Annotated in this window: 91 protein-coding genes and 1 tRNA gene (2 of these 92 cut by a window edge); 58 read left to right on the top strand and 34 right to left on the bottom strand. The window is 69.7% G+C overall.

Annotation, left to right across the window (positions count from 1 at the left end):
- On the bottom strand, positions 1-1149 hold the 5' portion of the coding sequence (locus tag QSK17_RS21275; RefSeq protein WP_285706725.1) for a GH1 family beta-glucosidase. Its footprint begins 132 nt before the window's first position; the window shows 1149 of its 1281 coding nt (coding positions 1-1149); the start codon lies at positions 1147-1149; its stop codon lies off the left edge, out of view.
- A gap of 71 nt (positions 1150-1220) precedes the next feature.
- Between QSK17_RS21275 and QSK17_RS21270 the strand changes: the two genes are divergently transcribed.
- Entirely contained in the window at positions 1221-1934 is a 714-nt protein-coding gene (locus QSK17_RS21270; RefSeq protein WP_285706723.1) for a TetR/AcrR family transcriptional regulator, read from the top strand.
- A 2-nt stretch (positions 1935-1936) separates the two neighbouring features.
- Here the strand turns inward: QSK17_RS21270 and QSK17_RS21265 are convergent, their stop codons facing one another.
- Both QSK17_RS21265 and QSK17_RS21260 read right to left on the bottom strand, forming a co-directional pair.
- The gene (locus QSK17_RS21265; RefSeq protein ID WP_285706722.1) at positions 1937-2110 is read right to left on the bottom strand and encodes a hypothetical protein; all 174 of its coding nucleotides are present in this window, start codon (positions 2108-2110) and stop codon (positions 1937-1939) included.
- A 1-nt stretch (position 2111) separates the two neighbouring features.
- On the bottom strand, positions 2112-2507 hold the full coding sequence (locus QSK17_RS21260) for a RidA family protein (RefSeq protein WP_285706772.1): 396 nt from the start codon (positions 2505-2507) through the stop codon (positions 2112-2114).
- Between the two features lie 136 nt (positions 2508-2643).
- Between QSK17_RS21260 and QSK17_RS21255 the strand changes: the two genes are divergently transcribed.
- Together QSK17_RS21255 and QSK17_RS21250 are read left to right on the top strand one after the other, a co-directional pair.
- The gene (locus QSK17_RS21255; protein WP_285706720.1) at positions 2644-3618 is read left to right on the top strand and encodes a helix-turn-helix transcriptional regulator; all 975 of its coding nucleotides are present in this window, start codon (positions 2644-2646) and stop codon (positions 3616-3618) included.
- Between the two features lie 319 nt (positions 3619-3937).
- Entirely contained in the window at positions 3938-4348 is a 411-nt protein-coding gene (locus QSK17_RS21250; protein WP_285706719.1) for a MerR family transcriptional regulator, read from the top strand.
- A 1-nt stretch (position 4349) separates the two neighbouring features.
- Here QSK17_RS21250 and QSK17_RS21245 read toward each other — a convergent pair whose 3' ends face one another.
- The gene (locus tag QSK17_RS21245) at positions 4350-6176 is read right to left on the bottom strand and encodes an ABC transporter ATP-binding protein (RefSeq protein ID WP_502889265.1); all 1827 of its coding nucleotides are present in this window, start codon (positions 6174-6176) and stop codon (positions 4350-4352) included.
- Positions 6177-6731: 555 nt separating this feature from the next.
- Between QSK17_RS21245 and QSK17_RS21240 the strand changes: the two genes are divergently transcribed.
- The 3 genes from QSK17_RS21240 to QSK17_RS21230 all read left to right on the top strand — a co-directional run bounded on the left by QSK17_RS21240 (position 6732) and on the right by QSK17_RS21230 (position 9880).
- Positions 6732-8018, top strand: coding sequence for an ABC transporter substrate-binding protein (locus tag QSK17_RS21240; RefSeq protein WP_285706716.1), 1287 nt, complete (start codon positions 6732-6734; stop codon positions 8016-8018).
- A gap of 87 nt (positions 8019-8105) precedes the next feature.
- Positions 8106-8993: a carbohydrate ABC transporter permease gene (locus QSK17_RS21235; protein ID WP_285706715.1), complete on the top strand. Its 888-nt coding sequence runs from the start codon at positions 8106-8108 to the stop codon at positions 8991-8993.
- A complete protein-coding gene (locus QSK17_RS21230; RefSeq protein ID WP_285706713.1) occupies positions 8990-9880 on the top strand; it encodes a carbohydrate ABC transporter permease in 891 nt (296 codons plus the stop codon). Before QSK17_RS21235 ends, QSK17_RS21230 begins: the two co-directional genes overlap by 4 nt.
- A 127-nt stretch (positions 9881-10007) precedes the next feature.
- On the opposite strand, the gene QSK17_RS21225 is transcribed toward QSK17_RS21230, so the two are convergent.
- Positions 10008-11066, bottom strand: a complete 1059-nt coding sequence (locus QSK17_RS21225) for a LacI family DNA-binding transcriptional regulator (protein WP_502889258.1) — start codon at positions 11064-11066, stop codon at positions 10008-10010.
- A 164-nt stretch (positions 11067-11230) separates the two neighbouring features.
- Between QSK17_RS21225 and QSK17_RS21220 the strand changes: the two genes are divergently transcribed.
- A complete protein-coding gene (locus tag QSK17_RS21220; RefSeq protein ID WP_285706711.1) occupies positions 11231-12418 on the top strand; it encodes a CynX/NimT family MFS transporter in 1188 nt (395 codons plus the stop codon).
- Positions 12419-12488: 70 nt separating this feature from the next.
- On the opposite strand, the gene QSK17_RS21215 is transcribed toward QSK17_RS21220, so the two are convergent.
- The 3 genes from QSK17_RS21215 to QSK17_RS21205 all read right to left on the bottom strand — a co-directional run bounded on the left by QSK17_RS21215 (position 12489) and on the right by QSK17_RS21205 (position 14736).
- Positions 12489-13028, bottom strand: a complete 540-nt coding sequence (locus QSK17_RS21215) for a cysteine dioxygenase (protein WP_285706710.1) — start codon at positions 13026-13028, stop codon at positions 12489-12491.
- Positions 13025-14080 (bottom strand): amidohydrolase family protein, encoded by a 1056-nt coding sequence (locus QSK17_RS21210; RefSeq protein ID WP_285706708.1) that lies wholly within the window; start codon positions 14078-14080, stop codon positions 13025-13027. The genes QSK17_RS21215 and QSK17_RS21210 overlap by 4 nt, the downstream gene beginning before the upstream one ends.
- 281 nt (positions 14081-14361) lie before the next feature.
- Positions 14362-14736, bottom strand: coding sequence for a phage holin family protein (locus tag QSK17_RS21205; protein ID WP_285706706.1), 375 nt, complete (start codon positions 14734-14736; stop codon positions 14362-14364).
- A gap of 251 nt (positions 14737-14987) precedes the next feature.
- Here QSK17_RS21205 and QSK17_RS21200 point away from each other — a divergent pair, with 251 nt between their 5' ends.
- The 6 genes from QSK17_RS21200 (at position 14988) to QSK17_RS21175 (ending at position 22069) form a co-directional block, all read left to right on the top strand.
- Positions 14988-15263, top strand: a complete 276-nt coding sequence (locus tag QSK17_RS21200; protein WP_285706705.1) for a hypothetical protein — start codon at positions 14988-14990, stop codon at positions 15261-15263.
- A 324-nt stretch (positions 15264-15587) separates the two neighbouring features.
- The gene (locus QSK17_RS21195; protein WP_285706704.1) at positions 15588-16268 is read left to right on the top strand and encodes a response regulator transcription factor; all 681 of its coding nucleotides are present in this window, start codon (positions 15588-15590) and stop codon (positions 16266-16268) included.
- Positions 16265-17347, top strand: coding sequence for a HAMP domain-containing sensor histidine kinase (locus QSK17_RS21190; RefSeq protein ID WP_285706703.1), 1083 nt, complete (start codon positions 16265-16267; stop codon positions 17345-17347). Before QSK17_RS21195 ends, QSK17_RS21190 begins: the two co-directional genes overlap by 4 nt.
- Before the next feature lie 1220 nt (positions 17348-18567).
- Positions 18568-19140, top strand: coding sequence for a hypothetical protein (locus QSK17_RS21185; RefSeq protein ID WP_285706701.1), 573 nt, complete (start codon positions 18568-18570; stop codon positions 19138-19140).
- A gap of 117 nt (positions 19141-19257) precedes the next feature.
- A tRNA-Lys gene (locus QSK17_RS21180) sits at positions 19258-19331 on the top strand.
- Positions 19332-19864: 533 nt separating this feature from the next.
- A complete protein-coding gene (locus QSK17_RS21175; protein WP_285706700.1) occupies positions 19865-22069 on the top strand; it encodes a PxKF domain-containing protein in 2205 nt (734 codons plus the stop codon).
- Between the two features lie 434 nt (positions 22070-22503).
- Here QSK17_RS21175 and QSK17_RS21170 read toward each other — a convergent pair whose 3' ends face one another.
- Together QSK17_RS21170 and QSK17_RS21165 are read right to left on the bottom strand one after the other, a co-directional pair.
- On the bottom strand, positions 22504-23001 hold the full coding sequence (locus tag QSK17_RS21170; RefSeq protein WP_285706698.1) for a hypothetical protein: 498 nt from the start codon (positions 22999-23001) through the stop codon (positions 22504-22506).
- A gap of 437 nt (positions 23002-23438) precedes the next feature.
- Positions 23439-24455 (bottom strand): YeiH family protein, encoded by a 1017-nt coding sequence (locus QSK17_RS21165; RefSeq protein WP_285706697.1) that lies wholly within the window; start codon positions 24453-24455, stop codon positions 23439-23441.
- Positions 24456-24547: 92 nt separating this feature from the next.
- Between QSK17_RS21165 and QSK17_RS21160 the strand changes: the two genes are divergently transcribed.
- The 5 genes from QSK17_RS21160 to QSK17_RS21140 all read left to right on the top strand — a co-directional run bounded on the left by QSK17_RS21160 (position 24548) and on the right by QSK17_RS21140 (position 30756).
- Positions 24548-25540 carry a LysR family transcriptional regulator gene (locus QSK17_RS21160; RefSeq protein WP_285706695.1) on the top strand — a complete coding sequence of 331 codons (993 nt, stop codon included), beginning with the start codon at positions 24548-24550 and terminating at the stop codon, positions 25538-25540.
- A gap of 442 nt (positions 25541-25982) precedes the next feature.
- The gene (locus QSK17_RS21155; RefSeq protein WP_285706693.1) at positions 25983-27308 is read left to right on the top strand and encodes an ABC transporter substrate-binding protein; all 1326 of its coding nucleotides are present in this window, start codon (positions 25983-25985) and stop codon (positions 27306-27308) included.
- Positions 27309-27444: 136 nt separating this feature from the next.
- Positions 27445-28446 carry a carbohydrate ABC transporter permease gene (locus QSK17_RS21150; protein WP_285706691.1) on the top strand — a complete coding sequence of 334 codons (1002 nt, stop codon included), beginning with the start codon at positions 27445-27447 and terminating at the stop codon, positions 28444-28446.
- Complete coding sequence (locus tag QSK17_RS21145) at positions 28439-29278, top strand: carbohydrate ABC transporter permease (protein ID WP_285706690.1); 840 nt, start codon at positions 28439-28441, stop codon at positions 29276-29278. Before QSK17_RS21150 ends, QSK17_RS21145 begins: the two co-directional genes overlap by 8 nt.
- Positions 29279-29403: 125 nt before the next feature.
- Entirely contained in the window at positions 29404-30756 is a 1353-nt protein-coding gene (locus QSK17_RS21140) for a GH1 family beta-glucosidase (protein ID WP_285706689.1), read from the top strand.
- Between the two features lie 77 nt (positions 30757-30833).
- Here the strand turns inward: QSK17_RS21140 and QSK17_RS21135 are convergent, their stop codons facing one another.
- The gene (locus QSK17_RS21135; RefSeq protein ID WP_285706688.1) at positions 30834-31886 is read right to left on the bottom strand and encodes a LacI family DNA-binding transcriptional regulator; all 1053 of its coding nucleotides are present in this window, start codon (positions 31884-31886) and stop codon (positions 30834-30836) included.
- A gap of 232 nt (positions 31887-32118) precedes the next feature.
- Between QSK17_RS21135 and QSK17_RS21130 the strand changes: the two genes are divergently transcribed.
- The 5 genes from QSK17_RS21130 (at position 32119) to QSK17_RS21110 (ending at position 38846) form a co-directional block, all read left to right on the top strand.
- Positions 32119-32856, top strand: coding sequence for a type 1 glutamine amidotransferase (locus tag QSK17_RS21130; RefSeq protein WP_285706687.1), 738 nt, complete (start codon positions 32119-32121; stop codon positions 32854-32856).
- A gap of 272 nt (positions 32857-33128) precedes the next feature.
- Entirely contained in the window at positions 33129-35057 is a 1929-nt protein-coding gene (locus QSK17_RS21125) for an APC family permease (RefSeq protein ID WP_285706686.1), read from the top strand.
- A gap of 147 nt (positions 35058-35204) precedes the next feature.
- The gene (locus QSK17_RS21120; protein WP_502889257.1) at positions 35205-35342 is read left to right on the top strand and encodes a hypothetical protein; all 138 of its coding nucleotides are present in this window, start codon (positions 35205-35207) and stop codon (positions 35340-35342) included.
- A gap of 139 nt (positions 35343-35481) precedes the next feature.
- Complete coding sequence (locus QSK17_RS21115) at positions 35482-38181, top strand: sensor histidine kinase (RefSeq protein ID WP_285706685.1); 2700 nt, start codon at positions 35482-35484, stop codon at positions 38179-38181.
- Positions 38178-38846: a response regulator gene (locus QSK17_RS21110; protein ID WP_285706683.1), complete on the top strand. Its 669-nt coding sequence runs from the start codon at positions 38178-38180 to the stop codon at positions 38844-38846. Before QSK17_RS21115 ends, QSK17_RS21110 begins: the two co-directional genes overlap by 4 nt.
- A gap of 195 nt (positions 38847-39041) precedes the next feature.
- On the opposite strand, the gene QSK17_RS21105 is transcribed toward QSK17_RS21110, so the two are convergent.
- Positions 39042-39773 carry a PP2C family protein-serine/threonine phosphatase gene (locus tag QSK17_RS21105; RefSeq protein ID WP_285706681.1) on the bottom strand — a complete coding sequence of 244 codons (732 nt, stop codon included), beginning with the start codon at positions 39771-39773 and terminating at the stop codon, positions 39042-39044.
- Between the two features lie 57 nt (positions 39774-39830).
- On the opposite strand from QSK17_RS21105, the gene QSK17_RS21100 reads away from it, so the two are divergent.
- Both QSK17_RS21100 and QSK17_RS21095 read left to right on the top strand, forming a co-directional pair.
- Entirely contained in the window at positions 39831-41954 is a 2124-nt protein-coding gene (locus QSK17_RS21100; protein WP_285706679.1) for an HsdM family class I SAM-dependent methyltransferase, read from the top strand.
- A 38-nt stretch (positions 41955-41992) separates the two neighbouring features.
- Positions 41993-42883 carry a serine/threonine-protein kinase gene (locus QSK17_RS21095; protein WP_285706678.1) on the top strand — a complete coding sequence of 297 codons (891 nt, stop codon included), beginning with the start codon at positions 41993-41995 and terminating at the stop codon, positions 42881-42883.
- 175 nt (positions 42884-43058) lie between these two features.
- Here the strand turns inward: QSK17_RS21095 and QSK17_RS21090 are convergent, their stop codons facing one another.
- Positions 43059-45269: an HNH endonuclease signature motif containing protein gene (locus QSK17_RS21090; protein ID WP_285706677.1), complete on the bottom strand. Its 2211-nt coding sequence runs from the start codon at positions 45267-45269 to the stop codon at positions 43059-43061.
- Between the two features lie 700 nt (positions 45270-45969).
- Between QSK17_RS21090 and QSK17_RS21085 the strand changes: the two genes are divergently transcribed.
- The 3 genes from QSK17_RS21085 (at position 45970) to QSK17_RS21075 (ending at position 53825) form a co-directional block, all read left to right on the top strand.
- Positions 45970-46542, top strand: a complete 573-nt coding sequence (locus QSK17_RS21085; RefSeq protein ID WP_285706676.1) for a hypothetical protein — start codon at positions 45970-45972, stop codon at positions 46540-46542.
- Positions 46543-46555: 13 nt separating this feature from the next.
- Positions 46556-48634, top strand: coding sequence for a flotillin family protein (locus QSK17_RS21080; RefSeq protein WP_285706675.1), 2079 nt, complete (start codon positions 46556-46558; stop codon positions 48632-48634).
- Positions 48635-48740: 106 nt separating this feature from the next.
- On the top strand, positions 48741-53825 hold the full coding sequence (locus tag QSK17_RS21075) for a DNA repair ATPase (protein ID WP_502889264.1): 5085 nt from the start codon (positions 48741-48743) through the stop codon (positions 53823-53825).
- Positions 53826-53914: 89 nt separating this feature from the next.
- Here QSK17_RS21075 and QSK17_RS21070 read toward each other — a convergent pair whose 3' ends face one another.
- From QSK17_RS21070 to QSK17_RS21040, 7 genes are all read right to left on the bottom strand, one after another.
- Positions 53915-54976 (bottom strand): DUF2293 domain-containing protein, encoded by a 1062-nt coding sequence (locus QSK17_RS21070; RefSeq protein ID WP_285706674.1) that lies wholly within the window; start codon positions 54974-54976, stop codon positions 53915-53917.
- A gap of 138 nt (positions 54977-55114) precedes the next feature.
- Positions 55115-56206, bottom strand: a complete 1092-nt coding sequence (locus QSK17_RS21065) for a D-alanyl-D-alanine carboxypeptidase family protein (protein ID WP_285706673.1) — start codon at positions 56204-56206, stop codon at positions 55115-55117.
- Positions 56203-57219, bottom strand: a complete 1017-nt coding sequence (gene speB, locus QSK17_RS21060; RefSeq protein ID WP_285706672.1) for an agmatinase — start codon at positions 57217-57219, stop codon at positions 56203-56205. Before speB ends, QSK17_RS21065 begins: the two co-directional genes overlap by 4 nt.
- Complete coding sequence (locus QSK17_RS21055) at positions 57216-59042, bottom strand: PH domain-containing protein (RefSeq protein WP_285706671.1); 1827 nt, start codon at positions 59040-59042, stop codon at positions 57216-57218. Before QSK17_RS21055 ends, speB begins: the two co-directional genes overlap by 4 nt.
- Entirely contained in the window at positions 59039-59497 is a 459-nt protein-coding gene (locus tag QSK17_RS21050) for a PH domain-containing protein (protein ID WP_502889255.1), read from the bottom strand. The genes QSK17_RS21055 and QSK17_RS21050 overlap by 4 nt, the downstream gene beginning before the upstream one ends.
- A gap of 106 nt (positions 59498-59603) precedes the next feature.
- Entirely contained in the window at positions 59604-62960 is a 3357-nt protein-coding gene (locus QSK17_RS21045) for a S41 family peptidase (protein WP_285706668.1), read from the bottom strand.
- 123 nt (positions 62961-63083) lie between these two features.
- Positions 63084-63233, bottom strand: coding sequence for a hypothetical protein (locus QSK17_RS21040; RefSeq protein WP_285706667.1), 150 nt, complete (start codon positions 63231-63233; stop codon positions 63084-63086).
- Between the two features lie 226 nt (positions 63234-63459).
- On the opposite strand from QSK17_RS21040, the gene QSK17_RS21035 reads away from it, so the two are divergent.
- From QSK17_RS21035 to QSK17_RS21025, 3 genes are read left to right on the top strand one after another with little or no spacing between them, the layout of a single operon-like run.
- Positions 63460-63648 (top strand): hypothetical protein, encoded by a 189-nt coding sequence (locus tag QSK17_RS21035; RefSeq protein WP_285706666.1) that lies wholly within the window; start codon positions 63460-63462, stop codon positions 63646-63648.
- Between the two features lie 10 nt (positions 63649-63658).
- Positions 63659-63889: a DUF6158 family protein gene (locus QSK17_RS21030; protein ID WP_285706665.1), complete on the top strand. Its 231-nt coding sequence runs from the start codon at positions 63659-63661 to the stop codon at positions 63887-63889.
- A gap of 6 nt (positions 63890-63895) precedes the next feature.
- Positions 63896-64204 carry a hypothetical protein gene (locus QSK17_RS21025; protein WP_285706663.1) on the top strand — a complete coding sequence of 103 codons (309 nt, stop codon included), beginning with the start codon at positions 63896-63898 and terminating at the stop codon, positions 64202-64204.
- Positions 64205-64314: 110 nt separating this feature from the next.
- On the opposite strand, the gene QSK17_RS21020 is transcribed toward QSK17_RS21025, so the two are convergent.
- Positions 64315-64692, bottom strand: coding sequence for a DUF8711 family protein (locus QSK17_RS21020; protein ID WP_285706662.1), 378 nt, complete (start codon positions 64690-64692; stop codon positions 64315-64317).
- Between the two features lie 127 nt (positions 64693-64819).
- Between QSK17_RS21020 and QSK17_RS21015 the strand changes: the two genes are divergently transcribed.
- The 5 genes from QSK17_RS21015 (at position 64820) to QSK17_RS20995 (ending at position 70929) form a co-directional block, all read left to right on the top strand.
- Entirely contained in the window at positions 64820-65812 is a 993-nt protein-coding gene (locus QSK17_RS21015) for a LacI family DNA-binding transcriptional regulator (RefSeq protein ID WP_285706661.1), read from the top strand.
- 62 nt (positions 65813-65874) lie between these two features.
- Positions 65875-68586, top strand: a complete 2712-nt coding sequence (locus QSK17_RS21010; RefSeq protein WP_285706660.1) for a helix-turn-helix transcriptional regulator — start codon at positions 65875-65877, stop codon at positions 68584-68586.
- A 73-nt stretch (positions 68587-68659) separates the two neighbouring features.
- Positions 68660-69334, top strand: coding sequence for an alpha/beta fold hydrolase (locus QSK17_RS21005; RefSeq protein ID WP_285706659.1), 675 nt, complete (start codon positions 68660-68662; stop codon positions 69332-69334).
- A gap of 158 nt (positions 69335-69492) precedes the next feature.
- Positions 69493-70509 (top strand): LacI family DNA-binding transcriptional regulator, encoded by a 1017-nt coding sequence (locus QSK17_RS21000; RefSeq protein ID WP_285706658.1) that lies wholly within the window; start codon positions 69493-69495, stop codon positions 70507-70509.
- Positions 70510-70605: 96 nt separating this feature from the next.
- The gene (locus QSK17_RS20995) at positions 70606-70929 is read left to right on the top strand and encodes a DUF4158 domain-containing protein (protein ID WP_285706769.1); all 324 of its coding nucleotides are present in this window, start codon (positions 70606-70608) and stop codon (positions 70927-70929) included.
- A 166-nt stretch (positions 70930-71095) separates the two neighbouring features.
- On the opposite strand, the gene QSK17_RS20990 is transcribed toward QSK17_RS20995, so the two are convergent.
- Together QSK17_RS20990 and QSK17_RS20985 are read right to left on the bottom strand one after the other, a co-directional pair.
- Positions 71096-71560, bottom strand: a complete 465-nt coding sequence (locus QSK17_RS20990) for a winged helix DNA-binding protein (protein WP_285706657.1) — start codon at positions 71558-71560, stop codon at positions 71096-71098.
- 77 nt (positions 71561-71637) lie between these two features.
- The gene (locus tag QSK17_RS20985; protein ID WP_285706656.1) at positions 71638-74379 is read right to left on the bottom strand and encodes an ATP-binding protein; all 2742 of its coding nucleotides are present in this window, start codon (positions 74377-74379) and stop codon (positions 71638-71640) included.
- A 710-nt stretch (positions 74380-75089) separates the two neighbouring features.
- Here QSK17_RS20985 and QSK17_RS20980 point away from each other — a divergent pair.
- The 4 genes from QSK17_RS20980 (at position 75090) to QSK17_RS20965 (ending at position 80175) form a co-directional block, all read left to right on the top strand.
- Positions 75090-76463, top strand: coding sequence for an ABC transporter substrate-binding protein (locus QSK17_RS20980; RefSeq protein WP_285706655.1), 1374 nt, complete (start codon positions 75090-75092; stop codon positions 76461-76463).
- Positions 76464-76585: 122 nt separating this feature from the next.
- The gene (locus QSK17_RS20975; RefSeq protein WP_285706654.1) at positions 76586-77497 is read left to right on the top strand and encodes a carbohydrate ABC transporter permease; all 912 of its coding nucleotides are present in this window, start codon (positions 76586-76588) and stop codon (positions 77495-77497) included.
- 15 nt (positions 77498-77512) lie between these two features.
- Entirely contained in the window at positions 77513-78544 is a 1032-nt protein-coding gene (locus tag QSK17_RS20970; RefSeq protein ID WP_285706653.1) for a carbohydrate ABC transporter permease, read from the top strand.
- Between the two features lie 53 nt (positions 78545-78597).
- Positions 78598-80175, top strand: a complete 1578-nt coding sequence (locus QSK17_RS20965) for a glycoside hydrolase family 13 protein (protein ID WP_285706652.1) — start codon at positions 78598-78600, stop codon at positions 80173-80175.
- Positions 80176-80210: 35 nt separating this feature from the next.
- Here the strand turns inward: QSK17_RS20965 and QSK17_RS20960 are convergent, their stop codons facing one another.
- On the bottom strand, positions 80211-81185 hold the full coding sequence (locus QSK17_RS20960; protein WP_285706651.1) for an aldo/keto reductase: 975 nt from the start codon (positions 81183-81185) through the stop codon (positions 80211-80213).
- Positions 81182-81331, bottom strand: a complete 150-nt coding sequence (locus tag QSK17_RS20955; protein ID WP_285706650.1) for a MerR family transcriptional regulator — start codon at positions 81329-81331, stop codon at positions 81182-81184. Before QSK17_RS20955 ends, QSK17_RS20960 begins: the two co-directional genes overlap by 4 nt.
- Before the next feature lie 368 nt (positions 81332-81699).
- On the opposite strand from QSK17_RS20955, the gene QSK17_RS20950 reads away from it, so the two are divergent.
- The 4 genes from QSK17_RS20950 (at position 81700) to QSK17_RS20935 (ending at position 88403) form a co-directional block, all read left to right on the top strand.
- Positions 81700-84138 carry a PQQ-dependent sugar dehydrogenase gene (locus tag QSK17_RS20950; protein WP_285706649.1) on the top strand — a complete coding sequence of 813 codons (2439 nt, stop codon included), beginning with the start codon at positions 81700-81702 and terminating at the stop codon, positions 84136-84138.
- Positions 84139-84207: 69 nt separating this feature from the next.
- On the top strand, positions 84208-85569 hold the full coding sequence (locus QSK17_RS20945) for a carbohydrate-binding protein (protein ID WP_285706648.1): 1362 nt from the start codon (positions 84208-84210) through the stop codon (positions 85567-85569).
- Between the two features lie 6 nt (positions 85570-85575).
- The gene (locus QSK17_RS20940) at positions 85576-87201 is read left to right on the top strand and encodes a glycosyl hydrolase family 8 (RefSeq protein WP_285706647.1); all 1626 of its coding nucleotides are present in this window, start codon (positions 85576-85578) and stop codon (positions 87199-87201) included.
- 506 nt (positions 87202-87707) lie between these two features.
- Positions 87708-88403, top strand: coding sequence for a DUF305 domain-containing protein (locus QSK17_RS20935; protein WP_285706646.1), 696 nt, complete (start codon positions 87708-87710; stop codon positions 88401-88403).
- Between the two features lie 570 nt (positions 88404-88973).
- Here the strand turns inward: QSK17_RS20935 and QSK17_RS20930 are convergent.
- Positions 88974-89177 (bottom strand): cold-shock protein, encoded by a 204-nt coding sequence (locus QSK17_RS20930; protein ID WP_285706645.1) that lies wholly within the window; start codon positions 89175-89177, stop codon positions 88974-88976.
- Between the two features lie 568 nt (positions 89178-89745).
- Complete coding sequence (locus QSK17_RS20925) at positions 89746-90201, bottom strand: pyridoxamine 5'-phosphate oxidase family protein (RefSeq protein ID WP_285706644.1); 456 nt, start codon at positions 90199-90201, stop codon at positions 89746-89748.
- 248 nt (positions 90202-90449) lie between these two features.
- Here QSK17_RS20925 and QSK17_RS20920 point away from each other — a divergent pair, with 248 nt between their 5' ends.
- The 11 genes from QSK17_RS20920 to QSK17_RS20870 all read left to right on the top strand — a co-directional run bounded on the left by QSK17_RS20920 (position 90450) and on the right by QSK17_RS20870 (position 104587).
- Complete coding sequence (locus QSK17_RS20920; RefSeq protein ID WP_285706643.1) at positions 90450-90908, top strand: cold-shock protein; 459 nt, start codon at positions 90450-90452, stop codon at positions 90906-90908.
- 74 nt (positions 90909-90982) lie between these two features.
- The gene (gene glgX, locus QSK17_RS20915) at positions 90983-93097 is read left to right on the top strand and encodes a glycogen debranching protein GlgX (protein ID WP_285706642.1); all 2115 of its coding nucleotides are present in this window, start codon (positions 90983-90985) and stop codon (positions 93095-93097) included.
- A gap of 97 nt (positions 93098-93194) precedes the next feature.
- Positions 93195-95588 carry an alpha-amylase family glycosyl hydrolase gene (locus QSK17_RS20910; protein WP_285706641.1) on the top strand — a complete coding sequence of 798 codons (2394 nt, stop codon included), beginning with the start codon at positions 93195-93197 and terminating at the stop codon, positions 95586-95588.
- A 3-nt stretch (positions 95589-95591) separates the two neighbouring features.
- Positions 95592-97376: a malto-oligosyltrehalose trehalohydrolase gene (gene treZ / locus QSK17_RS20905; protein WP_285706640.1), complete on the top strand. Its 1785-nt coding sequence runs from the start codon at positions 95592-95594 to the stop codon at positions 97374-97376.
- A 99-nt stretch (positions 97377-97475) separates the two neighbouring features.
- Positions 97476-98207, top strand: a complete 732-nt coding sequence (locus QSK17_RS20900) for a lysoplasmalogenase (protein ID WP_285706639.1) — start codon at positions 97476-97478, stop codon at positions 98205-98207.
- A gap of 261 nt (positions 98208-98468) precedes the next feature.
- Positions 98469-99758 carry an MFS transporter gene (locus tag QSK17_RS20895; protein WP_285706638.1) on the top strand — a complete coding sequence of 430 codons (1290 nt, stop codon included), beginning with the start codon at positions 98469-98471 and terminating at the stop codon, positions 99756-99758.
- A gap of 129 nt (positions 99759-99887) precedes the next feature.
- On the top strand, positions 99888-100022 hold the full coding sequence (locus tag QSK17_RS20890; protein WP_285706637.1) for a hypothetical protein: 135 nt from the start codon (positions 99888-99890) through the stop codon (positions 100020-100022).
- A 191-nt stretch (positions 100023-100213) separates the two neighbouring features.
- The gene (locus QSK17_RS20885) at positions 100214-101323 is read left to right on the top strand and encodes a HesA/MoeB/ThiF family protein (protein WP_285706636.1); all 1110 of its coding nucleotides are present in this window, start codon (positions 100214-100216) and stop codon (positions 101321-101323) included.
- On the top strand, positions 101311-102549 hold the full coding sequence (locus tag QSK17_RS20880; RefSeq protein WP_285706635.1) for a hypothetical protein: 1239 nt from the start codon (positions 101311-101313) through the stop codon (positions 102547-102549). Before QSK17_RS20885 ends, QSK17_RS20880 begins: the two co-directional genes overlap by 13 nt.
- A gap of 110 nt (positions 102550-102659) precedes the next feature.
- On the top strand, positions 102660-103541 hold the full coding sequence (locus QSK17_RS20875) for a hypothetical protein (protein ID WP_285706634.1): 882 nt from the start codon (positions 102660-102662) through the stop codon (positions 103539-103541).
- A 113-nt stretch (positions 103542-103654) separates the two neighbouring features.
- Entirely contained in the window at positions 103655-104587 is a 933-nt protein-coding gene (locus QSK17_RS20870) for a hypothetical protein (RefSeq protein ID WP_285706633.1), read from the top strand.
- A 240-nt stretch (positions 104588-104827) separates the two neighbouring features.
- On the opposite strand, the gene QSK17_RS20865 is transcribed toward QSK17_RS20870, so the two are convergent.
- The 6 genes from QSK17_RS20865 to QSK17_RS20840 all read right to left on the bottom strand — a co-directional run bounded on the left by QSK17_RS20865 (position 104828) and on the right by QSK17_RS20840 (position 111250).
- The gene (locus QSK17_RS20865; RefSeq protein ID WP_285706632.1) at positions 104828-105172 is read right to left on the bottom strand and encodes a hypothetical protein; all 345 of its coding nucleotides are present in this window, start codon (positions 105170-105172) and stop codon (positions 104828-104830) included.
- A 238-nt stretch (positions 105173-105410) separates the two neighbouring features.
- Positions 105411-106088 carry a uracil-DNA glycosylase gene (locus tag QSK17_RS20860; protein WP_285706631.1) on the bottom strand — a complete coding sequence of 226 codons (678 nt, stop codon included), beginning with the start codon at positions 106086-106088 and terminating at the stop codon, positions 105411-105413.
- Between the two features lie 123 nt (positions 106089-106211).
- Entirely contained in the window at positions 106212-107099 is an 888-nt protein-coding gene (locus tag QSK17_RS20855) for a carbohydrate ABC transporter permease (protein WP_285706630.1), read from the bottom strand.
- Positions 107096-108451, bottom strand: a complete 1356-nt coding sequence (locus tag QSK17_RS20850) for an ABC transporter permease (protein WP_502889263.1) — start codon at positions 108449-108451, stop codon at positions 107096-107098. Before QSK17_RS20850 ends, QSK17_RS20855 begins: the two co-directional genes overlap by 4 nt.
- Positions 108452-108652: 201 nt before the next feature.
- The gene (locus QSK17_RS20845; RefSeq protein ID WP_285706628.1) at positions 108653-109981 is read right to left on the bottom strand and encodes an ABC transporter substrate-binding protein; all 1329 of its coding nucleotides are present in this window, start codon (positions 109979-109981) and stop codon (positions 108653-108655) included.
- 3 nt (positions 109982-109984) lie between these two features.
- Positions 109985-111250: an ABC transporter substrate-binding protein gene (locus tag QSK17_RS20840; protein ID WP_285706627.1), complete on the bottom strand. Its 1266-nt coding sequence runs from the start codon at positions 111248-111250 to the stop codon at positions 109985-109987.
- Positions 111251-111389: 139 nt separating this feature from the next.
- Here QSK17_RS20840 and QSK17_RS20835 point away from each other — a divergent pair, with 139 nt between their 5' ends.
- The 3 genes from QSK17_RS20835 to QSK17_RS20825 all read left to right on the top strand — a co-directional run bounded on the left by QSK17_RS20835 (position 111390) and on the right by QSK17_RS20825 (position 114981).
- Positions 111390-111896 (top strand): PadR family transcriptional regulator, encoded by a 507-nt coding sequence (locus QSK17_RS20835; RefSeq protein ID WP_285706626.1) that lies wholly within the window; start codon positions 111390-111392, stop codon positions 111894-111896.
- Between the two features lie 64 nt (positions 111897-111960).
- Positions 111961-112716 (top strand): ABC transporter ATP-binding protein, encoded by a 756-nt coding sequence (locus QSK17_RS20830; RefSeq protein WP_285706625.1) that lies wholly within the window; start codon positions 111961-111963, stop codon positions 112714-112716.
- 3 nt (positions 112717-112719) lie between these two features.
- Positions 112720-114981: an ABC transporter permease gene (locus QSK17_RS20825; protein WP_285706624.1), complete on the top strand. Its 2262-nt coding sequence runs from the start codon at positions 112720-112722 to the stop codon at positions 114979-114981.
- Positions 114982-115102: 121 nt separating this feature from the next.
- Here the strand turns inward: QSK17_RS20825 and treS are convergent, their stop codons facing one another.
- Positions 115103-115343, bottom strand: partial view of a maltose alpha-D-glucosyltransferase gene (treS, locus tag QSK17_RS20820; protein ID WP_285706767.1) — the 3' portion only. Its footprint extends 1430 nt past the window's final position; 241 of the gene's 1671 nt are visible here — the last part of the coding sequence; the start codon falls outside the window, past its right edge — the gene reads right to left on this strand; it ends in the stop codon at positions 115103-115105.

Below are 115343 nucleotides of genomic sequence, written 5' to 3'. Positions count from 1 at the left end.
CCAGACGAAGTAGCCGCGGACGTCCACGCCCTCGGCCTGGGCCTGCCTGACCGCCGTGATGTGGCCGTCGAGGTAGTCGATGCGCTCCTGGTCGTCGATCCCGTCGTACGAGCAGCCGTTCTCGGTGATGTAGATCGGTGGGAGGGCCGTGCCGTACGTCGTCTTGAGGGAGACCAGCAGCTCGCGCAGGCCGTCGGGGACGACGGGCCAGCCGAACGCCGTGGTCGGGTATCCGGTGATGCCCGCGTCGTCGAACGGCAGGGCGTCGGTGGACGGGGCGGCGATCCGCGTGGGGTTGTAGTAGTTGATCCCGAGCCCGTCGAGCGGCTGCGCGATCGTCTCCATGTCTCCGTCGCGGATGAAGTCCATCTTTTCCAGCCCGAACGCTGAAAAATCGGGATAGGAGGCGACGAAGAGCGGGTCGTTGAACAGCCGGTTGTGCAGGGCGTCGTAGGCGGCCGCGGCGGCGAGGTCCTCGGCGGCGTCCGAGGCCGGCCACACCGGCGTGCAGTTGTTCGTGATCAGCACCTGCTCGGCGCCGTTCGCCCGCAGTGCCGCCGTGGCGAGACCGTGCCCGAGAAGCTGGTGGTGGGCCGCGGGGAGGGCGTCGAGGAAGAGCGTCCGGCCCGGCGCGTGGACGCCCAGGGCGTACCCGAATGTCATGTGCACGAACGGCTCGTTGAGCGTGATCCACATCTTGACCCGGTCGGACAGCCGCTCTGCCACTATGGCCGCGTAATCCGCGAAATATGCGGAAGTGTCGCGATTGAGCCAGCCGCCTTCGTCCTCCAGTGCCTGGGGGAGGTCCCAGTGGAACAGCGTCAGTGCGGGGGTGATGCCCTTCTCGCACAGGCCGTCCACCAGCCGGTCGTAGAAGTCGAGCCCCGCCTGGTTGACCTCGCCCCGCCCGGTGGGCTGGATCCGCGGCCACGCGACGGAGAAGCGGTAGGCGTTCAGGCCCGCGTCGGCCATCAGCGCGACGTCCTCCGGCCAGCGATGGTAGTGATCGCAGGCGACGTCGCCGGTGTGCCCGTCCCGGACCCGCCCGGGCTCGTGGGAGAACGTGTCCCAGATCGAGGCCCCGCGTCCGTCCTCGGAGACCGCGCCCTCGATCTGGTAGGAGGCGGTAGCCGTACCCCAGAGGAACATGTGCCACCCTTTCGGATATGAGTGATGCTCATGTTAACGCGCGATCGGGCCATCCGGTAGAGAATGGGCGAATGACGAACGCCGCGGGTGGAACGCTGCGCCGCCGCCCCTCCCAGCGCCGCAGCGTGGAACGGGTCGAGCGGATGCTGGACGAGTGCGCTCTGCTGCTCGACGAGGTCGGCTATGAGCAGCTCACGACCAAGGAGGTCGCCCGCCGGGCCGAGGTACCCATCGGGACCTTCTACCAGTTCTTCCCCGACAAGCAGGGGCTGGTCCGCGCGCTCGCCCTGCGTAACCTCGACGCCTTCCTCGACCGGATGGCCGCCCGGCTGGCCGGGGTCTCCCTGAAGAACTGGACCGAGGCGGTGGACCTGGTCATCGACGAGTTCGTCGAGATGAAGCGGACGATGCCGGGCTTCGGGATCGTCGACTTCGGCGAGATACTGACCACGCCCGGCGGTCCGGCGCTGCCCGAGAGCCGGCGGATGCTCGACCAATCACTGGACAACAACGTCATAGTGGCCGACCGGCTGCGCTCGCTCATCATCGAGTTGCTCGGCGCGCCCAGGAACGAGGGGCTCGGTCGCGCGCTCATCGTCGCGGTGGAGGCGGCCGACGCCGTGCTCAAGCTCGCCTTCCGCGCCCACCCGCAGGGCGACCCGGACCTGATCGCCGAGTGTAAGCGGCTGGTCCGCCGCTACCTGTCCGAGCACCTCTCCGACTCGGCCGTGGACGCCTCCGAGTCCGTCGACCGCGAGTCCGAGGGCCCGGCCGAGCCCTCATAAGGTCAGGCGGGCTTGTCCAGCCGGGCGCGCTCGACCCGCCAGGCCGGCCGGTCACCCGGCCCCGCGGACTCGGGTCCGCGGACACCGCGGCGCTGGCGTACGTCGAGCAGCAGACGAACCCACCCGCCTACTACTCGTGCCGCCTCCGGCAGCCCTGCCGGAGGCGGCGAGGTCACATCACGCGACGGCGGTTCCCTCAAGCTCGACCATCAGGTCGGGGATCGCCAGCCGTGTCACCCCGAGCATCGTGGTGGACGGTGCCACCCCGGCGGCGCCCAACCGCGACGCCAGCACGCCGTAGTGCTCGAAGACCCGATCGACGTCGGTGGTGTAGACGTTGAGCCGGACGAGGTTCGCGAGGGACATGCCGGCCTCGCCGAGCACGGCCTCCAGGTTGTCGAGGCTCAGCGCCAACTGCGCCGCCATGTCACCGGCATGCTGGGGCTTGCCTCCGCCGCTCATCGCGGTCTGCCCGGAGACGTACAGGGTCCGGGTCTGCCCGGAGACGATCTCACCTTGGTTGTACCCCAGCTCCGTCGACCACGCCCACGGGTTGACCGCCGTTCGCTCCATTGCCACATCAGCTCTATTCGATTCATCGAGAGTACGTACGTCCATCGGCTCGGTAGCCGACATCGGTTTGGTTGCGTTGATGAGCCTCCCAACTAATCACGACATCTTTTGTCGTATATTTCGATAAAGTTCTCGTATGCGCGCCGACCGGTTGGTCTCGCTGGTGCTGCTGCTGCGGCAGCACGGTCGGCTGTCCGCGACCGCGCTGGCCCGCGAGCTGGAGGTATCCACCCGCACCGTGCTGCGCGACATCGAGGCGCTGTCCGCAGCCGGCGTCCCGGTCTACGCCGAACGCGGCCGGCACGGCGGTTTCGAGTTGCTGCCCGGTTTCCGGACCGAGCTCACCGGGCTGAACCCCGACGAGGCCCTTGCCCTGCTGGTCGCCGGATCGCGGCGCGGCGCGCAGGCATTCGGCCTCGGCTCAGCGCTCGCTTCGGCGATGCTCAAAGTGGTTGACGCGCTACCCGAGAGCTATCGGGACACCGCAGCCGGCGCGGCCGAGCGATTGCTCATCGACCCGGAGACCGACCTCCTCTCGCGTCGGCTGGTCGATGAGGAGGTGCCTGACGCCATAGCGGCCGAGGTCCTGCGCGCGGTGTTCGCCGGACACAAGCTGCAGATCCACTACGCGGCTGTGGACCAGACCCCGAAGTGGCGCACGGTGGACCCGATCGGCCTGGTCACCATTCGCGACAGGGGCTACTTGTTGGCCATGAGGTCTGGCGCGGACCGCACCTACCGGTTGTCCCGGATCTTGGCCGCCAAGGAACTCCCCGAACCCGCACAGCGTCCAGACCGGGTCGATTTGGACCGGGCCTGGCAGGAACGCAGCACGCAGTTTCGGACCGGCGGCGACCAAGTCACCGTGCTGGTACGGGTGAACCCGGAGCGGCGGGAGGACCTGCTGGGCACCGCGCTGGCTGTCCGCGCCGAGGAACCCGACGCAGACGGCTGGCTGCGGCTGGAGGTGTCCTTCCAAGATTCACGACACGCCAAATGGGCACTGTGGCGGCTCAGCATGGACGCGGAAGCCCTGGCCCCGCAATGGTTGCGCAACTTCCTGCGCAACCGCGCCACCGCGATCGCCACCCGCTACGAAGTCTCATCCTGAGAGTTGCCGCCTTCTGCGGGCGGGCCGCGTTCCTGTCGGGGCCGATCGAGAGGCGGCACTTCGCATGCCCCCAGCACCTGCCCGACCCCGCCAGCGATCCGTTCGGCGGCCAGCACGCCATGACGCCCCTGCTCCTGGACAGCCGGGACCTGGCCGGCGGTGGCATGATCAGCATCGCCGGCGAACTGCACTCATTGGGCCGACCGCCGTGGCGGCCGCGCTCGCGGGCCGAAGTCTGGCCTTCCAACGACTTCTCTCGCACATACTCCCGTCCGGTCGGCTTGACCTGGAGCACGCTCCAGGTGCCACGATCGGAGGCGTGACCGCCTACACACCGGGACAGGCCGCCGAGGAGACCGGGTTCAGCCTGGACACGCTCCGCTATTACGAGCGCATCGGGCTGCTGGAGCCGATCGAGCGCAACGCCGTGGGGCAGCGCCGCTTCAGCGACGACGACATCGGCTGGCTCGGCATGATCCGCTGCCTACGGGACACCGGCATGCCGATCGCCGAGATGCTGCGCTTCGCCGAGCTCACCCGCGAAGGCGCGCACACCATCCGCGACCGGATAGCCCTGCTCGAGGCGCACGACCGGGCGGTCGAGAACCAGATCGCCGCCCTGCGGCAGAAGCAGGGGGCGATCCAGCGCAAGATCCGGTACTACAGAGACGTACTGGCCATCCCCGACGCGCTCTACGCCTGCGAGGGCGAGCGAGCCTCGGCCTCCTGAGTCAGGTGGCGCGGTACGCCTCCGCCTGGAGGTTGTACAGCTCGGCGTAGATGCCCGAGATGGCCATGAGCTCGTCGTGCGTGCCGTGCTCGGCCACCTTTCCGCGGTCGAGCACGTAGATCCGGTCGGCGTAGCGGACGCTGGCCAGCCGGTGGGTGATCAGCAGCACCGTGCGCCCGTTGGAGTGCCGTCTGATCCGGTCGAAGAGCGCGTGCTCGGCCCGGGCGTCGAGCGCGGCGGTGGGCTCGTCGCAGATCAACAGCGGCGCGTCCCGGTGGAAGCCGCGCGCGACGGCGATCCGCTGCCACTGGCCGCCCGACAGCTCGTGGCCCTCCTTGAACCGCTTGTCGAGGAGTGTGCGGTAGCCGTGCGGCAGGCCGGCGACGACCTCGTCTGCGCCGGCGACCTCGGCCGCCCGGCGCAGCGCGTCCTCGCCCTTCTCGGTGCCCATCGTGATGTTGTGTCGCGCGCTCAGCGGCCAGTGGCTGTGGTCCTGGGCGATCACGGCGATCCGCTCGCGCAGCAGGTGCGGGTCCACGTCGCGCAGGTCCGTGGCGTCCCACAGGACCCGGCCGCCGTCCGGGGCGTACAGGCCGGCGAGGATCCGCGAGAGGGTGGTTTTGCCGGAGCCGTTCTCACCGACGAGCGCGACGACCTCGCCCCGGTCGAGCCGGATCGACACGCCGCGCAGGGCCGGGGTCTCGGCCCCCGGATAGCTGAACATGACGTCTTCGGCGGTGATCTGTTCGAACGTCTCAGGCGGCAGGTCGCGCCGCTCGGGCGCTCCCTCCGTCTCCGCGCTCGCGCAGAAGTCGACGAAGTCGGTGAAGTAGAGCCCGTTCTCGTAGAGGCGGTTCACGGCGTACAGCAGGTTGGACAGGGAGGATTGTCCCGAGCGGATCGCCAGCACGGCGGTGCCGGCCACGGCGAGGGGGACCGCGCCGAGCGCGAGCAGCAGCCCGAGCGCGATGTAGACGAGCGCGGTCCCGAGGCCGCCCAGGGCCTCCCCGATGAGCCGGGCGAACGTCTGCCGCCGGGCCAGCGCGATGAGGGCCGCCTGCTGGGTGCGGGCCACCCGGTCGTAGACCCGGAGCAGGAACCCCCGCATGGTGAAGGAGCGCACCTCCGCCGCCGTCGATCGCATGGCGAGCAGCTCGCTGATGATCCACTTGCGGCGGTACGTCGGGATGAGCGACAGCATCGTGGTGTACCGCATGCGGGCGGCGCGCACCGTGGACCACGCGTCCGGCAGGACGGCGACGACGAGCAGCGGCAGCAGCACCGGATGGAGGACGCCGAGCACGCCGGCGGCCGCACCGAGGCCGATCGCGGCGGCCAGCACGTCGATCGCCGACCCGACCACCGCGTCCGACGACTCGACGCCGCGCGTCCGGGCCCGCTGGAGGGTGTCGTGGAAGTCGGAGTCGTCGAAGCGGATCAGCTCGACGTCGCTGGTCACGCCATAGAGCCGTTTCTCGGCAATGCGGCTGACCTGGGGTTCGAGCCGGTTTTGCGCCCAGTTGGCGCCGGCCTGCAGCGTGGCGCGCACGCTCGCCGCCGCGCCGACCGCGAGCAGCGCGGGCAGCGCCGCGCGCACCCGCTCGGGCGTCGGCCCGGCGGCCAGCAGCGCCTGCAGCACGCCCGTGGTCGCCAGCAGCCCGAACGCGGTGAAGACGCCGGCGAGCAGGCTGAGCCCGATCGTGGCCACCGTGTCGCGGCGGCTGGCCTCCCAGGCCATCCGTACGGCCTGCATGATCAGAGCGGGCAGGCGGCGCGCGATGGTGAAGAAGCCGATGTTCCTCATCGTGTCGTCGTGCGTGTGCCACATGTTGGTGGTGAAGCCGGAGAAATCCGGCAGATCGTCCGTCAGGTCGTCCGGCTGATCGTCTGGCGGCGCCTGCCCGCCTGCCTGGCCTTTCGCTGTTTCCGGTGACTCCGGTCCTGATGTGGGGCCTGTCTCCGGGCCCGCCCCTGCACCCGCCCCCCGCGATGTGACAGTCATGGCAGCAGTGTGACGACGGTCACTGACATTTCGCCATCGGCGGCGGGTCTCCAGGTAGACGACTCCGGAGACAGGCGAATCCCTCCCGCGCGCTGGTATCGCGACGCCCGGCGGGTGGTACGCAAGCCGGTCCAGCGCGTACGGCGACGCCCGGGTGGTGGTGAAGCGACCCGGGTGGTGGTGAAGGGGCCGGGTGGTGGTGAAGGGGGTGGTAACGGGAGGTCGCGGCGGGTCGATGGTATGCGGAGACGTTATCCGGGCGTAGCCGCGCATCCCTTGACGCCCGATGGTGCGAGATGGGTTGATAAAGGTTCTTGCTGACAACGTTGTCAGCGCTCGGGGGTAAGGATTTTCGACGACCACACCCCGAAGGGATGTGCGATGAGACGACGGTGGTTGGCGGCCGTGGCGGTCTCGGTGGCCGGTCTGCTCACCCTCACGGCCTGCGGAGGAAGCGGCGACAAGGCGGCTGGAGGCGGGCAGTCCGAGCAGAAGAAGGTGGAGGTCTTCTCCTGGTGGACGGGCCCCGGCGAGGCCGACGGGCTGAAGGCCATGCGGGAGATCTTCGAGAAGGGCAATCCCGGCTTCACGTTCTATGACGCGGCCGTGGCGGGCGGCTCCGGTGACCAGGCCCGGGCGCTGCTGGCCAGCAAGCTCCAGGCCAACCAGCCCCCGGACACCTTCCAGGGGCACGCCGGCGCCGAGCTGCAGGGATACATCAAGGCGGGCAAGCTGGAGCCGCTGAACTTCCTCTATGACGAGCTCAAGCTGAAGGACGTCCTGCCCCAGGAGCTGATCGACCAGATCTCGGTCCAGGGCCAGGTCTACTCGGTGCCGGTGAACATCCACCGGTCCAACGTCCTCTGGTTCAACCCGTCGGTCCTGAAGGACGCCGGGATCTCCGAGGCGCCCAAGACGATCGAGGAGTTCATCGCCGACCTCGGCAAGGTGAAGGAGACCGGGAAGATCCCGCTCTCGATCGGCTCGCAGTGGACCGCCGTCCACCTTCTGGAGAGCGTCCTGCTCGGCTCGCTCGGCACCGACGCGTACAACCAGCTCTGGACGGCGAACGCCGACTGGTCCGGCGCGAACGTGACGAAGGCGCTGGAGAACTTCAAGACCATCCTGTCGTACGCCGGGACGCCGCAGGAGGACTGGCAGCCCGCGGCCAAGCAGGTCGCCGACGGCGAGGCCGCGTTCAACATCATGGGCGACTGGGCCTACGGCTACTTCCACAACCCCGCGCCCGGCGGCCTCGGCAAGACGTCCAAGACCGACTTCGACTGGGCCGCGTCCCCCGGCACGGACGGCACGTTCATGTGGCTGTCGGACAGCTTCACCCTGCCCAAGGGCGCCCCCAACAAGGACGGCGCGGTGGCCTGGCTGAAGGTCGCCGCCAGCAAGGAGGGCCAGGACGCCTTCAACCCCAAGAAGGGCTCCATCCCGGCGCGCAAGGACGCCGACAAGTCGCTCTACCAGGACTACCTCGCCTGGGACCTGGAGCAGTGGTCGAGTGACAAGCTGGCCGGCTCCATCCAGCACGGTGTCGTCGCGAACGATGCCTGGCGCACCGAGATCAACGACGCGGTCGGCCTCTTCCAGCAGGACCAGGACGTGGCCAAGTTCCAGCAGGCGCTGATCGCCGCCGCCAAGAACAGCGGTCAGTGAGTTGACCCCCTTGTACGGCTCACGCCGTGCCGGCCGCACCTCGGGCCGGCCGGCGTGGGCCGTACACGACGTTGAGAGGTGCGACAAGTGACGCGGGTACGCAGGTGGCTGCCCGGACTGCTCCTGGTAACGCCGTCGATCGTCGCCGTCGCGGTCTTCGTGTACGGCCTGCTCGGATGGAACTTCACGGTCGCGATGACCGACCGGCACGACGAGATCTCCCAGGGGAGCTTCGTCGGCCTGGAGAACTTCACCGGCCTCTGGGACCAGGAACGCTGGGGCATCTCGGTCCGGCACGCGATCGTCTTCACGGTCGTCTTCGTCGGCGGGGCGCTCGTCCTCGGCTGGTTCCTGGCCTTCCTGATGGAGAAGGGGGTCCGCGGCGAGAGCGGGTTCCGGGCGATCTACCTGTTCCCCATGGCCGTCTCCTTCATCGCCACCGGCGTGGTCTGGCGGTGGCTGATGAACAGCGGCACGGGGGAGCGCGCGGTCGGCCTGAACAGCCTGTTCCACTATCTGGGGCTGGACGTCCTGCAATGGCAGTGGTTCCGCGACCCGGACTGGGGGATGGCCGCGATGGCGATCCCCGCGATCTGGCAGATGTCCGGATATGTCATGGCGTTGTTCCTCGCGGGCTTCCGTGGCGTACCCGACGACCTGCGCGAGGCCGCCCGGGTCGACGGATGTGGGGAGTGGCAGGTCTACCGGTACATCGTGCTGCCGATGCTGCGCCCGGTGACCCTGTCCGCACTGATCATCCTCGGGCACATCTCGCTGAAGGTCTTCGACCTGATCGTGGCGGTGTCCGGCAAGCAGATCATCACCGACGTGCCGGCCATCTTCATGTGGACGGCCGTCTTCGACTCGCACGACCCGGCCAAGGGGGCCACGATCGCGTCGTACATCGTGCTCTCCGTCGCGGTCTTCGTCATCCCGTATCTGGTGTGGAACGCGCGCAAGGGGAAGCGGTCATGAGCGTGGCGCAGGAGGCCGTACGGCACGCGGCCCCGGCGGATCGGGCCAGGCAGCGGGCCGTCGTCGCCCGGTGGGCGCGGCTCGCGCTGCTGCTGATCTTCGTCGTGGTGTTCCTGATCCCGGTCTACGTGCTGCTGGTGACCAGCTTCAAGCCGCTGTCGGAGGCCGACCCCGGCCAGGCCTGGAACCTGCCGAAGGTCTGGACGGCCGAGGCGTGGACCGTGGCCTGGGAGAAGCTCGAACCCGGCATCGTCAACAGCGTCCTGCTGGCCGTGCCGGGATCGCTGATCTCCGCCGTGCTCGGCTCGATGAACGGGTACGTGTTGTCCAAGTGGCGCTTCCCCGGGGCCGACGTGGTGTTCACCCTGTTCCTGTTCGGGATGTTCATCCCGTACCAGGGGGTGATGATCCCGCTGGTCCAGCTCATGGTGAACCTCGGCGAAGCCCTGAACATCGACCTCTACGGCGGGATCCCGGGGCTGACCCTCGCCCACGTCGTGTACGGCATCCCGATCTGCACGCTGATCTTCCGGAACTACTACGTGACGATCCCGGACGAGCTCATCGAGGCGTCGAGAGTGGACGGCGCGGGCATGCTGCGCACGTTCTGGTCGATCATGCTGCCGGTCTCCGGCCCGGCGTTCGCGGTCGTGATCATCTGGCAGTTCACGTCGATGTGGAACGACTTCCTGTTCGCCGTCTTCCTCACCGCGCCGAGCTCGTGGCCGACCACGGTGATGCTCAACAACATCGCCGGCGCCCAGACCGTGCCGTACAGCCAGCAGATGGCCGCCGCGATCCTGGCGTCCATCCCCACCATGGTCGTGTACGTCCTGCTGGGCCGGTTCTTCATGCGCGGCCTCATGGCCGGAGCCCTGAAGGGCTGACCTCGCGGGCCACCGTGCAGGCCGCAGGCGGTCCGTACGAGTGGCCCGAGTGCCCCGAGTGGCAAGAGTGCCCCCGAGTGCCCCCGAGTGCCTCCGAGTGGCCCGACGAGTGGGCCGTACGGCCCGATCAGGCGGGGGGCAGCTCACCCGAGCCGCGTACGAGGAGGCGGGTGGGCAGCTCCAGCCGCTGCGGCGGGCCGTTCTCGCCGGACAGGCGCCGGAAGAGCAGCTCCGCCGCCGTACGGCCCAGCCGGGCCGGGTCCTGCGCGACCACCGTGATCCCGAGCAGGTCGGCCAGCTGGAAGTCGTCGAACCCGACGATCGCGACCGGCGGCGCGTGGCGATCGGCGGGGCCGCCAGGGACGGCGCGGAGGACCGGAGCGGTGGCGGCGGCGAGGGCGCGCAGGGTGGCGACGGTTGTCTGGCCGTTCCCGGTGAACAGCGCGGTCGGGGGATCGGCGAGCCGGAACAGGCGGTCCAGGTCGGCCAGCGCCCGGGCCCGGTCGGGCGGTCCCATGGCGACCAGCTCCTCGTCGTACGGCAGGCCGGCCGAGGCGAGGGCCTCCCGGTAGCCGCGCAGGCGCTCCGTCGCCGTGAAGATCGACGGCGAGTCGGCGAGGAAGGCGACGCGGCGGTGCCCGTGGGCGAGCAGGTGCTCGGTGCCGGCGCGGGCGCCGCCCGCGTTGTCGCAGACGACCGTGTCCGCGTCGGGGCCCGCGCCGGGCGGCCGGTCGGCGAACACGGCCGCGATCCCGGCGTCGATCTCGGGCGTGAGGTAATCGTGGTCGGTCCCGGCGGGCACGATGATCAGCCCGTCGACGCGGCGCGCGCAGAAGGCGAGCACGAGTTCGCGCTCACGCGAGGGGTCCTCGCCGGAGGATCCGGTGAAGACGAGACAGCCCTCGTCCAGGGCGATGTCCTCGACCGCCCGGCTGAGGCCGGAGTAGAACGGGTCGGCGACGTCTTCGATCACCAGGCCGATGCTGGCCGTACGGCCCCGGCGGAGCGTCCTGGCGCCGTCGTTGCGGCGATAGCCGAGGCTCTCGATGGCGGCGTGGACGCGTTCGGCTGTGGAGGCGTTCACGCCGGGCTCGTTGTTGACGACCCTCGACACGGTCTTGAGCGCGACCCCTGCGACGGCCGCCACGTCGTTCATGGTCGGGCGACCGCGTCTCGTCTCTGCCACATCCCGGATCATCGCGCATTTCACGACATATGACAACGTTGTCAAATCGGGTATACGCCCTCGGAAGGACGCGCCGATCGAGTCGCCCTCGGTCGGCGTGATCGCTTCCGATCACCCGCCGGGGCCGCTGCCCCAAGCGGCCGCCCGTTCTGTACCATTTCGCCGTGAATCGGGGAAATCTTGGCAAGTCGGGTCGGGTGCTGCTGATCGTGGGGTTCGTCCTCGCGGCGCTGAACCTCCGGCCCGCGCTCGCCGGCGTGTCACCGCTGCTCAGCGACATCATGCGAGATCTCGGGCTGAACACGGCGGCGGGCGGCGCCATCACCACCGTCATGGTGGCCTGCCTCGGCCTGCTCGCGCCGCTGGCCCCCGTGCTCGCCGGCCGGATCGGGCTTGACCGCACGCTTCTCGTCGGCCTGCTGATCCTCGCCGTCGGCGTCGCCGTGCGCAGCATGGACGGCCTCGTGGCCCTCTACGGCGGAGCCGCCCTCGCCGGCGCGGCCATCGCGATCATGAATGTCGCCATGCCGGCGATCGTCAAGCAGCACTTCCCGTCACGGGTCGGGGCGTACACCGGCGTCTACGTGTCGTGCCTGGTCGCCGGGGCGGCCGGGGCGTCGGCGGCGATGGTCCCACTGGCGCGCGAGTTCGGCTGGCGGGCCGCGGCCGGATCGGCGGCCGTGCTCGCGGTCGCCGCGGCCGTGATCTGGGCGCCACAGGCGCTCAGCCGACCGCAGCTCCCGAACGGCACGACGGGGCACCGGCCGTACCTGACCTTGCTGCGCAGCCGGATGACCTGGTTCGTCATGGCGTTCATGGGCCTGCAGTCGCTGACGTTCTACGTTGTGCTGGCGTGGCTGCCCACGATCTTCCGGGACGCGGGGCTTCCGGCGGACCAGGCCGGTTACCTGCTCAGCCTGACGAACGTGGCCCAGATCGCGGCGACGCTGACGGTGCCCCTGCACGCCGGGAACGCGCGCTCGCAGGTGCCGCACGTGGTGGGGGCGACGGTTCTCACCATCGCCGGGTATATCGGGGTGCTGCTGGCGCCCACGACGCTTCCCTGGCTGTGGATGATCATCCTTGGCCTGGGCCAGGGCGCCTCCATCGCGCTGGCCCTGCTGATCATCGCGTTGCGGGCTCCGGATCCCGCCTCGGTGACGGCGCTGTCCGCGATCGCGCAGTCCAGCGGCTACGTGCTGGCGGCGATCGGCCCGCTTCTCTTCGGTCTGCTGCACCAGCTTTCCGGGAACTGGACGGTGCCGCTGCTCGCGGGCCTCGCCGCGTGCGGCGTCCAGCTCCTGTTCGGCGGCCTCGCCGGGCGTCCCGTACCGGCCGTCGAGCACGGTTGAGCACGGTTGAGCACGGCACGAGCGCGGGAGATCATCGGCGACGGCCGATGATCTCCGGTGGAGCGTGCTGTCACGCCGGGTCGATCGGGCGCAGCTCGTCGGCGTAGCTCACGGACAGCCGGCGCATCATCCCGTCGTCTCCGATGGAGTACTGCCCCAGACGCCACAGAGGCGGGGAGTAGGCGTGGATCGACACGCTGCCCTGCTCCACTCCGGTCAGCCGGTGGATGTGGTCCGGCCCGAAGGAGAACGACTCGCCCGCTGTGACGGTGCTCTCGAGGTGCAGGCCGCCGATCCGGGGGTTGCACTCCTTGAGAGTGCCGTTCACCACGCGGACCGCGCCGGAGGAGACGTCGTGGTCGTGCCAGCCCGTGTCGTCCTCCGGGCGCCAGCACAGCAGCCACACGTCCACGTACGAGTCGCGATGAAGCGAGGCGTAGTGACGCCCGCCGTCCTCGGCCCCATCGAAGTTGAGGTGCTCCTCCCACAGCTCCGGCCGGGCGGCGAGGTCGTCGACGAGCGCCGCCAGCTCGCGGCGGTCCAGCACGCGGGCCGGCAGCCGCTCGTACGGCGCGTCGCTCCCGGTGACCTGGACTGTGGGCGAGCTCATGACTGCGGCTCCTTTCGCGATGGTGAATGCGACGACGAACGCGGTGGCGAAGGTGGTGTTGCGGGTGACGGTGAGTGCGGCTCGGGGTGCGGGTGCGGGTGCGGGTGCGGGTGCGGCTCCGGGTGCGCGGACGGCTCCGGGGGTCGTGGCCGTGCCGGAACCGGGGTGTGCGGTGACGCACCGAGCAGCCGGACGGCGTTGGCATGGCCGATGGCGTGCCGGGCGGCGTCGCCGAGGTCGAGGGACACGGCCTCGGCGTACGGCTGGTCGGAGCCGCTGACGACGACGTCGATGCCCAGCTCCCGGATCACGGCGTCGACGGCGCGCGGCCCGTACGAGGACGTCTCGACGAACGCGTCGCGATCCACTCGCCCGCGCCCGGGCGCCCCCCTGTTCATGGCGCGTTCGGAGTGGAGGGGCGCCAGCCCGGCGAGCAGCGCGAAGCAGATCTTCAGGCCGGGATGGCGGGGCCGCCCCACGGCCCGGAAGGCGTACCAGGCGGCGTGCATCTGCTGCGCGTACGGTACGACCGCCGCCCACCACGACGGGCTTCCGACAGGGACGGCGGCGGGCCCGGGATGGACGAACAGCGGAAGGCCGCGCTCGGCGAGCACGTCGAGCAGCGGGGCCGTCGCCGCGAAGCCGCCGGCGTCCAGCAGCGCGGTGGCCGGGAGCTGGAGCCCGGCGAAACCCTGGTCGAGGGTGCGCGCCAGCCGTACGGGATCGAGGTCGGTCACCGGAGCGGCGGCCCAGGCGCGGAAGGGGGCCGGCAACTCGGCGGCGTCGGCGTGGTAGGCGTCGATCAACGGCCATGCCTCGTCGGGTGGCAGGTGCTCGATCCCGAGCGGGCTGGACAGGGAGACCAGGGCGAGGTCGAGTCCCGCGGCCCGCGCCGTCCGGAGCGTGAGGTCGTGGTCGTCCGGATCCACCTCGTACGGCGGCTCGCCGTCCAGGAGGAGGGTCCAGCCGTCGAGGCGGGGCGGTCGGGAGCGGCGGCGCAGGGCGTCGAGGAACGACGGCGTCCAGAGATGCTGGTGCACGTCGATGCTCATCGCCACTCCCTGCGGATTATCAGAATTCCCTACTCATAATAAGGGTTATTCAGTGTCCGAGTGCCCGCGCGGGGAGTGAGCGTGGACACGATGCCCGGTGGGGGAGTAGGTCAGGCGGGTGCCGGTCGCGCGGCGCCCGTTCCCTCGCAGGGGAGCCGAAGGCGGGCGGGGAGCAGTGGAGGCGAGACCGCAGCGCCGCCCGGCGACCGAGGTCCGGTCGGGGCGGCGCGGGCAGGCGGGGGTTGGAGGCGAGGTGCTGGGATGTAGAGAGCGGGGTGGCGTCAGTCGTTGACGCGGAGGATCATCTCCAGGACCCAGCTGATCACGGCGATCAGGAGCGCGCCCCAGAAGGCGGCCATGAACCCGTTGACATGGAACGGCAGGTGGAGCTGCTCGGACGTCCAGCTGGTGAGCAGGAGCAGGGCGGCGTTGACGACCAGCGCGAAGAGGCCGAACGTGAGCACGTAGAACGCGCAGCCCACGAACTTGATGACCGGCTTGATGACCGCGTTCACCAGGCCGAAGATCAGCGCGACCGCGAGCAGCGTGCCGATCTGCTTGGAGGTGGTGTCTGCGGTGAGCACGATGCCGTCCACCAGCTTGGTGGACGCCCACAGCGCAGCCGCGACGATCAGAATCTTGATGATGACCTTCACATTACGGAGTCTTCCATGCCAGAGCGCGGTATGGGCATGGTCGGCTTCCGGTAAAAATCCGCCGCCGGTCTCGCTTCGGCGTGCCGGCCACGGCCCTCATGCGTGCGCGCCCCTGCTCGGGAGGGTTGCGCGGGTGAGGGGCGGAGCCGCGTAGGAGTGGGGAGCTGTCGAGGGGATCGTCCGTTTCTCATCGGACATCTTGCATTAATTGCCCCAACTCCGGGGAAATCACATCGATGGGGGTGGGGAGTATGGACGTGGAAGACCTTGAGTTGCTGTCCGCCCGAGAGTTGCACGACCGCGCCGTCCGCTATGCCGTACGGCACGGTGACCTCGGTTTTCTCTGGCGCCTGCTGAAAGTGATCCCCGCGGCCGAGGCCGTCAGCGGAGATCGTGAGGAGAGTGCCAACGATCTCAGCAGGGTGTCCGCGCTGCTCAGTGATGCCATGGCGGCCGGTGAGGGCCATCTCGGGGAGGCGTTGCGCCCGCTCTATATCGACTACCTCGCGAAGCACCCTGACGCCTGACGCCTGACGCGTGAGGCCTGCGGTCGGCGGGCGCGGGGCCGGCAGACGCGGGGCCGGCGGACCTGCGGGGCATCGGGCTCGCAGGTCCAGGGGAGCCTGCCCCGGACATGCCGGTGGCCGCCCCACCGGTGGCCGCCCCAACGGCGACTTTGGCGACCGTACGCGGCAGGCGGCCGGGATCCTACGGTGCGCGGCGGCTCTCGCCGCTGCTGAGCGACTCGGCGGCGATGCCGGCGGGCATCAGACAACGCGGGTTGTCACCTGTTATCGCGAGATATTTCCGGAGTTCAGGACGCTCTCAGCTTTCCCGGTCATGATGGCGTCGTGGCCGAGACACGCGTGCTCGTCGTGGACGACGAACCAGAGGTGCGCAACGCGGTCTCCCGCGCACTGCGTGTGGAGGGGTACCACGTCGCCGGGGCGGCCGACGGGGTGACCGCGCTCGCGTCGATCAGTGGAAGCCCGCCCGACCTGGTCGTACTCGACGTGATGATGCCCCAGATGGACGGTCTGGAGGTCTGCCGCAGGCTTCGCGAGACCGGCGACCGTACGCCGGTGCTCATGTTGACGGCCCTCGGCGGGATCGGCGACCGGGTCACGGGACTGGACGCGGGGGCCGACGACTACCTGGTCAAGCCGTTCGCGCTGGAGGAACTGTTCGCCCGGGTGCGCGCCCTGCTTCGCCGTACGGCACCGGCCGGGCCGGTGACCCGCTACGCGGATCTGGTGCTGCTGCCGGACAGCAGGCAGGCGCGGCGTGGCACGCGGATCATCGACCTGACCAGGACCGAGTTCGCGCTGCTCGACCTGCTCATCTCCAACGGAGGCCAGGTGCTCACCCGCGAGATCATCCTCGAACGGATCTGGGGATACGAGTTCACGCCGGGCTCCAACTCGCTGGAGGTCTACATCCGCTACCTGCGGAGGAAGACCGAGGCGGGCGGAGAGCCGAGACTGATCCGGACGGTTCACGGCCTCGGGTACACGCTCAGGGAGCAGCCGTGAAGATCCGCTGGCGGCTCGCTCTCGCGTCGGCGATAGCCGCCGCGATCAGCGTGATCGTCGTGATCGTCGCCGCGTACTTGATCACGTGCCAGAGGGTCCAGAGCGCGTTCGGGCACTACGAGGCCTTTCCCGACCGGCCGCCGGCCGGTGTGCTGGCCGGCCTGGGAGACGTCGACGATCTCGGCTGGCCGTTCCTCGCGGTCGCCCTCGGCGGGCTCTTCCTGTCCGGGGCGCTGGGCTGGATGGCCGCGTATACGGGACTGCGTCCGGTGGGCATCCTGAAAGACGCGGCGGAGCGGGTCGCCACCACGCGCGACCTCACCACGCGCATCGAGGTCGCCAAGGACGACGAGCTGGGCAGCCTGGCCCGCAGCTTCAACACCATGCTGGACGCGCTGGAACGCTCCGCCCGTGCGCAGAAACAGCTGGTCGCCGACGCGTCGCACGAGTTGCGCACCCCCTTGACCGCACTGCGTACGAACGTCGAGCTGCTGATCAGGGGCGGGCTCGACCAGGAAGACCGCGACGAGGTCAGCCGGGCGGCGACCGCCGGGTTGGAGGAGCTGACCGTGCTGATCACCGACGTGGTCGAGCTGGCCAGGGACGAGGAGCCGGCCGCGCTGGTCGAGGACGTCCGCATCGACGAGATCGTCACGCGGGAGGTGTCACGGGCCTCGGCGCACTGGCCGTCAACGTCGTATCAGGTCTCGGTCGAGCCGGCGGTGGTGCGAGGGGTGTCCGACCGGCTGTCCCGGGCGGTGGCCAACCTGCTGGACAACGCGGGCAAGTACAGCCCGCCCGGAGGGGCGATCGAGGTGCGCCAGGCCGGAGGCGTCGTCACCGTACGCGATCAGGGGCAGGGAATCGCCGCCGAGGACCTGCCGCACGTCTTCGACCGGTTCTACCGCGCGCCCGGCGCGCGATCCATGCCCGGCTCGGGACTGGGGCTGGCCATTGTGCGCCAGGTCGTGGACAGCCACGGAGGCAGTGTCTCAGCGAGCGCCGCACCAGGCGGAGGCACGCTCGTCCGGCTCGACCTGCCGGTTCATGGAGGTACCTCACCGCGGACGGCGACCTGAGCTCGCCCGTCGGCGGGTCGGTGGGCCCGCGAATCCGGCGGCTCTGCGCGCCGGGCGGCGTCGTTTCCGGTTGACGGGGGTTGGTCTTGCCGGTCGTGGTCCAACGCCCCGGACCGAGGCGGAAAGCCCACCGGGACATGACCTGTTCGTGGTGCGGCCCTCGCTACTGTGGAAGCAGGTCAAGGGGGCTGTGGCTCCACATCGAGAGCTTTTGCCGATAAGGACGCGGAGGGGGAACCGTGTCCAGACAGCGGTGACCGCCGGTGCCTTTGGGGAGGGTATCCCTGGCGGACCGCTTTGAGTCGGGGCTGGACAGTTGGGGGACTGTCCGGCCCCGACGCATGTCCGGACATGCCCGGACATGCCCGGACTAAGGACTGAAACGCGCTAGGGCGGATGCGGCGGCCGCACTCGGAGCGAATGCGTTGCGTCCGCCATGATCGCCGGGACCGTTCGATGGCGTGATCCGCCGCTCGCCTCCCTTTTCACATCTCTCACTCCGGTTCGCTTTTCGCACGGTGCTTTATTCGGCTGCGGACACTGCCGGATTCGCTTGATCTGGCGCGCGACGCACGTGCGCGACCAGCGTTCCGTCGCCGATCCGCTCCCGCAGCGCCGTACCTTCCCATCGCGGGCCCCGCGAGTCGCGGGGCGGCTGCGCGCAGCTGATGTGTTTCGCCGTGGGTTTCCCGGCGCTGTACCGGAACGCCACATGGCATGGGTGCGCTATGCACGTCTTTTGCCTGGTCTGGCGCCCATCGTTGGGTCTGGGCTTTGCATTACCCGGTCTGCGCTTTGCCATACGCCGCGCGGCAACCCCCGTGTCCACGGGGCTTTTCGCGTACGGACATGACCCAGGTCAGATCATCTTTAGCCAAAGCGGTAGATCTTTTGCACTCTCTGGGTGATTTCGTTTGCTTTGTCATGTCTTGGTGTGTAGTGTCCGTATTGCTGCCGACCGGTGGCTGGACTTTCCAGGAGAGGAGACCTCGCGGGAGACCCCCGCCTGACCTCCGGATCCGGGTCCTACGGCCCGTACGTCCGATATTGCGCATCGGCCCCCAGTCGATGAGTACAGCGCACTGAATATGCATCTCAGTGGCGATCGACATTTCTCGACCCGCTCCGCGCCCCGTGCCCGGCCCGCCCTTGACCTCGCAGGCCTGATACACGACGCACGCGGCCGTCCCCTGTCGTCTCACGAAAGATCCCAATTCTTCATGAACACGCTGTTTGGCCTGCGTAACAACCGGAAGCTTGCCGCTCTCACCGCCGTCGCCTTCATCGGCGTCTCTGCGCTTGGCGCCACCACGGCGCACGCGGCCTCCGCCCCCGAGGCTGCGGTCAAGACCGTCGCTCAGGCTCCTGAGCTGACGGAGCAGGCGCTCCTGCGTGGCAGCACCAAGGGCTCGTACTTCTGGGACGACGCCTCCGGCCGCCAGGGCGACACCGGTATGCCCGCCATCGGCAAGCCGATGCAGAAGGGCCTCTTCTCCAGCCCCAGCTGGCCTCTCGGTACCGAGGGCTACGTCATCTACAACGGCAAGAAGGCCAAGTTCTTCATCGGTGACCGCGGCCCCGGCACCCCCTCGGATCGCGGCGTCATGCTCGACATCGATGGCAAGACCTTCGCCGAGCTCACCGGCGGCAAGTGGAACACTGACACGCTGACCGTCGAGAACAACGGCGGCCACGGTCACATCGACATCGAATACGTCGTCACCAAGTGGGGTGACGGTCCGGGCACGAAGGGCGCACCCCAGCCTTTCTCCTCCGGCGCCTGGAGGGGCTGAGCGAACCCGGTTCGCCGGCTTCCCCTTGATGTGTGACGCTCCCTGGGCCACGGCCCAGGGAGGCGGAACGAATGTGCGTGACGCCGTAGAGACTGCTAAGGTTACGAGCGTTCGCAGGCGCCGCTAGCTCAGTTGGTTAGAGCAGCTGACTCTTAATCAGCGGGTCCGGGGTTCGAGTCCCTGGCGGCGCACAGAACAAAAGCCCAGGTCAGTACATCTGACTTGGGCTTTCTCTATTTGGTGACCAACTCAATGATGGCCCACCATTGAAAATGATCACAATTGGTTGCTCCGTGGCTGCTCGCCTGTCGTGACCTTGTTCGAGTGATGATCGTCGCGGGCGGGCAGTGAGCCGCGGCGCCCGGCGGATAGGCCCGCCCCGGAGTCGGTCGAAGAGCGTTACAAGCGATTCCGCAGCGCGGGTCAGACAGCGCCGAGTCTTCGGCCCGGCCCGCCACATGGAACCGGCCTCACCTGCATGGCGATTTCTCCCTCACCGAGCAGGGGCGAGGTGACCGGTGGCTGTCAACCGTGTCAGTCGTTATAGATCTCTTGACCTGCTCTTTGCCTCCCTGATACTAATCGCCAACCTTGTCCTCGTCCTCGTGATCCGAACGGCGGGGAAGCCATGCGGACCTCTGTGTCCGCCAGTATCAGGAGGTTCTCCGTGAGGAGTTCGCTCAATCACCCCCCACTCCTCAGACGACTTACCGTCGCCGGCGGCTTGGCGGCTGCGCTGGCATTCGGAACCGTGTCCGCCGCCGTCGGCGGCGTCCAGACTCAGGGGTCGTCCAGCGCGGACGTGTCGGCCGACGTGCTGCCCGCTGCGACGAGCGCACTGCTGAAGGACTATGACCGCGAGATCGTCGACCAGTTCGACTCGGCCAACTCCGTCAACCACATCCGGCACCTCGCCGTGAACATCGGCCCCCGGCTGAACGGCACCCCGCAGGAGCGGGAGGGCGCGGAGTACATCGGCGGCATTCTGAAGTCCTACGGCTTCGAGGTGACCTACCAGCAGTGGGGCCCGGTCTCGACCAAGCAGGTCGCGAAGGTCACGTCCCCGAACGCTGACCTGCCCGGGGGACCGAACTGGCAGATGTACGCCTCGGCCAGCGGCAAGTTCACCGGCAACACCGGCGTGGAGGGGCAGGTCGTCTACGCCAAGACCGGCCAGTCCGTCGCGGACTTCCCCGCCGACACCGCGGGCAAGGTCGTGCTGATGGACTACAACAGCACCGCGTCGATCCGGAACACCGCCGTGGCCAACGCGGTGAACCACGGTGCGATCGCGGTCATCCTGGCCTACCCGACCGGTAACTCCGCGCCGCCGTCGTTCACTCTCACCGCGTCCCAGCCCGAGATCCCGGTGATCGGCGGCGGCAGCGCGCACTACACCTGGATCAGGGATCTCCTGGACAAGGGCCCGTTGACACTGCGGATCGCGACCAACCAGTACGCGAACCCGATGGGCACCAACGTCATCGGCATCCGGCACGCGGTCGGCGACCCGACCGGCACCGCCGCGCCGATCGTCATGGTCGGTGCGCACATCGACACGGTGCTGGGCGCGCCCGGTGCCCACGACGACGCCTCGGGCAACGGCGTCTCCCTGGAGGTCGCCCGGGTGCTCAGTCAGTATCCGCTGGACAAGGAGCTGCGGATCGGCGGCTTCGGCGGTGAGGAGGGCGGCCTGCTCGGCGCGCGGGCGTACGTCAACACGCTGACCGCGGCGGAGAAGGCCCGGTTCGTCGGCGAGTGGCAGATGGACATGGTCGGCACGCCGTACGAGTCGGCCCGGCTGTGGGCGCTGACCCCGAACGGCCAGTCGAACTTCGTGGTCCAGGAGGCGTACAACGCGGCCGCACGCGTCGGGTTCGACGGACTGCGCAACTGCAGGCTCGGGCAGAGCGACCACCAGGCGTTCTACGACGTGGGCATCCCGTCCTCGCTGTTCATCTGGCTCGACTACCGGCCGCCGACCCCGCCCGCTGTCTGCGGTCCGACCGGCGGGACGTACGTCACGGAGCCGCAGTACCACAGGCCGACGGACACGATGGACAACATCAGCCCCGAGCGGCTGCAGATCACCCTTGATGTCGTGGGCGGTGCGGTGGCGCACAACGCGCTGAACGCGGTGACGGTGTCCGCGGCCTCGGACGCCGGTCAGCCGCTGGCCGGGGCGCCGGTACGGGCCGACTGCGGCAACGGCCCGCGCGACCTGGGCACGACCGGGGCTGACGGCCGGCTGCAGGCGGTGCTCCCGCACGCCACCTGCGACTTCACCACCACCGTCGAGGGCCGGGTGGCGACGGAGCGCAACGTGTCGATCGCCGGTGACCGAGCGGTGAAGATGACGGTCGATTTCACCAAGCCGACGATCTCCCTCACCACGCCCACCGATGGCGCGGTCTTCACACTTGGGACGGCCGCGACCGCGTCGTACCGGTGCGATGACAACCTGTCCGGGGTGGCCACCTGCGCCGGCACCGTTCCCGATGGCAGCCCGCTCGACACCTCCACCGTCGGCTTCCACGAGTTCACGGTGAAGGCCGCCGACAACGCCGGCAACTCCGCCGACCAGAAGGCGACCTACCAGGTCGTCTACCCCTGGCACGCCTCCTTCCCCGAGACGATGGACGGCAAGGCCGGCAGCGCCGTACCGATCAAGTTCAGCCTCGGCGGTGACCACGGCACCGGCGTGATCGCCTCCGGCTACCCGGTCTCCCGGCCGGTGACCTGCGACACCGGGAAGGCGACCGGTCCGGCCGAGCCGACCAGCGGCCCCGGGAACTCGAAGCTCGGCTACGAAGACGGCCAGTACAACTACGTGTGGAAGACCGACCGCGGCTGGTCCGACACCTGCCGCCAGTTCGAACTGAAACTCGATGACGGCAGCAGCCACTTCACGACCGTCACGCTGAAGTAACCGAAACGCGACACCCCCGGTGGGGGAGCGGAGTGATCGACCTCCGTTCTCCCATCGGGCGTCTCACCAGGTCCGCTAACCGGCACCGTGAACCGCTGCCCCTTAATCAGCAGGTCCGGGGTTCCAGCCCAAACAGCACGATCAGCGGCAGATCGAACGGGCGGTGCGGGCGCAGAAGTTTCGGCGATTACTACCGGGACCCCGGCTGAGAGGAGTTTGTGAGCGGGATTGTGAGGGCTGTGAGTGAAGAGGCGGGAAGAGTGCGGGGGCGTGAGCTGGTGAGGCGTGGTGGGTTCCTCAACCCCGGTCCGTCGCCAGGCGTCGGCGGGGTGGTGGGCCGCGTGCAGCCGGCCTCCGGAGTGAGGGTGGGGGGCTGATTGAGTGGTGCCACGGGCAAGGCACCTATGTGCGGGAGGCGCGCCGGTCTGGCGCATTCACTCAACAAGCCGATCCTCAATGAAACGTATCCGCTTCAGGATTTTTCCTTCCTCGCTTTTGTCATAAATATCGTATTCTTTTTCGGGTCGGGTATCTGATCGAGTGATCGATGCAATGAGATCGTTTTTATGGTGTTCCAGCCGATCTGTATTCATGTAACCTTCATCAGGCTGCCAGTCCCTTGGCAGGTCGCCGCTTTCCCTGTAGAAAGACAAATGAAGGAATCTGTTCTCGCTTTCGACTGGATGGCCCTTGATGTATCCTTCAACTAAATCCTTCAAGTCTATCAAGTCCCTTGGTGGATTCAGAATCATATAATGCTTCCTGAGTGTCAACACTTCCTCGCCCTTCTTGCCGACAACCTCTTCGGTGTTGGCAATTTCGAAAATCTTTGTTTCCCCGCTTGGCTCCCCGCTCTCTGTGCATCCAGTCAAGGATAATGGAACGAAGAATACGCCCATAATCAACCCTAAAACCTTCGAATTAGCTTTCATTACTCAATCCTCCTTCGAATGGAATGTCCAGACTCCACCTTGATTTCGGAATCCACTGCGGCAACCTTGGCGCGCCACGCGCGTACTTCCGCCAAGGGTTCCGATTCGCGGTCACGGTACAGGCGGCGGCGGATGCCCGGCTCGCCATCGGAGCCGCTGAACATCGTCAGAAGGTAGGCGTTCGCGGCAGCAACGGGGGTCGCCTCGCCCCGGTCCGCTTCGACTGGCTTGACGGCGGCCCACCCAACAGGGGCCACGAGGCAGCCCGCGAGAACGACGACGACAGCCGCTGCGGCGCGGAGTCGCCATGAACGGGGTGGTTCTCCCGGGGCCGGTCCCCGCGGCCCGAGCGGGCGGGGGACCGGCGGAGGGTCAGCTCAGCCGGCGGAGCCCCTGCCCGCAGTGCGGGCAGGGGCTCCACACCATCGTGTGCCGGCTCAGAGGGCGATCTGTACCCCGGCGTAGGCCAGCACGCCGATGAGCAGCCACGACGCGAACCCGAGGGCGAGCGCCCGGAGGCCGGTACGCCGCAGCGAGGCGAGGTGGACGCCGGTGCCGAGGCCGAACATCGCCGCGGCGAGCAGCCACGTGTCGATGGTTTTGATCACCTCTAGCGGTGCCGGAGGAATGAGGCCGGTGCTCCGTACGGCGACCATGGCGAGGAATCCCACCACGAACAGCGGCACGATCGGCGGCCGGGCGGCGCCAGGGACGGCGGTGCCCGCCCGGCGGCGCGCGATGCCGACCCCGGCGAGGAGAGGAGCCAGCAGCGCCACCCGGGTCAGCTTGACGACCACGGCCGCGGCCATGGCGCCGGGAACGGCGGCGGCCGTCGCGACGACCTGCGAGACCTCGTGGATGCTGGCGCCGGCCCACGCGCCGAACATCTCCGGGTCGAGCCCGAGCGGCTCCCTCAGGAGCGGCATCGCGAAGATCGCGAGGGTTCCGCAGATGGTCACCAGGCCGATGCCGGCGGCGACGTCCTCCTCGTCGCTGTCGGACACGCTGTTCATCGCGGCGATCGCCGCCGCGCCGCAGACGGCGGTACCGGTGGCGATGAGCAGCGACTGCCCGGGAGGTACTCCCATCCGCGCGCCCAGCCACCGGGTGCCGAGGAACGTCGCCACGGTGATGATCACGACCGCGCCGAGCATCGGACCGCCCAGCCCGAGCACGTCGGACACCGCGAGTTGGAGGCCGAGGAGGACCACCCCGGCCCGTAGGACCTGTTTGGCCGCGAACCGCGTACCGGCGCGGGCGGAGGGACGAATCAGCCCTGTGTTGGCCGCTGCCACCCCGAGCAGGATGGCGCCGGTGAGCGTTCCGACCGCCGGGACGAGCCGGTTGAGCATGACGGCGAGTACGACGGCGGCCACGGTGAGCGCGAGCCCTGGCAGCAGCGGGACGACCCACGAGCTGAGCGCCCGTGGTGCCGTCCGTTCATCGGTGGTCAACTTTCCTCCGATCTCTGATGTGCTCACCACGGTTTCGCCTCGGATGGCCGCTCGCTAGCCGGAAGATGACGACGAGTCCATAGAATGTTTCTATGAGGTTGAACCGCCTGCCCGACCTGGAGGCGCTCGCCCTGCTGGTCACGGTGAGCGAGCTCGGCGGGGTCGGCCGGGCCGCCCGCCAGCTCGGCATCTCCCAGCCGTCGGCGAGCAGCCGCCTGCGGACCCTCGAACGCCGGCTGGGCGTGCCGGTGCTTCAGCGCCTGCCGGTGGGGTCGCGGCTGACCGCCGAGGGCCAGATGGTGGTCGACTGGGCGCGCGACGTCCTCGGCGCGGCCGACGCCCTGATGGTCGGCGTCACGGCGATGCGGCGCGTGCGCGGCGCCGCGCTCCCGGTGGCGGCCAGCATGACCGTCGCCGAGTACCTGGTTCCGGGGTGGCTCCTCGCCCTGCGGCCGATCGAGCCGGACGTCACCGTCGGTCTCCAGGTCGTGAACTCCGCGCGGGTCGCCGAGCTCGTGCTGGGCGGCGAGGCGGAGATCGGTTTCGTCGAGGGGCCGTCGCTGCCGGTCGGCCTCGCGTCCCTGCTGGTGGGGAGGGACCGGCTGGTGGTCGTGGTCCCTCCCGAGCATCCGTGGGCCCGCCGCCGCACGCCGCTGCGTCCCCACGAGCTGGCGGCCACGCCGCTGATCGTCCGTGAGCCCGGATCGGGGACGCGGATCGCGTTCGAGACTGTGATGGAACGCTACGGCCCGCTCGCCGAGCCGTTGCTCGAACTCGGCTCGACCTCCGCGGTGAAGGTGGCGCTCGCCTCGGGCGCCGGGCCGGCGGTGCTCAGCGAGCTCGCGGTCGGCGACGAGTTGGCCGACGGGCGGCTGCTGGCCGTGGCTCCGGAAGGTGTCGATCTCCAGCGGAGTCTGCGGGCGGTCTGGATCGAGGGGCGGCGGCTGGACGGCCCGGCGCGGTCGCTGCTGACCCTCGCCGTCCGTTCCATGTCGGTGGCGCGGTCCACCACGTCACGGTCCACCGCGTCACAGTCCGCCGCGTCACAGTCAGGCGGCAGGCCAAAGGGAGAGCGCTCTCCATGAGAGTGGCCCCGCAGGCGGCCGCTTGTCAACAGTCGGCGCCCGAACCGGTCGCCGGGCCGCGCTGAGCTGTCCCCGCGCCCGTACCGCGCCCGCACCGCGCCCGCACCGCACCTATGCCGTGCGCTCACCACCTTCAACGGGCCCTCACCGGGGCCCGTCCTCTCTTGTGCGCCTGATCTGGGCGTTTCCCGTACGTGCTCTGTTGAGGGTTGACAGTGCCCTGCGGCGCGGGCAGTCTCGCTTTTGGAGAGCGCTCTCCCTTCCCTCTCATCGCCTGTGTCGCGGCACCCCGGTTCCGGCCAGGGTGCCGCGACACGGCACCCCGAGCCGATCCCTCGTCTCCACAGCCCATCCACCCCCCGAGACCCCGCCCCCCAGAGCCGGGCTCCCGCGGCCAGCAGGCGGAGCCCGACGACCAGCCGGGAAATCAGTGAGGACAACCGTGCGTACACGCAAGCTCGGATTCATGACCGCGGCCATGAGCATGGCCGGGGCGCTCGTGCTCGCCACCTCCGCCTGCGGCGGCGACGACAGCGGATCGGCCGGCTCGGACCGGCCCGTGACGCTCACCTACTGGGCGTCCAACCAGGGGCCCAGCCTGGAAGCCGACAAGCAGGTGCTCCAGCCCGAACTCGACCGGTTCGAGAAGCAGACGGGCATCAAGGTGAACGTCGAGGTGGTCCCCTGGTCGGACCTGCTCAACCGCATCCTCGCCGCCACCACCTCCGGCCAGGGACCGGACGTGCTCAACATCGGCAACACCTGGTCGGCCTCGCTCCAGGCGACCGGAGCGTTCGTCCCCTTCGACGACGCCGCGCTGGCCGCGCTCGGCGGCAAGGAGCGTTTCCTCGGCCCCAGCCTCGCCGCGACCGGCGCAGCGGGCCAGCCACCCACCGCGGTCCCGATCTACGGCATGACGTACGGCCTGTTCTACAACAAGAAGATGTTCGCGGACGCGGGCATCGACGGACCGCCGAAGACCTGGGACGAGCTGATCGCGGACGGCAAGAAGCTCACCCGCGACGGCAAGTGGGGGCTCGCCGTCGAGGGCGCCAGCGTGAGCGAGAACGCCCACCACGCCTTCATCTTCGGCCAGCAGCACGGGGCCGACCTGTTCGACTCCTCGGGGAAGGCGCAGTTCGACTCGCCGCAGCAGGTCGCCGCGGTCAAGCAGTACATCGACCTGATGGCCGTTCGCAAGATCGTTAACCCGGGCAACGCCGAGTACGCCAACGGCACCGAGGCCATCCAGGACTTCGTCACCGGCAAGGCGGCCATGCTGATGTGGCAGTCCATCGCCAGCTCGGTCAAGGCCGCCGGTGTGAGCGAGGACGACTTCGGCCTCGCGCCGATCCCGCTGCCGGACCCGGGGGCCGGCGGCAGGCAGGTCAACGGCATGGTGGCCGGAATCAACCTGGCGGTCTTCAAGCACACCAAGAACAGTGACGCCGCGATGAAGTTCGTCGCCTTCATGACCGGCAAGGAGGCGCAGCAGACGCTCAACAAGGCGTACGGCTCGCTCCCCACGGTCAACGACGCCTACGACGACCCGGCGTTCCAGACCCCGACCATCAAGGCGTTCCAGCAGATCCTCGCCAACACCGCGGCGCCGCTGCCACAGGTGCCCGACGAGAGCCAGTTCGAGACGCTGGTGGGCACCGCGATGAACCAGATGTTCGCGGACGCCGCGGCCGGCAAGCCGATCACCGACGAGTACGTCAAGGCCAAGCTCTCCGACGCCAAGCAGCAGATGACCGGCGGCAACTGAGCCTTCCACCACCATCCCGGTTCAGGGAGCGCGCGGGCGGGTGCACCCCGTCCGCGCGCTCGCGACCGGCCGCGCGAGCCGCGCCGGCCCGCCCGGCGCCGGGCGCGCGGCCCGACCGATCCCAGAGAGGACTTCCATGGTCGTGTCCACCCCGTCACGCTCGGGCGCGTGGCGCGGAGCCGAGCGGGGCGGCGGAGACGGCGGCGGGGGACGAATCACCCGTCTCATCCCGGTACGGCTCCGCCGCGTCGGCCTGCCGTACCTGCTGATCCTTCCCGCGGTGCTGCTGGAGCTGCTGATCCACCTGGTGCCGATGGTGATCGGCGTCGGCATGAGCTTCCTCAAGCTCACCCAGTTCTTCATCAGGAACTGGCTGGCCGCGCCGTTCGCCGGGCTGGGCAACTACCGGGTGGCCGTCGACGTCGACTCCGCCGTGGGCGCCGCGCTGCTCCACTCGTTCCTGGTGACCGTCGCGTTCACCCTGCTCGCGGTCGGCCTGTCGTGGCTGTTCGGCATGTGCGGCGCGGTGCTGATGCAGCGGCCGTTCCGGGGGCGCGGGGTGCTGCGCACCCTGTTCCTCGTGCCGTACGCGCTGCCGATCTACGCGGGGGTGATCACCTGGAGCTTCATGTTCCAGCGGGACTCAGGGATGATCAATCATGTGCTGGTCGAGCAGCTGCATCTCACCGACGAGCACCCGTTCTGGCTCATCGGAGGGAACAGCTTCGCCTCGCTCGTGGTGGTGGCCGTCTGGAGGCTCTGGCCGTTCGCCTTCCTCGTCCTCACCGCCGGGCTGCAAAACATCCCGGAGGACCTGTACGAGGCATCGGCGATCGACGGGGCGAGCTGGTGGCGGCAGGTGCGCACGATCACGCTGCCCCTGCTGCGCCCGGTCAACCAGGTGCTCGTGCTGGTCCTCTTCCTCTGGAACTTCAACGACTTCAACACGCCGTACGTGCTGTTCGGGAAGTCGGCGCCGAGGGAGGCCGACCTGATCTCCATTCACATCTACCAGAGCTCGTTCGTCACCTGGAACTTCGGCTCGGGCGCCGCGATGTCCGTGCTGCTCCTGCTGTTCCTGCTGCTGGTGACCACGGTGTACCTGGCACTGACGACCCGGAGGAGGATCCGTGCGTGAGCCGCGGTGGCTGCCCTGGGCCCGGGTGATCTTCCTCGGGCTGCTCGGTCTCTTCACGCTGACCCCGTTGTACGTGATGGCGACCTCGGCGCTCAAGCCGCTGCGGGACGTGCAGGGCGACTTCAGTTGGATCCCTGTGACGGTCACCCTGCAGCCGTTCTCCGACATGTGGCGCACGGTGCCGCTGGCCCGCTACTTCGTCAACAGCCTGGTGGTGGCCTCGATCTCCGCGGTCGCCTCGGTGGTGGTGGCGGTGTTCGCCGCGTACGCCGTGAGCCGCTACCGGTTCCGCGGCCGTCGGATCTTCTCCGTGGCCGTGCTGTCCACGCAGATGTTCCCCGGCATCCTCTTCCTACTGCCGCTCTTCATGATCTTCGTGAATCTCGGGAACGCCCTCGGCGTCGAGCTCTACGGCAGCAGGCTCGCGCTGATCATCACCTATCTGACCTTCTCCCTGCCGTTCTCGATCTGGATGCTCGTCGGCTACTTCGACTCCGTGCCCACCGCGCTCGACGAGGCGGCGCAGGTGGACGGCAGCGGCCCGATAGGGGCGCTGCTGCGGGTCGTCATCCCCGCCGCGATGCCCGGCATCATCGCGGTCACCATCTACGCCTTCATGACTGCGTGGGGCGAGGTGCTCTTCGCGTCCGTGATGACCGACGAGTCCACCCGCACCCTGGCCGTCGGCCTCCAGGCGTACGCCACCCAGAACGACGTCTACTGGAACCAGGTGATGGCGGCGTCCCTGGTCGTCAGTGTTCCGGTGGTGGCGGGCTTCCTGCTCCTGCAGCGCTATCTCGTGCAGGGGCTCACCGCGGGCGCGGTGAAGTAGCCGTTTCCTCGGCGGCTCGAACCAGAACAGCCAGAACAGCCAGAACAACCGGAAGAACCGGAAGAACCGGAAGAACCAGAAAGGAAGGAGGGAGCGCGGACACCGCTCGGGGGCCGCGCACACCCATGGACATCTCTTCCGCCTTCGGCCCTGACTTCGTCTGGGGCGTCGCCACCTCGGCGTACCAGATCGAGGGAGCCGTCCACGAGGACGGTAGATCGCCCTCGATCTGGGACACCTTCGCGCGCGTCCCCGGCGCCGTCGATGGAGGCGACACCGGTGACGTCGCCTGCGACCACTACCACAGATGGCGCGAGGATCTCGGCCTGATAGGCACGCTCGGCGTGGACGCCTACCGCTTCTCCGTGGCCTGGCCGAGGGTGATCCCCGGCGGATCGGGCCCGGTCAACCCGCGCGGGCTGGCGTTCTACGACCGGCTGGTCGACGCGCTGTTGGAGGCGGGGATCCGCCCCTTCGCCACCCTCTATCACTGGGACCTGCCCCAGCGGCTGCAGGACGAGGGCGGGTGGCCGCTGCGGGACACCGCGTACCGGTTCGCCGACTACACGACCGCGGTCGTGGAGGCGCTCGGCGACCGCGTCACCGACTGGACCACGTTGAACGAGCCGCTCTGCTCCTCCTGGCACGGCCATCTGGAGGGCGTGATGGCTCCGGGCTGGAGGGATCTCACCGCGGCCGTCCGCGCCTCGTACCACCTGCATCTGGGGCACGGCCTGGCCACCCAGGCGATCAGGGCGGCGGCCCGCCGCGCGCCGTCGATCGGGATCGTGAACAACCTGAGCCCGTGCGAGCCCGCCACCGACAGCGAGGAGGACCACGCCGCCGCCGTGCGCGCCGACGGCCACGCCAACCGCTGGTGGCTGGACCCGATCACGGGACGCGGCTACCCGCAGGACATGATCGACCTCTACGGCGTCGACCTGCCGATCCGGCCGGGTGACCTGGAGGCGATCTCGGCGCCGCTGGACTACCACGGGCTGAACTACTACTTCCGCCAGGTCGTCACCGCCGCCCCCGGGGGGTCGGTGCCGTACGCGCGGCAGGTCGAGGTGCCCGGAGCACCCGTCACGGCCATGGGGTGGGAGATCTATCCCGACGGCCTCGAGCAGCTGCTGCTGCGGCTGGCCCGCGAGTACGGCGTCGAGCGGATCTTCGTCACCGAGAGCGGCTCCGCCTGGCCCGACCCGGTCGGCGCGGGCGGGGAGATCGACGACCGCGAGCGGACCGCCCATCTGGAGGGTCACGTCGCGGCCTGCGCCCGCGCGGTCGCGCAGGGCGTGCCGCTGGCCGGGTACTTCGCCTGGTCGCTGCTGGACAACTTCGAGTGGGCGTACGGGTACGACAAGCGGTTCGGGCTGGTCCACGTGGACTACCGCACCCAGGCGCGCACCATCAAGGGGAGCGGTCACCGGTATGCCGCGCTGATCCGCGACGCCAAGGGGGCGCCGGTGGGGTGACCGGCCTCGCCGGCCGAAGGAGGGCGGCACGCGCCGTGCCGCCCTCCGGCGCTCATCCGGCGGGAGGCGGGGCCGGGTCAGGCGGACTCGCGGACGACCAGGGTGGGCTCGAAGATGACCGAGGTCACCCGCCGGTCCGGCTGCTCGATCTGGGCGAGCAGGAGCCGCGCCAACTCGGCCGCCATGTCCTCGACGGGATGGCGGATCGTGGTGAGCGGCGGCCTGCAGGCCAGGGCCGCGCTGCTGTCGTCGAACCCGACCATGGCCACATCGTCGGGGACTCGGCGGCCGTGCCGGCGGAGCGCCTGGAGTGCCCCCTGCGCCATCAGGTCGTTGGCCGAGAAGACGCCGTCGACGTCGGGATGCTCGGCGAGCAGCCGTTCCATCGCCGCCTCGCCGCTGTCGAGCGTGAAGGCGCCCTCGACGCAGGGGATGTACGGGTGGCCGAGCATGGCCATGGCGTCCCGGAAGCCCGCGAGGCGGTCCTGGGCGGCCAGCACGTCGAGGGGGCCGGAGATGGTGGCCACGTGGTGGCAGCCGCGCGCGACCAGGTGGTCGGCGGCCAGCTTGGCGCCCGTCCGGTGCGCGACGTCCACGTAGCTGATCGGGAGCGGTTCCGGGGGCCGGGCGAAGAGCACGGCGGGCAGCCCGCCGTCGACGAGGAGCTTGGGCAGCGGGTCCTCGCCGTGGGTGGAGACCAGGATCGCGCCGTCGGCCTTGCCCTGGCGGAGGTAGTCCACGACCTCGGCGCGGGCGGCGTCGGTCTCGGCGAACAGCAGGACCGGGTGGACGCCGAGCGGGCGGAGGTATCCGACCACGCCGCCGGCGACCCGGCCGAAGAAGGGGTCGGCGAAGACCTGGTTCGGGAACGGGTTCTCCTCGCCCTCGACGCCCGCTCCCGAGACGACCAGGGCGACCGACCCGGTCCGGCGCGTGACGAGCGAGCGGGCGGCCTGGTTGGGGACGTAGCCGGTGGCGGCGATGGCCTGCCGGACCGTTTCCTGGATGGCGGGGTTCACGTTGCGAACGCCGTTGATCACACGGGAGACGGTGGCACGGGACACGCCTGCCGCCCGGGCCACGTCCTCCAAGGTGGGGGATCCCGACACAGGCGGGGGAGCCTCGCTCATACGGTCTTTATAGCATATCGGAGAGCGCTCTCCAGACTGCTCTGAGCGCCGGCGTGGCCGAGGTGCTCGACGGCCCGATAGAGCTGATCACACGGCGTTCCACCGCCCCGCCGCACGGCGGCTGACTCGGGGCGCGGACGGGGTGCGACGGCCCACCGGACCACGTTCGCGCTGGTGCGAGGCGGGCACTCCGAGATATCGTTTGATCCCAAACAATTCTCTCGGGGGTGTCATGCGCGCGCTGTTCGTCCAGCAGGACCACGTCTCACCCACGGGGCCGGTCGGGGAGCGCTTCGAGCAGCGCGGATACGAGCTGGTGGAGTTCCCCGTCGTCCCGGCCGAGCGTTTCCACGCGCCGGACGTCGAGGTCGCCTTCCCCGACCCCCGCGACTACGACGTGATCGTCCCGATGGGCGCGCCCTGGTCGGTATACGACGAGGTGGCGATCGGGGCCTGGGTCGCCGCCGAGCTGGACTTCCTCCGGCGCGCCCATCGATCGGGCGTACCGGTCCTCGGCATCTGCTTCGGCGGCCAGGCGCTGGCCGCCGCGCTCGGAGGCCGGGTCGAGCGCGGCCCCGAGCCCGAGATCGGCTGGTACGCGATCGAGACCGTCGCGCCCGGCCTCATCGAGGCGGGCCCGTGGTTCCAGTGGCACCACGACCGGTGGAGCCCTCCTCCGGAGGCCACGCCCCTCGCCTGGACACCGGTCGCGCCGCAGGCGTTCACCGTCGGGCGCAGCCTCGCAGTGCAGTTCCATCCCGAACTCACGGTCGCCATGCTGGACGGCTGGCTCGGAAACGGCGGCGGAGAGTGGGTGACCGCGCACGGCGGTGACGTCGAGCGCCTCGCCGCGATGACCCGGGCGGAGGAGCCCGCCGCGGTCGTTCGGGCGCACCGGCTGGTCGACAGGTTCCTCGACCAGGTCGCGACGCGTCCCCACCGGCCGGGCGGGTCACCGGCGGCCGGGTGAGTCACACCAAACCGGGCGGGTCCTCCTTGGATCGCTTGAGCCGACGCATGTCCCTTTAAGCCACTGAGACCCCGGGTGTCATCGCCGGGCCGGGTCCGCCGTGGTTCGACGCCGGGTCGCCGGGGTATGCGTGATCAGGCGTGTTGTCCACACGCGGCCTTCCCGCGGAACCCCGTCGCCTTTCGGCGGATCGGTGGCCGATCCATCCAGATCCATCCGGATCCATCCGGGGTTCGTGCGGGCTCAGTCGGTGGTGCTGCGGGGGTGACCGGTTGGCCGGGTCGGCACGGCATGGCACGGCCCAGGAGGGGGCGTTCCGGGCGTGGCTGCTGCACGGCCTCCAGCAGGAGGACCTGCGGGCGCTCGGGCCGCACGGACCCGGTTCCCCGGAGAAGCAGTACTCGTGGTGGCGGGTCATGTGCCTCACCGGTGTGGACTATTTCTCCAGTCTCGGCTACCAGCCCGGGATCGCCGCGCTGGCGGCGGGCAGCGTCTCCCCGTTGGCCACCATCCTGCTCGTGCTGCTGACGCTGTTCGGTGCGCTGCCCGTCTACCGCAGGGTGGCCGTCGAGAGCCCGTATGGCCAGGGCTCCATCGCGATGCTCGAGGGTCTGGCGCCGCGCTGGTGGGGCAAGGTGATCGTGCTCGTCCTGCTGGGGTTCGCGGCCACCGACTTCGTCATCACCATCACCCTGTCCGCGGCCGACGCGACCGCGCACATCCTGGAGAACCCCTTCGTCCCGCGTGCGCTCTCCGGGCAGCAGGTCGCGGTCACGCTGTTTCTGCTGGCCCTGCTCGCCGCGGTGTTCCTGAAGGGGTTCACCGAGGCCATCGGCATCGCCGTACTGCTGGTCGGCGTCTACATGGCCCTGAACGCGGTCGTGGTCGTGACGGCGATCCTGTACCTCCTGAACCATCCCGCGATGATCGTGAGCTGGGAGCGGGTGCTCACCGAGCAGCATGCCAGCCCGCTGGGGTTGCTCGCCGTGTCGCTGCTGGTGATGCCCAAGCTGGCGCTCGGCTTGTCCGGGTTCGAGACGGGCGTGGCGGTGATGCCGCTGATCAAGGGAGATCTGCCGGGACGCATCGCCGGCGCCAAACGGCTGCTGACCGTCGCCGCCCTGACCATGAGCGTGTTCCTGATCTGCAGCAGCTTCGCCACGATCATCCTGATCCCGGAGAAGGAGTTCCAGCCGGGCGGCAAGGCCAGCGGACGGGCGCTGGCCTACCTGGCGCACGCGTATCTCGGCAACGGGTTCGGCACGCTGTACGACGTCAGCACGATCACCATCCTCTGGTTCGCCGGGGCGTCCGCGATGGCCGGACTGATCAATCTCGTCCCGCGCTACCTGCCCAGGTACGGCATGGCGCCCGACTGGACCCGCGCCGTGCGCCCGCTGGTCCTCGTCTTCACCGTCATCGCGGTCGCCATCACGCTCGTCTTCGACGCCAGTGTGGACGCCCAGGGCGGCGCGTACGCCACCGGAGTGCTGGTGCTGTTCCTCTCCGCGGGCGTCGCGGTGACCATAGACGCGTACAAGGCGGGGCGGCGCGGGCGGACCCGCGTCTTCGGCCTGATCACGCTGGTCCTCGCCTACACGCTGGTGGAGAACATCCGCGAACGCCCCGACGGCGTGAAGATCGCGTCGCTGTTCATCCTGGCGATCATCGTGATGTCGCTGATCTCGCGGGCCACGCGGTCCACGGAGCTGCGGGTCTCGTATGTCCATCTCGACGCGCTCGCGCAGGAGTTCATGGCCGAGTCCAGCGGCGAGATCCACCTGATCGCCAGCGATCCGCACCGGCGCGACCAGGCGGAGTACAACGACAAGCTCCGCGAGCAGTGGTACACGCACCGGCTGCGCAGCTCGGAGCCCGTCATGTTCGTCGAGGTCACCGTGCGGGACGCGTCCGAGTTCCGGAGCGAGCTGCGGGTCAGGGGCGACGTGCGGTACGGCCATCAGATCCTCCAGATCGAGAGCGCGACGGTGCCGAACGCGCTGGCCGCGCTCCTGCTGTACATCCGGGACCGCACCGGCGAGGTGCCGAACATCTACTTCCAGTGGGGCGAGGGGAACCCGGTCCTCGCCATGCTGCGCTACCTGGTCTTCGGTGGCGGTGACGTGCCGGCGCTGACCCGCGAGGTGTTGCGCGTGGCCGAGCCCGACCCGACGCGCCGCCCCCACGTCCACGTCGGCTGACTCCGTGTCGTCTCACAGGCCACCGGCGTAGAAAAATCATCAACATTCCGTCTAATGCCGTATATAAAGCATCAAGATCCCTGAAAAGCCACAAATCTCGCGATTTCCTAGTAATTGCGCCGCCGGTCCCGGCGGCCCCTCCGAGGCGTGCGCTACCGCCCGTCCAGCGCCGCCAAGCTGCTCTCCCGCAACCTCTACGTGTACGGCCTGGGTGGCATCGTGGCGCCGTTCATCGGAATCAAACTCATCGACCTGGTCATCCATCTCCTTCCGGGGCTGTCATGAGAGAGCGTCCGCCGGGCCGGCTCCGGCCCCACCTCGCCGGGTGGCACACGCCCGGCCGGGTCCTCGGCTCCCTGGGCGAGCCGGCCGTGAAGCTGCCGCAACTTAACCTGGATCTGAACGGTGTGAGGAGATGAGGCGGATGGCGCACGGGCGGCTCCGGATCTATCTCGGCGCCGCTCCCGGGGTCGGAAAGACCTTCGCGATGCTCTGCGAGGGCCGGAGGGCACTGGAGCGGGGCCGGGACGTCGTCGTGGGGCTCGTCGAGACCCACGGCCGCGCCCGTACGGCCGAGCTGCTCGACGGCATGGAGATCGTGCCCAGAAAGGACCTCGTCTACCGGGGGGTGAACCTCACCGAGCTCGACGTGGACGCCGTCATCGCGCGCTGCCCGCGGGTGGTCCTGATCGACGAGCTCGCGCACACCAACGTGCCGGGCTCACGGCACGCCAAGCGCTGGGAGGACATCGAGGAGATCCTCGACGCCGGGATCGACGTCGTCTCCACCGTCAACATCCAGCACCTGGAGTCGCTCAACGACGTGGTCCAGGAGATCACCGGCGTGCCGCAGCGCGAGACCGTCCCCGACGAGGTCGTACGGCGCGCCGACCAGATCGAGCTGGTCGACATGTCGCCGGAGGCGCTGCGCCGCCGGATGGCGCACGGCAACGTCTACCCGCCGGAGAAGGTCGACGCGGCGCTGTCGAACTACTTCCGCGTCGGCAACCTGACCGCCCTGCGGGAGCTGGCCCTCCTCTGGGTCGCGGGCAAGGTCGACGAGCAGCTCGACCGCTACCGCGCCGAGCACGGCATCGCCGGGACCTGGGAGGCGCGCGAGCGCGTCGTGGTCGCGCTCACCGGCGGCCCCGAGGGCGACACGCTGGTGCGCCGGGCCACGCGCATCGCGGCCAGGAGCAAGGGCGCCGACCTGCTCGCCGTCCACGTCACCAGAGCCGACGGGCTCGCCGGCCAGGACCCGGCGAGCCTGGCCAGGCAGCGCGCCCTGGTCGAGAGCGTCGGCGGCACCTACCACCAGGTGGTCGGCGACGACATCCCGCGCGCCCTGCTCGACTTCGCGCGCGGTGTCAACGCCACCCAGCTCGTGCTGGGCGCGTCCCGGCGCGGCCGGCTGGCCCAGGTGTTCTCGCGCGGCGTCGGCGTCACGACCACGGCCATGTCGGGTTCCATCGACGTCCACATGGTCACCCACGAGGAGATCAGCAAGGGCAGGACCCGCGGCTCCCGGTCGAGGGCCGCGCTCACCCGCAGACGCCGTCTCGCGGGCTGGATGCTCGCAGGGCTCGGCATCCCCGCGCTGAGCGCCGCGCTGATCCCGCTCCGGGAGGCGCTGACCCTGCCGAGCGAGATCCTGCTCTTCCTGCTCATGGTGGTCGTCGTGGCGCTGGTCGGCGGCATGTGGCCGGCCATCACCGCGGCGGTGGTCGGGTTCGCCCTGCTCAACTGGTATTTCACGCCGCCCATCCACACCTGGACCATCTCCAGCCCGGAGAACCTGCTCGCCCTGGCGATCTACGTGCTCGTCGCGGCCATGGTGAGCGCCGTCGTGGACGTCGCGGCCCGCCGTACGAGAGAGGCGGCGAGAGCGAGCGCCGACGCCGAGGTGCTCTCGACGCTCGCGGGGCACGTGCTGCGCGGCGAGGCGGCCCTGACGTCCCTGCTCGGGAGGCTGAGGGAGACCTTCGGCCTGGCCGCGGTCACGCTGCTGGAACGCCGCGCCGACCGACAGCCGGGCCCGGGGGACCAGTCCGATCCGGACGCCTGGCGCATCGTCGCGACCACCGGAGGCCCCCCGTGCACCTGCCCAGGTACGGCCGACACCGACGTGGTGATCGACGACGACCTGGTGCTCGCCGCGCGCGGCCGGCTGCTCGACGCCTCCGACCGGAGGGTTCTGGAGGCGTTCGCGGCGGAGGCGGCCATCGCGTTGCGGCAGGAACGGCTGGAGGAGGAGGCCGAGCAGGCCCGGCCACTGGCCGAGGCGGACAAGATGCGCACCGCCCTGCTCGCGGCCGTCAGCCACGACCTGCGCACCCCGCTCGCCTCGGCCAGGGCCGCGGTCGAGAGCCTGCGCAACACCGAGATCGACTGGAGTGATGAGGACCGCGCCGAGCTGCTGGCCACGGCGGACGAGTCGCTGCTCAAGTTGGACCGGCTGGTGGCGAACCTGCTCGACATGAGCCGCCTCCAGGCCGGGGCGCTCGGGATCGCGTTGCAGCCGACCGCGCTGGAGGACGTCGTCCCTCGGGCGATCGACGATCTCGGGCCGCTCTGGGAGCGCGTCGAAGCGGACATCTCGGTCGAGCTTCCCGAGATCCTCGCCGATCCGGCCCTGCTCGAACGCGTGCTGGCCAACCTGATGGCCAACGCGGTGCGCTACAGCCCTCCGGAGGAGAAGGTGCTGATCACCGCGAGCAGGCACGGTAGCCTCGTGGAGATCCGGGTCGTCGACCGCGGCCCCGGCATCCCCCAGGAGGCGCACGACCGGGTCTTCCTGCCCTTCCAGCGCCTCGGCGACCGCGACAACCACACGGGCGTGGGACTCGGTCTGGCGCTCTCCCGCGGGCTGACCGAGGCCATGGGCGGCACGCTGGTGCCCGAGGAGACGCCCGGAGGAGGGCTCACCATGACCGTCACCCTGCCCATCTCCTGGAGCGCGGTCGCCGAGTACGGCCCGCAGCGTGACGGGGAACGAGTGAAAGGCGGTGCCTCCCCGGCCTCCCACACGGCCTCACACACGGCCTCACACACGGCCTCACACACGGCCTCACATACGGCCTCACCCACGCCCGGCGGCGACGTCTCCGCATCGGAACTGCGATGACCAAGATCCTCATCGTCGACGACGAGCCGCAGATCCTGCGGGCGCTGCGCATCAACTTCGCCGCCCGTCACTATGAGGTGGCGGTCGCGGCCGACGGCGGATCGGCGCTCCGCCAGGCCGCCGACTGGCATCCCGATCTCATCGTCCTCGACCTCGGCCTGCCCGACATCGAGGGGATCGAGGTGATCCACGGACTGCGCGGCTGGAGCCAGGTGCCGATCATCGTGCTCACCGGGCGGGTCGGCAGCGCCGACGCCGTCAGCGCCCTGGACGCGGGGGCCGATGACTACGTCACCAAGCCGTTCGGCCTGGACGAACTGCTCGCCCGGGTCCGCGCCGCCACCCGCCGGGCGGCGGTGCAGCAGACGGAGGCCGCGGTTGTGCGGATCGGCGACCACACCGTGGACCTGGCCGACAAGACGATCTCCGGAGGAGTACGGCTCACGCCGACGGAATGGCACCTGCTGGAGATCCTCCTGCGCAACCCCGAGAAGCTGGTCAGCCAGCGTCAGATGCTCACCGAGGTGTGGGGCGCCACGTACGTGACGGCGACGCACTATCTCCGGCAGTACATGGCCCAACTGCGGCGCAAACTGGAGCGGGATCCCGCCCACCCGGTGCACCTGATCACCGAGCCCGGCATGGGATATCGCTTCCGCCCCTGACCACGCGGTCTCCGGACCGGGGACGTGCCCGTCGGATGCGGGCATCGAGCACGGCGTGCGGCGCGCCCGGCGAAGGTGACACGAGACGTCTCCTGGGGCGGTGACGGCCCGCCGGGCTTCGGGTGGATCTCGCCTCGCGCGCTCGGCTGGATCTCCCCGCGTGCCGCCCGGCGGGGCCGTACGGGCAGGCGGATGTCAGGCGGGGGCCACCTCGACGTCGGCGACGATGACGCTGATGTTGTCTGGGCCGCCCGCCTCGTTGGCCAGCTCGATGAACTGGCGGACCGCCTCCTCCCGGTCGGCCACCGTGGTGAGCACGCGATGCAGGGTCTCCGGCTCGAGCACCCCGGTCAGGCCGTCCGAGCAGAGCAGGTAGCGGTCACCGGGATGTGCTCCGCGGAGGGAGAGATCAGGGTCGGCCAGACCGCTCGTCTCCACCGCGCGCAACAGGAGTGACCGGTTGGGGTGCTTCGCCGCCTGGTCCGGACTCATCCGACCGTCGTCCACCAGCGACTGGACAAGAGTGTGATCGCGTGTGATCTGGTAGAGGGCGCCGTCACGCAGCATGTACGCCCGCGAGTCGCCCACGTGCGCCAGCGCGAAGCGTGCACCGTCCCAGAGCATCGCGGTGATCGTCGTGCCCATCCGCTCAAGGGCGGGGTCGCGGACCGCCAGATCTCGCAACCTGCGGCTGGCCTCTTGCACCGCCTCATCAAGGGCGGCGACGGCGTCCTCGGGAAAGGGCCCCTCCTCCAGGGCGGCCAGGGCGGCGATGGCCGCCGCGCTGGCCACCTCTCCATTACCGTGACCACCCATCCCGTCGGCTATCGCGAGCAGTCGCGCCCCGGTGTGGAACGAGTCCTCGTTCTTCTTCCGGGTACGGCCGACGTCGGTTCCCGAAGCGTAGCGAAGTCGGTTGTGCGTCATGGTTTTGAGTAAAGCACTGGTTGAATGACTTCACAAGCGCAAGCTAAGCTGGCCGTCATGAGCCACGACGCCACAGTGAACGCGGGAGACATCGCCCGCCTAGCCGACGTCGGGAGAGCCGCGGTGAGCAACTGGCGCCGGCGGTACGAGGACTTTCCGCAGCCCGTCGGGGGCACGGCCTCCAGCCCGCTGTTCTCCTTGCCGGAGATCGAGGAGTGGCTGCGCAGGAACGGCAAGTCCTTCGAGGTCTCGCTGGGCGACCGCGTCTGGCAGGGGCTAAGGGCCGCCGTGGACGATCTCCGCCTCGGCGAGCTGGCGGGTTTCGCGGGGGCGTTCCTCCTCTACGTGCGGCGCGATCCCGACGGCTGGCGGCGGCTCGCCGCCGCTCCCGATCTCGCCGCACGGCTTCCGCGCGAGGTCGCGGCGGCGACGGCCGATCTGCCCGTCCGGCCGGGAACCGCCCTGGAGGACGCGCAGCTGATCCGGTGGATCGCCGACCTGTCCGCGTTGCACGGGCCCGCCACCGCGTTCGAGTTCGTCTGCGAGCGCTATGTCGAGGCCCATGCCCGCCGGCTCGCGGTCACGCGTGCCGAGGTGGCGGCGCTGATGGCGCGCCTCGCCCGGCAGGCGTGTCCTCCGGGCGGCACCATCCTCGATCCGGCGGTCGGCGTCGGAACGCTCCTGCTGGCCGGTTCCGATGCCGGGTCCGAAGCTGGGACTGAGGCGGTGGACGCGGATGCCACGCCGCGGGTTCGCCTGTTCGGCCAGGAGGTCAACGAGACCGCCGCGCTGCTCGCCTCGCTGCGCTTGCTGCTGCGGGGCGCCGGCGCGCGGATCGTGGCGGGAGACTCGCTGCGGCACGACGGTTTCGCTGGTGAACGGGCGGATGTCGTCCTGTGCGATCCGCCGTTCAACGAGCGGGCGTGGGGCCATGAGGAGCTGATCGGCGACCCGCGCTGGGACTACGGAGTGCCGCCCCGGGGCGAGCCCGAGCTGGCCTGGGTCCAGCACTGCCTGGCCCATGTGCGTCCCGGCGGCCTGGTGGCGATCCTGATGCCCGCCGCCGCGGCCGCCCGCCGTTCCGGCCGGCGCATCCGGGCGAACCTGCTTCGGGCCGGTGCTCTCCGGGCCGTCGCCACCCTGTCGGCGGCAGGTCCCGATCTCTGGCTGCTTCGCCGCCCAGAGGCGGGGGAGCGCTCGTCGGCGTCGATCCTTCTCGCCGACGCCTCCGACGACCTCTCGATCGTCGAGTCGGCCTGGCGGACCTACCTGGCCGACGCGGGTTATGGCGGTACGAGTCTTACGGCCGGCGAACGTGCCGCCGACACGGACACGGCCGGTCCTGCTGCGCCGGAAGATGCCCGACGCGGGCTGTCCGCCGGTTCGGTGGCCGAAGGTCGGACATACGGTGGCGTTGCGAGGCAGGCCGGGGCGGTGGCCTCGCCGGGCGAGTTGCCACGCTCTGCCCGGATCGTGCGGATCATCGACCTGCTCGATGACGAGGTGGATGTCAGCCCGGCTCGGCACCTCTCGCCGCGCAGCGACCCCCGTCGCTATCCCGCCGCCGGGCGCAGGCTCCGGGATCTCACCGAGGCGATGGCGGAGGCGGCGGAGGCACTGCCCGCTCTGGAGGTGCTGTCCGGGCGGGCCGATCTCCCGACGACGACCATCACCGATCTGGTCAAGGCCGGGATGGTGGCGATCAGGCATTCGGTGCTGAAAGCAGCCGACACGGGTGATTTGAGCGTCCTTACGGCCGACGACCTGGCACGGGGCGGCTCGCCGTCCGGGCGCACCGGCGCGGTGCCCGGCCTCGTCACGGTGGCGGCCGGAGACATCGTGGCTTCCATGACGACCGCGCGAGTGGTCGGCGAGTCAGGTGCGGTCCTCGGGCCGCAGCTTTCGCTCTATCGCGTGGATCGGTCCCGGCTCGACGCCGAGTTCCTCGCCGGCTTCCTGAAATACGCCGCCGTCCGAGTCAATCAGGGGGCCAGCCGCGTCGATGTCCGCCGGGCGCGCATTCCGCGGCTCTCGCTCGCCGAGCAGCAGGCGTACGGCATGGCCTTCCGGCGACTCGCCGTTCTGGAGGACGCCATCAGGGAAGCGGCCGAGGCGGGCGAGGTGCTGATCCGGCTGGGGTTGGAGGGGCTCGTTGACGGCCGTCTACGACCGCGCGCGTGAAGGTGTAGCTTTTCCCGAAAGGTCGACGGGAGGGGCGGATGGTCATCGGCGACCGGTATGAGCTGGACGACCTTCCCCTCGGCCAGGGCGGCATGGGGGCCGTCTACGGCGGTCATGACAGGCGTCTCGACCGCAGGGTGGCGGTGAAGTTCCTCCGCTTCCCCGGCGGTCATGACGAAGAGCTGGAGCGTCGGTTCATCCGTGAGGCGCGCATTCTCGCCCGCCTGGAGCATCCGGGCGCGCCCGTCCTCTACGACTTCGGCACGTACGATCAGCGCCTCTTCCAGGTGATGCAGTTCATCGAGGGCGTCACGGTCGCCGACCTGGTCAGCGAATACGGCCCGCTCCCGGTCCCCTGGGCCGCGGCGATCGCCGCCCAGGCGTGCGCGGTGCTGACCGCGGCGCACGCGCTGTCCATCTGCCACCGCGATCTCAAGCCGACGAACCTGATGCTCTGCCCGGACGGCAGCGTCAAGGTCCTCGATTTCGGCCTGGCCATGCTGCGCGAGTCGGACGGCGCCCAGTTCACCCGTGTCGGGCAGATCCTCGGCACGCCCGCGTACATGTCGCCGGAGCAGATCCAGCGCGGTGTCGCCGGCCCGAAGAGCGATCTTTACGCTCTGGGCTGTGTCCTGCACGAGATGCTGACCGGCAAGCCGCTGTTCACGGGGCCGACCGAGTACGCCGTGTTCGACAAGCAGGTGAAGGAACTCCCACCGTCGGTGCCCGACGTCCCGGTCGAGCTTGACCGGCTGATCGCCGAGCTGCTGGAGAAGCAGCCGGAGAATCGCCCCGCCGACGCCGTCACCCTCTACGAGCGATTGCAGCCTTTCGCCGTCGACCTGCCCATGTTGCCGGGCTTCCTGAACCCGCCGTCGGTGCCGAGCCCCGGCCGTATGTACGCGCGCATGGTGGGCCGCGTTCTCTGACCTCGGCCGACGCGGGCGAGACGGTCGGACTGGTCGGCGAGTCGGGCTGCGGCAAATGTGTGCGCGTATGGTTTGCCACGTCCTCTGACCTCGGCCCTGGTCGGCGTCGGTCCCCGGCCCGGTCGGGACACTCGATCGGTTGGGCGGAATCACGTGGCACGGGTGAGGAACGAGGTCAGGTGCGACGGGCCGGACGCGGGCCGAGATAGGCGAACGCCCAGCGATCCTTTCCGACTCGGTACAACCGATAGCGCTCCGGGTGCCGATAGCGATCACGGTTGTGGAACTGGCAGGTGGGGCCAAGCTTGTCCAGGTCGGTGGCGCCGCCGTCGCTCCAGTTGTCGATGTGGTCGATCTGGCAGAGATGGGCGGGCAGTGAGCAGTCGTCCACCATGCACGAGGTGTACCGGGCGAGGATGGTACGACGTTGCGCCGCGGTGGCCCGCCGGACCTTGCGGCCCATATCCAAGATCTCGCTTTCGGCGTTCATGACGAGACGGGCCAGGCTGGAGGTGCGGGCCAGGCGGTGGATGTCGGAGACGGGAAGGAACTGACCGGTGGCCAGCAGCAACCCGGGCAGCCTGCGGCCGGACATCAGCCCAGCGGGCAGTGCCCATCCTGACATTCGCTCTTTTGACCGGGAGCGATCCCGCTGAGATCCGCTCGGTGGAGATCCGTTCAGGGGCCGTTCACCTCCGGATGGATCGTTCCTGTGCTGTTTCCCGAGTGGTGTCGAGGCGGGCTTCCTCGACGGTGCGTACGCAGCCGACGCCTTGCCCGGTGGTGTCTGGGGCGGTGATGCTTGGAGCGGTGATGCTTGGAGCGGTGATGCTTGGAGCGGTGATGCTTGGAGCGGTGGTGCCTGGGGCGGTGGTGCCTGGAGCGGTGACGGCATCGCCGAATCGTTGGTCGGACGGCGGCCGGAACCTGCCTCGTCGGTTTGTCGGCCGTCGGATGTGACGGTTCCTCGCTGTGAATCACCATGGTTGTCGTGGTCGGCGCTGTCGGTCGTGGGCCCTGCAGCGCTGGGTGAGAAAGCGGCAGGCGAAGTAGGGGGAGCGGTAGCGGAGGAACCGGTGGCGGGAGAAGCCGTTGCGGGCGAGCCGTACCCCTCCGTTGGCTCGGGGGCATCGTGCCCTTCCGTCGGCTGGGGGTTGCCGCACGGTTCCGTTGGCTGAGGGTCGTCGGGCAGGGACGCGGCGTTCACCAGTACGAGGAGTTCGGTGGTGACCTGCTGTTCCAGCAAGGCGATCAGGGCGTCCGCGTTGCGCACCCGTAGCGGCCGGTCGTCGCCCTCGGCCTTGGGCTTGGCAAAGGTGTCCAGCAGTGCCCGCAGCCGGGCGCCTGCCTCGCGCGGGAGGCGGAACTCACCCTCCAGCCCGCCTGACGAGCTCTCCCGGACCAGCAGAAACCGCTGCTGATAGTCGGCATCCGCCTCATCTTCCGCGCTGTCGGGGTTGAGCACCTCGTGCAGATAGCGACCGGCCCGTGCCACTTCGGTGGGGGTCGCCTGATCAGCCAGCGCGACCAAGATCGGCTCGGCCAGTGCGGCCTGTGCGTCGGTCAACCGGCCTGTGGCGGCGCAGATCGCGGTGACCTGCCCCTCCGAGAGGCTCCCCTGGGCGAACCGATCACGCACCGTCGGCAGCCGGTCCAACTCCGTGGCCAGCCCGACCAGCCGCCCGGCGCCGGCGGTCGTCATGCCCGCCGCGCCTCGCAGCCATGTTTTGGTCGAGGCATGGCCGAACGCCTTGGCCTCGCCCGCCGCATGCACTCGCCGTACGCGCGCTGCGATGGCGGAGGTCAGCCGGTCGCGCGCGAACAGAAGGTCCTGAGCTTCGGCAAGGCACACCGCCGCCGACTCCGGCGGCGGCATCGTCGCGAGTGCGGAAGCGGACTCCTGGATCGAGACCACGAACGGCCATGACGCCTGGTGCCCCGCTGTCGTATCGCCGTCGGTCGGGGTGTCGCTTTCGGCGGCACCGCGAGTATGGCTACGGAGATCGTCTCGGGAATCAGCGGTGCGGGCCGTGTCCTCATCCGAGTCCTCGGGGTAGCTGACGTTGCCTGGAGCGCCAGCGTCGTCGGCTGCTCGCAGCGTCGTTCTCGCTGCGCCATCAGCGGCACCGGCGGGTGACTCCGGGATGCCGTCGACGACGCCGGAGACGCCAGGGACGGCCTCGTCGGGGACGCGAGTGAAGAGGTCGTCGAGAGCGTCATCGAGAGCGAGCGCCGAGGTGCCGCGTGCGGCGCGGGCGGCGTGAGCGGTGTGAGCGGCGCTCAGCAAGGCCACGTGAGCCCACCACTCGTCATTACACGGCCCCTCGGGTGTGCGGTGTGACGGCTTTTCGGTCGAGAACTCGAATGACCCGAATGCTCGGTCCATGTTCACCCCCTCGGCTGGCTGTCCGAACTCCTGTACGAATTATTGCAGGGCAGAGCCGAGAAGGTTGCAAGTTATCCACAGGGGTTCGATCACTATATCGGGCCATTTGCCGTTTTTGTTCCGCTGTTTGCTGCTGCGGGCTTCACTGGCCAGGGTGGGCCGACGTAGGCCTCTGATAAATCGGCGTCACTCTGGACTGTTTTTAGTTCGACCGTAATGCCGGAAATCTGAGGAATCGGGGGTCTTTGCAGTTTTTGTCGCCCAGCTCGAAGGGGCCGGGGGACTGGGGGAAGAAGCAGCTGAGGGACAGGCGCAGGGGGAGGGCCGGGCGTGGAAAGGTGCGCAGGCGGCGGGCTGGACGTCGAGTCGGGGGCGAAGAAGGGCGTGGAGGGCCGGGCAAAGAAGCGGAGGGCGAGACGAGGAGAGGAAGCGAAGAGAAGGCGAAGGGGGTTGAAGCGAAGAGAAGGCGAAGGGGGTTGAAGCGAAGAGAAGGCGAAGGGGGTTGAAGCGAAGAGGGGCGCGGAGGGGGTGGGGTGAAGAGGGGGTGGGGTGAAGAGGGGGTGGGGCGCGGACCCTATGTATCAACGGCGCGAACTCCCCAAAAGTGCCCATTATTCGCATTGAATTCATGCTGACTTTTATTACGACTTTACGCCATAATTGCAGTTGTCTCTGGGGGCCGGGATAACGGTGGGAGTCAATGGCGCGGTTCGTCGATGCGGTGCTGGAGTTCCCGGCGGTGCTGTTCAGCTTCATGCTGGTCGTCGTCATCGCGTACTGGGTGCTCGTTCTGCTCGGCGGGCTCGGACTGGAACTCCCCGATGACTTCCTGACCGGTCTCGGACTGCGCGGGGTGCCGGGCACCGTGGCGCTGTCGCTGCTGGTCGTGGTCGCCTGGTTCGTCGGCCTGGTCGGCGTTGTGCTCTTCGAGGGCGCTCCTGCCCGGTCGGCCGTACTCGTGGTCGCGCTGCTCGCCGGATGGCTGTGCGCCCGCCTGGTGGCGCGGGTGAGCCGCGCCCTTTTTCCCGCCGTGGCTCCGCCGTCCCGGACCGATTTCGTCGGCCGGATGTGCGTCATACGCACCGGGCGGGTCGGGCTCGACTTCGGCCAGGCCGAGGTCACCGCCGACGACGGCTCATCGGCCCTCGTCCAGGTGCGCCAGGCCGGAGAAGAGGATCTCCGCGCCGGCAGCCCCGCTCTCATCTTCGACTATGACCCTGAGGGCGAGTTCTTCTGGGTCATGCCGTACGACATGCCGCACGGCCTTCACTAGCAGGGGATCTTCGATGGTGGATGTGATCAGCACCGGGACGGGCGTGCTCCTCGCCGTTCTCCTCCTTGTCGTCATCAGCGCGGTGGTCATCGTCAGCCGCCTGTACCGCAAGGTCGAACAGGGCATGGCATTGATCGTCTCCAAGATGCGGCGGGTCGACGTCACCTTCACAGGCGCCGTCGTGCTGCCCGTTCTGCACAAGGCCGAGGTCATGGACATCTCGGTGAAGACCATCGAGATCACGCGTACGGGGCATGAAGGGCTGATCTGTCAGGACAATATCCGGGCCGACATCCGGATCACGTTCTTCGTACGGGTCAACAAGACGATAGAAGACGTGATCAAGGTCGCGCAGGCGATCGGCACCGTACGCGCGAGCGACGAGGCGACCTTGCAGGAGTTGTTCAACGCCAAGTTCTCCGAGGCGCTCAAGACCGTCGGAAAGCAACTCGACTTCGTCGATCTGTACACCAAGCGCGACGAGTTCCGCGACCAGATCATCCGGGTGATCGGCACCGACCTCAATGGCTACAGCCTGGAGGACGCCGCGATCGACTTCCTGGAGCAGACGCCGCTGGCGCAGCTCGATCCCGCGAACATCCTCGACGCCCAGGGCATCCGTAAGATCACCGAGCTGACGGCGATCGAGCATGTCCGCACCAACGAATACCAGCGTAACGAGGAGAAGGAGATCACCCGTCAGAACGTCGACGCGCGGGAGGCCATCCTCGAACTCGAGCGGCGGCAGGCCGACGCCGAGGCCAAGCAGCGGCGCGAGATCGACACCGTACGGGCACGCGAGGAGGCCGAGACCGCCCGAGTGCAGGCGGAAGAGCGGCTCAAGTTCGAGACGGCCAACATCCGCACCGAGGAGCAGCTTGGCATCCAGCGCCAGAACCGGGAGCGGGAGATCGCGGTGGCGACGAAGAACCGCGAGCGCGTCATCGCCATCGAGAACGAGCGGATCGAGAAGGACCGGCTGCTGGAGGTCATCTCGCGTGAGCGGGAGACCGAGCTGTCACGCATCGCCAAGGACAAGGAACTCGAGGTTGAGAAGCGGTCGATCGCCGAGGTGACGCGGGAGCGGATCGCCGTGGAGAAGACGGTCGCCGAGCAGGAGGAGAGCATCAAGCGCCTGCGCATCGTGGAGGAGGCCGAGCGGACCCGCCAGGCGCTGGTCATCCAGGCCGAGGCCGAGGCACAGGAGAACCTGGTCAAGGACATCAAGGCGGCCGAGGCAGCGGAGCAGGCCGCCGCGTTCAAGGCGCGAGAGGAGCTCGTCCTCGCCGAGGCGCGCCAGCAGGCGGCCGAGCTCGACAGCCAGGCCAAGATCCGTCTCGCCGAGGGACTGAAGGCCGAGGCCGCCGCCGCCGGCCTCGCGGAGGTCCAGGTACGCGAGCGGGACGCCGAGGCCATCGAGAAGGTCGGCCGCGCGGAGGCCGTCGTGGAGCGGGAGAAGGGGCTGGCCGCCGCGCTCGCCGTGGGCGAGAGGCTCAAGGCGGAGGCCGAGGGCGAGCAGGCGAAGGCCCTCGCCGCTGCCGCCGCTGTGGGTGAGAAGTTGAAGGCGGAGGCGGAGGGTCTCAAGGAGAAGGCCGCGGCCATGGCGGCCCTGGACGAGGCGAGCCGGGGTCACGAGGAGTACCGGCTCCGGCTGGAGGCGGAGAAGGAGATCCGGCTCAAGAACATCGACGTCCAGCGGGAGATCGCGGACGCCCAGGCGACCGTGCTGGCGGCCGGGCTGGAGAATGCCGACATCGACATCGTGGGCGGCGACACCGTCTTCTTCGACCGGCTGATGAGCTCGATCACCATGGGCAGGAGCATCGACGGCTTCGTCGAGAACTCGGCCGTGACGCGGGCCTTGGCCGGGCCGTACCTGGACGGTACGGCGAGCCTGCCCGCGGACCTGGCCCGCTTCGTCGGCTCGCTGGACACCGCCGACGTACGGAATCTCACCTTGTCGGCGCTGCTGCTCAAGCTGATCAAGGCGGGTGGTCCGGACACCGGAAAGTTCCAGGACCTGCTGAGCACGGCCCAGAGTCTCGGCGTCGCGGAGCACCCCGTGGCGGCGCTCAACTCGGTCGAACACTGACGCGAGGCGCGTGAGGCGCGGTGGGACGGAACGCTGAGACGAGGCACCGAGGAACCCTGTGACCGACCCCGTTGTGACTGAATCCGTGACCGGACCCGCGACCGACGTGGCGGCCGGGCGTGTGGCATCCGTGGCCGGGCCCGCGGCCGGCCCGGCCGCCGAGGGCGGGGAGGCGCCGCCTGAGCTGGACTCGAGCACGTACGAGGTGCTGCGGGCCAGGCTCTCCGAGCAGGCCAAGGAGCTGCTCCGCGGGGCCGAGGAGCTGAACGCGCGGCGCCTGAAGGTCTTCGGCGGCGCGGACTTCCGCCTGCTGGGCACGGCCCGCGTCCGCACCGAGAACAACTGCGTGCCGCGTGACATCGTGTCGCTGGGCGAGGTCATGTTGTTCGGCTACAACGTGTTCATCGGGCTGAAGTCCGGGACGACCGTCCGCGACGTGTTCTCGTTCCACAGGTTCACCCGCGACGGGGACGTCTTCCGGTTCGACGAGGTCCCGGGGCTGTTCGACGACCCGGCGTTCGAGCGGGACTTCGGCGAGCTGTACCGCTACTACAGCGAGACGAGGCTGCTGCAGCTCCGGCGGCTGGAGGGGCGGCTGCTGGCCGTCTTCCAGACCGGGCCGCAGGACATCCGGGTCCTGAGATGGAGCGTCGGAACCGACGGCACCGTCAGCTATCTGGACAACCGGGGCGAGCGCGACCACGTGTTCCCGCCGTCGTATGACTTCGAATGGATCGAGACCACTCGGGACGATCACGTCCTCGGTCGCCATCCGCACATCTCGATCGCCGACGAGGTGTTCGTCGAGACGGTCGGCGGCGACCTCACCATCAAGATCGAGAACAACACCGAGACCGGTGAGGGCATCTATCGGGAACCCGTCGCGGAGCCGCTGCAGAGCCTCGCCGACGCGGACATCCACTACGCCAGGATCGGGCCGCTGATCCTGCTGCGCGTACGTCCGTACAACGAGAAGGAATGGCGGCACCTGGTGTTCAACACCAGGACGAGGAAGGTGGAACGCCTCGACGGCATCGGGCAGGCCTGCCAGCGACTTCCCGAGGACCAGGGGATCATCTTCCCCGGCGGGTACCACCTCACCACCGGTGTCGTGAAGACCTTCGACCTCGACGTCGCCGACCTGGAGTTCGAGCGCGTCATCCGCTCTCCCAACGGAGAGGACGTGCTGTACGTCTTCCACGCGCGGGCTGAGGGCCGGTGGCTACTCCTGCCGTACAACGTGATCCGCAAGGAGGTGAGCAACCCGATCACGTGTCACGGGTACTCGCTCTTCGAGGACGGCACGCTCGTGTACTTCCGGACGCCCGCGCCGGTCGCGGGCGAGCAGGGCCGGACGGTACGCGAGGAGCCGACCCGGGTCCACCTGATGCAGATCTGGCAGACGCCGTACGTGTCGGACGTCTTCGCCGCGGCCCGGCCGGTGGGTACGGGGCCGCTGGAGCGGATCGGCAACGCCGACCTGGTGCGCGGGATCTCCGACTGCCTGTCCGTCGTCCGGATGGCCGACGCGATGGCACCGTCCGTGCCGGTGTTCGAGGGGCTCATCGCCGCGTGCGTGCGGATCACCGATCAGTATCACTGGCTGGACGAGCAGGATCTGCGCTCCGCCGTCGGAGCCGTACGGGCGACCGCCGAGCAGGTCCTCGACGAGTTCGAGCGGGTCGAGTCGCTCACCGGGCAGGCCGCGGCGGCGCTGGATGAGGCAGCGGAGCGGATCGCCGTCCTCGTACGGCAGGTCCGGGGTGAGGCGCCGCGATCAGCGGGCGAATGGGTCGGGCAGCTCGCCGAGCTGCGGCGTGCGCAGGGCCGCCTCACGACGCTGCGGGATGTCCGCTACATCGACGTCCAGCGGCTGGACGCCCTGGCCGGCGAGTTCGAGGCCGAGATAGGGGAAGCCGCGCGTAGGGCGGTCGTCTTCCTCCAGGGCGCCGACGCGTTCACCGGTTACCACGCCGAGGTGGACCGGATCGTCGCCGACGCCGGGGCGATCCGAACCGTCGCGGAGGCCGGGCCGGTCGCCGAGCACCTCGCCGGGCAGACCGAGGGCCTGGAAGTCCTCACCGAGGTCGTGGGCGGACTCGACATCGCCGACGCGACGGTCCGTACCGGCATCCTGGAACGGGTCGCCGAGGTGCTCGCGGGGATCAACCGGGCGCGGGCGACGCTCGCCGCGCGGCGGCGCGAGCTTCTCGAGGCCGAGGGCAGGGCCGAGTTCGCCGCCGAGTTCGCCCTCCTCGGGCAGGCCGTCACCGCCGCGCTCGCCCTGGCCGACACCCCGGAACGCTGCGACGAGCAGATGGGGAGGCTGCTGCTCCGGCTGGAGGACCTGGAGTCCCGCTTCGGGGACTTCGACGACTTCGTGGCGAAGCTTTCGGCCAGGCGCGGCGACGTCTACGAGGCGTTCTCCTCGCGCAGGCAGACGTTGCTGGACGTGCGAGCCCGCCGCGCGGAACGGCTGGTCACCTCGGCCGGTCGCATCCTGGAGAGCGTGCGCAGGCGGGCGGTGAGCCTGGGATCGATCGACGAGGTGAACACCTACTTCGCCTCCGATCCGATGGTGGCCAAGCTGCGCGCGGTCGCGGAGGAGCTGCGGGCGCTCGGCGACCAGGTACGCGCGGACGAGCTCGACGGGCAGGTCAAGGCGGCCCGCCTCGACGCCGGTCGGGCGCTGCGCGACCGCCTCGACCTGTACGCCGACGGCGGTGAGACGATCCGGCTCGGTCGTCACCGGTTCGCGGTCAACACCCAGCCCACCGATCTCACGCTGGTTCCGATGGAGGGCCGGATGGCGTTCGCCATCACCGGGACCGACTACCGGTCACCGGTGGAGGAGGAGTCGTTCGACCGGACCCGGACCTTCTGGGATCAGGTGCTCGTCTCCGAGTCGCCCGAGGTGTACCGGGCGGAGCATCTGGCCACGTCGATCCTCGACCTGGCGGAATCGTCCTCCGGCGGTGGGCTGACGCTCGACGTGCTTCACGCCTCCCTGGCCGACGGCGGCCTGCTCGACGTCGTGCGCCGCGTGGCGGAGACACGCTACGACGAGGGATACGAGCGCGGTGTCCACGATCACGACGCGGCGGCGATCCTCGGCGCGCTGCTCCCCGTATACGCGGGCGCCGGGCTGCTGCGCTTCCCGCCCGCCGCGCGGGCCGCCGCCCAGCTCTTCTGGACGTTCGGTACGGGCGAGGCCCAGCGCGCGGCGTGGAGCACGCGGGCCCGCTCCCTGGCCAGGGCCCGTTCCCTGTTCGGGTACGGCTCACGCGCGCCGGGCGCGGACGGGGACATCAGTGCGATCGAGGAGCTCCGCGCCGAGCTCGGGTCGGCGACGGCGGAGTTCCTGCGCGACCGGGGGCTGCGCCTGGAGAGCGCCGACCAGGACGCCGACATGGAGGGCGCCGACCTGGCAGGGGACTATCTCTTCGAGGAACTGGCCGAGCCGCATCCGGGGCCCGCGCTCCCCGCGCATGCGCGATCCGGCCCGTGCTTCACGACCGGGCCGCTCGCGCGGCTGGTGATGGAGCGGTTCCGTGCGGCCCTCGGCGATTCGGCCGAGGACTTCGACGGCGAGCTGCGGGCGCTCGGCGACGACCTGGCCGCCAGGCACCAGCTGGTGATGGCGTGGCTGGCCGCCTTCCTCGGGACGTCTCCCGATCTCTCGACCGCCACGCGCACCGCGGCAGACGTGCGGGCGGGGGATCTCGCCGAGGCCGTCGCCGTCGTGCTGTGCGACCTGCCGCGACACGAGCCGTCGGCCTCCCTCACGGTCACCGTCGAAGGGCTGCTCGGCGCGCATCCCCGGCTGGCCGGACGGAGCCTCACGCTGCGCCTCGACGAGGTCCTGGCGCGGACCCGGCGGTTCCGGACCGAGCGGGTGCCCGCCTACCGGGCGTACCAGAAGCAGCGCGGCGAACTGCTCGACCGCGAACGGGCCCGGCTGCGGCTGGACGAGTACCGGCCGAAGGTGATGAGCGCGTTCGTGCGCAACCGGCTCCTCGACGAGGTGTACCTGCCGCTGGTCGGCGACAACCTGGCCAAGCAGATCGGTGCGGCGGGGAAGGGCAGGCGCACCGACCAGATGGGCCTGCTACTGCTCATCTCACCCCCGGGGTACGGCAAGACCACGCTGATGGAATACGTCGCGAGCCGGCTCGGCCTGGTGTTCGTCAAGATCGACGGCCCGGCGCTGGGCCACGCCGTCACCTCGCTCGACCCCGCCGACGCGCCGAACGCCACCGCCCGGCAGGAGATCGAGAAGGTGTCGTTCGCGCTGGAATGCGGGAACAACGTGCTGCTGTACCTCGACGACATCCAGCACACCTCGCCCGAACTGCTCCAGAAGTTCATCTCCCTGTGCGACGCGCAGCGCCGGATGGAGGGCGTCTGGAACGGCGGGGCCCGGACGTACGACCTGCGCGGCAAGCGCTTCGCGGTCTGCATGGCGGGCAACCCGTACACCGAGTCGGGACGGCGCTTCCGCGTCCCGGACATGCTGGCCAACCGGGCCGACGTGTGGAACCTCGGCGACGTGCTGTCGGGCAGGGACGATCTCTTCTCGCTGAGCTACATCGAGAACGCGCTCACCTCCAACCCCGTGCTCGCTCCGCTGTCCACCCGCGACCGGGCCGACGTGGAGCTGCTCGTACGGCTGGCGCGCGGTGACGCGGACGTGCGGGCCGACCAGCTCGCCCACCCGTACCAGAAGGTGGAACTCGACCAGATCGTGGCGGTCCTGCGCCGGTTGTCACGCGTCCAGGAGGTCGTGCTGGCCGCGAACCAGGCGTACATCGCCTCGGCGGCCCAGGCCGACAGCTCCCGCGCGGAACCGCCCTTCCGGCTCCAGGGGTCGTACCGGAACATGAACAAGCTGGCCGAGCGGATCGTCCCCGTCATGAACGACGCCGAGATCGAGGCGTTGATCGACGACCATTACGCGGGCGAGGCCCAGACGCTGACCTCCGAGGCCGAGGCGAACCTGCTCAAGCTGGCCGAGATGCGCGGCACGATGACCGCCGAGCAGAAACGGCGCTGGGCCGAGGTGAAGGCCGGCTATCTCCGGGCGCGGGCTCTGGGCGGTGACGAGGACAACCCGGTGGTCCGGGCGGTGGGCGCCATCGGTCTGCTCGCCGACCGCGTGGGCGGAGTCGAGAAGGCCATCCGGTCACAATGAACACACAGGTATCGCAGGACGGGGTTCTTGTCGCGATATGTGCGTGATCAACACGGGGTTGTGTGTTCATTGTGACGACGGCTTGATTGTCAGTCCCGCCAGCGGCTGAGCACCTGGTCGATGCGGTCGCGGATCCGGTCCCGCGCTTCCTTCCGGGGGACTCCGGCCATCAGCAGGCGGTCGTAATCCGTGTCCAGATGGCGTACGGACGCGATGACGGCCAGGGTGACGGCCCGCTCGTCGAACACGCGGGCGGCCGCCGTCCGGCCCACCCGCCCGCTGCCGCGCAGCCCCGCGTGCAGGGCGATCGCGTCGGCGCGTTCCGGCGGGCAGCCGGGGAACAGCCGCCGGATCTCCTCGGCCAGCGCCGCCTGGAACTCGACGTCCCCCGCCTCGCGCCGCAGCCGGTCCCTCTCGCGGCGGCGGAGCCGTACCTCCTCGTCGGCCAGGCACTGCTCCTCGGCGCGGGCGAGCGCCTCGTCCTCGACGAGGATGCCCTGCCGTTCGAACCGCTTCCGGCGGCGGTTGTACTGGACGACCACCGCCGAAAGGACGCTCTCCTTCTTGGCCCGGCGGCTCAGCGCCGCGTTCCCGGCGGGCAGGAGGACGAGGTGGTCCATGTCCGCGCAGGTGAGGCAGTGCGGCCGGTCGTCCTCCATGATGTGGTGCGGCCCCGTTCCGCCGCAGCCCGCGCAGGACCACGGTTCGAGCGGAACGACGACGGTCAGGTCCGGCGGCCGGGTCTGCCGTTCGGCGAGCTGCCTGCGTCTGGCCTCGCTCAGCTCCGGCGAGAACCAGTGGACCCGGAACACGCGCTCCAGCTCCTCGTCGCCGTCGATCGTGAACCGCAGCGGCCGCCGGTCCCGGCCACCCGACACGTACGCGGACTCACCCGGGACCAGCCCGCGTGCCAGCGCCCACTCGCGGAGGATCGCCACGGCGTCGGCCATCTTCGCCGCGTCCACCGCCGTCACCCGCTCCAGGCTGTCGGTGCGGCCCTGCCGCCAGGTGTCGATGTTCCTGAGGTAGGACCAGCGCAAGCCCGTGATCACGTCGACCGCCGTCACGTGCCCCCGCAGGGTCAGCGCCTCATTCGCCGCGTGGGCCACCCGCCCGGCCAGCCTGCTCCCCGTCACCCCGTCGTTTCCCACCGCTCAAGGGTGCCCCATCCCCGGCCCGTACGGCACGGCGTCCCAGGAAGCGGCAGGCGGCCGGAAGCCGGGACCGGAGGTGTTCCGGTCCCGGCGACGGGGTTCGCGCCGGATCGGCGGACGACGCGCGCGCCGTTCTCAACTGACGCTGCGGTAGAGGTCCCTGGCCAGGGCGGTCAGCCGGGTCGCCGACGAGCCGAAGGACGCGCCCGCCGGTTGGGTGGTCAGCACCACCATGATGAACCGGTCGCCGATCACGCCGGTCGTGTGCAGCACCGGACGGTTGAAGTCCACCGGATTGCCTCGCTTGAGACTCGCCGTGGCGGTCTCCTTTGCGGCGAGGCCGGCGGCGGTGGCCGCCACCGCGGTCGAACGGCCCGCGGAGCCGTCGGCCACGGCGCGGTTCGTGGAGCGGTTCGTGGAGCGGGGCCCGGTTGCGGTGGAGGCGAGGTCCGCCGGGGCGAGCGCGGATGAGGTGGCCGCCTCGCGGACGCACTTCACCGGGGGCACGGAGCCGTATCCCGACCAGCCCTGCTTGACCGCCCAGGGACGCGGAACGCCGCGCGGGATGCCGAAGTACTGGTCGAACCCGTCCGTCGCGCACTGCTGCGCCTGGCGGAGGTGGCCCATGACCACGTCGCGTACGCGGGGCTCGGCCTTGTCCAGGAGGTACCGGTAGACGCGCGCGATGTCGATGGCGCTGATGGCCGTGTAGCCCCAGAAGCCCGGTTTGGCCGCGGGCGGCGGCGCGGTGTCGGTCAGGCCGATCTTCCGGGCCATCCGCTGGACGATCCGCCCCTGACCGCCGCGCCGCCACAGCGCGGTCGCCGCGTCGTCGTCGCTGCCGCGCAGCATGGGCGCGAGCAGCGCGGCGTCGCGGGCCGGGATCGGGTCCTTCTGTCGTTCGAGATAGTCGATCGCGATCAGGATCTTGACGATCGAGGCGGACCTGAACCGGCGGTGGACCTGGTGATTCGCGATCACCCTGCCCGCCTGCCGGTCGAAGACGACGTAGCCCGCCGTCACGCCGGACGGCACCCGCACCGGGCGCGGGGTCACAGTGGAAGCCACGGCGGAAACGGCAGTGGAAGCCACGGTGGAAGGCGCGGTGGAAGCCACAGTGGAAGGCGCGGTGGAAGCGGCAGTGGAAGCCGCGGCGGCGCCCGCCACGAGCTGCGCGGCCACCAGCGGGACGGCCAGGGAAGCGGTGACCGGTGCGAAACGCTTCATCGGCGACCGTCGAGCAGAGGCTGGGAGGGGTCCCAGCGGGTGCCCTCGGCGGCGTCCTTACGGCGACGGGCGATGCCGGACAGCGCTTCGAGCACCACGCGGTTGCCGAGGTAGGCCGTGATGTCCGCGTGGTCGTACGGCGGAGCCACCTCGACGATCTCCACGCCGACGACGGGCAGCTCGTAGCAGGTCCGCCGTACCGCGTCGAGCAGTTGCCGGGCGCTCAGGCCGCCGGGTTCGGGGGTTCCGGTGCCGGGCGCGTGGCCCGGGTCGCACACGTCCACGTCGACCGAGAGATACACGCCGTCACAGTCGTCGAGCGCGATGCCGTACGCCTCGGTGAGGCACGTGTCGAGGCCGCGGTGGACGATCTCGGTCATCTCATACGAGCGCATACGCTGGCCCGCCATCCAGTCGAGGATGTCGGGTCCCGGCCAGTAGCCGCGCAGGCCGATCTGCAGGAACCGGTCGCCCCGGATCGCGCCCGACTCGATCAGCCGCCGCATCGGCTGGCCGTGGCCGTGCAGGTGGCCGAACTCGATGTCCCCGGTGTCGGCGTGCGCGTCGAAGTGCAGCATGGAGATCCGGCCGAAGCCGTGGTGGCGGGCGACGCCGGTCGCGTCCGGGAGCGCGATGGTGTGGTCGCCGCCCAGGACGATCGGGATCGCCCCGGAGGCGGAGATCCGGGCGACCGCGTCCTCGATGGCGCGCAGGCTGCCCTCGATGTCACCGGCGTACGTCTCGACGTCACCGGCGTCGAGAACGCGGATGTCCTGAAGGGCGTCGACGCGCATCGCCAGACTGGGCCGCGAGCCGTCGTGGGGGAGGTAGCAGGTCTGGCGGATGGCGTTGGGGCCGAACCGCGCTCCGGGCCGGTGCGAGGTGCCCCCGTCGAAGGGAGCGCCCAGGATGACCACGTCGGCGTCGGCGTACGAACCGGGGTCGTTCACGTCGCAGCGGTCGACGCCGAGGAAGGTGATGTCGGGGCCGAACATCTGGCCGTAGCGCGTCACAGCGTTCCTTTCAAGTGCGGGTCGTGCTCTTCGGGGACGGCGAGGAACGGATCGAGCAGGCCGGGGATGCCCGCGGTCGCGATGCCGATCGCCTCGCTCATCGCCACGTCCGGGACACGGTAGCCCTGCCGCCCCGCGGCCGTGGTCGCGGTCAGCGTGGCCAGGCCCGCCCGGCGCTGGAAGAACGACCGCGTGACGTTCCAGCCGATGATCCCGTCACATTCCAGGGCGACGCGTCTGCGCCCCAGCGATCCCCATCGGGTGACCAGGTACTCCCGGGTCATCGCGTGCCCGAGGTTGCGGTAACGGTCGGCCGCGAGCAGCGCCGCGAACGGGATGAACGCCAGGGCCGTGATCCAGGTCCAGGCCGGCAGGCCCGCCCATTCCCACAGGGCGAGCAACGCCACCACGGCCACGGCGTTCGCGCCGAGGGCGCGGGTGAACCGGCGGCGCAGCGCGGCGGGGCCGTGCGGGACGAGCGGCCCGACCACGGGCGACGTGCCGTCACCCCCACGGGGGGCGAGCACGCGTTCGGCGAGCGTCTCCACCTCGGCGACCGGGGCGGGCGGCAGGAGCATCGACCCGCCGCGCTGGGCGCCCCGGCCGGAGTGCAGGCCGGTGGTCACCGCGATCAGCCGCGCCCCTCGCACGGCACGCAGCAGCAGCGGCTCGCTGACCTCGACGCCACGCAGCCGGCGCTCCTCGATGGTGGTCGCCCGGGTCGTGATGAGCCCTCGGGTGACGTGCAGCGTCCCGCCGGAGTGCCGGGTGAGCCGGAACCCCCAGAACGACAGGACGTAGCCCAACGTGGAGGCGACCGCCACGAAGACGATCAGGGCGATGACCACCCCCGCGACCGCGCTCCATACGGGGACGCCGGTGAACCACTTCCAGCCGTCGCGGAGCGCACCGATCTGGCGGAGATCCACGCCGCCCTCGTTGGTCAGCCGCGACACGAATCCGGCGATGACGCCGACCGCGACGACGCCCGACAGCGTGAACGGCGCGTACCTGATCCAGCTGAGCTGAAGCCGGGCGAGCTCGGTCTCCTTTTCCCGCCCGAAGGTCCCCGCGACCGGGGCGGTCGGCACGTCGCCGACGCCGGCGACGGTCGGGATGCCCGCGACTCCGGTCGGGATGGCCGCGACTCCGGTCGGGATGGCCGCGGCGCCGGGCCCCCGCGCGTGATCGCCGGCTGCCGCTCCCGCTCCGGCTCCCGTGCCGGCCGGAACGCCTGCGGACGCCCGGACTCCCGCCGTGTCCAGGCGGTGCAGCAGCTCCTCGCGCAGGTGGGCGGCCTCGGCGGTGCCGAGGGCGTCGAGCTTCAACGCGCCGTCGCCCTTCTGGTCCGAGCGGCCGGTGCCGATCTCGACCCGGGCCAGGCCGAGGACGCGATGGAGGAGGTGCGAGGTGACGTCCACGGTGCGGACCCGGTCACGGGGGACCGTCATCACCTGCTTGCGGAAGAGGCCCTTGCGCACCTGGATGTGCTCGTCCGTGATCCGGAAGGTCGTGGTGACCCACCGGAACACGCCGATCACGATCATCAGCGCCAGGATGCCGAGGCTGAAGAGGTGGCCCGGGAAGCCCTTGTTCGACCCGGCCACCAGCAGTCCGAGCAGGGCGGGCACGGCGCGCACGGCCACGTGGAACGGGTGGACGAACAGCATCCGGGTGCTGAGCCGCCGCCACTCCTCGGTCCGGGGCACGTCGGCCGTACGGCTCGCGTCGATTGTGCCGGCGGCGTCAGCTGTGCCGGGGGCGTCGGTTGTGCCGTTCGTTGTGCCGTCGGTAGTGCCGTTCGTTTCCGCTGGGCCGCTCACGTGGCGTCACCGACGGTGGCCTGCGCGCTCGCGGTGAGCTCGTGCACGATCCGGTCGGCCGTCTCGCGGGCGAGGCCGCTGATCGTGATGGGCCCGGCCGCGGAGGCGGTGGTCACGGTGACGTTGGCCAGCCCGAAGAGCTGCTCCAGCGGGCCGCGCTCGCTGTCCACGGTTTGGATCCGCGAGACGGGCGCGATACGCCATTCCTGCTTGAACCACCCCGACAGGGTGTACACGGCCTCCGGCGTGGTCTCCCAGCGATGCACCCGGTACCGCCACCGGGGCATGACGATCAGATGTGCGGCGGCCAGCACGGCGGTGACGGCCAGCGCCGGGATCCGGATGGCGTCGTGGTCGCCGTCGGCGACCACCATCCAGGCGACCTGGGCGCCGATGACGACCAGCCAGCCGAGGGCCGCGCGGATGGTCCAGTACCAGATCGCGGTACGGCTCACGCGATGCAGAGGAGGGCGCAGGGCGGCGGTTTGCACGTCCATTACTTTGCCAGATCAGCCCAAGTGCCCAGCGGTGCTACTGATCCTCGCTTTTCCGGGACAAACGTCACGCCCGTGGCGGCAGCGTCGGCGTGATCGGGCGGGGGCGGTCGGCCGGGTTCGCGTTGTGCGGCGGCGACACGGCGAGGCGTTCGAGCGCGACGTCGATGGCCGCGTCGAGCTGGCTGTCCACGCCCAGCGCGTACTCCTGCGGTGTGATGTCCACCTCGATGTCCGGGTCCGTGCCGTAGTTCTCGATCCGCCAGCCGACATCGTCGAACGCGAAGGAGAACTCCGGCTGCGTGGTCACCGTGCCGTCCGCGAGATGGTGCCGCGGCCAGATGCCGACGACGCCGCCCCACGTCCGCTTGCCGACCAGCGTCCCGAGCTTGAGCAGCTTGAACGTGTGGCAGAAGATGTCGCCGTCCGATCCCGCCCACTCGTTCGTCACCGCGACCAGCGGCCCGCGGGGCGACTCCGGCGGGTACGGCTCGGGCACGCCCCAGCGCGGGAAGTCGTAGCCGAGCCGCTTGCGGGAGAGCTTCTCCAGCAGCAGTGCCGAGACGTTGCCGCCGCCGTTGAAGCGGACGTCGACGATCAGGCCCTCGCGGTCGTACTCGGCGAGGTATCCCCGGTGGAACTCGGCGAATCCGTGCGGGCCCATGTCCGGGATGTGCAGGTAGCCGACCCTGCCCTTGGTCCGCTCGTGCACCAGCCGCCGGTTGGCCGTGACCCAGTCGCGGTAGCGGCCGGGCGTCTCGTCCGCGAGAGCACGGACGATCACGCTGCGGGTCTCGCCGTCGCGCTCGACGGTCAGCTCCACCTCCTCGTCGGCGAGGTTGACCAGGAGCTGGTTCGGGGTGGTCCGCACGCCGAGCGGCTGCCCGTTGATCGCGATGACCGCGTCGCCCGGCCGTACGTCGACTCCGGGGCGATTGAGCGGCGAGGTCGCGTCGGGGTCCCAGCGGTCGCCGCAGACGATCCGGGCGACGACGTAGCGGCCGTCGCGGTAGGACCAGTCGACGCCGAGCTGCCCCTGCCAGTAATGCGGCCGCTCGCGGTACTCGCCGCCGGTCTCGTACGCGTGCGAGGTGCCGAGCTCGCCGAGCAGCTCCCACAGCAGGTCGGAGAACTCGCCCCGCGTGGTCACCCGGTCCACCAGGGGGAGATAGCGGTCGTAGACCGCCTCCCAGTCGATTCCGGCCATGTCCTCGTCCCAGAAGTGCTCCCGCTGCAACCGCCACGCCTCGCGGAACATCTGCCGCCATTCGGCGTCCGGCGCCACCGAGACCTTGACCCGGTTGAGGTCGATCCACCCGCTCGTACGGCTCGGCGTGTCGTCGTCCGGCGGCTCCTCGCCCGCCTTGACGACCCGCAGCCGGTCGCCCGCCCGGTAGAGCAGCGTGCCGCGGTCGCGGCCGAGCTGGAAGTCGGTCAGACCTGTGGCGAGCACCTCCGCCTTCTGCTTGGCGAAGTCGTAGCAGCGCAGCGCGGCGGGGCCGCCGAGCACGGGGAACGTCGTGTAGACCACCTTGCCGTCGAGCCCGGCGATCCGGCCGTACCGGCCCTCGGGAACCGGGAAGGCGACGATCCGGTCGGTCAGGCCCGCGGTCTCGATGACCACCGGCCCCGCGGTCTCCTCGGACGTGCCCCCGGTCTTCTCGGACGTGCCCCCGGTCTTCTCGGACGTGCCCCCGGTCTTCTCGGACGCGCGCTCGGTCTTCTCGGACGCGCGCTCGGTCTCCTCGGACGTGCCCCCGGTCTTCTCGGACGCGCGCCCGGTCTCCTCGGACACGCCCTCTGTCGGGGAGTCCGAGAGCGGGCGGGGCTCCGGCACGAAGGGTGAGCGCACGTCCGGCCGCAGCGTGATCGCGTACGGACGGGTGCCCAGCGGGAAGCCGAGATCGAACTGGACCTGGTCGTAGACGGGGCTGAACGCCCGCTGCCCGATGAAGTAGAGGTAGCGCCCTCCGGGGTCGAACGAGGGCCGGTGGTCGACGAGCAGGGGCAGCGTCGCCATGAACGTCTCACCGGTCTCGACGTGGAACAGCTTGATCGCGGTGGCCTGGGGGGAGGTCGGGCAGGCGTAGGCCAGCCAGGAGCCGTCGGGCGACCACTCCGGATCCTCGATCCGCCCGAACAGGCTGGCCTCCACTTCGGTCACGCGGACCTCGCGGCCGTCGCCGAGCGGGGAGAGATCGACGACGAGCAGCTCGTTGCGGTGGTTGGTGACCGCCACCCGGTCGCCCGCGGGGCAGACGACGAGCCCGTTCACCCGTCCGGTGTCGGCGGAGTCGAGCCGGATCGGCTCCGTCTCGCCGTCGGCGGTCAGGATGACCAGCACCTCGCGGTCGCCGTCGTCGCTGGCCGCCGCGATCAGCCGCCGGTTGTCGTTCAGCCAGGTCAGGAAGCGGTACCGGACGCCGTCCTGCTCGCCGTGCCGGCGGACCGGGCCCTCCCAGTTCGCGAAGGAGAACGCCTTGCCCCGCGCGGTGACGGCGAGCCCGCTGCCGTCAGGGCTGAGCGTGGCGGTGTCGAGGTACTCGGACGCCGGGACGAACCTGCGGTTGCGCTGGGTCCGCGAGCTGCCGAGCCGCACGTCGACCTCGTGGGACTCGCCGGTGGCGGGATCGAGCAGGTAGACGGCGGCGTGGGCGTGGTAGACCAGGCGATGCCCGTCGGAGGACAGGTTGCGCGCGTAGTAGTCGCCGTGATCGGTGTGCCGCCGCAGGTCCTCGCCCTGGGGAGTGCAGGAGTAGACGTTGCCGATCCCCTCGTGGTCGGAGAGGAAATAGATCCGGTCGCCGACCCAGCAGGGGGACGCGAGGTTCCCCGGAAGCAGGATGAGCCGCTGGAACGCTCCCCTCCCGGACATGTCCACCCACAGGTCGCCGACCGTCCCGCCCCGGTACCGCTTCCAACGGGCGGGATCGGCCGTGTTGCGGCCCAGAACCATGCCGTACCGCGCCTGCCCGGGCACGGTCCCGTACGAGATCGTCCCGGCCGGGCCGTAGGGCAGCCGCTCGGGGACGTCGCCGGGGTGGACGCGATGCAGCCACCGGTAGCCGTCGAACGGCTGGCGCTCGTCGCTCGCGTAGACGATCGCGCCCGCCGGGTCCCAGCCGGTCACGACGGACGAGGCGCCGTGGAAGGTGACCCGTTGCGTCGCGCCGCCGTCCGCGGGCATGACGTAGACCTCTTCCGGCCCCTCCTCGCGTCCGACGAAGGCGATCCTGGTCCCGTCGGGGGAGAACCGGGGATACGTCGCCTCCGCCACGCCCGCCGTGAGCCGGAAGGCTCGGCCGCCGTCCGCGTGCACCATCCACAGATCGTCCTCGCACGCGAAGACGATCACGTCGCGGAAGATCGTAGGAAAGCGGAAATATCCAGACATGCCGCCTCGCCGGGTGTCCTCCGGGGTCACGCCGGGACCCCTGCGGCATGAGGTCCGGGGCGGGCGAGCTCGTCCCGGGGCCGTCGGCGCCGGGATGTCCGTGGCGTGGCGTCCGGGGCCGGGCCCGGATCACGTGCCCGGCCCTTCGGTGAGCTATTCGTTCTCGGTCGTCGGCCGCTGCTCCATGGAGCCGGTCGATCCCGACGACTTCTTGGACTGCTTGGCGGAGCGGGCCTGCTTGATGGCCGACTTCTTGGCCTTGCCCGTCGACTTCGCGGCCTTCTTCTTGGGTGCTTCAGCCATAATTCCCCCGTTTGAGCGACGATGCGAGCACATGTCCGCATCAATGCGGTTGATACCCAATCCGGTTATTTGTCACCCGGTGTGGGGGTTTGCTGTGAAAGCTTGCCCAGCATGATCGATGAGACGGCCCGCCGGGAGGCGTGAACCGCGCTGCGGGCCGCTGACGGGTGGGGACATGCCCCGCCGGCGTGCGCATGGTTTCCGCAAAGTCGGGCAGAGGAGCGGCATGCGACGCGAAAACGACCGTGTGCGCGACCGCGAGAGCGGCGTCGGATCCGGCGCCGGATATGACGCCGAGATCGAGTACGAGCCCGACTTCGCCGAGGAGCACACCCCGTCCGAATCCGATCCACCCAACGCCCGGGCCTCCGACGGCATGCCCGACGAGCGCTGGGACAAGCCCACCGAGGTCTGAGGGAGCTGTGATGACGACCGGAATGATGGGGGTCGCCCCCCGGGACCTCGACGACGACGATCTCCTCCGGGAGATGCGCCACTGCCACGAAACGAGGAACGACGCCCTGCTGCACGGATCCGACGACGCGCTGGCGCGCCACACGTCCCGCACCAGAGAACTCGAAGAGGAATACCTCAAGCGGTATCCCGAACGGGACATCGACCCCATGCGCCTGCGCAGCGGAGCCCGCCAGAGGTGACCCGCCATGAGAAAGACCGCCGCAAGCAGGACGCCACGTGAGCTCGCCGGTGACGTCTCCGGCGAGGGCGCGGCGGGTACCAGGCCGCTGGCGGACGTCCAGAGCGTGTGCGACGACGACATGCGCGTGTACGAGACGGTCTGCGCGCTGAACGTCGACCGGCGCACGGCCACCGTCGCCGACGTCGCACGGCTCGCCGACCTTCCCGAGGAGTTCGTACGGCACAGCCTGGATGTCCTCGTCGCCGACGGGTGGCTGCTGCGCAGGCGAGGCGGCTACGTGGTCGGCCCGCACGACTGGGGCCTGGAGTACTGATCGGCGAACGGCGAAGCCGCCGCGCCATGGGGCGCGGCGGCTTCTCGGGCTGGGGAACCCCCGACGTCCGGAACAGACGTCGGGAGTAGACGTCCCGTCGGGAGTAGACGTCAGGAGCAGGCGGTGCCGAACGCGGCGCCGGCCTCCGAGACCTTCTGGGCGAACTCGGTGACCTTGGTCGCCGCGGAGGAGTCCGACGGGTCGATCTTGAGGTCGGCGAAGGAGTCGCCGAACTTCGTCAGCGCGCTCTGGAGATCGCCGTCGGCCTTGCCCCCGAGATCCTTGAGCTTGGCGGCGAAGTCCGCGGTGGCCTTGTTGAGCCCCTCGAAGTTCGCGCCGGCCGCGGCCGCCGCGGTCTGGTAGTCCGTCATCGCCTTGGTCGCCTCCGTGCAGAGGGCGACCTTGTCGGCGCCGCCTCCGCAGGCCGAGGTCAGGGCGAGAACGGCGGACGCCGCGACGACGGCGAGGGAGTTCCGGACGATGCTCATTACGTGCCTTCCTAGTGATCATTGACGAGGGGCGACATTAAAAACGCCCCCTTGCGAATCCCTTTCAACGCGCTTGCAAACGCGAAGATCGTAAAGTACTGGCATTGCCGGTCCTATGCTTGCGCCCATGACGCGACGACTTGCCGAAGTTGCCAAAAAAGTGGGGGTGAGCGAGGCGACGGTAAGTCGCGTGCTCAACGGCAAGGCGGGCGTTTCGGACGCGACGCGGGAGGCGGTGCTCACCGCGCTTGACGTGCTCGGATACGAGCGACCCACGCAGCTCCGCGGGGAGCGGGGCCGACTGGTCGGTCTGGTGCTCCCGGAGCTGCAGAACCCGATCTTCCCGGCGTTCGCCGAAGTGGTCGGCGGCTCGCTCGCCCAGCAGGGGTTCACGCCCGTGCTCTGCACCCGTACCGTCGGCGGCATCTCGGAGGCGGACTACGTCGACCTCCTGCTGCAGCAGCAGGTGTCCGGCGTGGTCTTCGCGGGCGGCCTGTACACGCAGGCGGGGGTGGTGCACGAGCACTACCTCAGGTTGATCGACCGGCGGCTGCCGACGGTCCTCGTGAACGCGGCCGCCGACCACTGGGAGTTCCCCCGCGTGTCGTGTGACGACTCGATCGCCGTCGAGCAGGCCGTGGGCCACCTGCGGTCGCTCGGGCACGAGCGCGTCGGCCTCGTTGTCGGCCCGCCCGACCACATGCCGTCCGCACGCAAGCTGGAGGCCTTCCGGGCGTCCGGCGGCGAGCTGGTCGAGCACACCATGCACTCGCTGGAGGGCGGCCACGCGGCGGCGGCCAAGCTGCTCGCCCGGGATGTGACGGGCATCGTCTGCGGCAGCGATCCGCTCGCGCTCGGGGTGATCCGGGCCGCCCGCCGACAGGGGTTGCGGGTGCCCCAGGACGTGTCCGTCGTCGGTTACGACGACTCCCCGCTGATGACGTGCGTGGATCCGCCGCTGACGACGATCCGGCAGCCGATCGAGGCGATGGGCCGGGCCGTGGTCGAGCTGCTGGTCAACCAGATCGACGGGACCGCGGTCGCGACCGGCGAGCTGCTCTTCGAGCCCGAGCTGGTGGTGCGCGCCTCCACGGCCCGCCCCCGCGCCGCCGCCGGTTAACCGCCGCCCGTCTGACTCGCCGCCCGCCAGGCACATGAGGTGGACGACACGGGGCGTGCGGTGTGAGCATCGTCGTCGTGGCATTGCACGCCCTCGTGGGACGAGACGCCGAACTGCGGAATCTGCTGGCCCTCGTGGACGGCCTGAAGGAGGGCGGCGGGGCCCTCGTGCTGAGCGGCGCGGCGGGCGTCGGCAAGTCGGCGCTGCTCGGGGCCGCCACGGGCGAGGCCGCCGCCAGGGGCGCGCGCGTCCTGACCGCGACCGGCGTGCCCGCCGAAGGCCAGGTCCCGTACGAGGGGCTGCGCAGGCTGCTGGCGGGGACCGGGCTCGCGCCCGGCGACCTTGACGGCGGGCCGCTGCGCGGCGCGATGTCCGTGCTGCACCGGCTGTCCGCGCTGGCGAGCGACACGCCCGTGGTGCTCGCCCTCGAGGACGCGCACTGGCTGGACGAGCCGAGCTGGGAGGCGCTCGCGTTCGTCGGCCGACGGCTGCGTTCGGACGCCGTGGTGCTGCTGGCGACCCTGCGCGACGACGCCGACTCTCAGACCAGGCTCGTCACGTCGGGGCTGCCCGCGCTGACCGTGCCGCCGCTGATCGACCAGGCGGCGGCGGAGCTGCTGGCGAGGGTCGCGCCCGACCTGGGCGTCGCGTTGCGCGCCCGCGTGCTGGCCGAGGCGGCGGGCAACCCGCTCGCACTGATGGAGTTCGCCGCGATGGCCTCCCGGCAGGACCAGGAGATGCTCGCGTCGAGCAGGCTGCCGTTGACGGAGCGGCTGGAGCGCGCGTTCGCCCAGGCGCTCGCCGTGCTGCCCGCCGACACCAGGACCCTCGCGCTCGTCGCCGCGGTCAACGAGGACGACGCGATCGAGGAGAACACGCGGGCCGCGTCCCTGCTGGCGGGCGCGCCGATCGAGGCGGCCGCGCTGGCCCCGGCGACCCGGGCGGGGCTGGTCGTGGCCGACGCCGCGCGCGTCAGGTTCCGGCACCCGCTGATCAGGTCGGCGATCGTCCAGGCGGCCGGGGCCGATCGATTACGCGCGGCGCACGCCGCGCTTGCCGCCACCCTGGCCGATGACGACGACCGCGGGATCTGGCACCGGGCGGCCGCCGCGACGTCCCACGACGACGACGTCGCCGCCGGGCTCGCCGCCGCCGCGATGCGCGCCGAAATCAGGGGCGCGGCGGGGCGTGCGCTGGAGGCGCAGGAGCGCGCCGCCTACCTCACCGCGGACCCGGCCCTCCGGGGCGCGCGGCTGGTCGACGCGGCCGTCATGGCCTTCGACCTCGGCGACCGTGCCGCCATGGAACGCCTCGTCGGCCGGGCGGAGGACGCAGACCTCGCTCCGATCGACCGGTCCAGGCTCACGTACTTTCGCGACCTCGTCCTGCATTTCGTGTGGACCGGCGTGGACCGGCTGTCCGACCTGGGCGAGTTCCTCGACCAGATGCGCGCACGTGACGGCTCGGAGTTCGCGCTGCGCTGGCTGGCTGGGGTCAGCATGCGCTGGTACTTCTCCAACCCCACGCGGGAGAGCCGCATGCCGGTGCTCGCGGCGATCGAGCGGCTCGCCGTACCCAAAGACGACCCGCAGCTCGTCTCGTCGCTAGCGATGATCTCTCCTGTCGAGCGTGGCAGGCAGATACTCGTCCAGCTCGACGCGCTGAGCAGGGCGAGCTGGGTCAGCCCGCACAACCTGCAATTGCTGGGCGCGGCGGCGAACGCGCTCGGCGCGTTCCCGCTGGGCGCCCGGCTGTACGCGGAGGCAAGCGCGGGGATGCGGACGCGGGGGCCGTTCGGGACGCTGGCGCATTCGCTCGTCGGGCAGGCGACGTCGGCGGCGCGGCTCGGCGACACCCGGCTCGGAGTCATTGCCGCCGCCGAGGCCAGGGCGCTGGCCGTGGAGACCCGGCAGCCGCAGTGGGTGCTCACCGCGGACGCCGCAGCCGCGGAGATCCACGCGCTGCGCGGCGCGACGAACGTGGCGCGCGATCTCGCCGCGCAGGTGGAACGGGCGTTCCTGTCCGCGGGCGCGTACCCGATGCTGGCTCTTGTGCAGCTCGCGCGAGGGGCCGCCGAGCTGGCCGACGGAGCCTTCGGCGCGGCCTGGGACGCGTTGCGCCCCATCTTCGACCCGAGCGAGGTCAGCTTCCACCAGTACATCCGGTTGTGGGCGCTGCCACACCTGGCGGAGGCGGCGCTGCTCAGCGGACGGCAGGCGGAGCTGCGCGCGGTCGCCGACGAACTGACCCCGGTGATCGAGGAGAGCGGGTCACCGGTCGGGCGCGTCGCGCTCGCGTACATCAGAGCCGTCACCGCCCCCGACGAGGCCGCCGAGGGGCTGTTCGCGCAGGCGCTTCGCGAGGACCTGGTCGGCTGGCCGTTCGAACGGGCGCGGCTGCGGTACGCCTGGGGCGCGTGGCTGCGCCGCCAACGTCGCGCCGCCGAGGCCAGGGCGCCGTTACGCGCGGCGGCCGAGGCGTTCGACGCCCTCGGCGCCGTGCCCTGGTCGGAACGCGCGCTACGCGAGCTGCGCGCGAGCGGCGAGCGGCTCCGCCGCAAGCACGACGCCCGCGACCGGCTCACCCCCCAGGAGCTCCAAATCGCGCAGCTCGTCGCGGAGGGCCTGACCAACCGCGAGATCGGCCGGCGGCTGTTCGTCTCGCCCCGCACGGTCAGCACGCACCTGTCGCGCATCTTCCCGAAACTCGGCATCACCACCCGGGGCGAGCTGAGCCGTCTCATGACCGCGCGGGACGGCGATTACATCATTTGACGTACGCGAGGGGAGCCGCCCGGTTCCTACCGTGGGACGCGTTCCCACTCCTTCTCCCTCGCAGAGGAGCGCCATGATCCGCAACATCGTGCTCGTCCATGGCGGCTTCGTCGACGGCTCCGGCTGGCAGGCCGTCTACGACCTGCTCGTCGCCGACGGCTACCGCGTGTCGATCGTGCAGAACCCGACCCTGTCCCTGGCCGGGGACGTCGCCGCCACCCACCAGGTCGTGGACGCCCTGGACGGCCCGTGCGTCCTGGTCGGCCACTCCTACGGCGGCGTCGTGATCACTGAGGCGGGCGGCCACCCGGGCGTCGCGGCGCTGGTGTACATCGCCGCCTTCGCGCCGGACAAGGGCGAGTCGGTCAACACGCTCATCGCCGACCCGCCGCCCGGCGCGCCCGTCCCGCCGATCCTGCCCCCGGTGGACGGATTCCTCTTCCTCGACCGCGACAAGTTCGCCGCCTCCTTCGCCGGGGACCTGCCCGCCGACCAGGCGGCGTTCATGGCCGACTCGCAGGTGCCGTGGGGCGTGGACGCCCTCGGCGGCGCGGTCACCGAACCCGCGTGGCGGGCCAAGCCGTCCTGGTACCTGGTGGCGACCGACGACCGGATGATCCCGCCGCCCGCGCAGCGCGCCATGGCGCAGCGTGCCGGGGCGACCGTCGCCGAGACGCCGGGCAGCCACTCGGTCTACCTGTCCCAGCCCGCCGCGGTGGCCGCCCTCATCCGGCAGGCCGCCGCCTGACCAGGGCCGTCATCGGCGTCCCGGCAAAGAGACCACTCTGATTCACCCTGCGCCGCTGGTCGGCTCGGCCGGGGCGACCTTGGCGGTCGCCCCGGCCGGACGCGTGCGCTGCGCAAGCGAGCGCAAATTCTTACGCGAATTGTCGTATGCTTGCGTTCGTGACACGACGGCTTGCGGAAGTGGCCAAGAAGGTGGGCGTGAGCGAGGCGACGGTCAGCCGCGTCCTCAACGGCAAGCCCGGCGTGTCCGACGCGACCAGAGAGGCCGTGCTCACCGCCCTCGACGTGCTCGGATACGAGCGGCCCTCGCGGCTGCGCGGGGAGCGGGGCCGACTGGTCGGCCTGGTGCTCCCGGAGCTGCAGAACCCGATCTTCCCGGCGTTCGCCGAGGTCGTGGGCGGCGCGCTGGCCCAGCGCGGATTCACCTCCGTCCTGTGCACCCGTACGGTCGGGGGCGTCTCGGAGGCCGGCTACGTCGATCTGCTCCTCCAGCAGCACGTGTCCGGCATCGTCTTCGCTGGCGGCCTGTACGCCCAGGGCAACGCCTCGCACACGCACTACGAGCGGGTGCGGGAGCGGGGGCTCCCCATCGTGCTGGTCAACGCCGCCGTCGAGCACCTGCGCTTCCCGCAGGTCTCCTGCGACGACGTGGCCGCCGCCGAGATGGCGCTCGCCCATCTGCTGACCCTCGGCCACCGTCGCGTCGGCATCCTGCTCGGCTCGCCCGACCACGTGCCGTCCCGGCGCAAGCTCGCCGCGTTCCGGGCGCTCGCGGAGGAGAAGGGGCTGGAACTGGCCCCCGAGCAGGTCGAGCACGCGTTGTTCTCGATCGAGGGCGGCCACGCCGCGGCGGCCCGGCTGGTGCGGCGCGGTGTCACCGGCATCGCCTGCGCCAGCGACGTTCTGGCACTCGGCGCGATCCGCGCCGCCCGCCGCGCCGGGCTGTCGGTCCCGGGGGACGTCTCCGTCGTCGGCTACGACGACTCGGCGCTGATGAACTGCGCCGATCCGCCGCTGACGACCGTGCGCCAGCCCATCGAGGCGATGGGGCGGGCCGCCGTCGAGCTGCTCGTCTCGCAGATCCGTGCGGGCGCCGTCCCGAGTGACGAGCTGCTGTTCGAGCCCGAGCTGGTCGTGCGCTCCTCCACGGGACCCGCGCCGGTCGATCCCGCCTGAGCCTGGTTTTCTCTTCTCTCCGGGGGTCTTCTCCCGAATATGACCCCAGCCCCAAAGTAGCTCTGGGGTAGATCACGGTTGCGGTTCGTGATCGTCATGAGTCGGGCATGCCGTCCGGCAGCAGCGTGGACGTTGCTGGATGACGACTGGGAGTTGGTGTCGAACAAGTCGGGCGCGGCGCGGCTGGGCTTCGGCCTGATGCTGAAGTTCTTCGAACTGGAGGCCCGTTTTCCTCGGCATGGCGGGGAGTTCCCCAAGGCCGCAGTGGACTACGTGGCTGGACAGGTGAAGGTCGAGCCGGGCCTGTTGGCCGATTACCAATGGACAGGTAGCACGATCGAGTACCACCGCTCCCAGATCCGCAAGGCGCTGGGGTTTCGCGAGTCGACCCGGGCCGATGAGGACGCGCTGATCGACTAGCTGGCCAAAGACATCTGTCCGATGGTGCTGACGGATGAGGGGATTCGGGCGGCGATGCTGTCGCGTTGCCGGAACCTCAAGATCGAGCCGCCCGGCCGGATCGAGCGCATCGTGCGCGGCTGCCGGGCCCGGTTCGAGCGGGCGTTCTGTGAGCGGGTGAGCTCGCCTACGACGCCTGCGTGTCGCCCCCGACGTTGTCGATCATCCGTTGCAGCACTTTGAGCGTAGTCACGTAGTCGGCCTCGTTGATGCCCTGGTGGATGCGGGCCCGGATGGCCGGCGCGTGCTGCTTGAGACTGGCACGAGCCTCGTCCCCCGATTCAGTGATCCACAGTCGTCCCTCGCCATCACGAGTGAGCCAGCCGCGCTCCAGCAGGACTTCCGCCTCTGCCTTCAGGTCATCTTCGGGCCTGATGTAAGAGCTCATGGCCTTCTGGAGTTCGGGGATGGTCATGCCGTGGCCATCGGGTGAGATGTCGTTCTTCGACAGGTTGCGCAGAAGCCAGAACTGAGGCTGGGTGAAGCCCAGTTCGGCCTGCTGGGCTCGGGTGAACGAGATGATGGCCTCGTAGGCCACCCCGGTCCAGTATCCGGCCGGCTGTGCCGCCAGTTCGGCGTCGGTGTTCTGCATGACCTCGTCCTTTCGTCGTCGTTGGGTACGACGCTAGAAGGACAGGGAACCGGGCCGAATCCGTAGCTTCACGGTAGTCACCACTGGAAGCCGGCGAGCTCGCTTCGGGAACCGATGCCAAGCTTGGGATAGGCCTTGTAGAGGTGATATTCGACAGTTCGGTGGCTGAGGAACAGTTGTGCGGCGATGTCGCGGTTGCTGAGGCCCCCGGCGGCGAGCCTGACGATCTGCAACTCCTGCGGAGTCAGACGGCCGAGCACGTCTCCCCCGCCGGCGCCGGCCGGTGCGACGTCACCCGAGGCTCGCAGCTCAGCCCGGGCGCGCTCCGCCCACGGTATGGCCCCCAACCGCTCGAAGATCGTCAAGGCGGAACGCAACGGCACCCGCGCGTCCGCCCGGCGACGGCCCCGGCGCAGCCATTCCCCGTACAACAGTTCGGTGCGGGCGCGCTGGAAGGGCCGCCCTCCCCTCTCGTGCAGGCGCACGGCCTGCGCGTACACCTCGCCGGCCTCCTCGGCGGGGCCGAGCAGAGCGTGGCAACGCAGCGCGACAGCCGATGCCCACGGCCTGCTTCCCGCCTGGGCCCACGCCAGGAACCGGGCAAACGGCTGCCGAGCCCGTTCCGGCACACCGGCACGTACGGCGGCCTCGACCAGATCGGTGATGGCGAAAAGGGCGGCGGCCGTGTGAGAGGCGGGTCCGCTGACGGTTTCCTCCAGCCTGCGCAACGCCTGCTCGTACCGGCCCAAACCCAGGTCGAGCAGACCCAACGCGCAGTTCGCGGATGCCGCCACCTCCGCGACACCGCCGAAGGCCCCGATGCCGTCGGCCAGGCTCGCTCCCGCGTCCCTGGCTGACGCATGGCAGCGGTCCTCATCGCCGTGAACGGCCGCGATCTGGGCCGTGATCACGGCGAGCCCGCCGGTTCGGTGACTTTGACCGGTATCCCGGGCGAAGGTGAGAGCCTCCGCGACCGTGGCGCCGGCGTCATGCTGCAGGCCGGCCACGACCTGTGCTTGCGCCAAGACCTGCAAGGTCGCGGGCAAGGCCCCCGCCTGCCCACGTCTACGGCTGCGGGCCGCATCGGCGGCGGCCAGGTCCAGCGCTGCATCATCGTCGCCGAGCAGCAGGGCGAGGTTGCCCGCGAAGAGGCGGACGTAAAGACTTCCGGCAGGCTGAGCGCGTATCGTCGTGACGAAATCATCAAGTACGGGCAGCGCCCGCGCGTAGTCACCGTCGACGAGGGATCCGAGCACGGCGACCGCCTCTGCGGTCCGTGCGTCACCGACGTCGGGAGCCAGGCCGGTGGCAAGCTCTGTCACCTGGCGCAATTCGGCGTACTCGCCGGTAGACCAGGCGCTATCGGCCGCGATGACCAGTAGAGACAGCGCCAGCCCCGGATCTTCGCCCACGATGGGTGCGGCGTTGTCAATCAGAAGCTGTGCGGCACCTCGTGGGGTGGCACGCTGCGACTCCACGCTTGCCCGGACCATAGCCAGCCGGGCGCGCAAGAACCGGTCCTCGCTCAGCTCGACAGCACGCTCGGCCAGCGCGGCCGCCTGCTCGATCCGGCCTGCCGTGATCGCCGACTGCGCGGCGAGGGTCATCCGCCTGGCCCGCTCGGCCCGGTCAGGGCTGAGCCGGGCAGCCTGCTCATAGGCGGGGACCGCCGCCGCGGGCGCCCCACGCTCCCGTGCGCGCTCGGCGGCGTGCTCCAGTTCGATCGCGACGCTCTCGTCGGGTGCCGCGGCGGCCGCGGCGAGGTGCCACACTCTCCGGTCCCCGTCTACGACGCCCGCAAGCGCCTCGTGAACGGCCAGCCGGGTGGTGAGGGGTACACACTGGTAGGCCGTCGAGCGGATCAGCGGATGGCGGAAGGTGATCACGTCCCCGGTGACCCGCAGCAGGCCGGCTTCTCCGGCGGCGTCGAGATCCTCAGCCGATCCGCCCAAGATCCGTGCCGCCCGCAGCACCGTACCGAGATCGCCCGTTCCCTCGGCGGCGGCGATCGTCAGCACGAGCCGAGACGTGTGAGGCAAGCGGTCGATTTGACCGCCGAACGCGGCGAGGACGCGCTCGGTGACCGGCAGCGCGGGCGGCGGCTCCGCCCGCCCGGCTCGCTGATCGGCGTTGAGTCCGGCCGCCAACTCGATCAACGCGAGAGGATTGCCAGCCGATTCCTCGATGATCCGCTCCCGTAGGGCCGGGGACAGATCAGGATCCCGCTCGGTGAGAAGACCGGCGGCGACCTCGCGTTCCAGCACACTGAGCGTCAGCTCGGGCAGTCCGGGGGCCTCGAACCCGTCCCGGGCCGTGAACACCATGGAGACGCCCTCGGCCTCGACTCGCCGCGCGACGAACAGCAGAGCCTGGGCCGAGGCCGCATCGAGCCAGTGGGCATCGTCGATCAAGCACAACACCGGCTGCTCCTCGGCCAGGTGGGACATCAGGGTGAGCACGGCAAGCCCAACGAGGAAGTGCTCTCTTTCCCCTACTTCGGACATGCCCAGCGCGCCACGCAGCGCCGAGCCTTGCACACCTGGCACCTCATCCAGCCGGTCCACAACAGGACGCAGCAGCCTCTGCACAGCGGCGAACGGCAGCGCCGTCTCGGCCTCCACGCCCGTGACCCTGAGCACCCGCAACCCGGCGGCATCGCGCACCACCTGGTCGAGCAGGGCAGTCTTTCCGAGGCCGGCCACGCCACGCAACACCAGAATCTCGCTGCGGCCCGACCGCGCCCGCGTCGTCAACCGCGCGATCTCGGCCCGCTCGGCGTCGCGCCCCCACAGCCTGTCCCCGGCCGACGGCCAGACCATCAGCAGGACACCCCGCAGCGACGATCGGGCATGGTATTCACAGGGAAGATCGGCGACACCAGCCCAGGCTACTTGCCCTGATGACGCGCCTCCGCCACGACCGGCGGCGTCAGAAACCGCCGCTCACGCCCCGAGCTGCGACGCCCGGCCGCAGGTGTTCGCGCAAGACTCCACCAGTATGACGAACCCAAGGATCAGGCTCGCTAACGCCACTGGCCGCTCCGTTGTTGCTCAATCGCGCGTCTCGCCTGAGGCCCTGGCCCGCTGGCTAGAAGAGCGGGATCCGGCTGCCCGGCGTCGGTGACCTCCACCCGCTCGATCGCGCAGTGTCACAGAGATTACCTAGAGCTACTTTGGGGCTGGGGTCATGTTCGGGAGAAGACACCCCATTCACGTGGCCCGCGCGCGTGGTCCGGTCCCGCATGGTCCGGTCACGTCGGCCGATCCCGCCTGGGCCTGACTGTCCCGCCCGAGTAACCCCTGATCCGAGGCCGACACCGCCCCTCCTCGTGCCGCCGATGATCGGCGGGTGCTGCCGTCGAGATTCATATTGCTGTCACTTTTTTGCATCGAGCACACCAGAGTCTTGCTCTCATCTGTGTCGCTTTGTATGTTTCTGGCAAATGTCCGGCTCGTGGCCGTTCGACGAGACGGTGGGCGAGCGGGGGCGCCTAGACGGGTCGTGGTGTGCCGTTCCAGGAGGGAACAAGATGAAATCCCGCAACCTCTCGATACTGCTGGCGGCAGGCATCACTTTCAGCGTCGCCGCGTGTGGATCCGATGCCGGCGACACCCCGCAGGCCACGTCGTCGCAGGGCTCCGCGGCCGCCGACGCCCCGGTGACGATCACGGTCGGCTGTCAGCCGCCGAAGAGCAATCCGAAGGAGCGCGCTCAGTGGGACGCCGACGTCGCCGCGTTCCAGAAGCTCCACTCGAACATCACGATCGAGAGCAAGGACTCGTTCCCCTGCATCGTCCCGGAGACGTTCCAGGCCAAGCTGGCCGGAGGGGAGATGGAGGACCTCTTCTACGTCTACTACACCGACGTCCAGAAGATCATCGCTGCCGGTCAGGCGGCCGACATCACGCCGTACATCGACACGGTCACCACGCTGAAGGACATGCGCCCGGACGTGCTCAGCGTCTTCAAGAACGGTGACAAGACCTATGGCCTGCCCAGGACCAACTACTCGACGGGCCTGGTCTACAACCGAAAGCTCTTCACCCAGGCAGGTCTCGACCCGGACAACCCGCCCAAGACCTGGACCGAGGTGCAGGAGGCGGCCAAGAAGATCGCCGCGCTGGGCCCCGGCTACGTCGGGTACGGCGAGTACAGCGCCGGTAACACCGGCGGTTGGCACTTCACCTCCGAGCTTTACGGCCGGGGTGGCGAGATGGTCAGCGCCGACGGCAAGCAGGCCGCCTTCAACAGCCCCGAGGGCAAGGCCGTGCTGGAGAACCTCAAGCAGATGCGCTGGACCGACAACAGCATGGGCACCAAGCAGCTGCTCCGCTGGGAGGACCTCATGCGCATGATGGGCAGCGGCAAACTCGGCATGATGGTCGGTGCCCCCGACGTCGTGAAGGCCGTCAACAACGACTTCAAGGGCAAGTTCGACGACTACGGAGTGACCTCGCTGCCGGAGGCCACGTACTCGCTCAGCGGCGGCGACGGCTACATGTTCAACCCCAAGGCCACGCCCGAGCAGATCAAGGCCGGCCTGCAGTGGCTGGAGTACAAGTTCCTGACCCCCGGCCAGGGCCAGTTCAACTACGAGCGCGCCAAGGCCGACGGTCTGCCGGTCGGCCTGCCGGAGACCGACCTGTATGGCGCGACCGAGCCGGGCACCAAGATCAATGAGCTGCGCACGCAGTTCGCGACGGTTCCGGTGGATCACTTCCAGCCCTACGTCGACGGCTCGGCCAACGTCCAGTTCAAGCTGGAGCCGCCGAAGGCCCAGGAGATCTACGCGGTGCTGGACACGGCGATGTCCGCAGTGCTGACCAGGCAGGACGCCGACATCGACCAGCTCCTCTCGGACGCCGAGAAGAAGGTCAACAACATCCTCGCGAAGTCCAGCTGACCTTGGGTCGTGTCCCGTGGACCCTCGCCCGCGGCGGGGATCCACGGGATACCCCCGGTTTCGGGGTGCCGGACCAGGTGGTCGGCACCCCTCCGGTCACGTCGAGATCAGGAGTCCAACCGATGACCGCAATGACCGTGAGGGGATCACGGCGCCGCACGCCTGGGGCCGTGCGGCGTGGCGTGCGCCGCAACCTGACGGCGTACGGGTTCCTCTGCGGGGCGCTGATCTGCTTCGCGTTCTTCTCCTGGTACCCGATGGTCCGGGAGTTCCTGCTCAGCTTCCAGAAGACGAACTTCGTCGGCCCGCCGGAGTGGGTCGGGCTGGACAACTTCCGAACCGTGGCGGAGGACTCGGCGTTCGGTCCGGCCTGGGCCAACACCGCGATGTTCACCCTGCTGGCGCTGATCGTCGGGTACGCCGTTCCGTTCGTGACGGCCATCGTCCTCAACGAACTGCGGCACGCGAAGGCGTACCTCAGGTTCGTCGTCTACCTGCCAGTGATGCTGCCTCCGGCCGTCGCGGTGCTGCTGTTCAAGTGGTTCTACGACCCGGGCCCCGGCCTGTTCAACCAGGTCCTGGACCTGGTGCACCTGCCCGGGCTGAGCTGGCTGGACTCCACCGACACCGCGCTGATCTCCCTGGTCATCGTCTCCACCTGGATGAACCTCGGCACCGGAACGCTGATCTATCTCGCGGCGCTGCAGAGCATCCCCAGTGATCTGTACGAGGCGGCGGAGCTGGACGGCGCCGGGCTGTTCCGGCGGGTGTGGCACGTCACGATCCCCCAGACCAAGTTGATCCTGCTGGTGATGCTGCTGCTCCAGATCGTCGCGACCATGCAGGTCTTCATCGAGCCGTACCTGCTCACCGGAGGCGGGCCGGAGAACGCGACGGTCACCGTCGCCTACCTCATGTACCAGTACGCCTTCAGCTTCGGAAACTTCGGCGGCGGCGGCGCACTGGGACTCATGCTCATGATCGTGTTGATGATCTTCTCGGCCGTCTACCTGCGCGTCTCGCGGGACAACTAGGAGGGAGTGGCACCGATGTCGAACAGCACAGGTCAGTCGTCAGGCACTGGTGTCCGGCCGAGCCGCTCGGCTCGGCCCGTCCCGCCGCCGGCATCCGGACCGGGGAAGGCCCAGGGAGCGGTCGTACGCCGGTTCCGCGGGCCGGGCAGGAAGGCGGGCGAGAACACCGGGCGCGAGTTCCGCGGCCTGGTCTCCCCGCACACGCTGAACACCACGCGCGGGCGAGTGATCTACTGGGCCGTCCTCGTCACCGTTGTGGTGAGCTTCACGGTGATCTTCGTGTTCCCGTTGTACTGGATGGTCACCGGGGCGCTGAAGTCACCCGAGGATCTCGCCCAGATGCCGCCGTCGCTCTTCCCCGAGTCGCTCAACTTCGACGTGTACAAGGAGGCGTGGGACCAGCTCGACCTGGGCCTGTTCCTTCGTAACACGGTCGTCTACGCGGCCGGCGCCTGGCTGTTCACGCTGGCCGTCGACGTCTCTGCGGCCTACGCTCTGTCGAAGCTGCGGCCGGTGCTCGGTAAGGCGGTGCTCGGCCTCATGCTCTCCACGCTGATGATCCCGCCGATGGTGATCCTGCTGCCGGCCTACCTGACGGTCAAGGATCTTCCGATCTTCGGCTGGAACCTGCTGAACACGCCCTGGGCGATCTGGCTGCCCGCCGCCGCGAACGGGTTCTTCATCTTCCTGCTCAAGCGGTTCTTCGATTCGATCCCCAGGGAGCTGCTGGAGGCCGCCGAGATGGACGGCGCCACTCCCGCACGGATCCTGTGGTCGATCGTGCTGCCGGTGTCCCGGCCGATCCTCGGCGTGGTGTCCATCCTGTCGGTGATGAACGTCTGGAAGGACTTCGTCTGGCCGCTGCTCGTTCAGCCGGATACGGACAAGATGCCGATCAGCGTCGGCATCTCCTCCCTTTCGGCGCAGATGCCGCAGAACGTGCTCATGGCCGCGCTCGTCATCGCGAGCATCCCGGCCATCGTGATCTTCCTCTTCTTCCAGCGCAGCATCATGGCCGGTCTCACCGCCGGAAGCCTCAAGGGCTGACGCGCCCTCGCGCGTCGGCCAGGTAACTCTCTGTGTGAGGAGTTGTATTCAGCATGTCCGGCAGTGCCTCTCGGGGGACGACTCCACAAGCCGAAGAATGGTGGCGTGGCGCCGCGATCTACCAGGTCTACCTGCGCAGTTTCGCCGACGGGAACGGCGACGGCACGGGTGACCTGGCCGGACTGCGGGGACGCCTGCCGTACCTCGCCGATCTCGGCGTGAACGCGATCTGGCTCAACCCCTGGTATCCCTCACCGATGGCGGACGGCGGGTACGACGTCGCCGACTATCGCAACATCGAACCGGTCTTCGGGACGCTGGCCGAGGCGGAGAAGCTGATCGAGGAGGCCCACGCCCTGGGCATCCGGATCATCGTCGACGTGGTGCCGAACCACGGCTCCGACCATCACGTCTGGTTCCAGGAGGCGCTGGCCGCCGGTCCCGGTTCGGAGGCCCGGGAGCGGTTCTGGTTCCGCCGGGGTGACGGCGACGCTCCGCCCAACGACTGGCAGTCGATCTTCGGCGGTCCGGCGTGGACCCGGGTCCCCGACGGGGAGTGGTATCTGCACCTCTTCGCGCCGGAGCAGCCCGACTTCAACTGGACCAGCCCCGCCGTACGAGAGGAGTTCCTCGACGTCCTGCGCTTCTGGTTCGACCGGGGCGTGGACGGCATCCGCATCGACTCGGCCGCCGTGCTCATCAAGGACCTCGACAGCGTCGAGGAGTCGTACACCGACCACGACGGGGTGCACGAGATCTACCGGGAATGGCGCCGGGTCTGCGACACCTACCCGGCGCGGATCCTGATCGGGGAGGTGTGGCTTCCCGACCAGGAGCGCTTCGCGAGGTACCTGCGGCCCGACGAGTTGCACACCGCCTTCAACTTCGACTTCATGTCCTCCGCGTGGGAGGTCGGCGCGCTGCGCCGCGCGATCGACATGACCCTCGCCACGCACGTGCCGCTGGGCGCGCCCGCGACCTGGGTGCTGTCCAACCATGACGTCGCCCGCCCGGTCACGCGGTACGGCAGGGCCGACACCTCGTGGGACAACGGCGATCGCAAGGACGGCGCGCCGTCCGACCTCGAACTCGGCCGGCGCAGGGCGCGGGCGGCGGCGCTGCTCGCCATGGCGCTGCCCGGCGGTGTCTACGTCTACCAGGGCGAGGAGCTGGGGCTGCCCGAGGTCGAGGACATCCCCGGCGAGCTGCGCGAGGACCCGATGTGGCGCCGCTCGGGGCACACCGTTCCCGGCCGGGACGGCTGCCGGGTCCCGTTGCCGTGGTCGGGCGCCGAGCCGCCGTTCGGCTACAGCACCGGCGAGCCGTGGCTGCCGCAACCCGCCGGATGGAAGGACCTCACGGTCGAGGCGCAGCAGGCCGATCCCGGGTCGATGCTGTCCCTCTATCGGGCCGCGCTGCGTGTCCGCCGCGAGCGACTGGGCGACGGCACGCTGACGTGGCTTCCGTCGAACGACGGCGTGCTGGCCTTCACCCGCGACTCGGGCGTGATCTGTGTCGTCAACCTCGGCCCCGATCCCGTACGGCTGCCGCCGTACGAGTCGGTCCTGCTCGCCAGCGGCCCGCTCGACGGCGACCTGCTCCCCACCGACACGACGGCCTGGCTGATCTGACGCGGAGCTGGGACCCGCCGGCGTGACCAGCGCGCTCAGGACTCGATGCGGCTCATGTCCGGATAGCGCGCGCCGTGCACCGCGTCGGCGGGTACGGCCGACTCCAGCGCGGCCAGCTGCTCCGGCGCCAGCGTGATGCCGGCGGCCGCGGCGTTCTCCTCCAGGTAGCTCAGCCGCTTGGTGCCCGGGATCGGCACGATGTCCTCGCCCTTCGCGAGCAGCCAGGCCAGGGACAGCTGGGCCGGGGTGATCCCGGCCGCTTCGGCGATCTTCCTGACCTCGGCGACCAGGGCGGCGTTGTGCGCGGCGTTCTCGCCCTGGTTGCGCGGCGTCCACTTGCGGAAGTCGTCGTCGGGAAGCTGCTCGGCCGGTGGGACCGTGCCGGTGAGGATGCCGCGGCTGATCGGGGAGTAGGCGACCAGCCCGATGCCCAGCTCGCGGGCGGTGGGCAGGATCTCCGCCTCCAGCCCCCGGGTGAACAGCGAATACTCGCTCTGCAGGGCGGCGATCGGGTGGATGCCGTTCGCCGTGCGCAGGGTCTGCGCGCTCACCTCCGACAGGCCGAGGTGCCTGACCTTGCCCTGCCGTACGAGCTCGGACATCGCGCCGACGGACTCCTCGATCGGCACGTCGGAGTTGCGGCGGTGCATGTAGTACAGGTCGATGTGGTCGACGCCGAGCCGCTGGAGGGAGGCGTCGCAGGCGGCCCTGATGTACTCCGGGGTGTTGTCGATGGAGCGGACGCCTTCCTCGCGCCTGATGCCGAACTTGGTGGCCAGCACGACCTCGTCCCTGCGGTCCTTGACGGCCCGGCCGACGAGCCGCTCGTTGTGCCCGCTGCCGTACATGTCGGCCGTGTCCAGGAAGTTCATGCCCAGATCGAGTGCGCGGTGGATGACCGCGATCGACTCCTTTTCATCGGCCGGGCCGTAGAACTCCGACATGCCCATGCAGCCGAGGCCGAGGGCCGAGACCTCCAGGCCGCCGCTTCCGAGCGTGCGCTTGATCATGCCATCTCCCGATAAACCTTGATCTTGTAGTCCAGGACCGACAGGTCCTGGGTGAGCTCGACGATCCTGGCCGCGACCTTCTCGCGATGCCGTTCCAGCGTGTGCGCGCTCAACCCCGACCTGCGTGCGGCCTCCTGGATCGTCATGTCTCCAGGGTCGCCCTTAGAGTGCACTCCACGTCAAACCCGACACGGCCCACGGCCCACGGCCCACCGGACGGAGGGGCCTCACGGTCGAAGCACGGTATCAGCCCGATCCCGCTCGCCAACGGCCCGATCGTCGACGATCTCTCCCGCGGCCGTACGGGAGGTCAGGCGGAGGCGACAAATTTGGGCCTTGACTGCGAACGGCCCCCGCTGTTCCTATAGCAATCAAAGTTAGGAAGCTTTCCTAACCTTTGCGTCCTGTCGTCCTGTCACGACCAGCTGGAGCCGCGCCCCGCTCGGGGAAGCGTGGGCGCCTGATCCGGCGAGAGAGGGCCGTCACGGTGTTCCCCCGCAGTCTCCGTCGTCCGTTGATCCTCTTGGCCTCGCTGGCCACCCTGGCCGGCTTCCAACTCGTCGTCTCGTGGCCCGCTTCGGCGGCGACCCGCTATGAGGCGGAGAACGCCACGATCTACCAGGGAGTCGTGGAGTCCAACCACGCGGGCTTCTCCGGCACGGGGTTCGTCAACGGCGACAACGTCGCAGGTAGCTACACGCAGTTCACGTTCAACGCGCCGAACGCCGGCAGCGCCACGCTGGTATTGCGCTACTCCAACGGGACCGGCGCCGCCCGTACGGCGGACGTCGCGCTGAACGGCACCGTGATCTCGGCCAACCGGTCGTTCGGCGCGACCACGAACTGGGACACCTGGGCGAACTCGACTTTGACGGCGACCGTGAACGCCGGTTCCAACACGCTCCGGGTGACCGCGACGGGCGCGGGCGGCAACCCCAACCTGGACTACCTGGACGTGACCGTCGCCGCTCCGGCGCCGGTGGCGTACCAGGCCGAGGACGCGATGCTGTCGCAGGCCACGATTGCGACCAACCACACCGGCTACACCGGCACCGGGTTCGTCGACTACGTCAACACCATCGGCGGCTACATCCAGTGGAACGTCAACGCGGCCACCGCGGGCGCGGCGTCGCTGACGCTGCGCTACGCGAACGGCACGACCGTGGACCGTCCTCTGGACATCACGGTCAACGGCGTCTCGGTCGGCTCACGGTCCTACCCGGCCACGGGGAACTGGGACACCTGGGCGGACGACACCTTCACGGCGAACCTGAACGCGGGCGCGAACACGATCCGGGCCACGGCCACCACCGTCAACGGCGGCCCGAACGTGGACAAGCTCACCGTCTCGCCCGCCTCGGGCGGCGACACCCAGCCGCCCACCACGCCCGGCACCCCGTCGTGCACCGACATCGCGACCGACGCGCTGACCCTGAACTGGGGTTCCTCCACCGACAACGTCGGGGTGGTCGCGTATGACATCTACAACGACGGCAACAAGCTGGCCGAGGCGCCGGGCAGCCAGACCTCCACGCGGCTGACCGGTCTCACGCCGAACACGCAGTACCGCCTGTCCGTGTTCGGGCGGGACGCGGCGGGCAACGTGTCCATCGGCAGTCAGACCGTGGCCTGCACCACGCGGGCGAGCACCGACACGGAGGCGCCGTCCGGGCCCTCCGCGCTGGCCCAGTCGAATATCACCGCCAACAGCGTCGATCTCACCTGGACCGGGTCGACGGACAACGTGGGCGTCACCTCGTACGAGGTGCGCAGCGGCACGTCGGCGTACAAGACGGTCACCGGGAACCCGCCGGCCACCTCGACCACGGTCACCGGACTGGCCTGCGACACTCCGTACACCCTGGCGGTGGTCGCGCTCGACGCGGCGGGCAACGTCTCCGCGGCGAGCAACCCTGTGAGCTTCAGGACTCTGGCCTGTGGCGCCGCGGACGGCGGCGTGCCGTCGAGCATCACGACGATCTCCTCCGGCTGGACCATCCCGTGGGGTCTCTACTGGATGCCCGACGGCCAGACCGCGCTCGCCACCGAGCGGGACGACAAGGTGACCTCCGGCCAGTTCAAGGTCTTCAAGGTCACCCTGGCCGGAGCCAGGACCCAGGTCGGCACCGTGCCGAACGTGCAGACGACCGGCGGTGAGGGCGGTCTCCTCGGCGTGGCGGTCGATCCGAACTGGGCCACCAACCACTACGTGTACTTCTTTCACACCGCCTCCGAGGGCAACCGGATCGTCCGGATGACCTACAACGGCACCTCGCTGAGCGGCTACACGGTCCTGGTCCAGGGGATCAAGAAGAACAAGTACCACAACGGCGGCCGGCTGGCCTTCGGCCCCGACGGCTACCTCTACGCGAGCACCGGTGACGCGCAGACGTCGAGCCTCGCCCAGGACAAGACCTCCCTCAACGGCAAGATTCTGCGGATGAAGCCCGACGGCACGCCCGCCCCGGGCAACCCGTTCGGGACGCTCGTTTACAGCTACGGCCACCGCAACCCGCAGGGCCTGGCCTTCGACCGCAACGGCAGGCTGTGGGAGGCCGAGTTCGGCGACAGCACGTACGACGAGCTCAACCTGATCAAGCCGGGCAACAACTACGGCTGGCCGACCTGTGAGGGCACCTGCAGCGTCTCCGGCATGACCAACCCGAAGAAGACCTGGTCGGTGAGCACCGCGTCGCCGAGCGGCATCGCGATCGTCCGCAACGTCATCTACATGGCGGCGCTGCGCGGCGAGCGGCTCTGGCGGATCCCGATCACCGGTGACACGGAGAACGTCGGCACCGCGACCGCCTACTACGTCGGCGCCTACGGCCGGCTGCGCACCGTGGTCAAGGTCCCCGGAGCCGACCAACTCTGGCTGACGACCACCAACGCCGACAACAACGGCGGCGCCGCGGGCGGCGCGGACCAGATCTTCCGGGTCACCATCAACTGACACCCGCCCCCCGGTCCCGTACGGCCCGAGTACGGGATCGGATCACCCCCCAACCAGCAGGAGTGTCACGTGCGCAAGTTACTCAGATGCGTCCTCGGCGTCGCCCTGGCCGGGACCCTCGGATCGGTGGCGTCGCCCGCGCAGGCGGCGTCGACCGTCTACCAGGCGGAGAACGCGACGATGTCGCAGGCGTCGGTGGCAACCAACCACACCGGTTACACCGGCACCGGGTTCGTCGACTACGTCAACACCACCGGCGGTTACATCCAGTGGACGGTCAACGCGGCGTCCGCCGGGCCGGCGACGCTGACGTTCCGGTACGCCAACGGCACGGCCGCCGACCGGCCGATGGACATCGCGGTCAACGGGACCTCGGTGGGATCGACGTCGTATCCGGCCACGGCGAACTGGGACACCTGGGCGGACGCCTCCGTCCCGGTCACTCTCAACGCCGGTACCAACACGATCCGGGCCACCGCCACCACGGCGACTGGTGGCCCGAACGTCGACAAGCTCACCGTCGTCACCTCGGACACGGGCGGCGGCCCCTCCATGGCGGTCGCGCCGTACGAGTACCTCGGCTGGGGCAACCCGCAGACGCCGACCAGCGTGATGTCGGCGACCGGCGTCAAATGGTTCACGCTCGCTTTCATGCTCTCCGACGGCACCTGCAACCCCAAGTGGGACGGCAGCCGCGCGCTCACCGGAGGGGCCGATCAGGCGGCGATCAACTCCATCCGCGCGGCCGGCGGTGACGTCGTCATCTCCTTCGGCGGCTGGAGCGGCAACAAGCTCGGGGAGAAGTGCTCCAGCGCGTCCGCCCTCGCGGGCGCGTACCAGAAGGTGATCAACGCCTACAACCTGAAGGTCATCGACATCGACATCGAGGCCACCGAGTTCTCCAACGCGACCGTCCGGCAGCGGGTGGTCGACGCTCTGAAGATCGTCAAAACGAACAACCCCGGCATCAAGACGATCATCACGATGGGCACCACGCCGAGCGGACCCGACGCGACCGGAACGGACCTCATCAACCGCGGCTCGGCGGCCGGGCTGGACAACGACGTCTGGACGATCATGCCGTTCGACTTCGGCGGCCACACCGGCACGATGGGCGCCGCCACGGTCAGCGCCATGGAGGGCCTGAAGGCCAAGGTCAAGAGCGCGTACGGCTACAGCGACGCGGTCGCCTACACCCGCATCGGGCTCTCCTCGATGAACGGAAAGACCGACGAGGCCGACGAGATCGTCACCACGACCGACTTCCAGACCATGCTGTCGTACGCGCAGCAGCACCACATCGGCCGCCTCACGTTCTGGTCCATCAACCGGGACCGGCAGTGCGGCTCCGGCTCCGACGCCGATTCCTGCAGCGGCGTCTCGCAGTCGGCATACGCCTACACCAAGATCTTCGTCCAGTACACAGGGTGAGATGACATGCGCATGAGATCACTGATCATTGCCGCGGGATTGCTGCTGCCCCTGGCCGCGACACTCCCGGCCCACGCGGCCACGACCGTCTACCAGGCCGAGGACGCGACGCTGTCGCAGGCGTCGGTGGCGACCAACCACACCGGTTACACTGGGACAGGGTTCGTGGACTACGTCAACACGACCGGAAGCTACGTGCAGTGGTCGGTCTCCGCCGCGGCGGCGGGATCGGCGACGCTGACGTTCCGGTACGCCAACGGCACGACCGCCGACCGGCCGATGGACATCGCGGTCAACGGGACCACGGTGTCGAGCGGCAAGGCGTTCAACGCCACCGGAAACTGGGACACCTGGGCCGACACCTCGGTCACGGTCAACCTCAACGCGGGTGCCAACACGATCCGGGCCACCGCCACCACCGCGGGCGGCGGGCCCAACGTCGACAAGCTCACCATGGTCAGCCAGGACGGCACCGGCGGCGGCCCGGCCGTGCCGTTCGGCAGCCACCAGTTCGCGTACGCCTCCGGGATGCTGCGGCCCACGGGTTCCCAGGCGACGCTCGACCAGAAGGTGATCGACTACTACAACAAGTGGAAGGCCGCCTTCGTCAAGCAGAACTGCGGAAACGGCTGGTACGAGGTGATCTCACCCGACGCCGACCATCCGTACGTCGCGGAGGCGCAGGGATACGGCATGGTCATCGTCGCCACCATGGCCGGAGCCGACCCGAACGCGAAGACCATCTTCGACGGGATGGTCAAGTACATGCTCGCCCACCCCTCGGTGAACAACGCCAACCTCCTCGCCGCCGAACAGGACGCCTCCTGCAAGAGCGTCAACGGCTCCGACTCGGCCACGGACGGGGACCTCGACGTCGCCCTCGGCCTGCTGCTGGCCGACAAGCAGTGGGGCAGCACCGGGACCTACAACTACAAGGACCTGGCGGTCAAGCACATCAACGCGATCAAGACGAGCGAGGTGAACCCGACGACCAAGCTGATGCTGCTCGGCGACTGGAGCAGCCCGGGCGACTCGCTGTACTACACCTCGCGCTCGTCCGACTGGCTGATCGACCACTTCCGCGCGTTCAAGAAGGCCACCGGCGACAGCGCGTGGGACACGATCAGAACGGCCCACCAGAACCTGATCACTTCACAGCAGGCGAACTACGCGTCGAGCACCGGCCTGCTCGCCGACTTCGTGGTCACCACCAACACCACGCCCAAGCCGGCGCCCGGCAAGGTGCTGGAGGACGCGAACGACGGCAAGTACTGGTGGAACGCCTGCCGTGACCCGTGGCGCATCGGCACCGACGCCGTGACCAGCGGCGACAGCGCGTCCCTCGCCTCGGCGCGGAAGATCAATTCGTGGATCAAGAGCAAGACCGGCGGCAACGCGAACAACGTCGCCGTCGGATACTCGCTCAGCGGTTCGCAGATCAGCAGCGGCAGCGAGCCCGCCTTCTTCGCGCCGTTCGCCGTGGCAGCCATGACCGACTCCGGCAGCCAGGCCTGGCTCGACGCCCTCTGGACGAAGATGCTCAACACGTCGTTCACGTCGACCGACTACTACTCGACCAGCATCCAGCTCCAGGTGATGATCGTCGTCACCGGCAACTACTGGCTGCCCTGATCCTGCTCTTTTGTCCCGCCTTCGGCAGGACGGGCGAGGGGCGCCCTTGAGGCGATGACCTTCGGCGTCGCTCGGGACTCGTCCCTCGCCCACTCGCTCCTACTCAGGTCACCGCCGCGCCCTGGGGAGATCGGCCATTCCGGTCTCCTCGGGCCGAAGCGTCACGGCGTGGGAGCGCTCCCGGCGGAACGTATCACTTTTCGTGCGCGTCAACAGAGGTTTCATCGGTATGAAACCTTTCGGAGTATTCTGCACGGGTTCGGTATGGCCGGAGGTTAGCTGGCGATGATGGTTAATCGGGGTTTTGTCGCTTAGAAGGCGCACGTTTTCCGGCAAATCTCGAGGCCGGAGCGGGTTAACTGGCGATTTGACAGCCGTGATCGAACTGAGTGACGAAGTGGTGGGCGCTCATCGCGGTAGGGTCCTTGACAAAGGGATCACGGACGGGCACATGCCCATCTTTCGGTCCTCCACATACAGGCCTTGCCGAGAAAGGTTCCTCCTGAGTGACCAGCTTTAGCCGGATCGTCCTGCCTGTAGCCACGGGAACAGTCGTGCTGACCTTGCTCGCCGGGTGCTCCTCCTCCGGCACGGATGCCGCGGCCCCGTCGTCCTCGGCCTCCGTGACCGCGTCCACCGCTGAGTCCACCCCCGTGTCCACCCCTGAATCCACCCCTGCGCCCGAGGCCCCCTCGGAGACGCCCGCCCCGAGTGACGAACCGTCCGCCTCCCCGGATTCCACCGATACGGCTGGGCACAACGACGCCGACATCTCCTTCGCGAAGATGATGATTCCCCACCACATCCAGGCCATCGACATGGTGACGCTCGCGCAGACCCGGGCCGGCGACCAGTGGATCAGGGACTTCGCCGCGAAGATCACCGAGACGCGGGACCCGGAGATCCGGACCATCAAGGGGTGGCTGGACGGCTGGGGCGAGGAGCCCCACCCGAGGGACCACAAGATGCCGGGAATGCTGCCCAAGGCCGAGATCGCCAAGCTCGCCAAGGCCGACGGTTCCGCGTTCGACCGCCTCTTCGTCACGATGATGATCAAGCACCACCAGGGCGCGATCAAGATGGCCGAGGAGGAGGCCGCGTCGGGCGCGTACGCGGAGGCCAAGGCGATGGCCGACACGATCGTCACCACGCAGAGGGCCGAGCTCAAGGAGCTGAAGCAGTACCTCGCCAAGCTCAAGTGACCGGTGGGCGCCAGCCGCGCCCGGCCTGGAACGGTGATGCGGCACGGGGCAGGGTGTCGGCGATGCTCACATGGGTGGCGGCCGTCGCAAGGAACACACAAGGCCGCTGATCACGTGTATTTCTCGATAAAAGCCGCGCCTTCTCACCCTTGTGCATTCATTGCGGGAGCGGATTTCTCGGCGGGAGTTCAATATGACCCGGTCAGGGATGACCCGGTCAGGGATGGCCCGGTCAGGGATGGCCCGGTCAGGGCGTATTTCACGGTGTCGCTTGCGTCGGAATGCCGGCCGATTGTGCCCTCTCAGGAAAATGAACCACCCTCCGGCCGGACGGGACGAGGGAGTGCCCCGGCGGCGGTCCCGGCGGAAGGCCGGTACGGCGAAGGCCGCAGGGTGGCTGATAGCGGGACGGCCCGGCGCAATTCACGGGCGAGACCTTGGGAGTACGCCGACAGCCAAGGTGCCGGAGCCCCCCCACCGATCTTGATGAGGCCACACAGGACACATACGCCACGAGCCGGGCCCCGCGACCGTTGAAGGTCAGGGTCCCGGCTCGTGGGGGTGATGCGTTCAGGCGAGAACGATGTTCTCGGCCTGCGGGCCCTTCTGGCCCTGCGTGATGTCGAAGGACACCCGCTGGCCCTCCTGCAGCTCGCGGTAGCCCTGAGCGGCGATGTTGGAGTAGTGAGCGAAGACGTCGGGGCCGCCGCCGTCCTGCTCGATGAAGCCGAAGCCCTTTTCCGCGTTGAACCACTTCACGGTTCCAGTAGCCATGTCGATCCCCTCGATAGGTGGAGGGCCGGACCGCACTGTGCGGACCCGGCATCGCTGTGATGAACCCATCCGGAGATGCCCAGTAAAACAAAATGCACCTGAAGGTCACATCCCGTCAGGTGCACACAAAGTTAATGGGTACCACAACTGCAACGATCCCAAGCTAGCACATGGATGTGCCGGGCATGAGGGTATGGCCCGAACACTTGCGTACGTGGGTGCCCGGGTAGATCTCATCGTGCCGACTGATGCCCGGCCCGACATGTCGGATGCAGGGACTCCGTCGGTGGTTTCGCTCGCTGCGGCGGCCCGATCATTCAGGGCGGGACCTGCACACGTCCAGCTCTGTTCACGGTAGTGCGCAGGAGACCCAGCGGGGTGCTCGTGCCCTTCTCGCGGGCGTTGCTCACCAGCTGCTTGGACAGTCCTCGACGCCTGGTCAGGTCCACGATGACGAGGCACCCGGCGATCGTTACGAAGAGCAGCGGCGCAAGCCATGGTCCGTCCGGTTGCTCGTGGCCGTGGTGAACACCGCCCGCGAATCCGCTTCCGCGGATGGGGGTGAGCCTCAGCGGCGCGTGCGGGTTTCGTAGCCGCGGCTGGGATGCCAGCTCTCGATCACCAGGTGGTCGTTGCTCTCGGCGACCCGGACCAACGCCACCTCGGTGATCTCGATCCGGAAGCAGTGGGACTCCTTCAGCTGCACCGGATCACCCAGTTCGTGAGCGATCCCGGCGATCTTGACATCTCCCGGATATGCGCTCGGATTCTCCTCGGGCATGTCGGTCATAGGGCCGTGCAGCGCCAAGCGCGGATCGCGGCGGAGGTCGAGTGCCTTCAGTGAGCCGGGCATGCTGCCCAGTCGCAGGTCGCCGTCGGAGAAATCCACCTCGGTGCCGCTGACCCGAGGAGAGCCGTCCTTGCGCAGCGTCGCCAGCGTGCAGTGCTTCGCGGTCTCGAAACGCGTGCGCACCCGCGCGGCGAACTCGGGCGCTTCGCTCTCAAAGTCCTGCCACCACGTCATGCGTTCATCATGACGGTCAGGTCCGACAGAACGACGATGCCGAGAGCGTGCCCCGGTTCCTGACGAGGCATCTCCGGCTTGGGCGTGTCCTGCTGCGCATGGCCGCTGGGCCGCCGCCGACCACCAAATGTGCCGTGGTCCGGCACCTTCGGGCCGCGCTCGACCTGGTCGCCAAGTCGGGCGCCGCGCTGTACGAGACACCTGTACGCGCCATGCTCGCCCGGGTGCGCTGACCCGCGCCCGAGGTCGTGGCGCTCGACATCACCGCCATCACGGCGGCGCGGAAGGCAAGAATGGTGATGTCCGCCGAGGGCGGGCTCGTGGAAGTCGAGGTGAGCATGGCCGATTTCGAGCCCCGCTCCTGGGTGCGGGGTGTCGTGGTCTCGTGGGACGACGAACAAGGGGTGGGCGTCGTCAGGTCCGACGACGTGCCCGGGGACGTGTTCGTCCACTTTTCGATGATCTCCCAGCCGGGCTCTGGATACCGATCCCTCACTCCGGGCGAGACCGTTCGTTTCACCTGGGAGGCTTTCCCACAGGACGGTTTCGGGTTCCGTGCCGTCGAGGTGCGTCGTGCCGGGTACGACCCGGATCGTCCCCGCGCCGGGGAGGCCGCGACCGATGACGGCGCGTACGTCAGCCGGCTGCTCGTCGAGCTCGACGAGGACGACCCGGCCCAACCCGAGGACCACCCCGGCAGACCTTGAGCAGTGATCCCGCACACGTGTCTTTGACGTCGCGGAACTGCCAGAGTCGGCCGAGTGTGGGAACGATGGCGTGAGTGAACGAGCGCAGGGAGATTTGGCCGGGTGACCCCTACCCGCTAGGGGCCACGTACGACGGTGCGGGCACGAATTTCGCACTGTTCACCGAGGTCGCGGACAGGGTCGAGCTGTGCCTGTTCGACGAGGGCGACACCGAAGAACGGGTGCTGCTCACCGAGGTCGAGGGCTTCGTGTGGCACTGCTACCTGCCGGGCGTCGGCCCCGGACAGCGGTACGGCTACCGCGTGCACGGGCCGTACGACCCGGCGCGAGGGCAGCGGTGCAACCCGGCCAAGCTGCTGATCGATCCCTACGCGAAGGCCGTCCAGGGCGCCGTCCGCTGGGACCAGGCGGTGTACGGCTACCGATTCGGCGAGCCGGACAGCCGGGACGACAGCGACTCGGCGCCGTACATGCCGCGAGCTGTCGTGACGAACCCGTTCTTCGGGTGGGGACACGACCGGCCGCCGGCCACGCCGTACCACGACACGGTGATCTACGAGGCGCACGTGCGCGGCCTGACGATCGGCCATCCGGGGATCCCGGAACGGATCAGGGGGACCTACGCCGCGCTCGGGCATCCCGAGATCATCGACCACCTGACCGGGCTCGGGGTCACCGCGATCGAGCTGATGCCGGTCCACCAGTTCGTCACCGACCACGTGCTGGAGAAACGCGGCCTGACCAACTACTGGGGTTACAACACCATCGGGTTCTTCGCGCCGCACAACGAGTACTCCAGTTCCGGCCAGCGCGGCGAGCAGGTGCTGGAGTTCAAGGCGATGGTGAAGGCCCTGCACGAGGCCGACATCGAGGTGATCCTCGACGTCGTCTACAACCACACCGCCGAGGGCAACCACCTCGGGCCGACGCTGTCGATGCGGGGGATCGACAACGCCAACTACTACCGGCTGGTGGAGGACCACCCCGCCTACTACATGGACACCACGGGCACCGGCAACAGCCTGCTCATGCGGAGCCCGCACGCGCTGCAGCTCATCATGGACTCCCTGAGGTACTGGGTGAGCGACATGCACGTGGACGGCTTCCGCTTCGACCTCGCCTCCTCGCTGGCCAGGGAGTTGCACGCGGTGGACCGGCTGAGCGTCTTCTTCGACCTCGTCCAGCAGGACCCGGTCCTGTCACAGGTCAAGCTCATCGCCGAGCCGTGGGACGTCGGGCCGGGCGGCTACCAGGTGGGCAACTTCCCGGCCCGATGGACCGAGTGGAACGGCCGCTACCGCGACACGATCCGCGACCTGTGGCGGGGCGAGCCGGCGGCGCTGCCCGAGTTCGCCTCGCGGCTGACCGGGTCGAGCGACCTCTACCAGGACGACAGCCGTCGCCCGGCCGCCTCGATCAACTTCGTCACCTGCCACGACGGGTTCACCCTTCAGGACCTGGTGTCGTACAACGTCAAGCACAACGAGGCCAACGGCGAGGACGGCAGGGACGGCGCGGACGACAACCGCTCCTGGAACTGCGGGGTCGAGGGACCGGCGAGCGGGCCGGTCGCGCGGCTCAGGGAGCGGCAGAAGCGCAACCTCCTCGCCACGCTGTTCCTCTCCCAGGGCGTGCCGATGCTGTCCCACGGTGACGAGATCGGCCGGACGCAGGGCGGCAACAACAACGCCTACTGCCAGGACAACGAGACGAGCTGGGTGGACTGGTCGGACACCCGGGAGAACCGGCTGCTCCTGGACTTCACCCGGCGGCTCTCGCGCCTGCGCCGCGACCACCCCGTCTTCCGGCGCCGCCGCTTCTTCTACGGCAGGCCGGAGCGCGGCTCGCGCGACGAGCTGAGCGACATCGCCTGGCTGACCCCGTCCGGCACGGAGATGACGGACCAGGACTGGCGGAACGGCTACGCCCGCGCGCTCGCGGTCTTCCTCAACGGCGACGCCATCACCGAGCCGGACCGGCGCGGCCGGAGGATCACCGACGACTCCTTCCTGCTGCTGTTCAACGCCCACCATGACGTCATCAGGTTCACCGTCCCGACCGGCTTCGGCGAGATGTGGACGACCGCGCTCGACACGGCGCGGCCGGTCACGACGGACGCGCGCGTCTGCCGGGCCGGTGAGGAGGTGCCGGTGTCCGGCCGTTCGGTCCGGGTTCTGCGCCGCGCCTAGCGACACGACCTAGCGACACTCCCTAGCGGTGATGTGTTCACGCCGTCACTATGAGACGGGAACCGTAGCTCCGGAAGATCCGCCGAAGGATGGCGCCGTGACCTCGACCTACCGAGTGCAGCTGACCCCCGATCTCGGCTTCGCGGACGTGGCCGAGCTGACCGGCTACCTCCGGGAGCTCGGGGTCGGGGCCGTCTACCTCTCGCCGATCCTGCAGTCCGTGCCGGAGTCCGGGCACGGATACGACGTCACCGACCACACCGCCGTGCGGGCCGAGTTCGGCGGGCTCCCGGCCCTGCGCGACCTCGCGGCGCGCGGCCTTCCGCTGATCGCCGACGTCGTGCCCAACCACATGACCGTTCCGGTTCCCGAGTCGCGGAACGCCCCGCTCTGGGCGGCGCTGTGGGACGGCCCGGCCTCGCCGTACGCGCGCTGGTTCGACCTGGAGTGGCCGGTCGCGCTCCCGGTGCTCGGCGACGAGGTGAGCGGCGTGCGCACCGAGCGTGGGAGCGACCCGGGTGACGAGTCCGGGGCGGGGTCCGATGGGTTCTCCGATGGGTTCTCCGTGGACGGCGACGTGCTGCGCTATCACGAGCACGAGTTCCCGATCAGGCCGGGAACCGAGGGGCTCCCGCTGCCCGAGCTGCTCCGCGCCCAGCACTACCGGTTGGTCAACTGGCGCGACAGCCCCGGGTACCGGCGGTTCTTCGACGTCTCGTCGCTGATCGGCCTGCGGGTGGAGGACCCGGAGGTGTACGACGCCACCCACGCGGTGATCCTCTCCCTCATCGAGGAGGGCGTCCTCCACGGCCTGAGGGTGGACCACCCCGACGGTCTGTCCGATCCGCACGGCTACCTCCGGCGGCTACGTCCCCGCGTCCCCGGACCGCTGTGGGTCGAGAAGATCCTGATCGACGGCGAGCGGCTGCCGGAGCGCTGGCCGTGCGACGGCACGACCGGGTACGACACGCTCAACATGGTGACCCGCCTGTTCGTGGATCCGGCGTCCCAGGAGCAGCTCGTCAAGACGTTCGCCCGCCACACCGGCGTCTCCGAGGACTACGACACGGTGCGATACGAGGCGAAGAGGCACGTCATCGAGCTGTTCTTCCGCGGCGAGACCGACCGGCTCATCGCGGCCATGTCCGCGCGCGGCGCCGAGGCCGGGAGCGGGGGTGTCGGGGGCGTGGGTGCCGGGGGCAGGGTCGAGCGGGGCGTCGCGGGCGGAGTCGAGCGGGGCGTCGGGGCTGGGGGCGTGGGCAAGGGCGGGGTCGAGGGCGGGCTGCGCGAGGCGGTGGTCGAGCTGCTCGCCGCGATGCCGGTCTACCGGGCGTACGTCGATCCGGGTGAGCCGCCGTCGACCGGGACGATCCGCACCGTCCGGCGAGCTGCCCGGCGGGCGGCCGCGCACGCCGATCCCGCCGCCGTCGCCAGGGCCGCCGACCTGGTCCTGTACGGCCCGGCGGAGGCGGTGACGCGGTTCCAGCAGACCTGCGGCCCGGTGATGGCCAAGGGCGTCGAGGACACCGCCCTCTACCGCTGGTATCCCCTGGCCGCGCTGAACGAGGTCGGCGGCGAGCCGGACCGGTTCGGGGTGTCCGTCGCGGAGTTCCACGAGTTCTGCGCGGGACTGCCGCCGCGGACCATGACCACCCTGTCCACGCATGACACGAAACGCTCCGAGGACGTACGGGCCCGGCTGGCCGTGCTGTCCGAGATGCCCGACGAGTGGGCGCTCGCGGTGGACGCCTGGGCGGCCCAGGTGGCGTTCGACCCCCGGCTCGACTATCTCGGCTGGCAGACCCTGATGGCGTCCTGGCCGATCACCCCGGAGCGTTTCACGAAATATCTGCTCAAGGCGGCGCGAGAGGCCAAGACCTCGATCTCCTGGCAGAACCGCGAGCCCGGCTACGAAAGCGGCGTCAGGAGGTTCGCCCAGGAGGCGATCGACGTCTGTGGCGCCTCGGTCGCCGCGTTCACCGCGGTCGTGGACCGGTACGCCCGGGTCAACTCCCTCGGTCAGAAGGCCGTCCAGCTGATGATGCCGGGTGTCCCCGACGTCTACCAGGGCAACGAGATCACCGACTTCTCCCTGGTCGATCCGGACAACCGGCGGCCGGTCGACTTCCGTACGCGCAGGGCACTGCTGGCCGAGGTCCTCGCCCCGGGCGCCCGCCCCGGCACCTGGGACGGCCAGAAACTGCTCGTCACCGCCACCGCCCTGCGGCTCAGGAGCCGGATCGACCCGGCGGCGCCGTACGCGCCGGTGGAGGCGGGCGAGCACGCGATCGCGTTCGCGCGCGGCGACGAGGCGCTGGTGGTGGCGACCCGACTGCCGGTGGCGCTCGAACGGCGCGGCGGCTGGGGAGGCGAGACCCTCATGCTGCCCCCGGGCCGGTGGCGCGACCTGCTGGCCGGATACGAGCACACCGGACGCGTCCCCATGGGTCACCTTCTGTCCCGCTATCCGGTAGCGATTCTCGGACGGTGACACGTGTACGGCGACGGCGAACACAACGACGCCAAACACAACTACGCCAAACACAACGACGCCAAACACAACGACGGGAGTGGCATGTTCGAGGTCTGGGCGCCCGAAGCGGAACGCGTGGAGGTCGAGTCGGGGGGCGTCCGGCGGGACATGAGGGCCGGACCGGGCGGCTGGTGGTACGCCTCCGGAGACGAGCACGGCACCGACTACGCCTTCCACGTCGACGGCGAGGGTCCTTTCCCCGACCCCAGGACCCGGCGCCAGCCGTACGGCGTGGAGGGGCCGAGCCGCGTCTACGACCACGACCGGTACACCTGGAGCGACCAGCGGTGGCGCGGCCGTGACCTGCGCGGGGCGGTCATCTACGAGCTGCACGTCGGCACGTTCACCCCGGAGGGCACCTTCGCCGCCGCCGCGGGGCGGCTGCGCCACCTGATGGACCTCGGCGTCGACTTCGTCGAGCTCATGCCGGTGGCGCCGGTCCCCGGGCGGCGCAACTGGGGCTACGACGGCGTCGACCTCTACGCCGTCTACGAGGAGTACGGCGGGCCCGACGGCCTGAAGGACCTCGTCGACGCGTGCCACCGGGCCGGGATGGGCGTGATCCTCGACGTCGTCTACAACCATCTGGGGCCCTCGGGGAACTACCTCGCGAAGTTCGGGCCGTACCTCCACGGCTTCAAGGGGTCGTACTGGGGCGACGCGATCAACCTGGACGGCCCCGGCTCAGACGAGGTCCGGCGATACTTCATCGGCAACGCGTTGCAGTGGCTGCGCGACTACCACATCGACGGCCTGCGGCTGGACGCCGTGCACGCGCTGCACGACAAGCGCGCCGTGCACTTCCTGGAGGAGTTGTCGGCCGAGGTGGAGGCGCTGTCCACGAACCTCGGCCGCCCGCTCACCCTGATCGCCGAGTCCGACCTGAACGACCCGCGCGTGGTCACCTCGCGCGAGGCGGGCGGGCTCGGGATGCACGCGGCCTGGAACGACGACGTCCACCACGCCATCCATTCGGCGGTTACGGGGGAGCGGCACGCCTACTACGCGGACTTCGCCTCGCTCTCCGCCCTGGCGAAGGTGCTCACATCCGGATATTTCCATGACGGCACCTATTCGTCGTTCCGTGGGCGCAGTCATGGCAGGCCGGCGAACGGTGTCCCCGGTTACCGGTTCGTCTGCTGCGTCCAGAACCATGACCAGATCGGTAACCGGCCGCTCGGCGACCGAATGGAGCCCGAGCAGCTCTGGATCGCCGCCGGCCTGCTGCTGACCTCGCCGTTCACGCCCATGCTGTTCATGGGAGAGGAGTGGGGAGCCGGGACGCCCTTCTACTTCTTCACCGACCACCACGACCCGGCGCTCGCCGATGGCGAGGCCGAGCGGCGCAGGCGCGAGTTCGAGGGCTTCGGCTACGACTGGAAGGCCCCCGATCCGCAGGACGAGGCCACGTTCCTGCGTTCCAAGCTCGACTGGAGCGAGATCTCCGAGGACGGCGCGATGTCGCTGCTCGGCTGGTACCGCGACCTCATCGCGCTGCGCAAGACGCATCCCGACCTCGCCGATCCGCGCCTCGACCGGGTCCAGGTCCGCTTCGACGAGCGGCGGCACTTCCTGGTGATGGAGCGCGGTTCTCTCCGCGTCGTGGCCAATTTCGGCGCCTTCCCCACCCCGGTACGGCTCTCGCCGGGCGCGAGGCGCGTGCTGCTCGCCTCCGACGAGGCTGTCCGGGCCATGGACGGAGACCTCTACCTCCCCGCCCAGTCCCTCGCCATCGTCCAGGTGTGATGGCCCGGCCCGCACCCAGCCCGTCATCGCCGCGGGAGACGACGGATCGCCGCGAGGGCCGGGCGTCGGACGTGAGAGGTGCTCACTAGTATCCCGGGCATGGACGAGTCACCGAATGCTGTTCTGTCAGGTCGCGTAAGCGGCGCTCCGGCGAGGCTCGCCGGGCCGTTGTTGATCGCCTTCTGGGCGTGCTCGGTGGTCCACCTGGTCGCGCTGCTCACCGGACCGGGCGTGCTCGACCCGGTGAGCAAGGCCCTGCTGATGCCCCTTCTCGCGCTCTGGGTGCTCGCCCGCCGCGGCCCGAAGATCATCGTGGCGGCCCTCCTTGCTTCGGCGGCGGGGGACATCGCGCTGGAGATCGACGGGATGTTCATCCCCGGCATGGCGTTCTTCGCCGTCGCGCATGTCTGCTACATCACGTTCTTCGTACGGGAGCGGCCCGGGTTCCGGACCTCCGCCGCATCCGATTCGGTGGGCGTCGGCGGAACGTCTGGGCGCCGACCAGTCCGGTGGTGGATGTCGGTGGCGGCCTACGCGGTGGTGTGGGCGGCCTTGGTCGCGTTCCTCTGGCCCGGACTCGGTGCGCTCCAGATCCCGGTCGCCGCGTACTCCCTCCTGCTCACCACCACCGCGATCACGTCGTCGTGGTACGGCCTGCGGGCCGCGGTGGGCGGTGGGCTGTTCCTCCTGTCGGACACCCTTATCGCGTTGGAAATCGCCGACCTCGATTTTCCGTACCGGGGATTCCTCGTCATGGTCACCTACATCGTGAGTCAGTATCTGCTCGCCTCCGCGATCGTGCGCCGGAGAAGCCCGCTCACCCGCACCTGAGAAGCCGTTCTCACCAGCGCCGGGAGCCGAGCGGATCGACTGCTCCAACCGCCGCCGTGCCCGCGGAGCGGGAAACCGGATGGCCGACCGGCCGGACGATCGACGAGTGCGGAGTCGGCGTGCCTCAATGGCGTGAGCTGCTGATGCGTGGCCGGTGGCCAAGGGGGAATCCCGCACCGGGAGAGCGAACCCCGCGGCTTCGACTGTGAGAGATAATCACGTCTCTTGCGCGATTCAACCGGGCGGGATTGATTTCGTGGCATGCGCACTCGTTTGAGCAAGCTCATTCGTTCGGCCCGTCCCGCTGACGGCTCCCTGGTGCGAAATCGCGAGTTCCGCCTGCTGTGGCTCAGCTTCACGATGTCGGTGGCGGCCGACCAGATCTTCCCCGTAGCGGTGACGATCGCGGCTCTCAACGCGGGCGGGACCGCCTCGACCGTGGGTGCGATCTTCACCGGACGATGGATCGCGTTGATCTTGCTCGCGCTGCTCGGCGGACTGTGGGCGGACCGGTTGCCCCGCCGGACCGTCATGATCGTCTCCTTGGCCTTCCAGTGCTGCGTCGTCGCCACGGGGTTGCGTGGCGGCTCTTCCCCGTGGTTTCTCGCGTTCCTGGTCTTCCTCGTCGGGGCGGCGGAGGCGTTTCACCGGCCCGCGTACCAGGCTTGTCTGTCGTCGGTCCTCACGCCCGGCCAGCGATCGGCGGGTGTCGCCCTGGGCGCGGTCTCCTGGCGGATCGGCGCCGTCATCGGACCGGGCCTCGGCGCGTACGTGGCGACGGTCTGGTCGCCCCGGATCGGCTTCCTCGCCGTGCTGACGGCCTACGTGCTCGGCCTCGTCCTGCTTCTGCCCCTGCGCGAACCGGCAGCCGCGCCGGCGCAGCGGACGTCGGCGGTACAGGAGATCGCGGACGGTCTGTCCGAAGTCTGGCGGCGGCCGTGGGTGCTGGGTGTGATCATCGCCGTCGCGCTCCAGCTGATGTTCACGGTGGCGCCGGCGCAGGTCCTGCTGCCTCTCGTCTCCCGCGGCACCTTCGGCGGCGACGCCGTGTACGGAACCGCCCTGGCCCTGCTGTCGGTCGGCGGCCTGGTGGGCGGAGTGGTCAGCATGAGGTGGAAGCCCGGCCGGCCTGGTCTGACCGCCATCATCGGGCTCGCGCTGTACGGGGCCGTGCCACTGGCGCTCACCTGGCCGTTCTCCTCGGGATTCCTGTACGCCTGCTACATCGTCGCCGGTCTCGGGCTGGAGATCTTCGCCGTCCAGTGGGTGGTGAACCTCCAGCGAGAGATCCCGCCGGAACGTCTGGCCCGGGTCACGTCCGTGGACTGGCTGGCCTCCTCGGTCATGATGCCCCTCGGGCTCGCCCTCACCGGGCCGGTCAGTACGGCGATCGGCCGGTCGTCGCTGCTGGTGATCTCGACGATCGCCGGATTCGCCGTGCCGATCGCGGCCCTCGTTTTCCGTGGAATGACGCGTTTCCACAGCGGTATCACGCCGGTCGCCCGGGATCAGGCCTCCGAGGCGACGCCCACGTCACTCAAAGCGCCGTGACAGAAGGGCCGGAAATCAGGAGAAAGTCAGACCTTTCACTCTCGTTGGAAATGATCTACTCTGACTTTCGCGACGGCCGTCCATTTACCGGCAATGTCAACCGAGCGCATCGACGAGAAGAGGAAACTCATGAGCGATCTCAGTGACCTCGACGAGAACAAGCCCGCGGAAAAGAACGGCGCCGACGGGACGGTCAAGATCGAGATTCGCAGGCTGGACCGGCTCGAGACCACCGAGCGGCTGAGCAACTCCACCGGAAACTGACTCGGAACTCCCGCGGAGCAACGACCGGGGGCCTTTTCGGCGCCCGATCGCGGCTCCGCGAGTTTCCGCTCCGGACGTCCGGCGACGTCGGAGCCGGCATTCGAACCCATGCCGGGACCGGCATCCGAACCGGCATCGGAGCCGGCAGCGGGAGTCGAGAGCGGAGTCCACGCCTTCACCGGGAGGCCGCGTTGCGGTTGCCGAGAATAAAGTCCGAGCACGCGGCCTACCGGCTGGACGACGGCCGGATACGCATCGGCGGCGACATCTACGGGCTCGCCCATGAGATCCAAGACCCGCATGGCTGGGTGTGGACGGCGCTTGAGGCGATGAACGGCACGCGGACCTGCGCCGACATCGCCGCGCTGATGCGATCGGGGTTTCCGGAACTGACCCGGAACGACGCGATCGCTATAGTCGCCCAGCTCGTGGCGACCGGCCATGTCGAGGACGCGGGAGCGACGGACGCGCCCGAACTCAGCGCCCGCGAGCGCGACCGCTACAGTCGCGGCCACGATTTCTTCCGCTGGGCGGACATCACTCCGCGGGAGCACGGCTGGGACGCCCAGCTCAGGTTGCGTAGATCGCGCGTCCTGATGATCGGCGTCGGCGGCGCGGGAGCCTGCGCCGCACTCGCCCTGGCGGCGTCCGGAGTGGGAGTTCTGCACCTGGTCGACGATGACCGCGTCGAACTTTCCAATCTGAACCGACAACTCATCTTCACCGAGGGCGATATAGGCCGCGAAAAAGTGAAGGTCGCCGTCGACAGGTTGAAAAAGCTGAACTCCGATATCGAGATTTCGGGCGCGTATTCACGTATTCGGTGCGAGCGAGATCTGGCGAATATGCTGCCCGGATTCGATGTGGTGGCTTTGTGCGCCGACGAGCCCAAAGGAGCCGACGGCATCCGGGTGTGGGCCAATCGGGCCTGTTTCGCCGCCGGGATTCCGTGGGTGGGCGGCGGCTACAGCGGCCCGCTCGTCACGACGGGCGTCTTCGTGCCGGGCCGCGGGGCCTGCTACGAGTGCATGCAGCGGATCGAGGACCGCAAGCGGACCCCGCCCGGCGTCGGTCCTCCCGGGGGCGCGGGCCGTCCCGTCAACCTCGGCGGGCCGGGGGCGATCGCCACGTCGGCGGGGATTTGCGGAAACCTGGTCGCGCATGGGGTTCTCCGCGTCATCACCGGAGTCCCCCCGGTCACGGCCGGCTTCATCCAGGGCACCAACCTGATCGCCCCGCACCAGTCGATCTTCGCCGAGTTCCCGAAGGGGGAAGCGGGGTGCGCCACGTGCCGGCCGTGACCGGAACGTCGAGAGTGCGGATGCACCGGCTCCGGATGCGCCGCGACGGCACGGACTGGATCGTGGGACGGGTCGAGACCGGAGAGTTCGTCTCCTTCCCGGACATCGGCAAGAGAGTGATCGAGCTGCTGTCCGACGGCGGGCGGATCGACGCCGTCGCGGCACGCGTCAGCGCCGAAACCGGGACGGCCGTCGATGTGGCCGACTTCGTGACGGCGCTGAAGGACGTGGGATTCGTCGCGGAAATCGACGGCCGGCCGGTCGACGACACCCGGCCGCACAGGCCATCGCTTCCCTGGCTGAGACCGCGCCACGTGCGATGGACACTGCGCCCGCCGGTTCACGCGGGACTGGTCGCGCTCATTCTCTGCGGGCTGATCGCCGTCGCCGTACGACCGGAGATCATCCCCAGTCCGAGCATCATGGCCTGGAGCGAGTTCGGCACCGTTTCCCTGACCACCCAGCTCGCCATCACGTGGGCGCTCGTCATGCTGCACGAGCTCGCCCACCTGTGTACGGCCCGCGCCGCCGGCGTGCCCGGAAGGATAGCCCTGGGATCGCGCCTGCAGTTCCTCGTGGTGCAGACCGACGTCTCCGGAGTCTGGGGCGAGGAGAAACGCGTCCGGATGACCGTCTACCTCGCGGGCATGGCGCTGGACGCGGCCATCATGGCGGCCGGACTCGTCGCGCTGACCGTCGTCACGCCGGAAGAGGGCGTCTACACCGCCCTCTCGATCGTCGTGCTGACCCAGATCGACGCGATGAGCTTCCAACTCCTGATCTTCATGCGGACCGATCTCTACTTCGTCGCCCAGGACCTCGCCGGATGCAGGAACCTGTACGGCGACGGCGTGGCGTACGGGCGGTTTCTCATCGGCCGCGTGTTCGGCAGGGGAGGAGCGAACCCGCTCGCGGGCTTCTCCCGCCGCGAGCGTTCAGCTGTGCGCCTGTACACGCTGCTGCTCGTGCTGGGCACCGCGGTGTGCCTGACCGTGGCCGTGATGATCGTGCTCCCCGCTCTCGCCGCCATCGCGATGCCCGCCCTCGGCACCCTGCTGAACGGCGGTGACGGGCTCGCGCTCCTCGACGCCGCGACGGTGGTCGCGGTGCTGGTCGGCGTCCAGGGACTCTGGGCCCGGACGTGGTGGCGCAGGCACGGGCCGAAGATCAGGCGGTGGTTCGCGTCGGCCGCCGCGGTCCTGGTGGCTCCCCGGCCGGACAGGTGAAGGACGCTCTCCTGTGGATAACCGGGGTTTTCCACAGAGGACCGTTCGGTTGAGCGAAGCGTCCAGACGCGACCGCAAGCTGGGCTCTCCAGGACCGACAGGGAGAACCCATGAAGATCACCTATCCCGTTCCGGCCGAGACCACTTCGGTGTTCGTCGTCGCGACCGACCGCCGGCCGGTCGAGCTGGACTCGGTTGTTCCGTGGCGGATGAGCGGGTCACACAGGAGGGCCGCCGCCCAGGCGCTCGGCACGTCGCGGCTGGACCTGCAGGTGTTCCAGGCCGCGCAGTCGCCGTGGCCGCGGATGAGCGTCGGCGATGAGGGACGCGACGCCGTGCGCAGGGCCCGCCATCACGTCGTGGTCACCAGCACCGCGCCGGTCGCCGAGCAGCCCGAGGTCGCGCAGGCCGCGAGGGCGGTGGCTCGCGGTGTCGCCGACGCTTATGGCGGCGTCATCGTCGATCTCGTGACCGGCGTGATCGTTCCGCACCGCACGGGGTGCGAGGGGGAGCCGCACGAGTTCCGGCTCGGGGATGACTGGCTCGGCTGGACCACCGAGGTCGGCGTCGACAGCTCCTGCCCGCCGTGGGACCCCGCGGCGACCGATGCCTGCACCTGTCTCACGATCTCGACGCGCGGCCTCCGGAGGTTCGGCCTGCCGGAGGTCATGTTGGAGGGGGCCGCCTGCGCGCACAGTCTGTGCACCGTCTCCGTGCTCCGCACCGTCGCGCGACACCTGCTCGCCGGGCATCTCGCGTGGACGGCCGGAAGTCCGGATGCCAGGTGCCGCACGATCGGCGAGCACCTGTGGCTCGGCGACGCCGAGCCCGTGGTCGTCTCCGGCGCCCCGCATCTCGATCGCGAACCGTTCCGCGTCCGGCTCGGCAGCCGCACGGCCGACGCCACTTGTCTCAGCGTCGGCCCGCCGTCCGGCTTCACCGGCACTGTGAACGACTGGCTCTGCAGCACCCCGGGATTACTCGCCGCCTGAGAGCCGTGTTCCGGAGGTGCGGCCTGAAGGGGCGGTCTGAAGGGGCGATCTGAAGCGGCCGGGTCGTGAACGGCCAGGGGAACGCCGTGCGTCGATCGTTCGTCTTGTGAAGTATGACCTCTTTTGATGCTCTTGACGAAGAGATCCGTGATGCCAGGGAGCGGACGCGTCGTCGCGAGCGGCTGTCCCGGCAGCGCGTCACTCTCACCGGGCAGATCGACGAGGTCAGAGGGCTTCTCGCCGAGCTGGAGCGGCAGCTGGCCAAGGAGGATCACGACGTCGTCAAGCTGGAGCAGGGCGGATTCTTCGCCTCCCTCTTCGGCACCAAGGAGGAGCGGCTCGCCCGTGAGCGCGCGGAGGCGGAGGCCGTGCGGCAACGCGTCCACGGCCAGCGCGCCCGGCTGGAGTGGCTGACGGAGGACCTGCGCTCGACCGACACGAGCCTGGCCGAGGTGGGGACCGCCGCCGACGAGCTCAACGCGCTGCTGGCCCGCAAGGAGCGGCTGCTGGTCGACTCCGACGATCCGCGAGGACGGGAGCTCGCCGACATCGCCGCGGGACTCGCGAACGTCGAGGCCGACCTGCGCGAGCACGGAGAGGCCCGGCAGGCCGGGATGGCGGCGGGCCGTGCCGTCGGACAGGTCCTGCGATTCCTCGACGGCGCGCGCGGGGCGTCCACCTGGGACGTGTTCGGTGGCGGCGGGATCGCCGACTTCATCGAGCACGGCCAACTCAGAGACGCCGACCAGGCGGCGTGGCAGGCGCAGCGGGCGCTCGACGCGTTCTCGCGTGAGCTGGCCGACGTCGGTGTCGCCGCGAGCCCTCGGCTTCCCAAGGTGGACACCCGCTGGTTCGCCGACATGTTCTTCGACAATGTCATCTTCGACATGTACAAGCACCAGAAGATCATGCGTACCGGCCAGGAGGTCCAGGAGGTGGCGCGCTGGGTCCACGGCGTGCTCAACCACCTCGCCGCCCGATGCGACGAACTGGCTCGGCAGCGGGACGCCCTGACCGGCCGTCGAGCAAACCTGCTGGAGGCGTGACCGCCCCTCTCGGCGGATGGCGCGTGACCGCCTCTCACGGCGGATGGCGCGTGACCGCCTCTCACGGCGGATGGCTCGAACCTCCGCTGGGAGCGGCTCGGGCGACGCGCCGTCGGGGGCATACGGAAGCCCCGGCTGGGATGGCCGGGGCCCGTGCTCAGCGTGCGTTGTCAGCGCGGGATTTCAGCGCTGCCCGCGTGCACTACGGCGTGTTTGTCAGCGTATCTGCCAGCGTGGTTATCAGTGGGCGTGGTCGTGGTGGTCGTGGTCGTGCTCGTCCTCGTCTTCGAGGATGCCGTCCGACGGCTCGACGCCGAGCATCGCCTCGCGGGGCTCCACCTCACTGACGTGCTCGACCAGGCCGAGCACGTGGTCGGGCTCGATCAGCCACTGGAGGGCCGCAGCGCCGGTGTCGTCCTCGTTGACCAGCTCGATCTGCTCCTGGCGCTCGTCGTCGTCCAGCTCGGCGTCCGGATGGCGGATCTCCGCCAGGGCCGCCGCCTGCAACGCCTTCACATCCTGGACCTCGACCACCAGGTCGACCGTCAGGCGGAGGTAGCGTCCGGTATCCGTTACATCGCTCATGGTGGTTGATCCTAGTGCCCCGCACGTCAATCTTTGCCCCGTCGCGTCGCCCAGGGCGGCACCTCGCCGCGTTGTCGCCCCACCCACGAAAACTCCTCGCAGGCTCGGACTTTCCGCGGGGCCCGGGAATGTCGGCCGTAGGCTCCGCTACGACCTCCTCCTCCGCCTTGCGATGCACCACCCTGGACACCGCTCCTTCCGGGCAAACCTTGCCGGTCGGGGCATTAGTGGCACTGGTTCATGGGAGCTTCCACTCGAGCGGGGCGGCGCCCTGCTGGACGAGGAGCTCGTTGGCGCGGCTGAAGGGGCGGGAGCCGAAGAATCCGCTCCGGGCCGACAGGGGGCTCGGGTGGGCCGACTCGATGCACGGCACCTGGCCGAGCATGGGCCGCAGGTTCCGGGCGTCGCGCCCCCACAGGATGGCCACCAGCGGGCCGCCCCGCTCGACGAGGGCGGTGATGGCGCGCTCGGTGACCTGCTCCCAGCCCTTGCCCCGGTGTGAGGCGGGCTTGCCCGGCATCACGGTCAGCACCCTGTTGAGGAGCAGCACGCCCTGCTCGGTCCATGGCGTGAGGTCGCCGTTGCTCGGCTGCGGGAGACCGAGGTCGGCCATGTACTCCTTGTAGATGTTCACCAGGCTGCCGGGCAGCGGGCGGACATCGGCGGCGACGGAGAAGCTCAGGCCGATCGGGTGGCCGGGCGTCGGATAGGGATCCTGGCCGACGATCAGCACGCGGACCTCGTCGAGGGGCTGCTGGAACGCGCGGAGCACGTTGGTCCCGGAGGGGAGATACTGCCGTCCGGCGGCGATCTCCTGCCGGAGGAAGTCGCCCATCGCGGAGATCTGCTCGGCGACGGGTTCGAGGGCCGCGGCCCATCCGGCTTCCATGACTTCGTTTAAGGGACGCCCTGCCATGGTCGCGAAGCCTATCGGTTTTTCGGGATCAAGGATGAAGTGTCGGGACAACGCGCGGGCGGGCCCGGCCGCGTGCCCTCCCCCGAGGGGCGCGCGGCCGGGCGTCGTACGCCGACCGAGGTGCTATTTCACCGACCCCGCGAGCAGGCCCTGGACGAAATACCGCTGGAAGGCGAAGAAGAGCGCCAGCGGGATGATCAGTGACAGGAAGGCGCCGGGCGCGAGGATGTCGATATTGGTGCCGAACTGCCGCATCTGGGACTGCAGGGCCTTGGTCATCGGCTGGTTGGCGGTGTCGGCGAACACCAGGGCCACCAGCAGGTCGTTCCACACCCACAGGAACTGGAAGATCCCGAGTGATGCGATCGCCGGCTTGGCCAGCGGGAACACCACCGTCGCGAAGATCCGCCACTCCGGCGCGCCGTCCATCCGCGCCGCCTCCAGGAGCTCGCGGGGGATGCCCACGAAGAAGTTGCGGAGCAGGAAGATCGCGAACGGCAGGCCGAACGCCACATGGAACAGCACCACGCCGGCGATCGAGCCGAAGATGTCCAGGGCGCCGTACATCTTGGCGATGGGGATCAGGGCGATCTGGATCGGCACCACCAGCAGGGCGATGACCACGAGGAAGACGGCGTCCCTGCCGGGGAACTCGATCCAGGCGAACGCGTACGCCGCCATGGCCGAGATGCCGATCACCAGCAGCGTCGCGGGCACGGTGATCAGCACCGTGTTCCAGAACGACGAGGTGAACCCGGAGGCCAGCAGGTTGCCGTAGTTCTCCAAGGTGACCTGCGCGGGCTTGGTGAAGAGCGTCCACCAGCCGCTGGAGTTGTTCTCCTTCTCGCCCCGCAGCGAGACGACCAGCAGGCCGAGCGTCGGGACCAGCCAGAACACCGCGATGAGGACCAGGGCCACCTGGACCAGGCCCCCGCCGACCCGGTCGACGAGGCGCCCGAGGAGGCCGCGCTCGATCGCGCGCGCGTGCCTCGCCTCGGTCAGGGTTGTCATCGCTCGTCCCTCCTGAACCGCCGGATGTTGAAGATCATGAACGGCAGCACCAGGACCAGCAGGAAGATGGCCAGGGCGCTACCCATGCCCTGGTTGCCGCCGCCGCCGAACGACACGCGCCACATCTCCAGCGCGATCACGTTCGCCTGCGGTTGCACCGAACCCGGCGCGATGATGAACACCAGGTCGAAGACCTTCAGCACGTTGATGACCATCGTGACGAAGACCACCAGCAGGACCGGGGAGAGCAGCGGCACGGTGATCCGCCGGAACACCTGCCACTCGGTGGCCCCGTCGATGCGCGCGGCCTCCAGCGCGTCGCGCGGGATCGCCGAGAGCCCGGCCGCGATCAGCACCATCGCGAAGCCCGCCCAGACCCAGATGTACGCGCCGATGATCGCCAGAGTGATCAGGGTCGGGCCGAGCCAGGTGATGCCGTTGAACGCCGCCTCGAAGTTCGACTGCGGAAGCCGTACGTCGTAGGAGCCCGCGGACAGGCCGGAGAAGTAGAAGGTGCCGTCGGCGGCGGTCTCGGTGGTGGCCTTGACCTGGCCGCCCGCCACCGCCTCGACCGTGATCCCGGCGAGACCCTTCTCTGTGCCGTCGATCTGGTTGACCGTGCCGCCGCCTCCGCGTACGACATCGAGCCAGACGGTGCCGCTGAGGCCGCCCGCGCCGGCGGCCTTGGCCGGCGTGGCCTTCTCGACGGCGTCCGGCTTGAGGCCGACGAGCGGGATCAGGACCTGCTGGCCGGGCTGGACCGGCTGCCGGGTGACGACGTCGCCGTTCTTCAGCACCACAGGGGCCTGGTCGTTCTCGCGGGGACGGGCCCCGGGATAGCCCTGGCTGCTGCTGAACGTGTCGTGCACCGTGGTGATCACGGCGTTGGCGACACCCTTGTCCGGGTCCTGCTCGTAGACGAGCCGGAAGATGACGCCGGCGGCGAGCAGCGAGACCGCCATCGGCATGAACAGGATGAGCTTGAACGCGGTCGCCCAGCGGATGCGTTCGGTCATCACCGCGAAGATCAGACCGAGCACGGTCACGATCAGCGGGGCCATCGCGACCCAGATGGCGTTGTGCCACAGCGTGGCGAGCATGCTTGGGTCGCTGATGATCGCGGCGTAGTTCTTAAGGCCCACGAAGCGGTCGCCCGCCGCGTCGAACAGGCTCCGGAAGATCGAGTAGATGATGGGGTAGATCACCCAGGCGGCCAGCAGCAGGAGCGCCGGGAGCAGGAAGAACACCGCGATCTTGGGCGACGGGCTGAGCCGCGTCGCGGCCGTGTGGCCGGTGGCGGGTCGGGGAGCCGTCGCGGTGCCGGTGGCGCCAGGGCGAGGGTCCGTCGCGATGGCGGTGCCCGTGTCGGTGTCGGTGGGGTCCGTCGCGGTGTCGGCGTCGGTGTCGGTGGAGGTGTCGGTGTTGGTGTCGGTGGCCGGGGGCCGCGCGACGTCGGGTTCAGTCTCTGCCGGTCCGGGGGAGGCCCCGGCGGCGAGCTCGTCGCCGCCGGGAGCCTGCGGGCCGTCCAACCGTTCGGTCACGGCCTTCTCCCCTTACTTCTTGTAGGCCTTGGCGGCGTCCGCTTCCAGCTTCTGCTGGATGCCCTTGATGTCGGAGGGGTTGCGCAGGAAGTCCTGCAGGTGCTTCCACTCGCCCTTGCCGTCCGTGCCGCCGAAGGCGCTCGGCGCGAGGTCGGACATGTCGTACCGGACCGCCTCACCCGCGGAGATGATCGTCTCGGCGAGCTGCTTGGTCAGCTCGTTCGGGTAGTTCTCGGGCGAGACGTTGCGGTTGGGGGAGAGGTAACCCGGCTGCTTGGCCCAGACCTCGCCGCCCTCCTTGGAGGCCAGGAACTCCAGCAGCGCCTGCGCGCCCGTGGAGTCCTTCATCACCACGCCGACGTCGCCGCCGAGCACGACCGGAGCGGTGTCCCCGGCCTTCGGGAACGGCATGATCTTCGCCTCTTCGCCGACCTGGGCGCCCGACTGGCCCACGGAGGCGGCGACGAAGTCGGCCTCGATGACCATCGCGGCCTTCTTCTGGCCGTAGACCTGGGTGACGCAGGTCGGGAAGTCGGTCTGCAGCGCGCCGGACGACCCGCCGAGCATGAAGTCCTTCTTGCCGAAGATCTGGGCCATCTTCTCCAGTGCGGCGGTGACCGACGGGTCGGTCCACGGGATCTCGTGTTTGGCCAGCTTGTCGTAGTTCTCCGGGCCCGCCGAGGAGAGGTAGACGTTCTCGAACAGGTCGGTGAGCGTCCACCCGGAGGCGGCGCAGAGCGCGAACGGGGCGGTGCCGGAGTCGGCCAGCGTCTGCGCGGTCTTGCCGATCAGGTCGTCCCAGGTCGTGGCCTCCTGGGCGCCCGCGTCGTCGAAGGCCGACTGGCGGTACCAGATCAGGGACTTGTGCGCCGCCTTCACGAGCACGCCGTACACCTGGCCGCCCGCGGAGCCGAGCTCCTTCCAGTACGGCGTGTAGTTCTGGTCGATCTGCGCCAGGACTTCGGAGGAGAGCGGCTTGAGCGCGTTCTGGTCGGCGTACTGCTGCACCAGGCCGGGCTGCGGCAGGATCGCCACGTCCGGCGGGTTGCCGCCCTGGATGCGCGGGCCGAGGTAGGCGCCGGTGTCCTCACCCGTGGAGGCGTACGTGACCTTGGCGCCGGTCTTCTCCTCGAACGCCTTGAGGACCTTCTCGAAGCTGGCCTGCTCGTCACCCGTCCACTTCGCCGCGACCTCGATGCTGACGCCGGCGAGGGGCTTGGCCTCCGCCGCGGGGGCGCTGCCCTTGGTGGTGGGCTCTGAAGCGGAGTTGTTGCTGCACGCGGCCGCCGCGAGGGCGAGGACGGCGACCACACCGATCTGAAGCGGGGGGAGTTTCCGCATTGTCTATCCTCCAGTCTGGATGACCTCGCCGAGTTGCAGTTTCAGCTCGGTGACGGTCTCATCGACGGGTTTGCCGAGGTTGAGCGCGCTGGAAACGGCGCTGGAGATGACCAGGCTGACCTGGTTGTAGTTGGCGGTGACCGGCCTCGGCCGCGCGGAGAGGATCGCCTCCTTGAGCGCGGGGAGGTACGGGAACCGCTTGATCAGTGCCGGATCGTCGTACAGGTCGGCCCACACCGGGGGGAAGGACCCCTCGGTGAGGACGAGCCGCTCGTTCTCCGGTCCGGTGAAGTAGCGGATGAAGTCGAGGGCCGACTTCTGCCGCTTCGAATAGGCGCTGATGGCGAGGTTCTGCCCGCCCAGCGTGCTGGACCCCGGCCCGTTCAGCCCGGGCAGCCGGGTCACCTGGAACTTGCCGGCCACCGCGGAGTGCGTGGCCGGGCCGTACGCGTGCGGCCAGTTGCGGGCGAACAGCAGGTCGCCCTCCTGGAAGGCGAGCCGGGACTCCTCCTCCTTGTAGGCGAGCGCCTCCTGGGGGATCCAGCCCTCCTTGACGCCGCCGACCAGGAAGCCGAGCGCGGTCCGGGTGGTGTCGGGGTTCATCGTCACGGTCCGCGCGTCCGGGGAGAGGATCGTGCCGCCGGCCGAGTGGACCGCCTCCGTGAAGTTCACGGTCAGCCCCTCGTACGGGAGGAACTGGCCCCCATATCCGCCTATGTCATATTTCTTGCCCAGGCGAAGCGCCTGGTCGCGTAGCTCCGCCCAGGTCGTGGGCGGCTTGAGGTGCTCCTTCTTGAGGATGTCGGACCGGTAGTACAGCAACCCGGCGTTGCTCGTGAACGGCACGGCCCACAGCCGGTCCCGGTAGACCGCGGTGTCCAGGACCGGAGGCAGCAGCTTGTCCAGGGGGAACAGGCCGCGGTCCAGCGGGACGATCCACCCGGCGTCGGCGAACTCCGCCGTCCAGACCACGTCCAGCCCGAGCACGTCGTAGCGGTCGCTGTGCGCCTGCAGGTTGGCCACCATCTGGGCGCGCTGCTCGTCGGCCGCCTCCGGCAGTTCGAGCAGCGTCACCCGTTCGGCGGGGTGGGTCCGGTTCCACCGGTCGAGCAACGGGCGAAGGTACGCCGTCGTGTCCCGGCCGATGACGAGCGTGATCGGACCGGTCCCGCCGGGCGCGCCGCCCGGCTCCCGGCCGGGGTCGCCGCCGAATCCGGAACAACCCGCCAGCAGCAGGGTGGCCAGGAGAAGGCAGCCTCGGCGGACCACGTGACCTCCGTATCAAGTCCAAATTACATACGTGTTAGGTACGTGCATGCATGTTATGCATAGCGATAATGTGGGCGTCAACGGGTGTATCCAGTCCGCTCGGTAACGTTCCGGTCACTACGCTCTGGGAGGTGTGCGCGTGCGGCTGCCGCTGCTGGCGCTCCTCGCGAAGGAACCTGCCCACGGCTACGAACTGAAGCATGCTCTCGAGAAGACGTTCGGAGGCGCGTACCCGTCGCCGAACATCGGACAGATCTACGTCACGCTCGGACGCCTGGAGAAGGACGGATTCGTCCGCGCGGTGGACGTCGAGCAGTCCAACCGGCCGAACAAGAAGGTCTACTACCTCACGGCCACCGGCCGCGAGGCGTTGGAGAACTGGGTCGACGAGCCCACGGAGGGGCCGCGGGTCCGGGACGAGTTCTTCATGAAGCTCGTGCTCGCCCCGCTGACCGGCGTCGCCGACCGGATGGCGCTGGTGAACCGCCAGCGCCGTCACTACCTCTCGCTGATGCGGGATCTCAACGAACTCGCCGAGCACACCGATCCGGGGAATCGGGTGGCTCTGCTGCTGATCGAGGGCGCCATGCTCCATCTGCAGGCCGACCTCGACTGGCTGGAACGCTGCCAGGAGGAACTTCCCTGATGCCCCCCACACCCCCCACGCTCCGAACCCACCGCGCACCGCGTACGCCTGAGAGGGGTCGGTCGTGACCGGCGTCCCCACGGTCAAGGCGATCAACCTCGTGAAGATCTACCAGTCCGGGGGAGTGCCGGTTCCGGCGGTGCGCGGGATCGACATGCGGGTCGACAGCGGGGAGTTCGTCGCCATCATGGGCCCGTCGGGCTCGGGCAAGTCGACCCTCGTCCACATGCTCGGCGGGCTGGACGTCCGCACGAGCGGGGAGATCTGGATCGACGGCACCCGCGCCGACACGCTCTCGGAGAGCGGATGGGCCCTGCTCAGGCGGCAGAAGGTCGGCTTCGTCTTCCAGTTCTTCAACCTGGTCGCCAACATGACCGTCGCCGACAACGTGGAGCTGCCCGCGCTGCTGAGCGGGGCGTCTCCCCGGCAGGCCCGGGAGCGGCGCGAGTACCTGCTCGGTGAACTGGGGCTCACCGAGCGGGCCGCGGCCGCCCCCGCGCAGCTCTCCGGCGGCGAGCAGCAGCGGGTCGCGCTGGCCCGCGCGCTGGCCAACCAGCCGCGCCTCCTCCTCGCGGACGAGCCCACCGGCAACCTCGACAGCCGCAACACCAAGGACGTGCTGCGCCTGCTGTCCGACGTGCACAGGAAGGGCCAGACGATCGTCATCGTCACCCACGACGCGCGGGTGGCGAGCATGGCGGACCGGGTCGTCAGCCTCCTCGACGGTGAGATCGTCGACGACGGAGCCCTGCCCCGTGCCCGCCGCCGCCCGGCGGGCACGGGGGGCACGGTCGGCGACGTCGTCGAGCTGCGGGGCTGATCCGTGCGGGCCGAGCTGCGATGGATCCGCGCCGACCTGCGGGCGCGCCGGGGGCAGGCGCTGCTCACGATCCTCACGGTCGCCGGGATCGTCACCGCGCTCGTCACCGCGGCCACCCTGCTCGAAGACGGCACGAACCCCTGGCGCGGCCTGTTCACCCGAGGGCACGGCGCCCACATCTGGATCCACACCAAGGACACCCCCGACGTCGTGTCCCTGCGAGGGCTGGACGGCGTCACCGATCTCGCCGGGCCGTACCGCAGCGCGCCGGCGACCCTGGCCGGGCGCGGCCGCAAGGTGCCCATCGCCCTGCAGGAGACGCCCGCCGCGTTCCAGGCCGTCGCGCGCCCGCTGCTGCGCGAGGGGCGCTGGCTCGACGTGCGCGACCCGGACGCCGTCGTGGTCGAGCGGTCGTTCGCGCGGGCGCTCGGGCTGCGGCCGGGCAGCCCGTTCCCCGTCACCGGCCTGAACGGCGCCTCTCACGCGCTGGTGGTGGCCGGCCTGGCCGAGAGCGGCGACCAGGGCTTCTATCCCGACTGGGCCCCCGGTCTCGTCTGGACGCTGGCCCAGACGCTCAACGTTGTCGAGCCGGCCGCGGGCCGCACCGAGACCGTCGTCGGGCTGCGGCTCGCCGATCCCGACGACACCGACCTCGTCGTGCAGCGGGCCGTCACCGCGCTCGACAACCAGGTGCAGCGGGTGTCCACCTGGCGCGAGGTGCGGGCCTCCATGGAACTCGACAACCGGCTGCTCGGCCTGCTCCTCGCGCTGTTCGGCGTGGCGGGACTGGTCGCCGCGGCCCTCGCGCTCGCCAACGCCACCGGCGGCCGCGTGCTCAGCCAGCTCCGCGACATCGCCACGCTCAAGTCGCTCGGGTTCACCCGGAGCCAGGTGACCCGGACGCTGGTCGCGGAACACGGGGTCCTCGGCCTCCTCGGGATCGTGCTCGGCCTGGCCGCCGGGCGGTTGATCACCGCGTACGCGCTGCCGGACACCGTGGTCGTCCCGCTCTCTCCCGGGCCGTTCGCCGCGATCGCGCTCGGCACCGGCCTGGTGGTCCTCGGCTCGGTCTGGCTGCCCGCGTGGCGCGGCGGCCGGACGCCGCCGATCCCCGCCGCGCCGGCCGCCCCGCCGCGCGGCCACCTGTCCCGGCTGGCCAGGGTCGCCCTGCTCGTACGGCTGCCGCCCGCGCTGGTGCTGGGCGCGAGGGACGCGTTCACCCGCAAGACGCCCGCGCTGCTCACGGTGTCCGGGGTGGCCATCCCGATGATGATGATCTCCATCGGGCTCGGCTGCTGGGCGACGCTGGACGACTTCATCCGCCATCCGGAGCGGGTCGGCCAGGCGGCGGCGTTGACCGTACGCCCGGGAGAGCTGACGGCGGATGAGGCGCTCCGGCGGGCCGCGGCCGACTCGGACGTGGCGGCGGTCTATCCCGGTGCCGAGCTGGATGCGCTCGTGCCGTGGCAGACCAGGACGGTTCGTACCCGCGCGCTCGGCCGGTCAGCCGCCCCCTATCCGTTCCACGTGGTGGAGGGCAGGATCTTCCGGGACCGCGGCGAGGCGGTGGCCGGCCAGGGCCTGCTCGACCTGCTCGGCGTCCGCATCGGAGACCGGGTGCGGATGACGATCGGCGGCACCCCACTGATCGTCAGGATCGTCGGCAGGGTCGTGGAGCCCGAGCATGACGGCGAGGTGCTGTCGTTCGGTGTGGACAGCCTGGCGGCCAAGGACGCGGTGCCGCCGCAGTTCTACAGCCTCGTGCTGCGGCCGGGGGCGGACGCCGCGCGGGTGCGGGCCCGTCTGCACGACAAGGCGCTGGAGGTCTCCCAGGTGGTGAACCCGGCCGACCGGCTGTCGATCATCCGGGTGATCATCGTCGCGCTGGTCGTCGTGCTGGCCCTGATCGGCCTGGCGAACCTGCTGACCGCGAGCGCGCTCGGCCTGCGCGACCACGCGCCCGACCTGGCGGTGCTGAAGGCGATGGGGCTCACCCCGCGCCAGGTCATGGCGACGCTGGTGACCGGCACCGGCCTGCTCGCGGTCTCCGGGGTGATCATCGGCACGGTCGCGGGGGCGTCCCTCTCGACGGCCCTGATCGATCTGGAGGGCAGGGGGAGCGGGGTCGGGGCGGGGATCGGCCGCGCCCCGACCCCGGGGATGCTCGTCGCCTCCGTGCTGGTCGCGGTAGGCGCGTCCCTGCTTGTCACGCTGATCCCGGCACGCCGGGCGGCGCGCGCCCGGGTGCCGCACAGCGCCCGCTGACACTCCGTACGGCCCGGTGGAGGCGTCGCGGAAGGCGACGATCAAGAGGGCCAGGGAGGCAGGCGCAGCCAGGACCGCGAAGGAGTTCCGGCTGCGCCTCACGTCCGTCCGGGGACGGCTGTCAGGGGCGGATCGAGAACCAGTAGAACCCGTGGCCCGGCAGGGTCAGCAGGTACGGCAGCTCGCCGATCACGGGGAACGGGACGCCGCCCCGGCATTCGATCGGCGTCATGCCGGTGAACCTGCGCAGGTCGAGCTGGACCGGCTGGGGATGCCTGGACAGGTTGTTGACGCACAGCATCCGGTCGTCGCCCTCCTCGCGGAGGAAGGCCAGCACGCTGGCGTTCGTCGACCACAGCTCG

It is taken from the genome of Microtetraspora sp. NBRC 16547 (assembly GCF_030268965.1).
Classification (GTDB): Bacteria; Actinomycetota; Actinomycetes; order Streptosporangiales; family Streptosporangiaceae; genus Microtetraspora.
Note: the sequence above shows the minus strand (reverse complement) of the source record. Positions and strands in the feature narration are given on the sequence as shown.

Excerpts from the sequence above, each read along its gene's own strand:
- QSK17_RS20975 (WP_285706654.1), top strand. The coding sequence starts at position 76,586 with ATGACCGCAATGACCGTGAGGGGATCACGGCGCCGCACGCCTGGGGCC.
- QSK17_RS21135 (WP_285706688.1), bottom strand. The coding sequence starts at position 31,886 with ATGAGCGAGGCTCCCCCGCCTGTGTCGGGATCCCCCACCTTGGAGGAC.
- QSK17_RS21255 (WP_285706720.1), top strand. The coding sequence starts at position 2,644 with ATGCGCGCCGACCGGTTGGTCTCGCTGGTGCTGCTGCTGCGGCAGCAC.
- QSK17_RS20960 (WP_285706651.1), bottom strand. The coding sequence starts at position 81,185 with ATGATCAAGCGCACGCTCGGAAGCGGCGGCCTGGAGGTCTCGGCCCTC.
- QSK17_RS21065 (WP_285706673.1), bottom strand. The coding sequence starts at position 56,206 with ATGAAGCGTTTCGCACCGGTCACCGCTTCCCTGGCCGTCCCGCTGGTG.
- QSK17_RS21040 (WP_285706667.1), bottom strand. The coding sequence starts at position 63,233 with ATGGCTGAAGCACCCAAGAAGAAGGCCGCGAAGTCGACGGGCAAGGCC.
- QSK17_RS20930 (WP_285706645.1), bottom strand. The coding sequence starts at position 89,177 with ATGGCTACTGGAACCGTGAAGTGGTTCAACGCGGAAAAGGGCTTCGGC.
- QSK17_RS20955 (WP_285706650.1), bottom strand. The coding sequence starts at position 81,331 with ATGACGATCCAGGAGGCCGCACGCAGGTCGGGGTTGAGCGCGCACACG.
- QSK17_RS20970 (WP_285706653.1), top strand. The coding sequence starts at position 77,513 with ATGTCGAACAGCACAGGTCAGTCGTCAGGCACTGGTGTCCGGCCGAGC.
- QSK17_RS20965 (WP_285706652.1), top strand. The coding sequence starts at position 78,598 with ATGTCCGGCAGTGCCTCTCGGGGGACGACTCCACAAGCCGAAGAATGG.
- QSK17_RS20980 (WP_285706655.1), top strand. The coding sequence starts at position 75,090 with ATGAAATCCCGCAACCTCTCGATACTGCTGGCGGCAGGCATCACTTTC.
- QSK17_RS21030 (WP_285706665.1), top strand. The coding sequence starts at position 63,659 with ATGACGACCGGAATGATGGGGGTCGCCCCCCGGGACCTCGACGACGAC.
- QSK17_RS20985 (WP_285706656.1), bottom strand. The coding sequence starts at position 74,379 with ATGGTCTGGCCGTCGGCCGGGGACAGGCTGTGGGGGCGCGACGCCGAG.
- QSK17_RS21270 (WP_285706723.1), top strand. The coding sequence starts at position 1,221 with ATGACGAACGCCGCGGGTGGAACGCTGCGCCGCCGCCCCTCCCAGCGC.
- QSK17_RS21005 (WP_285706659.1), top strand. The coding sequence starts at position 68,660 with ATGATCCGCAACATCGTGCTCGTCCATGGCGGCTTCGTCGACGGCTCC.
- QSK17_RS21150 (WP_285706691.1), top strand. The coding sequence starts at position 27,445 with ATGGTCGTGTCCACCCCGTCACGCTCGGGCGCGTGGCGCGGAGCCGAG.
- QSK17_RS21115 (WP_285706685.1), top strand. The coding sequence starts at position 35,482 with ATGGCGCACGGGCGGCTCCGGATCTATCTCGGCGCCGCTCCCGGGGTC.
- QSK17_RS21025 (WP_285706663.1), top strand. The coding sequence starts at position 63,896 with ATGAGAAAGACCGCCGCAAGCAGGACGCCACGTGAGCTCGCCGGTGAC.
- QSK17_RS20995 (WP_285706769.1), top strand. The coding sequence starts at position 70,606 with ATGAGTCGGGCATGCCGTCCGGCAGCAGCGTGGACGTTGCTGGATGAC.
- QSK17_RS20925 (WP_285706644.1), bottom strand. The coding sequence starts at position 90,201 with ATGACGTGGTGGCAGGACTTTGAGAGCGAAGCGCCCGAGTTCGCCGCG.
- QSK17_RS21105 (WP_285706681.1), bottom strand. The coding sequence starts at position 39,773 with ATGACGCACAACCGACTTCGCTACGCTTCGGGAACCGACGTCGGCCGT.
- QSK17_RS21260 (WP_285706772.1), bottom strand. The coding sequence starts at position 2,507 with ATGGAGCGAACGGCGGTCAACCCGTGGGCGTGGTCGACGGAGCTGGGG.
- QSK17_RS21035 (WP_285706666.1), top strand. The coding sequence starts at position 63,460 with ATGCGACGCGAAAACGACCGTGTGCGCGACCGCGAGAGCGGCGTCGGA.
- QSK17_RS20940 (WP_285706647.1), top strand. The coding sequence starts at position 85,576 with ATGCGCATGAGATCACTGATCATTGCCGCGGGATTGCTGCTGCCCCTG.
- QSK17_RS20845 (WP_285706628.1), bottom strand. The coding sequence starts at position 109,981 with ATGCGGAAACTCCCCCCGCTTCAGATCGGTGTGGTCGCCGTCCTCGCC.
- QSK17_RS21210 (WP_285706708.1), bottom strand. The coding sequence starts at position 14,080 with ATGAGCATCGACGTGCACCAGCATCTCTGGACGCCGTCGTTCCTCGAC.
- QSK17_RS21095 (WP_285706678.1), top strand. The coding sequence starts at position 41,993 with ATGGTCATCGGCGACCGGTATGAGCTGGACGACCTTCCCCTCGGCCAG.
- QSK17_RS21200 (WP_285706705.1), top strand. The coding sequence starts at position 14,988 with ATGGACGTGGAAGACCTTGAGTTGCTGTCCGCCCGAGAGTTGCACGAC.
- QSK17_RS20860 (WP_285706631.1), bottom strand. The coding sequence starts at position 106,088 with ATGGCAGGGCGTCCCTTAAACGAAGTCATGGAAGCCGGATGGGCCGCG.
- QSK17_RS21015 (WP_285706661.1), top strand. The coding sequence starts at position 64,820 with ATGACGCGACGACTTGCCGAAGTTGCCAAAAAAGTGGGGGTGAGCGAG.
- QSK17_RS21130 (WP_285706687.1), top strand. The coding sequence starts at position 32,119 with ATGCGCGCGCTGTTCGTCCAGCAGGACCACGTCTCACCCACGGGGCCG.
- QSK17_RS21090 (WP_285706677.1), bottom strand. The coding sequence starts at position 45,269 with ATGGACCGAGCATTCGGGTCATTCGAGTTCTCGACCGAAAAGCCGTCA.
- QSK17_RS20895 (WP_285706638.1), top strand. The coding sequence starts at position 98,469 with ATGCGCACTCGTTTGAGCAAGCTCATTCGTTCGGCCCGTCCCGCTGAC.
- QSK17_RS21185 (WP_285706701.1), top strand. The coding sequence starts at position 18,568 with ATGAACACGCTGTTTGGCCTGCGTAACAACCGGAAGCTTGCCGCTCTC.
- QSK17_RS21230 (WP_285706713.1), top strand. The coding sequence starts at position 8,990 with ATGAGCGTGGCGCAGGAGGCCGTACGGCACGCGGCCCCGGCGGATCGG.
- QSK17_RS20990 (WP_285706657.1), bottom strand. The coding sequence starts at position 71,560 with ATGCAGAACACCGACGCCGAACTGGCGGCACAGCCGGCCGGATACTGG.
- QSK17_RS21100 (WP_285706679.1), top strand. The coding sequence starts at position 39,831 with ATGAGCCACGACGCCACAGTGAACGCGGGAGACATCGCCCGCCTAGCC.
- QSK17_RS20870 (WP_285706633.1), top strand. The coding sequence starts at position 103,655 with ATGACCTCTTTTGATGCTCTTGACGAAGAGATCCGTGATGCCAGGGAG.
- QSK17_RS21160 (WP_285706695.1), top strand. The coding sequence starts at position 24,548 with ATGAGGTTGAACCGCCTGCCCGACCTGGAGGCGCTCGCCCTGCTGGTC.
- QSK17_RS21080 (WP_285706675.1), top strand. The coding sequence starts at position 46,556 with ATGGTGGATGTGATCAGCACCGGGACGGGCGTGCTCCTCGCCGTTCTC.
- QSK17_RS20900 (WP_285706639.1), top strand. The coding sequence starts at position 97,476 with ATGGACGAGTCACCGAATGCTGTTCTGTCAGGTCGCGTAAGCGGCGCT.
- QSK17_RS21215 (WP_285706710.1), bottom strand. The coding sequence starts at position 13,028 with ATGAGCTCGCCCACAGTCCAGGTCACCGGGAGCGACGCGCCGTACGAG.
- QSK17_RS21110 (WP_285706683.1), top strand. The coding sequence starts at position 38,178 with ATGACCAAGATCCTCATCGTCGACGACGAGCCGCAGATCCTGCGGGCG.
- QSK17_RS21240 (WP_285706716.1), top strand. The coding sequence starts at position 6,732 with ATGAGACGACGGTGGTTGGCGGCCGTGGCGGTCTCGGTGGCCGGTCTG.
- QSK17_RS20890 (WP_285706637.1), top strand. The coding sequence starts at position 99,888 with ATGAGCGATCTCAGTGACCTCGACGAGAACAAGCCCGCGGAAAAGAAC.
- QSK17_RS20855 (WP_285706630.1), bottom strand. The coding sequence starts at position 107,099 with ATGACAACCCTGACCGAGGCGAGGCACGCGCGCGCGATCGAGCGCGGC.
- QSK17_RS21140 (WP_285706689.1), top strand. The coding sequence starts at position 29,404 with ATGGACATCTCTTCCGCCTTCGGCCCTGACTTCGTCTGGGGCGTCGCC.
- QSK17_RS21245 (WP_502889265.1), bottom strand. The coding sequence starts at position 6,176 with ATGTGGCACACGCACGACGACACGATGAGGAACATCGGCTTCTTCACC.
- QSK17_RS21085 (WP_285706676.1), top strand. The coding sequence starts at position 45,970 with ATGGCGCGGTTCGTCGATGCGGTGCTGGAGTTCCCGGCGGTGCTGTTC.
- QSK17_RS20865 (WP_285706632.1), bottom strand. The coding sequence starts at position 105,172 with ATGAGCGATGTAACGGATACCGGACGCTACCTCCGCCTGACGGTCGAC.
- QSK17_RS21170 (WP_285706698.1), bottom strand. The coding sequence starts at position 23,001 with ATGAAAGCTAATTCGAAGGTTTTAGGGTTGATTATGGGCGTATTCTTC.
- QSK17_RS21020 (WP_285706662.1), bottom strand. The coding sequence starts at position 64,692 with ATGAGCATCGTCCGGAACTCCCTCGCCGTCGTCGCGGCGTCCGCCGTT.
- QSK17_RS20875 (WP_285706634.1), top strand. The coding sequence starts at position 102,660 with ATGAAGATCACCTATCCCGTTCCGGCCGAGACCACTTCGGTGTTCGTC.